88 protein-coding genes, 1 tRNA gene and 1 other RNA gene (1 of these 90 running past the window's edge) are annotated in these 115,343 nt (G+C 54.5%); 26 read left to right on the top strand and 64 right to left on the bottom strand.

Annotated elements, in window-relative coordinates; all coding sequences use genetic code 11:
- Positions 1 to 322, top strand: partial view of an outer membrane beta-barrel protein gene (locus tag AC1EK1_RS06995; protein WP_480306388.1) — the end only. The gene continues 977 nt to the left of window position 1, outside the view; 322 of the gene's 1,299 nt are visible here — the last part of the coding sequence; its start codon lies off the left edge, out of view; the stop codon is at positions 320 to 322.
- Positions 323 to 1,505: 1,183 nt separating this feature from the next.
- Here AC1EK1_RS06995 and dusB read toward each other — a convergent pair.
- From dusB to mutS, 6 genes are all read right to left on the bottom strand, one after another.
- Positions 1,506 to 2,492 carry a tRNA dihydrouridine synthase DusB gene (gene dusB, locus AC1EK1_RS06990; protein WP_480306387.1) on the bottom strand — a complete coding sequence of 329 codons (987 nt, stop codon included), beginning with the start codon at positions 2,490 to 2,492 and terminating at the stop codon, positions 1,506 to 1,508.
- Positions 2,493 to 2,500: 8 nt separating this feature from the next.
- Positions 2,501 to 2,953 carry a GatB/YqeY domain-containing protein gene (locus AC1EK1_RS06985; protein WP_480306385.1) on the bottom strand — a complete coding sequence of 151 codons (453 nt, stop codon included), beginning with the start codon at positions 2,951 to 2,953 and terminating at the stop codon, positions 2,501 to 2,503.
- 7 nt (positions 2,954 to 2,960) lie between these two features.
- Positions 2,961 to 4,298: a cell division protein FtsZ gene (gene ftsZ / locus AC1EK1_RS06980; RefSeq protein ID WP_480306383.1), complete on the bottom strand. Its 1,338-nt coding sequence runs from the start codon at positions 4,296 to 4,298 to the stop codon at positions 2,961 to 2,963.
- An 8-nt stretch (positions 4,299 to 4,306) separates the two neighbouring features.
- Positions 4,307 to 5,743, bottom strand: coding sequence for a cell division FtsA domain-containing protein (locus AC1EK1_RS06975; RefSeq protein WP_480306382.1), 1,437 nt, complete (start codon positions 5,741 to 5,743; stop codon positions 4,307 to 4,309).
- Positions 5,744 to 5,965: 222 nt separating this feature from the next.
- Positions 5,966 to 6,377, bottom strand: a transfer-messenger RNA (tmRNA) gene (gene ssrA, locus AC1EK1_RS06970).
- A gap of 100 nt (positions 6,378 to 6,477) precedes the next feature.
- The gene (mutS, locus tag AC1EK1_RS06965) at positions 6,478 to 9,111 is read right to left on the bottom strand and encodes a DNA mismatch repair protein MutS (protein ID WP_480306381.1); all 2,634 of its coding nucleotides are present in this window, start codon (positions 9,109 to 9,111) and stop codon (positions 6,478 to 6,480) included.
- A gap of 449 nt (positions 9,112 to 9,560) precedes the next feature.
- Here mutS and AC1EK1_RS06960 point away from each other — a divergent pair, with 449 nt between their 5' ends.
- Together AC1EK1_RS06960 and AC1EK1_RS06955 are read left to right on the top strand one after the other, a co-directional pair.
- Positions 9,561 to 10,991 (top strand): leucine-rich repeat protein, encoded by a 1,431-nt coding sequence (locus tag AC1EK1_RS06960; protein WP_480306380.1) that lies wholly within the window; start codon positions 9,561 to 9,563, stop codon positions 10,989 to 10,991.
- A gap of 21 nt (positions 10,992 to 11,012) precedes the next feature.
- The gene (locus tag AC1EK1_RS06955) at positions 11,013 to 12,392 is read left to right on the top strand and encodes a hypothetical protein (protein ID WP_480306379.1); all 1,380 of its coding nucleotides are present in this window, start codon (positions 11,013 to 11,015) and stop codon (positions 12,390 to 12,392) included.
- 97 nt (positions 12,393 to 12,489) lie between these two features.
- Here the strand turns inward: AC1EK1_RS06955 and rd are convergent, their stop codons facing one another.
- From rd to mnmG, 7 genes are all read right to left on the bottom strand, one after another.
- Entirely contained in the window at positions 12,490 to 12,654 is a 165-nt protein-coding gene (gene rd / locus AC1EK1_RS06950; protein ID WP_480306378.1) for a rubredoxin, read from the bottom strand.
- Positions 12,655 to 12,797: 143 nt separating this feature from the next.
- A complete protein-coding gene (locus tag AC1EK1_RS06945; RefSeq protein WP_480306377.1) occupies positions 12,798 to 14,054 on the bottom strand; it encodes a 3-phosphoshikimate 1-carboxyvinyltransferase in 1,257 nt (418 codons plus the stop codon).
- A 36-nt stretch (positions 14,055 to 14,090) separates the two neighbouring features.
- A complete protein-coding gene (gene deoC, locus AC1EK1_RS06940) occupies positions 14,091 to 14,984 on the bottom strand; it encodes a deoxyribose-phosphate aldolase (RefSeq protein ID WP_480306376.1) in 894 nt (297 codons plus the stop codon).
- Positions 14,985 to 14,992: 8 nt separating this feature from the next.
- Positions 14,993 to 15,325, bottom strand: coding sequence for a nucleotide pyrophosphohydrolase (locus tag AC1EK1_RS06935; RefSeq protein ID WP_480306374.1), 333 nt, complete (start codon positions 15,323 to 15,325; stop codon positions 14,993 to 14,995).
- The gene (dtd, locus tag AC1EK1_RS06930; RefSeq protein ID WP_480306373.1) at positions 15,322 to 15,774 is read right to left on the bottom strand and encodes a D-aminoacyl-tRNA deacylase; all 453 of its coding nucleotides are present in this window, start codon (positions 15,772 to 15,774) and stop codon (positions 15,322 to 15,324) included. Before dtd ends, AC1EK1_RS06935 begins: the two co-directional genes overlap by 4 nt.
- A complete protein-coding gene (uvrC, locus tag AC1EK1_RS06925) occupies positions 15,771 to 17,591 on the bottom strand; it encodes an excinuclease ABC subunit UvrC (protein WP_480306372.1) in 1,821 nt (606 codons plus the stop codon). The genes dtd and uvrC overlap by 4 nt, the downstream gene beginning before the upstream one ends.
- A 21-nt stretch (positions 17,592 to 17,612) precedes the next feature.
- Positions 17,613 to 19,478: a tRNA uridine-5-carboxymethylaminomethyl(34) synthesis enzyme MnmG gene (gene mnmG, locus AC1EK1_RS06920; RefSeq protein WP_480306370.1), complete on the bottom strand. Its 1,866-nt coding sequence runs from the start codon at positions 19,476 to 19,478 to the stop codon at positions 17,613 to 17,615.
- Positions 19,479 to 20,322: 844 nt separating this feature from the next.
- Here mnmG and AC1EK1_RS06915 point away from each other — a divergent pair.
- The 16 genes from AC1EK1_RS06915 to AC1EK1_RS06840 all read left to right on the top strand — a co-directional run bounded on the left by AC1EK1_RS06915 (position 20,323) and on the right by AC1EK1_RS06840 (position 42,499).
- Complete coding sequence (locus AC1EK1_RS06915) at positions 20,323 to 20,931, top strand: DUF3575 domain-containing protein (RefSeq protein WP_480306369.1); 609 nt, start codon at positions 20,323 to 20,325, stop codon at positions 20,929 to 20,931.
- A gap of 17 nt (positions 20,932 to 20,948) precedes the next feature.
- Positions 20,949 to 22,349 carry a hypothetical protein gene (locus AC1EK1_RS06910; protein ID WP_480306368.1) on the top strand — a complete coding sequence of 467 codons (1,401 nt, stop codon included), beginning with the start codon at positions 20,949 to 20,951 and terminating at the stop codon, positions 22,347 to 22,349.
- On the top strand, positions 22,346 to 23,311 hold the full coding sequence (locus tag AC1EK1_RS06905; RefSeq protein WP_480306367.1) for a FimB/Mfa2 family fimbrial subunit: 966 nt from the start codon (positions 22,346 to 22,348) through the stop codon (positions 23,309 to 23,311). The genes AC1EK1_RS06910 and AC1EK1_RS06905 overlap by 4 nt, the downstream gene beginning before the upstream one ends.
- A gap of 45 nt (positions 23,312 to 23,356) precedes the next feature.
- Positions 23,357 to 24,805 carry a fimbrial protein gene (locus AC1EK1_RS06900; RefSeq protein WP_480306365.1) on the top strand — a complete coding sequence of 483 codons (1,449 nt, stop codon included), beginning with the start codon at positions 23,357 to 23,359 and terminating at the stop codon, positions 24,803 to 24,805.
- Positions 24,806 to 24,812: 7 nt separating this feature from the next.
- The gene (locus AC1EK1_RS06895) at positions 24,813 to 27,134 is read left to right on the top strand and encodes a fimbrial protein (RefSeq protein ID WP_480306364.1); all 2,322 of its coding nucleotides are present in this window, start codon (positions 24,813 to 24,815) and stop codon (positions 27,132 to 27,134) included.
- Between the two features lie 275 nt (positions 27,135 to 27,409).
- A complete protein-coding gene (locus AC1EK1_RS06890; RefSeq protein WP_480306363.1) occupies positions 27,410 to 28,912 on the top strand; it encodes a potassium/proton antiporter in 1,503 nt (500 codons plus the stop codon).
- A 36-nt stretch (positions 28,913 to 28,948) separates the two neighbouring features.
- A complete protein-coding gene (gene dapF / locus AC1EK1_RS06885; RefSeq protein WP_480306362.1) occupies positions 28,949 to 29,779 on the top strand; it encodes a diaminopimelate epimerase in 831 nt (276 codons plus the stop codon).
- A gap of 62 nt (positions 29,780 to 29,841) precedes the next feature.
- Entirely contained in the window at positions 29,842 to 31,053 is a 1,212-nt protein-coding gene (locus AC1EK1_RS06880; protein WP_480306361.1) for an LL-diaminopimelate aminotransferase, read from the top strand.
- A 163-nt stretch (positions 31,054 to 31,216) separates the two neighbouring features.
- Entirely contained in the window at positions 31,217 to 31,927 is a 711-nt protein-coding gene (pepE, locus tag AC1EK1_RS06875; RefSeq protein ID WP_480306359.1) for a dipeptidase PepE, read from the top strand.
- An 11-nt stretch (positions 31,928 to 31,938) separates the two neighbouring features.
- Entirely contained in the window at positions 31,939 to 32,508 is a 570-nt protein-coding gene (locus tag AC1EK1_RS06870) for a DUF1599 domain-containing protein (protein WP_480306358.1), read from the top strand.
- An 11-nt stretch (positions 32,509 to 32,519) separates the two neighbouring features.
- Complete coding sequence (locus tag AC1EK1_RS06865; RefSeq protein ID WP_480306357.1) at positions 32,520 to 33,758, top strand: BT_3928 family protein; 1,239 nt, start codon at positions 32,520 to 32,522, stop codon at positions 33,756 to 33,758.
- A gap of 56 nt (positions 33,759 to 33,814) precedes the next feature.
- Entirely contained in the window at positions 33,815 to 34,573 is a 759-nt protein-coding gene (tpiA, locus tag AC1EK1_RS06860) for a triose-phosphate isomerase (RefSeq protein WP_480306355.1), read from the top strand.
- Positions 34,574 to 34,834: 261 nt separating this feature from the next.
- A complete protein-coding gene (locus AC1EK1_RS06855) occupies positions 34,835 to 36,211 on the top strand; it encodes a hypothetical protein (protein ID WP_480306354.1) in 1,377 nt (458 codons plus the stop codon).
- A gap of 39 nt (positions 36,212 to 36,250) precedes the next feature.
- The gene (locus tag AC1EK1_RS06850) at positions 36,251 to 39,610 is read left to right on the top strand and encodes a SusC/RagA family TonB-linked outer membrane protein (RefSeq protein WP_480306353.1); all 3,360 of its coding nucleotides are present in this window, start codon (positions 36,251 to 36,253) and stop codon (positions 39,608 to 39,610) included.
- A 28-nt stretch (positions 39,611 to 39,638) separates the two neighbouring features.
- Positions 39,639 to 41,156: a RagB/SusD family nutrient uptake outer membrane protein gene (locus AC1EK1_RS06845; RefSeq protein WP_480306351.1), complete on the top strand. Its 1,518-nt coding sequence runs from the start codon at positions 39,639 to 39,641 to the stop codon at positions 41,154 to 41,156.
- A gap of 20 nt (positions 41,157 to 41,176) precedes the next feature.
- Complete coding sequence (locus tag AC1EK1_RS06840; protein WP_480306350.1) at positions 41,177 to 42,499, top strand: hypothetical protein; 1,323 nt, start codon at positions 41,177 to 41,179, stop codon at positions 42,497 to 42,499.
- A gap of 18 nt (positions 42,500 to 42,517) precedes the next feature.
- Here AC1EK1_RS06840 and AC1EK1_RS06835 read toward each other — a convergent pair whose 3' ends face one another.
- The 6 genes from AC1EK1_RS06835 to tsaE form a co-directional block, all read right to left on the bottom strand.
- Positions 42,518 to 43,165, bottom strand: coding sequence for a hypothetical protein (locus tag AC1EK1_RS06835; RefSeq protein WP_480306348.1), 648 nt, complete (start codon positions 43,163 to 43,165; stop codon positions 42,518 to 42,520).
- 251 nt (positions 43,166 to 43,416) lie between these two features.
- Positions 43,417 to 45,030 (bottom strand): YifB family Mg chelatase-like AAA ATPase, encoded by a 1,614-nt coding sequence (locus tag AC1EK1_RS06830; protein ID WP_480306347.1) that lies wholly within the window; start codon positions 45,028 to 45,030, stop codon positions 43,417 to 43,419.
- A 17-nt stretch (positions 45,031 to 45,047) separates the two neighbouring features.
- Positions 45,048 to 46,031, bottom strand: coding sequence for a hypothetical protein (locus AC1EK1_RS06825; protein WP_480306346.1), 984 nt, complete (start codon positions 46,029 to 46,031; stop codon positions 45,048 to 45,050).
- A 2-nt stretch (positions 46,032 to 46,033) separates the two neighbouring features.
- Positions 46,034 to 48,217 (bottom strand): hypothetical protein, encoded by a 2,184-nt coding sequence (locus AC1EK1_RS06820; protein ID WP_480306345.1) that lies wholly within the window; start codon positions 48,215 to 48,217, stop codon positions 46,034 to 46,036.
- Between the two features lie 36 nt (positions 48,218 to 48,253).
- Positions 48,254 to 48,502 (bottom strand): hypothetical protein, encoded by a 249-nt coding sequence (locus AC1EK1_RS06815; protein ID WP_480306344.1) that lies wholly within the window; start codon positions 48,500 to 48,502, stop codon positions 48,254 to 48,256.
- A 6-nt stretch (positions 48,503 to 48,508) separates the two neighbouring features.
- Positions 48,509 to 48,991, bottom strand: coding sequence for a tRNA (adenosine(37)-N6)-threonylcarbamoyltransferase complex ATPase subunit type 1 TsaE (gene tsaE, locus AC1EK1_RS06810; RefSeq protein ID WP_480306343.1), 483 nt, complete (start codon positions 48,989 to 48,991; stop codon positions 48,509 to 48,511).
- A 930-nt stretch (positions 48,992 to 49,921) separates the two neighbouring features.
- On the opposite strand from tsaE, the gene AC1EK1_RS06805 reads away from it, so the two are divergent.
- Complete coding sequence (locus tag AC1EK1_RS06805; RefSeq protein WP_480306342.1) at positions 49,922 to 51,169, top strand: amidohydrolase family protein; 1,248 nt, start codon at positions 49,922 to 49,924, stop codon at positions 51,167 to 51,169.
- 76 nt (positions 51,170 to 51,245) lie between these two features.
- On the opposite strand, the gene AC1EK1_RS06800 is transcribed toward AC1EK1_RS06805, so the two are convergent.
- Entirely contained in the window at positions 51,246 to 52,418 is a 1,173-nt protein-coding gene (locus tag AC1EK1_RS06800; RefSeq protein ID WP_480306341.1) for an MFS transporter, read from the bottom strand.
- 234 nt (positions 52,419 to 52,652) lie between these two features.
- Between AC1EK1_RS06800 and AC1EK1_RS06795 the strand changes: the two genes are divergently transcribed.
- Both AC1EK1_RS06795 and AC1EK1_RS06790 read left to right on the top strand, forming a co-directional pair.
- Complete coding sequence (locus AC1EK1_RS06795; protein ID WP_480306340.1) at positions 52,653 to 54,656, top strand: LTA synthase family protein; 2,004 nt, start codon at positions 52,653 to 52,655, stop codon at positions 54,654 to 54,656.
- 67 nt (positions 54,657 to 54,723) lie between these two features.
- On the top strand, positions 54,724 to 55,845 hold the full coding sequence (locus AC1EK1_RS06790) for a glycosyltransferase (RefSeq protein ID WP_480306339.1): 1,122 nt from the start codon (positions 54,724 to 54,726) through the stop codon (positions 55,843 to 55,845).
- Here AC1EK1_RS06790 and AC1EK1_RS06785 read toward each other — a convergent pair.
- From AC1EK1_RS06785 to pnuC, 24 genes are all read right to left on the bottom strand, one after another.
- Positions 55,839 to 56,768: a capsular polysaccharide synthesis protein gene (locus AC1EK1_RS06785; RefSeq protein WP_480306338.1), complete on the bottom strand. Its 930-nt coding sequence runs from the start codon at positions 56,766 to 56,768 to the stop codon at positions 55,839 to 55,841. The genes AC1EK1_RS06790 and AC1EK1_RS06785 overlap by 7 nt on opposite strands.
- A 102-nt stretch (positions 56,769 to 56,870) precedes the next feature.
- Entirely contained in the window at positions 56,871 to 59,183 is a 2,313-nt protein-coding gene (gene tamL / locus AC1EK1_RS06780) for a translocation and assembly module lipoprotein TamL (RefSeq protein WP_480306337.1), read from the bottom strand.
- Positions 59,173 to 63,921, bottom strand: coding sequence for a translocation/assembly module TamB domain-containing protein (locus AC1EK1_RS06775; RefSeq protein WP_480306336.1), 4,749 nt, complete (start codon positions 63,919 to 63,921; stop codon positions 59,173 to 59,175). The genes tamL and AC1EK1_RS06775 overlap by 11 nt, the downstream gene beginning before the upstream one ends.
- A 371-nt stretch (positions 63,922 to 64,292) precedes the next feature.
- Positions 64,293 to 65,225, bottom strand: a complete 933-nt coding sequence (rsmH, locus tag AC1EK1_RS06770) for a 16S rRNA (cytosine(1402)-N(4))-methyltransferase RsmH (protein ID WP_480306335.1) — start codon at positions 65,223 to 65,225, stop codon at positions 64,293 to 64,295.
- A 15-nt stretch (positions 65,226 to 65,240) separates the two neighbouring features.
- A complete protein-coding gene (locus AC1EK1_RS06765; protein WP_480306334.1) occupies positions 65,241 to 65,921 on the bottom strand; it encodes a trimeric intracellular cation channel family protein in 681 nt (226 codons plus the stop codon).
- A 50-nt stretch (positions 65,922 to 65,971) separates the two neighbouring features.
- Positions 65,972 to 66,793, bottom strand: coding sequence for a 3-methyl-2-oxobutanoate hydroxymethyltransferase (panB, locus tag AC1EK1_RS06760; RefSeq protein ID WP_480306333.1), 822 nt, complete (start codon positions 66,791 to 66,793; stop codon positions 65,972 to 65,974).
- Positions 66,794 to 66,922: 129 nt separating this feature from the next.
- Entirely contained in the window at positions 66,923 to 69,058 is a 2,136-nt protein-coding gene (locus AC1EK1_RS06755; RefSeq protein ID WP_480306332.1) for a M3 family metallopeptidase, read from the bottom strand.
- A gap of 148 nt (positions 69,059 to 69,206) precedes the next feature.
- Positions 69,207 to 70,169 carry a hypothetical protein gene (locus tag AC1EK1_RS06750; RefSeq protein ID WP_480306330.1) on the bottom strand — a complete coding sequence of 321 codons (963 nt, stop codon included), beginning with the start codon at positions 70,167 to 70,169 and terminating at the stop codon, positions 69,207 to 69,209.
- A 74-nt stretch (positions 70,170 to 70,243) separates the two neighbouring features.
- Positions 70,244 to 70,882 (bottom strand): ribonuclease H1 domain-containing protein, encoded by a 639-nt coding sequence (locus AC1EK1_RS06745; RefSeq protein ID WP_480306329.1) that lies wholly within the window; start codon positions 70,880 to 70,882, stop codon positions 70,244 to 70,246.
- A complete protein-coding gene (locus AC1EK1_RS06740) occupies positions 70,875 to 71,561 on the bottom strand; it encodes a thiamine diphosphokinase (RefSeq protein WP_480306327.1) in 687 nt (228 codons plus the stop codon). The genes AC1EK1_RS06745 and AC1EK1_RS06740 overlap by 8 nt, the downstream gene beginning before the upstream one ends.
- Before the next feature lie 370 nt (positions 71,562 to 71,931).
- Positions 71,932 to 72,699: a JAB domain-containing protein gene (locus AC1EK1_RS06735; protein WP_480306325.1), complete on the bottom strand. Its 768-nt coding sequence runs from the start codon at positions 72,697 to 72,699 to the stop codon at positions 71,932 to 71,934.
- 19 nt (positions 72,700 to 72,718) lie between these two features.
- Entirely contained in the window at positions 72,719 to 73,825 is a 1,107-nt protein-coding gene (locus AC1EK1_RS06730) for a mannose-1-phosphate guanylyltransferase (RefSeq protein WP_480306324.1), read from the bottom strand.
- Between the two features lie 68 nt (positions 73,826 to 73,893).
- The gene (locus tag AC1EK1_RS06725) at positions 73,894 to 74,538 is read right to left on the bottom strand and encodes an MBL fold metallo-hydrolase (RefSeq protein ID WP_480306322.1); all 645 of its coding nucleotides are present in this window, start codon (positions 74,536 to 74,538) and stop codon (positions 73,894 to 73,896) included.
- On the bottom strand, positions 74,535 to 75,170 hold the full coding sequence (gene rsmG, locus AC1EK1_RS06720) for a 16S rRNA (guanine(527)-N(7))-methyltransferase RsmG (protein ID WP_480306321.1): 636 nt from the start codon (positions 75,168 to 75,170) through the stop codon (positions 74,535 to 74,537). Before rsmG ends, AC1EK1_RS06725 begins: the two co-directional genes overlap by 4 nt.
- Positions 75,133 to 75,987, bottom strand: coding sequence for a DUF3298 and DUF4163 domain-containing protein (locus AC1EK1_RS06715; RefSeq protein ID WP_480306320.1), 855 nt, complete (start codon positions 75,985 to 75,987; stop codon positions 75,133 to 75,135). Before AC1EK1_RS06715 ends, rsmG begins: the two co-directional genes overlap by 38 nt.
- 31 nt (positions 75,988 to 76,018) lie before the next feature.
- Positions 76,019 to 78,205 (bottom strand): DNA helicase RecQ, encoded by a 2,187-nt coding sequence (recQ, locus tag AC1EK1_RS06710; RefSeq protein WP_480306319.1) that lies wholly within the window; start codon positions 78,203 to 78,205, stop codon positions 76,019 to 76,021.
- 537 nt (positions 78,206 to 78,742) lie between these two features.
- Positions 78,743 to 79,753, bottom strand: a complete 1,011-nt coding sequence (gap, locus tag AC1EK1_RS06705) for a type I glyceraldehyde-3-phosphate dehydrogenase (protein ID WP_480306318.1) — start codon at positions 79,751 to 79,753, stop codon at positions 78,743 to 78,745.
- Between the two features lie 126 nt (positions 79,754 to 79,879).
- Positions 79,880 to 81,061: an acyltransferase family protein gene (locus tag AC1EK1_RS06700; RefSeq protein ID WP_480306316.1), complete on the bottom strand. Its 1,182-nt coding sequence runs from the start codon at positions 81,059 to 81,061 to the stop codon at positions 79,880 to 79,882.
- Positions 81,058 to 81,801, bottom strand: coding sequence for a shikimate dehydrogenase family protein (locus AC1EK1_RS06695; protein WP_480306315.1), 744 nt, complete (start codon positions 81,799 to 81,801; stop codon positions 81,058 to 81,060). Before AC1EK1_RS06695 ends, AC1EK1_RS06700 begins: the two co-directional genes overlap by 4 nt.
- Complete coding sequence (locus tag AC1EK1_RS06690) at positions 81,798 to 82,580, bottom strand: ubiquinone/menaquinone biosynthesis methyltransferase (protein WP_480306314.1); 783 nt, start codon at positions 82,578 to 82,580, stop codon at positions 81,798 to 81,800. The genes AC1EK1_RS06695 and AC1EK1_RS06690 overlap by 4 nt, the downstream gene beginning before the upstream one ends.
- A 46-nt stretch (positions 82,581 to 82,626) precedes the next feature.
- Complete coding sequence (locus AC1EK1_RS06685; RefSeq protein WP_480306313.1) at positions 82,627 to 83,574, bottom strand: phosphoribosylaminoimidazolesuccinocarboxamide synthase; 948 nt, start codon at positions 83,572 to 83,574, stop codon at positions 82,627 to 82,629.
- Between the two features lie 4 nt (positions 83,575 to 83,578).
- Positions 83,579 to 84,556 (bottom strand): PhoH family protein, encoded by a 978-nt coding sequence (locus AC1EK1_RS06680; RefSeq protein ID WP_480306311.1) that lies wholly within the window; start codon positions 84,554 to 84,556, stop codon positions 83,579 to 83,581.
- Complete coding sequence (locus AC1EK1_RS06675; protein WP_480306309.1) at positions 84,553 to 84,996, bottom strand: thioredoxin family protein; 444 nt, start codon at positions 84,994 to 84,996, stop codon at positions 84,553 to 84,555. The genes AC1EK1_RS06680 and AC1EK1_RS06675 overlap by 4 nt, the downstream gene beginning before the upstream one ends.
- A 112-nt stretch (positions 84,997 to 85,108) precedes the next feature.
- On the bottom strand, positions 85,109 to 85,846 hold the full coding sequence (gene pnuC, locus AC1EK1_RS06670; RefSeq protein WP_480306308.1) for a nicotinamide riboside transporter PnuC: 738 nt from the start codon (positions 85,844 to 85,846) through the stop codon (positions 85,109 to 85,111).
- A gap of 30 nt (positions 85,847 to 85,876) precedes the next feature.
- On the opposite strand from pnuC, the gene AC1EK1_RS06665 reads away from it, so the two are divergent.
- Positions 85,877 to 86,506 carry an HAD family hydrolase gene (locus tag AC1EK1_RS06665; protein WP_480306306.1) on the top strand — a complete coding sequence of 210 codons (630 nt, stop codon included), beginning with the start codon at positions 85,877 to 85,879 and terminating at the stop codon, positions 86,504 to 86,506.
- The gene (locus AC1EK1_RS06660; RefSeq protein ID WP_480306305.1) at positions 86,503 to 87,114 is read left to right on the top strand and encodes an IMPACT family protein; all 612 of its coding nucleotides are present in this window, start codon (positions 86,503 to 86,505) and stop codon (positions 87,112 to 87,114) included. The genes AC1EK1_RS06665 and AC1EK1_RS06660 overlap by 4 nt, the downstream gene beginning before the upstream one ends.
- Before the next feature lie 394 nt (positions 87,115 to 87,508).
- On the opposite strand, the gene AC1EK1_RS06655 is transcribed toward AC1EK1_RS06660, so the two are convergent.
- From AC1EK1_RS06655 to AC1EK1_RS06600, 12 genes are all read right to left on the bottom strand, one after another.
- Positions 87,509 to 89,743 carry a hypothetical protein gene (locus AC1EK1_RS06655; RefSeq protein WP_480306304.1) on the bottom strand — a complete coding sequence of 745 codons (2,235 nt, stop codon included), beginning with the start codon at positions 89,741 to 89,743 and terminating at the stop codon, positions 87,509 to 87,511.
- 48 nt (positions 89,744 to 89,791) lie between these two features.
- Positions 89,792 to 90,922 carry a BACON domain-containing protein gene (locus AC1EK1_RS06650; RefSeq protein ID WP_480306302.1) on the bottom strand — a complete coding sequence of 377 codons (1,131 nt, stop codon included), beginning with the start codon at positions 90,920 to 90,922 and terminating at the stop codon, positions 89,792 to 89,794.
- Positions 90,923 to 90,947: 25 nt separating this feature from the next.
- Positions 90,948 to 92,237 carry a DUF4302 domain-containing protein gene (locus AC1EK1_RS06645; protein ID WP_480306301.1) on the bottom strand — a complete coding sequence of 430 codons (1,290 nt, stop codon included), beginning with the start codon at positions 92,235 to 92,237 and terminating at the stop codon, positions 90,948 to 90,950.
- Positions 92,234 to 93,376: a zinc-binding metallopeptidase gene (locus AC1EK1_RS06640; RefSeq protein ID WP_480307272.1), complete on the bottom strand. Its 1,143-nt coding sequence runs from the start codon at positions 93,374 to 93,376 to the stop codon at positions 92,234 to 92,236. The genes AC1EK1_RS06645 and AC1EK1_RS06640 overlap by 4 nt, the downstream gene beginning before the upstream one ends.
- Positions 93,376 to 94,974 carry a RagB/SusD family nutrient uptake outer membrane protein gene (locus tag AC1EK1_RS06635; RefSeq protein WP_480306299.1) on the bottom strand — a complete coding sequence of 533 codons (1,599 nt, stop codon included), beginning with the start codon at positions 94,972 to 94,974 and terminating at the stop codon, positions 93,376 to 93,378. The genes AC1EK1_RS06640 and AC1EK1_RS06635 overlap by 1 nt, the downstream gene beginning before the upstream one ends.
- 21 nt (positions 94,975 to 94,995) lie before the next feature.
- Positions 94,996 to 98,328 (bottom strand): SusC/RagA family TonB-linked outer membrane protein, encoded by a 3,333-nt coding sequence (locus AC1EK1_RS06630; RefSeq protein WP_480306297.1) that lies wholly within the window; start codon positions 98,326 to 98,328, stop codon positions 94,996 to 94,998.
- A gap of 571 nt (positions 98,329 to 98,899) precedes the next feature.
- Positions 98,900 to 101,746 carry a M16 family metallopeptidase gene (locus tag AC1EK1_RS06625; protein WP_480306296.1) on the bottom strand — a complete coding sequence of 949 codons (2,847 nt, stop codon included), beginning with the start codon at positions 101,744 to 101,746 and terminating at the stop codon, positions 98,900 to 98,902.
- A 114-nt stretch (positions 101,747 to 101,860) separates the two neighbouring features.
- Positions 101,861 to 102,574, bottom strand: a complete 714-nt coding sequence (locus tag AC1EK1_RS06620; protein ID WP_480306295.1) for a metal ABC transporter ATP-binding protein — start codon at positions 102,572 to 102,574, stop codon at positions 101,861 to 101,863.
- Complete coding sequence (locus AC1EK1_RS06615; RefSeq protein WP_480306294.1) at positions 102,571 to 103,452, bottom strand: metal ABC transporter solute-binding protein, Zn/Mn family; 882 nt, start codon at positions 103,450 to 103,452, stop codon at positions 102,571 to 102,573. Before AC1EK1_RS06615 ends, AC1EK1_RS06620 begins: the two co-directional genes overlap by 4 nt.
- Positions 103,449 to 104,417: a calcium/sodium antiporter gene (locus AC1EK1_RS06610; RefSeq protein ID WP_480306293.1), complete on the bottom strand. Its 969-nt coding sequence runs from the start codon at positions 104,415 to 104,417 to the stop codon at positions 103,449 to 103,451. The genes AC1EK1_RS06615 and AC1EK1_RS06610 overlap by 4 nt, the downstream gene beginning before the upstream one ends.
- Positions 104,407 to 105,003: a histidine phosphatase family protein gene (locus AC1EK1_RS06605; RefSeq protein ID WP_480306292.1), complete on the bottom strand. Its 597-nt coding sequence runs from the start codon at positions 105,001 to 105,003 to the stop codon at positions 104,407 to 104,409. Before AC1EK1_RS06605 ends, AC1EK1_RS06610 begins: the two co-directional genes overlap by 11 nt.
- A 116-nt stretch (positions 105,004 to 105,119) precedes the next feature.
- A complete protein-coding gene (locus AC1EK1_RS06600) occupies positions 105,120 to 105,572 on the bottom strand; it encodes a copper resistance protein NlpE (RefSeq protein WP_480306291.1) in 453 nt (150 codons plus the stop codon).
- Between the two features lie 117 nt (positions 105,573 to 105,689).
- Here AC1EK1_RS06600 and smpB point away from each other — a divergent pair, with 117 nt between their 5' ends.
- Both smpB and AC1EK1_RS06590 read left to right on the top strand, forming a co-directional pair.
- On the top strand, positions 105,690 to 106,163 hold the full coding sequence (gene smpB, locus AC1EK1_RS06595; RefSeq protein ID WP_480306289.1) for an SsrA-binding protein SmpB: 474 nt from the start codon (positions 105,690 to 105,692) through the stop codon (positions 106,161 to 106,163).
- 98 nt (positions 106,164 to 106,261) lie between these two features.
- Positions 106,262 to 106,334: transfer RNA gene (locus AC1EK1_RS06590), tRNA-Phe, on the top strand.
- A gap of 580 nt (positions 106,335 to 106,914) precedes the next feature.
- On the opposite strand, the gene AC1EK1_RS06585 is transcribed toward AC1EK1_RS06590, so the two are convergent.
- The 8 genes from AC1EK1_RS06585 to ileS all read right to left on the bottom strand — a co-directional run bounded on the left by AC1EK1_RS06585 (position 106,915) and on the right by ileS (position 114,686).
- Positions 106,915 to 107,604, bottom strand: a complete 690-nt coding sequence (locus AC1EK1_RS06585; RefSeq protein WP_480306287.1) for a GNA1162 family protein — start codon at positions 107,602 to 107,604, stop codon at positions 106,915 to 106,917.
- A complete protein-coding gene (locus AC1EK1_RS06580) occupies positions 107,601 to 107,954 on the bottom strand; it encodes a DUF4810 domain-containing protein (protein ID WP_480306286.1) in 354 nt (117 codons plus the stop codon). The genes AC1EK1_RS06585 and AC1EK1_RS06580 overlap by 4 nt, the downstream gene beginning before the upstream one ends.
- Before the next feature lie 33 nt (positions 107,955 to 107,987).
- A complete protein-coding gene (locus AC1EK1_RS06575) occupies positions 107,988 to 108,332 on the bottom strand; it encodes a hypothetical protein (RefSeq protein ID WP_480306285.1) in 345 nt (114 codons plus the stop codon).
- A gap of 15 nt (positions 108,333 to 108,347) precedes the next feature.
- Positions 108,348 to 109,199 (bottom strand): CsgG/HfaB family protein, encoded by an 852-nt coding sequence (locus AC1EK1_RS06570; RefSeq protein WP_480306437.1) that lies wholly within the window; start codon positions 109,197 to 109,199, stop codon positions 108,348 to 108,350.
- A gap of 166 nt (positions 109,200 to 109,365) precedes the next feature.
- On the bottom strand, positions 109,366 to 110,193 hold the full coding sequence (locus AC1EK1_RS06565; protein ID WP_480306284.1) for a DUF4296 domain-containing protein: 828 nt from the start codon (positions 110,191 to 110,193) through the stop codon (positions 109,366 to 109,368).
- Positions 110,180 to 110,830: a lipoprotein signal peptidase gene (locus AC1EK1_RS06560; RefSeq protein WP_480306436.1), complete on the bottom strand. Its 651-nt coding sequence runs from the start codon at positions 110,828 to 110,830 to the stop codon at positions 110,180 to 110,182. The genes AC1EK1_RS06565 and AC1EK1_RS06560 overlap by 14 nt, the downstream gene beginning before the upstream one ends.
- A gap of 62 nt (positions 110,831 to 110,892) precedes the next feature.
- Positions 110,893 to 111,270, bottom strand: a complete 378-nt coding sequence (locus AC1EK1_RS06555; RefSeq protein WP_480306283.1) for a TraR/DksA family transcriptional regulator — start codon at positions 111,268 to 111,270, stop codon at positions 110,893 to 110,895.
- A 14-nt stretch (positions 111,271 to 111,284) separates the two neighbouring features.
- Positions 111,285 to 114,686, bottom strand: coding sequence for an isoleucine--tRNA ligase (gene ileS, locus AC1EK1_RS06550; protein ID WP_480306282.1), 3,402 nt, complete (start codon positions 114,684 to 114,686; stop codon positions 111,285 to 111,287).
- Between the last annotated feature and the right edge of the window lie 657 nt (positions 114,687 to 115,343).

The following is a 115,343-nucleotide window of genomic DNA, read 5'->3' as shown; positions in this document are numbered from 1 at the left end:
CAAGACCAATAGGTGGTCCCTACATCTGGCAGTCTCCGTACTGGGCGAAGCAATGCTCCACACCTCCCGACAAACCTACTACAGCATGCCGGACAACAAAATAGTGGCCCAGGGTACCCCGTCTCGTGATCCAAACGAAAAGACCTTGCGCTGGAGCGTACGAGGTGGAGTGGGGCTGAGGTACGCACTGACCAAAAAAGTAGGCCTTTTCGTACAGCCGGGTATCACCAAACAACTCACCACCCTCGGACGAACCTACGAGAAACTTGACCCACAAAACCTATCCATCGACGGTGTGGCCGGACTCTCACTTGACTTCTAGCCTCACCACACGACAAACTATATAGCCACGCAACCGAGGACGGTATTCGGTCACGTGGCCGAATACCGTCGTACAACAGTCACCTTAAAAAAAAGAGAACCCACAGCAAGCATGCTATGAGCTCTCAAAGTCTCTACTTATAAAAGCAATGAAAAAGTAGATGGCTATAACAAAATAAACATCATGTCACCTAGGTAAAACCTAGGATTCTATGCAGACCAATGATCTGCAATAGGTCGTCTATTGCACCACTGCACACCATCCCAAAAATCGGACACGCACGCAGATCGACAATAGTATGTTGTCTGTATAAAAAATCTGTATTTCCTAACAAGCGGTGCAAATGTAACAAATTATTTCGTACCCACCCAAGACACTCTTCCAATCAGGACTACATTTGGAAACAAATGTTGCCCCCCCTTTATGAGGGAGAAAAACGAACCAACCACTTTTTTCTATCCGTCCAAACGATTGCTTCTATCCGTGAAAAGTTTTGCTTCTATCCGTGAAAGCAATCGCTTCTATCCGTTAAACTCAAAGTCACTTGTAATCATCTGATTATCAATACCCAAAAAAAAGCTGTTTTTGGCCCCCCGGCTGGGACAACCATATAGACCTATGATTGGTTATTTGAGTAGAGGGTGGGGCGATGGTAATTGGGGCGCAGCTCTCGCAAGGGTAACAAAGCAGATCGTCAAAACCGGGGCATCCTTTTTTTTGCCTCCTCACCCGTTTTGCCCAACACCTTTCTTCTTATTTTTTTGTGTGCTAAGAACTGTTTGTGTGGACTTGTATGGTGGGGCTAAAAGATAGGATGGATATAATACGTGTGGAAACTGTGGATAAGTGCCGACTTCCCCGTCCGGTACGAATGAATCAATGTTGATGAATCTGTGGAAAGAGTGGTGGAGAAGTTGTGCATAACTTTTTTGCTGTTTTCTTGGAGCTGTTGATTCTTTTACGTCATAAGAAAATCTGAAAATAAACCAAGAAAAGTAGCCCAAATCTTTCCACACGTTTTCCACACTTTACTAACACTCTACCAACATGCCCGGGTGGTATGAAAAAGTGAGACCTTCGGAAAAAGGGTAGGGGGGAGTGATTTTTGAAAAAAGAAAACAGAGAGAGGAGTATTTTTGGGTACTTCCTCTCTCTGTTTTGTCTTCTAGGTAAGTGTTGTGGATCAGAACTTGCAGTCGGTGCTGGGTGGCACCTGGTCCAGCAATCCAAACAGCTCTTCTCTGGTCTCGGCACGAAGGATGGCAATCCTTTGTTGCCTGAAGTCGGGGATACCTTTCAGAACCGGTGAGGCTGCCAAGTGACGCCTGATGGGCCAGATACCACGATCGCCACCGCATCGGGCTATGCTGTCATCTACTAGTCGCTTGAGTACGTCAATGTACCATTTGTGATCATGCGTAGGGGGAGTGGAACCGCTCAGAGTGGCGGTCATCTCCTCAAATACCCATGGTCTGCCGATGGCTCCTCTGCCGACCATGATGGCGTCGGCATGGGTCTCTTGGTAGCAGCGCAGTGCACTCTCGCCATCGGTGACGTCGCCATTGGCTATGATGGGTATGTGGATGCGTGGATTGCTCTTGACACGTGCGATAGGTGCCCAGTCGGCCACCCCTTTGTACATTTGGCTACGGGTACGTCCATGTATGGTGAGTGCCTGCGCACCGGCATCTTGGAGTTGTTCGGCAAGGTCCTCTATGATGATGTTGTCGCTATCCCAACCTAGTCGCGTCTTGACCGTGACAGGTAGCTGCACTGCCTCCACCACTGCGCGGGTGATATCGAGCATGCGTGGAATATCGCGTAGGAGACCTGCCCCGGCTCCTTTTGTGGCCACTCGCTTGACAGGACAGCCAAAGTTGATGTCGATGAGATCCGGACCCGCTTCTTGGCTGATACGCGCTGCCTCGGCCATGACGTCCGGATCCTTGCCATAGATCTGTATGGCCACAGGACGCTCTTCGTCGGAGACCACCATTTTGGTGAGGGAGGAGCGGATACTGCGGACTATGGCATCGGCACTGACAAACTCGGTGTAGACCAGTGCCGAACCAAACTCTCGGCAAAGCAACCTGAAGGACTTATCCGTGACGTCCTCCATCGGTGCAAGTAGGACTGGATGAGGACCGAGATCGATAGAGCCTATTTTCAAGGTTTGTCTTAGCTTTGGAGGATGGATCGTACAGCTGCAGAGATGGCTTTTCCGTCTGCCTTGCCGGCCAGCTCTTTTGTGGCTACCCCCATCACCTGTCCCATTCCTTTGAGGTCGGTGACCCCGAGTTGGTGGATAATCTCTTGGATGCGATTGTGTAGCTCCTCTTCGCTCATCGGCTCGGGCAAAAACTCGAGATATACCGCTGCCTCAGCCTCATCTTCTTCGGCTAGGTCGGGACGGTTGTTTTCGCGATAGATAGCGGCACTGTCTTGGCGTTGCTTTAGGAGCTTGCTGATGATTTTCATCCCCTCTTCGTCGGTGAGATCACCTTGGTGTCCCGGTGCGGTTTTTGCTTCCAAAAACTCCTTTTTGATGCCACGTAATGCCTCCAGTCTGGCGTGATTTCGTGCCAGCATGGCGGTTTTTATCTCTTGATTTATTTGGTCAAATAGTGCCATGAGTTGGTTATTTTTTGTCGTTGTCAAAGTTGAGCCCAAATCGGATCAACGTCGAGTCCACTGTCTGAGGACCGTCGTCGCTTATTTTGTTTTCGGGGGCTGCCTGTTTTGGTTGGAAGTCGTTGTGCAACGCCTTGTGAGCCGATGGGTTGATGACTTTTCGGTACCGTGTCAGATCCTCATCTCGGCGAGTGAGCGTGGGCTTGTCGCTCACTAGGGCGATGAAGGTGTCGTCGTCCAACTCCTCTTCGGTAAAAATGATGGATCCGTACTTGGAGTAGGTGCTGTTGCTTTTCATGCTGTCCGGGTACCAGGTGCGGATCTTCTCCTCTCTCTCTGCGACAGTGTAGTCGTCGAGGTGTAGCTCCTCTTGTCCAAATCCACTGGCCAGTATAGTGATGCCCAGCTCGTCCTCCATGTACTCGTCTTCGCGCTCGCTGTAGCCCCATATGAAGTTGAAGTCGGCTTTGATCGAGTCTGTCGTACGGCGTAGATCGTTGACCACCTCAGCCTTGGGCTCAAATCCACTCTTGTAGGTGAGGAGGAAGAGGACACGAGTGGCCTTGTCGAAGTTTGTGGTATTGACGAGAGGTGAGTTGAGTGCGCGATCGATGGCAACTCGTATGCCCTCGGCTTTGGATGAAAAGCCTCGGGTAATGATGCTGACACCCCCATCCTTGAGGGTTGTGCGGACATCGGCAAAGTCTACATTCATCACAGCCGGTAGGGTGATGAGCTCGGAGATGGATCTTGCACTTGTGGTGAGGGTCTCATCGGCACGCTTGAAGGCCTCGGATACGGTGAGGTCGGGGTAGACTTTGTAGAGTAGTTCGTTTTGGACAACCAGTATGGCATCCACGTTTTTCTGCAACTCCTCCACACCGCGTATGGCTTGGTAGATCTTTCTTTCGCCCTCAAACAAAAACGGTATGGTGACTATTCCCACCGTGAGGATGCCCATATCCTTGGCTACACGAGCGATGACGGGTGCGGCTCCTGTGCCGGTGCCACCACCCATTCCGGCAGTGATGAAGACCATTCGGGTGCCATCGTTGAGTGCTTTTTGGATCTGCTCCTTGCTCTCTTCTGCGGCTGCTTTGGCTATTTCCGGGTCATTGCCGGCTCCGAGTCCGCCGGTGAGTTTTTCTCCGATGACGATGGTGTCGGGTATGCTACACTTTTGGAGGTGTTGTCGGTCGGTATTGCAGAGTAGGTAGGATACGTTTTTGACATCCTGCGAGTACATGTAGTTGACGGCATTGCCACCGCCACCACCTACGCCTATTACCTTGATGATCGTTGGGTCCGTGTAGGTGCGGGATTCTATATCTAGTAGTTCTTCCATGGCTACATTTACATATTATCTTCATCATCTTCGGGTGGCATGAGGGGGTTTAGGAACCCCTCGATCCATCCTTTGAATCCGAGTCCACTCTTTTTTTCGGTTTTCTTATTGCGTCTCTTTACAGTGTTTGGCTTGGTATCTTGTTGCTCTTTCTTGATACGTTCGCCAAGCAGGTCATCGGGTATGAGTGGTTTTTGCTCCGGTAATTCATCATCCTCCGGAAAGTCCGTCACAGGAGGGTTGAGTGGTGGGTTGTCTTGTCTTTTTTCTTCCGGTTGCGGTACCACTACCGGCTCTGTACACGGGGTGTCTGCCTCCAGACACATACTGTAGACGAGGTTCCACTCCGGGTTGGCGATGTAGTAGGTGTTGCCTAGGTCGTTGGTCTTGGTGGAGAGTTCCACTTTGGTCTGTAGGACATTGGTGATGAGCTGTGGTAATTCTTTCAGCTTGGATCCCCCACCGGTGAGGACGACCCCACCCGGCAGGCTGTTTTCTCCGAGTACTTCGTGTACAAATGCCGCAATATTGTCTACGATCTCTCTAGTACGTGCTTCGACGTATTGGTTGATCTCGTAGAGTGGAATCTGCCTGCTGGATCGCTCGTCGGCGTTTTTGACCAAGATCTGCTCATCTTTTGCCTTTGAGGCATCTGCGGATCCATCGTTTTTCTTGACGCGCTCTGCCTCCGACACTCCTATGTGCAGTGCAGTGAGGTCGAGTGTGATGTTTTGTGAGCCGAGCGGAAAGGTCCGCAGCCCGGCGAGTACGCCGTTATTGTAGAGTGCCACCGTGGTGCACCCACACCCAAAGTCTATGATGGCACTACCCAGCTTTTTTTGCTCCTTGGTCAGGAAAGTATTGCCCAGAATGATGGGTGACACATTGATATTGGCTATTTCCAGTCCCAGCTTATCCACGATTACGTCACGGATACTGTCGGGGATTTGTCGCTTGGTCAGGATTCTCTGACTTCGGACGCGTAGGCTCTTGGCCTTGATGCCGACAGGGTTGGCGGTGAGGTTGCCATTGACATGGTATAGTGGGTCTACGGAGTCGAGGGTGGTGTAGGGTGAGTCTTGGTCCTCCAGGAGTCTTTGGCTGAGGTCTGTGAGGTCCTCTGCGGTGATCTCGCGTTCGTCCGGAAAGGGCAGGTCGTGCTCTTCTATCTTGCTACGTAGCCCTTGTCCGCCGATCCCGGTATAGACTTTGGTGATACGTTCTGTGCCATGGGTGGTCTCCTCCAGTTCTTGGAGCAGGAGGCTGAGTTTTTCGGCTGTTATTCGCTGATTGAAGACGACACCACGTACGATACACCCTTCGGCAGGTATTTCGGTTCGTTCGAGGATGTCCAGTGTGCCGTCGGGGAGTTTTTCGGCAAGGGCCGCCTTGATCTTGTCCGTGCCAAGGTCCACTACGACTACGGAGTACTTATCAGTTTGCATTGGGCGGAAAGTTGTTTGGATACTGGTAGTGATCTGTTTTGTTTTACCTATCTCCAAAGGTACTCATTTTCTACAAATAAGCGGTAAATGTCTGTGGCAATGGCCATCCTCTCCTCTACAAAAATAGGTGTGCCGATACTGCCACTCGTGTATTATCTGCCGGAGTGTCCTAAAAAAGAGAGACCGCTCGGGGCCGATGTGAAGGCCCCGAGCGGTCTTTGTTGGTGGAGATGGAGGGATTCGAACCCTCGTCCAAACACGGAACTAGCCCGCTTTCTACACGTTTAGCTTTGCTTTCGGTTTTCGTCCCGCAGATTAGGCCAAAGCCACCACTCTGCAGGCTTAGTCTCTTGAGTGTCGTGCCGGACGAAAGACGCCTCCGGCACCCTTCCCGATATAGATAGCACCACCGGATCAGACCACCTCGGGCTCACGGTATCTGGGTGATGTCTCGCCGGGAGCAAAGGGCTCAACCGCAAGAACGTTTGTTCTAGTCGTGATCAGAGATCACGCTGCGAGAGCGTAGTTGTTTTCGCCATTTGAAAGTGTTTGTTATCTAGGATTATAGTGCCAGCTAACCATGCACTACGTGCTTACGAACTACCTCTACATGCTGTCAAAACCGGTCATCCCCATAGTCTGTGGACCTGCTTTGGTCCGTTGCGGAGGTGTACCGCCGATCTCTATCGTTGGTGCAAAGGTAGCCAAAATAGTTGTGACTTTTGTCTTGTCGGCTATTTTTGGGTGAGTAGCTTCTGGATTTGGTCGAGTTTGTTGAGGGCTTGGATGGGGGTTAGGCTGTTGATGTCTATCCCTACGATCTCGTCTCGCACGGCGGCGAGGGTGGGGTCGTCCAGCTGAAAGAAGCTGAGCTGTACCGGTGCGGCACCCATTCCGGTGGGCTTGAGGACTGTGGTGGTGTTTTCGGCTCCCAGTCCGGCTCTCATGGTGGCGGCACTTTCCTCGAGTTGCTCTAGTAGTTGGGTCGCACGTGCCACTATTGCTTGGGGCATGCCGGCCATCTTGGCGACATGGATCCCAAAGCTGTGTTCGCTGCCCCCCGGTACCAGTTTTCGGAGAAAGACGACCTTGCCATCGGCTTCGTTGACAGCTACATTGTAGTTCTTGACCCTTGGGTAGACTCCTTCCAGCTCGTTTAGCTCGTGGTAGTGTGTTGCAAAAAGGGTCTTGGCGTGACCATGTGGGTGGTCGTGTAGGTACTCCACTATGGCTCGTGCTATCGATATGCCGTCGTAGGTGCTTGTGCCACGCCCCAGTTCGTCTATGAGTACGAGGCTTCGCCCGGTGAGGTTGTTGAGTATGGCGGCGGACTCGGTCATCTCGACCATGAAGGTGCTTTCGCCTCTGGAGATATTGTCGGAGGCTCCCACTCGGGTAAATATTCGGTCGATGATGCCCACTCTGGCGGAGTCTGCCGGGACGAAGGATCCTACTTGGGCCATGAGGGCTATGAGTGCTGTCTGGCGTAGGAGTGCGGACTTTCCGGACATGTTGGGTCCGGTGATGATGATGATCTGGCGGGTGTCGGTGTCGAGGTATAGGTCGTTGGCGACGTAGACTTCGCCCGGTGGCATGGTTTGCTCGATCACGGGGTGTCGTCCTCCCACGATCTCGAGTACTCGGCTGTTGTCTATGGTTGGGGCGACGTAGTGGTTGTTTTGCGCCACTTCGGCAAAGGAGCGCAGGACATCTATCTCGGACAGGGTGGTGGCGTTTTTTTGGAGGACCCGTATGTAGGTCAGGACCTCCTCCATGAGCTGTGTGTAGAGTTCTTGCTCTAGGATACCGATCCGCTCCTCTGCTCCCAGGATCTTTTGCTCGTACTCTTTGAGTTCGGCCGTGATGTATCGTTCGGCGCTGACGAGGGTCTGCTTTCGGATCCAGTCTTCGGGGACTTTGTCCTTGTAGGTGTTTCGGACCTCAATGTAGTAGCCAAATACGTTGTTGAAAGCGACCTTGAGGCTTGGGATGCCGGTGCGCTCGCTTTCGCGTTGTCGCAGGTGTACCAGGTACTCTTTGCCTCCTCCGGCTATGGATCGCAGTTCATCGAGTCGCTCATCGACACCTTGTCGGATGATGCCGGATTTGCCGGATTGTATGGGTGCGTCGGGGTTGATGGTGTGCTCGATACGCTCAGCCAGCTCGTCTATGGGGTCGATGCCTAGAGCGAGCTCTCGTATCTCTTGCCCCTCTGCTTGGAGTAGGGCATCCATGATCGGGCGTGCCAAGCGGAGACTGTGGGCTACCTGTAGGAGCTCACGGGGGTTGATCCTATTGACCGCCACTTTGCTGCTGAGTCGCTCGAGGTCACCTATGCCATCGAGTAGGGTGCCTACCTTTTGGTGTAGGTTGCGATCGTTTAGGAACGAGGAGACGACACTCTGCCTCCTCCGGATCTCCTGCACCTCCAGCAGTGGAAAGACGAGCCAGCGCTTGAGCAGTCGTCCGCCCATGGGGGTGTGAGTGTGGTCGAGTACTTGGACCAGTGGGATACCCTCTTCGCTCATGGGGCGTAGGATCTCCAGATTGTGGAGGGTAAAGCGATCCAGCTGTACGAATCTACTCTCCTCTACCTTTCGGATCGTGGTGATGTGCGAGAGTCGTGCGTGCTTGGTCAGCTCGAGATAGTAGAGTATGGCGCCACAGGCGATGATCGAGAGCTTGTCTTCCTCGATGCCCATCCCTTTTAGGTGCTTGACGCCAAAGTGCTTGAGGAGTCGCTCTCGCCCATAGTCTTCGCTGAAGACCCAGTCGTCCAGTGGGTAGAGGTTTAGCTTGTTTCCCAGCCGGTCGGCGACGTAGGTCTCTGTGCCTCGCTTGACCAGTGTCTCGCTGGGGTCAAAGTTGGCCATCATTTTTTCCACCTCGGGGAGCCTACCCTGTGTTGCCAAAAACTCCCCCGTGGATAGGTCGAGAAAGGCTGCTCCGGCTATCCCTCCTTGGAGGACCACGGCGGAGAGGAAGTTGTTGGTATTGGCATCTAGGACAGTGTCGTGCATGGTGAGCCCCGGGGTCACGAGCTCGGTGACATCACGCTTGACGAGCTTGGTGGTGAGCTTGGGGTCCTCTATCTGGTCGCAGATGGCGACACGCTTGCCCTGAGAGACAAGCTTGGGGAGGTAGGTGTCCAGAGCATGGTACGGAAATCCGGCCAACGGGACTTCGTTGGCACTGCCATTGCCTCGCTTGGTGAGGGTGATGCCGGTGAGTGCGGAGACCTCCACGGCGTCTTCCGAAAAGGTCTCGTAAAAGTCCCCCACCCGAAAGAGGAGGATGGCGTCGGGGTACTTCTTTTTGAACCTATTGTACTGAGACATCATGGGTGTCTCTGCCACTTTTGCACTCATATATATCTAGGGAAGTAGCTAGCTGTTTTTGAGGTGTGTGTCCTAACAAAATTACGCATAAAAAAGAAAACCCCTCCTTCCAACCTTTTTTTGCTTCTATCCGTCTGAGTGATTGCTTCTATCCGTCTAAGCGATCGCTTCTATCCGTGAAACCGATTGCTTCTATCCGTGAAACTCAAGGATCCGTGTAAGTGGTTGATTGTCAATACTTCCAAAAGTGGCGTTTTTGATGGGGAAAAAGTCGTTTTGGCCGATTTGTTTTGCGACCTCTTGGTGCGGTCGCAAAACGCTCGTGCTCTTTTTCTCCTCGGTCTCCCATTTATACCCACTACTATTAGGTATAATTTGCCCCCAAAAAACCCTACTGTAAGGTATGTAGAAAAAATAGGCACCTATGTAAATTTGCGGGTATTTTACTCCAACTATAACTAATAAAACTAAGTAACACTATGATTGGAACAAAACAAATCATTCGAGGTGGAATGATGCTCCTAGCGTCAACGATCCTCATGGTCACCACGGGCTGTGACGACAATGGATCCACACCCACTCCTCCGGCACCGAAAGGGCCTTTCACCGTATCCATCCACTCGACCCCAACTCCCAAGACCAAGTGCACCTACTTCTCTTTTGAGACCAATAAGGTGGTAGAGCTGGCGGATGCCGATGCTCAGGAGAGCAATCAGTGGGACATTGCCATCGTCGGCCTATCGTGCCGGACCAACGGCGGTGCGAGTGGCAAGGGTATGGGTGCCGCATACCGGACCAATACAACCGACTTTGACAACCTCAAGAGTGCCGAGGAGTTTATCAAAAACACCAACCTCTGGTACACCGACAAGTTGGCAGAGATCTACTACACTTTTGGCATCATGCCACCTCCTACCACCACTATGGGTATCAACCCACTCATGACCCTGGGTTCCTGGGTCAAGATGGATGGGCGTGTGATGCCCCCCAGTCTAGTCGTGGATGATCATGTCTACATCGTCCGCACAGCTGCCGGCAAGTATGTCAAGCTCCAGATCCTCGATGCCAAGGAGGGAGATAAGTTTGGCCACTTTAGCCTGAAGTACGACTTCATCTCCGACAAGGGGTCCAACGACAAGCTAGCCCCAAGAGAGGGTGAGAAGGTAGTCACCGGCAAGGAGGCTCTCTCCGTACTGCTCCCCAAGGAGGAGGCCAAGAGTGTCCGCTACCTCACCATCAAGGATAAGGAGATCAGCCAGGCGGACCTGGACTACATCAAGTCCGATATGCCTGCACTGGAGGAGCTGGATCTCACCACTTCGACCCTGGCTATAGATCCATTCGACAACGCCTTCAAGGACAACAAAGTGATCAAGAAGCTCATCCTGCCGGCCAACCTAGCCACTATCGGCAAGGGGCAACTCTCCTACACCGGCCTGGAGGAGGTCGTATTTCCGGGCGAAAAGCTAGAGAATATCGGTGAGGGTGCGTTCACATTTTCCAGCAAGATCAAGAGCCTAAAGCTCCCCTCCTCAGTGATTGTGATCGAGAAGCAGGCTTTTTACAACATGGCTTCGCTCGAGGAGATCAACATCCCCAAGAATGTCGTGACCCTGCCGTACTGTACTTTCATGTACGACAAAAAGCTGAAGCGAGTCCTCTTTGAAGGGCCGGTGAAGAGCTTTGGTAGCTGGGTTTTTGACAGCTGCAAATCACTCACCGATATCACTTTCACGAGCCCGGTACCACCCGTGATGGAGAAGAGCTGGCCTTTTGTGGACTACAAGGATTGGAGCAACGAAGACGGCTCTCCACGCCTCATCTTCAGCGTGCCAAAGGGTAGCGTGGACGCTTACCTCAAGGCCTTTACGCTGAGCGAAGAGGACAGAAAGTTCTTCAAAGAGTTTTAGTCATTTACCTCACTGTTTCTGATGAACTTGCTAGCCAAGACTAGACTACTACTGACCGCACTCCTCATCCTGCCGGCAACCATGGGTTGTACCGGTGAGGGTGGAGGGCGCGATCCTCAGCTGATCCCTGAGGATCGATTTGCTACCGATGCGGTAGTGACCGACTACTTCACCAAGCAGCTGGACCACATGACGATCGAGACGCCACCTGAGCAGATGAGCCGTGAGGCCATCTCCGCACAGGCCTCAGAGATCGAGCGTACCAAGCAACAGATCTGGACCCTATGGAAGGATGCCAACCAAGCCCGTCTCGCCACCTGTGGTATATCTGAGGCCACACCCATCGACAAACCGGTGTGGACCCTCCCCAATGGTGACAAGATGAAGTTTGCCCCCTTTGCCAAAGGGACCAAGCCGGCCGGTGGATATCCTATGATCATACACCTGCACGGAGGAGGCAAGTACCCTGACACCCCGATCCCCTGGGGTAGTGAGGTGAATGAGGATGAGTGGTTTCAGTCGCTCAGGCTCTCCGCAGACTACAAGGATGCCCCCTGCCTCTGCTTTGTACCACGCATGCCGGACGACCGCAAGGGTAGGTGGTACCACATGCCCCTCACCTTTGTCTACAGAAGAGCTTACCAGCTGGGGGTCCTCTCGGGACTGGTAGACCCGGACCGCTTTTACATCACCGGTATATCCGAGGGTGGCTACGGCACGGTACGTGTGGGACCTTTCATGCCCGACTACTTCGCCGCCGTCGGTTGCTTGGCGGCTGCCACCAAGCCCACGGATGCCCTCCGAGGACTCCGCAATACCCCCTTCAGGATGGAGGTGGGTGAGGATGACACCATGTACGGACGCAATGTCTACGTCCGCCTGTGGCAGGACAGACTGAATGAGCTGGCGAGCCAAAACAGCGGTAACTACCCTCACGAGGTGATCATTCAGAAAGGGCGAGATCACTACATCAACTACTACGGAATGACCCCCTGGCTCCTCACCCACAAGCGAAACGCACGTCCGAACCATGTGACTTACGTCTACCACAGTATCGTACCCGATGAGCCGGATGCAATGGAGGCCTTTTCTGCTGGAGTCTACTGCCTGGACCTGAGAGCACTACGCCCCGACAGCAAGGATGCAAGACTGAGTATAGATCTGATCAAGAAGGACAACACCTATACCCTGACAACCGAGCCACTCTCCGGAAATGTAACGGGAAAAATAGGACTCTACATAGATGATGTAGACTACACCAAGCCTATTACGGTCCTCTACAACGGAAAGACGGTGTTCAGAGGCAAACTCTTCCCCAATAGGGGTGCCATGGTGGATGCTGTCGCACTCTTTGGTGACCCCAAGCGGATCTTTTCCTCCAAGCTGGCTATCGACCTCTGATCGACCGGCACCTCCGAGCCAGAGCTAAATAACCAAGAGAGGGTGTATCGAAGCAGTAGTTTCGATGCACCCTCTCACTATTTGCAAAGACCGGTAATCAGTCCTCTATAGGCTCAAAATCCTCCTTGGATGCTCCGCAGATAGGGCACACCCAATCATCAGGAATGTCCTCGAATGGTGTCCCTGGCTCGATACCGCCGTCCGGATCACCCACCTCGGGATCATAGATCCAGCCACAAGGCTGGCACTCATACTTCTTCATGATTTTTTGTTTGTTATGAGGTTAGTATTTCTGGTTATCAACACAAAGATACCCAATTTGGAACGGTTGCCAAAAGCCCCCCCTTCCAGCTTGATTTTTGATCTGTGGTTGAAGGTGACAATTTTGGTGAAGGTGTTGTTGCTTTAGGGGAGGAGCTTGTGTAGTTCTTCCCAAAATTGTGGATAGCTCTTTTGGACCACATTCGGAGCCTTTATGTCGTATTGGCCCCCGAGTGCACCGCTCTTGGCAAGTATGCCAAATGCCATCGCCACACGGTGATCGCTCATGGGGTCGATGACTGCTGAGGGGGTGGGGTGCAGTGTGCCATCCCAGGTGAGAGTGGAGGTGGTTGTGGCAAATCCCGATGCGCCTAGTCGCCCGGCGTTGGCAATGAAACTCTCGATCCGGTCGGACTCCTTGTGTCTCAAAAGATCTAGTCCACTTAGTGCAAAGGTACGTCTCTGTCCTAGACAAGTGCAGGCGATGGCCGAAAATAGGTCGGGAGATTGGCTCAGATCAATCTCTACATGGCTGTGAAGGGCCTCTGTGTGGCTGGAGTGTAGTCTGGTGGCAGAGGGGCCGGCCGTGGTCGTGATGGCAAAGTTTTTTTCATACAGATCAACCACACGCTCGTCCGGATGATTGGAGCCGAGACGAAGGCTTTTTGCCTCAATGCTTGGAATAGCGGGACAAAGAGCCAGTAGTTCGTACCAGTATCCGGCCGATGACCAATCTCGTGGAAGGTCGTCCATGTTGCCCATTACCGGACTTTTTACAGACGTGCGACCCACAATGTCGATACGATCCCCCGCTATCGCCACCTGGTAGCCAAATTGATCCAAACAGCTGATAGTCAGGAGTATATACGCATATGACGGTCCGCTGTCGGGGTATAAAATATGCGACCGAACACCTGAGAGAAGAAGTGCTGAGACGTACTGACTGCTACGCCAGTGGTGTGCGTCTATCGTCTCGGGGAAGTGTAGCGGCCGGTCACTTCGAAGTGTAAATGGGAGGTGCCCCTGAGCTCCGAGTGGTGTGATTTTGGCTCCGGCGACTGTGAGTAGATCCAGTAGCTCGGATATTGGACGTTGGCAGAGCCTCTCGCTCCCCGTGAAGGTGTGCTCTCCTCCGCGGATGGCGTGGTAGGCGGTAAGGAGCCTCAGGGCTGTGCCACTATCCCTACAATCAATGCCCCCACCCTCTAGCCCAAGCCTTAGTACTCTAAGGTCGTCGGGTAGGGTGGGGGCTTGATCTAGGAGCTCTGCCAGCGTTGCTTTTCCATCTACAGCCTCTAAAATGAGCCACCGTGCGAGGGTGCTTTTGCACACAGGTAGATTGACCGTCGTGGTGTCATCGGAGTGACGTCCGGAGTGCGATGGGTGGGCAAAGTGTTCCATGTGGAACAATTTTGGAGCTATCCTTGAAGTCTATGGTTACTGTAGGTACTTGAGGACGTCACTCTCCAGTGAGGTGGCCCCAAAGCGGAATAGGCGATTGTCGAGCCACTCGTCACCGAGTACTTCCTTGACAATGCAGAGGTACTTGATTGCATCCTCTGTGGTGCGTACTCCACCGGATATTTTTAGGCCGCGCTTCTGTCCTTCTTGGTCGTAGTATTGCTTGAGGACATTGGCCATCACGTACGCTGCCTCCAGATTTGCACCGGGGTATTCTTTGCCGGTGGAAGTCTTGATGAAGTCGGCATCGCTATATAGTGCGAGGATGGATGCTCGTTGGATGTTTTCGGTGGTCTTTAGGGCGCCAGTCTCTAGGATAACCTTGTAGATTGCTCCATGGCAGGCATCGTGTTGTTCTAGTAGTTGCTCAACAACCTCGTTGTAGTTGCCACTCAAGAATTCTCCAATGGGCAACACCACATCGATCTCATCGGCTCCATCGTGTACGGCTAGCTGGATCTCCGCCACCTTTATCTCCATGAAGGTCTGTGCGCTCGGGAATCCTCCCGCTACAGAGGTGATGTGTACCTCCTCCACGGTGAGGTGTTCTTTTACGGTGTGGACGTGGTTGGGGTAGACGCAGATACTGGCTACCGGAGGTATAGAGGGGTCATTTTCGTCGAGTTCGTTGACCGTATTGACGAGGCGGAAGATGTGGTCTTCGTGGTCGGTACTGCTGAGTGATGTGAGGTCTATGCAGCTGTGGATGAGCTTGACTGTGTCACGGTTGTTGAGTTCGTTGTAGTGTTTTTCAATGGCTTCTTTGACGCGCTGTTGCACGGTTGCTTGATCCGGAGCGGTAGCAAATTTCTCAAAAGCTTCTTCGAATCTACTCTTTACTGCTGTCTGGGGTTGTTTTTTTGTCTCCATATCTGTTATTACTTTAGCTTTGGATTATCAATATGTCTGTGGTGGTCACGTTTGGTTTTCTTGTCGATGTTTTTCTTGATCGCTTCTGTGAGGTCGCAGTCGGTTTGGTTTGCCAAGCAGGTGACGACCCATAGGATGTCTGCCAGCTCATCTGCGAGTGCCTCTTTGGATAGGTCATCGGTTGCCTTGGCGGATTGTTCGCCATAGGTGCGTGAGAGGATGCGAGCGACTTCTCCGACCTCTTCGGTCAGCTGAGCCAGGTTGGTGAGGGGCGAGAAATAACGCACACCATATTTGTGGATCCAGTCGTCCACAGTTTTTTGTAGCTCCACTAGTGTCATCGCTCTGCTCTACTGTCCAGGAGGATGGTTACCGGTCCGTTATTGGTGAGACAAACTTGCATGTCTGCCCCAAAGATACCCTTTTGTACGGGGTTGCCCAAGGCTTGGCTCAGCGTTTTTGCCACTGAGTCGTAGCGTGCGGAGGCCAGTGTTGGCTCTTCCGCTTCGATATAGCTAGGACGATTGCCTTTGCGTGTGTTGGCGAGTAGGGTGAATTGGCTGACGAGTAGGAGCTCACCGTTTACTTGGGTGATGTCTAGGTTCATGACACCATCCGGGTCGTCAAAGATTCGGAGCTTGAGTATCTTTTTTATCACGTAGGCTTCGTCTTCATCAGTATCTCCTCTCTGTACACCGAGGAGGATCATGAGTCCATTTTTTATGGCCGAGATGCGTTTGCCGTCCACGGTGACCGAGGCAGAGGTGACGCGCTGTATGACTGCTTTCATTTGTTTTGAGGGTTGTTGAAGTATTCGTATACCGTGGCTCCCTTTTTGTTGCCGATTGCTTGTTGCAGCTCCTGTAGGGTGGCCGATTTGATTTGGGTAACGCTTCTGAAGTGCTTCAGTAGCTTTTGTTTGTTTACGGATCCTATGCCGTTGATATTGTCGAGAGCGGACTGTGTACTTCGCTTGGATCGGAGTTTGCGGTGGTAGTTTATTGCGAAGCGGTGCACCTCTTTTTGGATTCGCTCGAGGAGGTAAAAGACCTCGCTGCGTTGCATGATTCCCACCACGGTTGGTGGATCACCATAGAGTACTTGGTTGGTATTGTGTGTCCGGTCCTTTGCAAGCCCCATCACCGGTATTTCCACGCCCACTTCTTGTAGGGCTTTTCGGACGGTGCTCATCTGTCCTTTTCCGCCATCAGTGATGATGAGATCCGGCAGATCTTGCTTCTCCTCCAGTAGTCTGGTGTAGCGTCTCACGACCACTTCGTACATTGAGGCATAGTCATCGGGGCCTTCCACTGTGCGGATGCGGTAGAGGCGGTAGTCCTTTTTGGAGGGTTTTGCTCCCTTGAATACGATGCACGATGCCACAGGGTCGGTGCCAGATATGTTGGAGTTGTCAAAGCTCTCCACGTGATAGGGTAGTTTGGGCAGTCCTGCCGCTTGCATGAGGTTGCGCAGGATTTGGGTGTTTCGTTGTTCGGGGTTGAGCTTTTCTTGCTGTTTTATCTTATCTTTTTTGTACTGCTCTACATTTTTGATGCTTAGGTCAAGCACCTTGCGTCGGTCACCCCTCTGTGGTGTCGTAATCTTTAGTCCGGGAAAGTCTCCAAAGTTGGGTAGAGTGTCGACGATGAGTTCGTTCACCGGTATCGGAGTGTCGGCTATGAGCTCCTGGAGGACGGTCGCAAAGAGTTCGTCCTCTGCTTCTTCGATTTGTCGTTTGTACTCGAGTGTTCGGCCGGCTATGATGTTCCCGTCACGCAGGAGCAGGTAGTTGACGAAAAAAGAGTCTGTGTCTGTCCCGTACGAAGCCACGAGTGCGTTTCCGATCACGTTGCTGATGATGGTGCTTTTGGCTTGGTAGTTTTCGAGTGCTTCGAGGGTTTGCTGTATTTCGATTGCTTTTTCAAAGTCCAGGTCTGCACTGGCCTCCAGCATTTGTTCCTTGAGGGTCCTTGCGACCTCCCCTATACGTCCTTCCAGGATCTGCCGTGCTCTCTCGATGTTTTGGTCGTATTCCTCTCTACTCTGTAGCCCCACACATGGTCCCAGGCAACGGTCGATGTGGTACTTTAGGCAGACTCGGTATTTGTTGGCTTGGATGCGCTCCGGGTTGAGGTTGAGGCTGCAGGTTCTGAATCTAAAGATCCGCCTAAAAAGTTTGCTGAGGGTCCACGCCATGGCTCTGTTGGGGTAGGGACCATAGTAGGTGCTCCCATCTCGCTCCGGCTTGTGTGTGACCAGTACCCGCGGATATGGTTCGTTTTTGATGCAGATAAAGGGGTACATATTCCCCTGCTTGAGGAGGATATTGTAGTGGGGTTGGTGTTGTTTGATTAGGTTGTTTTCCAGGAGCAGAGCGTCATGTTCGGAGGCGACAACCATGTACTCTATGGTACAAAAAGTACGGAGTAGTGCTTTTGTTTTTCGGCTGTCCGGGTCTCTGTTGAAGTAGGACGAGATCCGTCTTTTTAGGTTCTTGGCTTTGCCTACGTAGATGACCCTATCCTCTTGGTCACGGTAGAGGTAGCATCCGGGTTGATCCGGTATCAGGCTTAGGTTGTCTCGTATCTCTTGCTTGCGTAAAAGCATGGCATTGTTTCACGTGGAACATTATCGTCCCATCAAGACCAATAGTATATTGATGTCCGAGGGGGATATGCCCGGTATTCTGCTGGCTTGCCCGATCGTGGCCGGGTCTGTCCGAAGTAGTTTTTCCCGGGCTTCGGTGGATAGTGCGTGGAGCGACGAGTAGTCAAATCTACCACGTATCTGTATGTCTTCCAGTCGCATAGCCTTCTCTGCCAGCTTGCGTTCGCGCTCGATGTATCCGGCATATTTTACCTCCGTTTCTGCCGACTCTTGCACCTCCTCACTGTATGTTTCGACGAGGTTGGGTACAATTTCGCTGAGAGCCTGTATGGATATGGTGGGTCGGGTGAGTATTTGCTTGACCTTAGTCGCTTGCTTGAGGGGCGTGCTTCCGTGTCGCTCGAGCCAAGCGTTGGTTTCGGCTGTTGGTTGTAGCGATAGGTCCGATAGTTGGTGTAGGAGTTGATCTCGCATCTGTCTCTTGGCTACGAAGTGTGCTTCGCGTTCTTTGGAGACCAAGCCTAGTGCCATTCCCTTGGGGGTCAGTCGTTCGTCAGCGTTGTCTTGGCGGAGTAGGATGCGGTATTCGGCTCTGCTCGTAAACATGCGGTAGGGTTCGTCCACCCCCTTGGTGACGAGGTCATCGATCAGCACGCCTATGTACCCTTCGTTTCGTGCGATTGTGAAGTCACTTCCGGCACCTTGTGCGCTCAGGTGTGCGTTGATCCCTGCCATGATTCCTTGTCCGGCCGCCTCTTCGTAGCCGGTGGTGCCGTTGATCTGCCCGGCAAAGTAGAGACGCTTTATGGCTTTGGTCTCGAGCGTGTGGTACAGCTGTGTGGGGTCAAAAAACAGGTACTCTATGGCGTAGCCCGGGCGTAGGATGTGTGCGTCCTTTAGAGCCGGTATGAGCTTGATCGCCTCGGCCTGTATGGCGAGGGGCATAGAGCTGCTAAATCCATTGACATAGTACTCGGTTCCATCCACCCCCTCCGGCTCGAGGAATAGCTGGTGGCACTCCTTTCCGGCAAAGGTCGTGATCTTGGTCTCTATGCTTGGACAGTAGCGAGGTCCAATGCTCGTGATCTGTCCGTTGTACAGAGGCGAGTCGGCGAGGTTGTCTCTCAGTAGTTGGTGTACTGCGGCATTTGTATGGCTGATGAAGCACGACCTGGCCTCCAGATCGTGGTTGGAGACTGATGGGAGGTAACTAAACTTTTGCCACCCCTCCTCTCCCTTTTGCTCCTCACATAGGTCAAAATGGATGGTCCGGCCATCTAGACGCATAGGGGTGCCGGTTTTCATCCGGTCGGCTCTAAATCCGTAGGCGATCAATTGTTCCCCCAAGCCATGTGATGCGGGCTCGGCTATGCGTCCACCCTCAATCTGTGTCCGGCCGAAATGCATCAGGCCGTTGAGAAAGGTGCCATTGGTCAGGACCACCGCATGAGCCGAGAAGGTGACCCCCAGCCTAGTCTGTACACCCTGCACCTCACCGGCCTTGATCTCCAGGCTGACTACCTCGTCTTGCCACAAGTAGAGGTTGGGGGTCTGCATCAGCGTCCGCCGCCAGAGGTGCGAAAAGTGGTTCCGGTCGTTTTGCGCTCTTGGGCTCCACATGGCGGGGCCTTTGGAGCGGTTGAGCATCCTAAAGTGCATCGTGCTTCGGTCGGTGATGATTCCGATCTGTCCGCCCAAAGCATCCACTTCGCGGACGATCTGTCCTTTGGCGATTCCCCCTATGGCCGGGTTGCAGCTCATCTGTGCGATGGTGGCTAGGTCCATGGTGATCAGCAGTACCGAGGACCCCAGTCCGGCTGCCGCATGGGCCGCCTCACAGCCGGCATGGCCTGCGCCCACTACTATGATATCGTAGGTTGTCTTCATCTGTTTCTTCTGGTGAGACTTTGCCCGAAAGCACTTTACTTTTTTGCCCTCGGCGGTCGGATTTGGTTGCGTGTGTATGTTTCTTTGACCTCCCCACCGGTAGCGCTACGTCGTCCGGTCATCTCTGTATTATACAAAGGTACTTATTTTCTCCTTTTGTCACTTTGTGCAACGGGTGGGGCAAGTTGTTGGTTGACTCGCTTTGCGATTAAAAAGGTGCCTCCAAAAAGCAATTTTTGGGTCCGAAAAAGGACTTTTTGGTGGTGCTGATAATCAGGGGCTTACAAGGGGTCTTGAGTTTCACGGATAGAAGCGAAACTTTTCACGGATAGAAGCGAAAGTTTTCACGGATAGAAGCGATTGCTCCGCAATGATATCCGCCTGTCTGCCAAGACAGTAGACGAACATTCCGGGAGGTGAAAGATCAGCGTGCACCGCCGACCCGATTCCTTAGGCCACAGAGACGGACAGATTACAACAACAGACCTGCTCGTCGCCGAAAACCACCAAAAAAATAAAAAAACAAAAAACAAAAAATAAAAAAAACAAAAAAGACACGGAATCCTCATGCATTGTTGATAAAACTGATTATATTTATGCGCAGCAAGTAAGTAACAAGCTAAATATCAGAAACTTTAGACGCTTGCTACTCTGTTCAAGACATTGTTGACCGGTCTAAATTTATGAAAAAGATCATTTCTCAGCTCCCAATCGTCAAGTGCAGATTGTTGGGACCGGCCATCGGGGGAGACACCATTCTTTCACCATTCCGGAGGACGACCATCTTTTACCTCTGAACTTAACTCGATCAACCATATAATATAAATAATCATCCATAAAGAACATGATTAAAACTTCGAACCGTATTTTATTCGTACTACTTGCGGTATTTGCACTATCTGCAGGTGTCGCAGCACAAGAGGTGGGGCTCAAGACCAACACCCTCTACCTGGCTACCTCGACGCTCAATGCCGGTCTGGACTTCCGGATGGCAGACAAGTGGAGCGGGTCTGTACACTTGAGCTACAACCCCTGGCAGTTTGGCAACAAGGCAGTGACCTGGGCAAACGGCACGACCGTCGATGCCAACCCCAAGCTCATGCATTTCCTTGTCATGCCCGAGATAAAGTGGTGGCCCTGCCGGGTATTTGAGCGGCACGCCATCGGGCTGCATGGGATCTATGCGGCATACAACGTTGCGGCACTCCCGTTCCCCAAGCAGCTCAAGGATCACCGCTACCGAGGCGACCTCTACGGTGTCGGACTCTCCTGGGGCTACCAGTGGGCGATGGGGGATCGCTGGGGTCTCGAGTTTTCTCTCGGAGCCGGATACCTCTGGACGAACTATACCAAGTACGAGGCTGGTGCCTGTGGAGCTGAGCTGGGACGAGCCGGCAAGGGCTTCTTTGCCCCGACCAAGCTGGCACTCAACCTCATCTATTTTCTAAAATAACGCAGACGATCTGAATCATGAAGAAATTACTCAACATACTTTTACTCCTGGGATTTGCTTTTCCTGTTTTTGGACAGGAGGTGGGGACTTTCTGCAAGGGTGCTTCTGTGAAGGATGGAGCACTGGACTTTACCGTCACGATCCCCGAGGGAGTAATCAATAGCGATGAGATCCTGATCGTCACCCCTATGCTCGTGACCGAGCAAGGGATCGAGGTGGAGCAAAAGCCGCTCCTCTTCATCGGGAAGAGCCAACACCCGTACTACCGTCGCGCACGCGCCCTACAGGATCACGAGGTCTATATCGATCAGACACCCTACGCCTCTGCTGTCGTGGAGCGTCGGAAGGCAACCGGTCTGGACTACCATATACAGGTCTCAGATGTGCCGACCCTCCTGAGGCTCCGCTACGAGGTTCGCGACTGCTGCGATCTACGGTTGCTGGGTACAGAGGAGATCACTCCGGAAGTGCCGGGAACCGTGATGACAGAGCAACAACCCTTTACCTTCACACTGGAAGATAAGATGATCTCTCCCCTGCTGGCAGCGCAGAAGGTGAGCCGAAAGATCCAACACGAGAATGTCGAGGCGCGGTTTCACTACCTTTTTGACAAAGACCGGCTCCTCAAAGACTTTAGAAGCAACAGCAGCGAGATCGAAAAGGTCCAAAGAGCGATGGGACACCTATTCACCGACAAGGACATGTACACGATCCTTGAGGGGGAGATCGTCGGCTATGCCTCACCGGAGGGTGGCGCAGAGTACAACCTGGACCTATCCCGGAGACGTGCCGCCAGTGTGAAGAAGTACTTCACCGAGCTTTACCCGGAGATGGCGAACTTTTCATCTACCGGAAGAGGGGACAACTGGGAAGGCCTCAAGAAGGCGCTCCAAAGCTCATCCTACGGTGATAAAGAGGGACTGCTCCGACTGGTTGAGAACAAAGACAAAGAGGGGTTGAAGAGACATCCGGACTATGCCGACCTCATCCGGGACGTCTACCCGCCCCTCCGTCTCTCCACGCTCGCCATCACCTACTCCCCACGCCACGTCACTCCGGAGGAGGCTAAAAAGCTACTCTTCACCCACCCCAAGGACCTCTCGCTGTACGAGTGCTATGAGGCGGTAGAGGCTCTGGCGATGGAGGGCAGGGACAGACTGGAGCTGCACAAGCTCGTCCTAAAGGGACACCCCGAGGATCCGATTGCGCGGATCAACTTCAGCAGCGTGGCACTCGCCAAGGGAAAGACAGACGAGGCATACAGCGCACTCAAGGACCTCAAGAATGACCCCCGTGCAGCCAACAACCTCGGACTGGTTTACGCCCTCCGTGGAGACTACGAGAGCGCACGCACGTACTTCAAGAAGAGTAGCGAGCCGGTAGCGCGCGAAAACCTCACCAGGATACAGGATCGATGATGAAACGGCTGCTCTATCTACTTTTGTTGCCGGTGATACTTGCCGGCTGCATCAACGGACTGGACGACTCGCGTGACCTCTGCTGCTCCAATGCTATCGTACACTATAGGTATGTGCGTTATGCCAACGACGAGTATCGTGAGTTTGTCCACGGGATGCGACACTTCCTTTTTGGGCAGGATGGGATCTACATCGGAGAGGTGCCAAGTAATCTCGCCAACCCACAGGACTTGGAGCTCAAAGGACTGGCGCAGGGAAAGTACACCATCGTCACGGTGGGCAACGCCGGCACAGACAGCAAGGGTGAAAACACCATGCTCTCACCCCTCGAGTCGGGCAAGAGCAAGCTGGCTGACTTCCGGCTCGCTCTTTACGGCACCGATCAGCTGAGGCGTAATAGCGAAGAGCTCTTTTGGAACACGATCTCCGTTGATCTCACGGATCGTAAGAAGGAGCGGTACACCGCCGACCTCGCCAACATCCACTGTCACCTGCAGTACAGAGTGGTCTGGCAGGATGCTCCCGAGCTGGACGGCACCTACCGGATGGAGATGACCGGCGCAAGCGATGGCTACAGCCTGGATCCCACAAAGGCGTCTCCCGAGATTACCGTCAACGCCCGGCACGGGATCAAGCACCTCTTCCCCAAGCACTCCGACCGCCTCACCGGTTACGAGAGCAAGACCGACCTCTTTCAGCACCGGCTGGAGGGAGAGATCGTATCGCTACGATACAGAGATGACCGCATCCCTACCATCAGACTATTCCACGGAGACCAAGCGATCACCAAGCACATTGACCTCGGCAGAGTCTTTGCTGAGTGGGGTTGGAGACCCGACAAGCGGGCAGAGCAGATCTACCGCATAGAGATACGCATCAATAGGGACGGCTCCATCACGATCCGACCCTGGAATGAAGTCACCATTGCGGACTGGCAACCCGGTGGGACTGTAGTAAAATAAACCAGAGAGACAATATTCATTATTATTCAACAGAACTCAACGAACATGAGAAAGATTACCAACCTAAGCATGCTTGCCCTGGTATCCCTCACACTCGCTATTGCCGGATGTAGTAAAGAAAACGACTACACTCATCCCAGCCAAGAAGCGCTAGAGGGCACCAACAGCATCACCTTTGCGATTGCCACACCTGCCGGCGATCCTATTACCCTAAGGGCAGCCATCCACGACCAAGATGAGTGGGAGGTCAAGAGCCTGACGATGTACCAGTTCAACGCCGACGGCTCCAAGCTTACAGCGATTGAGGAGATCGACATGACCAAGCTCACTCAGACGGCAGATGCCGAGTACACCTACACCAAGGAGTTCACCAACAAAGACGCAGGCATCTATCGCTTCCTCTTTGTTGCCAACGACAAGGTGGCAGATGCGACTGTAGGCATGACCCAGGCAGACTTTGAGAAAAAGCTGATGACCCAAAAGCTCAAGGCCGACGGCACATCTACCTCCAAGGATCTGCTGATCGACTTTGGTGGAGTACTCCGTATCCCGATGAGCGGAGTAGCGACACACGGTGGATCGCAAAAGATTGCCACCTCCGGGACCACTGCGCCCGTGAAGGTAGAGCTGACCCGTGTAGTCGCTCGTGTAGATGTGATCAACCACATCCCCAACCTCGTCATTACGAAGATTGCACTGCGCAACACCAACGACCAGACCTCTGTCTTCCCGACCAAAGCAGCTGCGACCGGTGAGCTCACCTACGAGGCACCCGCAACAGTGACCAAGGTAGCTATGGCAGGCGGCTTTGCCGATATTCCAGCAGCAGGGCTGGCAGGTGTCGCTACTCCGGAAGGTGTCAAGCTCGCCAAGGCACTCTACCTCTATGAGGGTGTACAGCCTGCCAAAGAACAGGATGCGACCGCGATCGTCGTTACCGGTAAGCTCGGCAGTACCGATGTGGAGTACGTGATTCCCTTCAAGAAGTCTGAGGTAGGCTACGACCCCGTGACCGTCAAGCGCAACTACCTCTACACCCTGCGTCTGGGCGACAACACGCCTGCGACTCCGGATACCAATGTCAAGTTCACCATTGAGGACACGCCTTGGAACGCCGTCACCCTCAACCAAGAGCTGCAGGTCATCCGCATCGATTTCGACGGTCTTGACCAAGAGTACCACAAGTACTTCCCCGAGAAGCAGACCCTGAAGGTCAGTAACCCAAGTGGCGTGCACTACAAGTTCACCCTCTCCACGCTGTACAAGGAGCACACTGTATTCAAAGTGGAGGAGATTGCCAACCCTGTTCCTTCAAACCTGACGTACACCCTTGAGGACAACGTCCTGACGCTAAAAGTTAAGCAGATAGACCCGACAACGCAGAAAGCGTTTGAGGCGAAGTATAAAATCTGGAGCGATGCCAACCCCACTCATGTGGAGGTCCTGACATTTGCTTATGACCCTGATTTCGTAAACCCCGATCCTGCACACTAACTACACCATGAATAAATTCTTAAGACCATTATTTGCCACCCTCGTACTAGCTCTCACATTTGGAGCTTGTACCAAGGAGGATTTGAGTCTGCCCACCGTCCGCGGCGGAGAGGGCAACCACGTACAGTTCTCGCTCAACACCGGATCACTCCGGGCACAGGGCGATGAGACCATCACCCGCCCCACTCCGGCACTCGACCGCGAGAAGAAGATCAACGAGCTCTACGCCGTTGTGTTCAAGGCGGGCTCAGGGGTGTTCTACAAGACCATCAAGTGTGACCTCATCAGCGGCGAAGACTACAAGTTCGACTCCGAGCGTCCCGGTCAGTACTACTTCTTCCTCGTTGCCAACCCCGATGCAGGCCTCCTACAAAAGATGCAGGCAGGTCCGAACACCAAAGAGGAGCTGGGTAAGCTCATCGCAGAGCAGACCCCCGGCGACGACAACACTGCTGCCAGCTTCCTCATGACCTCCGAGCTGACGACGGTGACGACAAAGGCTGCAGAAACAGTGTCGGTGACCACGCCCATCAAGCTGGAGCGTGTCGCTGCCCGCTTCGACTTCTACAACCGCGTAGAGGACTTCGTGATCACCAAGATCACCTTCAAGAAGCGCTACACCACCACGCACCTCTTCCCTCAGGTCAAAAAGATGGATGAGCTCACCTCCACGGAGGACATGGTGTACGCTCCCACTGACGGTGCAGCCGGAGTGACGGCGACCATCTACGGCTACGAAAACGACACCCGAGGAGACACCTACTTCACCCTCGAGGGCACCTACAAAGGCAAGGAGATCAAGCCACAGGAGGTACGCCTGGAGAGCATGGTCGTCAAGCGCAACCACCTCTACAACATCTACCTCCACACTCCTGCCACCGGTGGCAACACCGACCCGAGTGATCCGTCTCAGGAGTTTGGCAAGCTGCCGTACCTCATCACGGTACTGGACTGGAACCAAGGTCAGGAGCTCACCATGTCCGATGACAACCTCCTAAAGCCCCTCTATGTAGACTTTACCGCGCACCTCGAGAACGCAGGCTACATGGATCCCTACCTCGTCAACTCCCCCAAGACCATCTACAGCACCACCAAGGAGGCTACGAAGATCATCCTCACTCTGGGCAACTACATGCAGGCAGGCACCATTGAGCTGGCTGACCCTGCTGCGGCTGCGGGCGTAACGCTGGAGGAGGTGCCAGGATCTGAGGAGAAAGACGCAGTGACCGGCAAGATCACCAAGAAGTACAAGCTCTCCCTGCCGGCACGCAACCGGTACGACAACTCCTCGATCGAAATAGCCTCAGGCTCCGCAACAGCCAAGCCTCACAGCTTTCAGGAGGTAAAGCTGGTGGCATACAATGCGCTCAAAAACGAGTCGGTGGAGTTTACCGTCAAGCACGGTCGCCCCAAGATGGCACCGGAGTACCTCACCGAGTACAACCTGGCACCTGTCTCCGGCTACGATCAGTCAAAAGCACTGACCGATGACCAGATCGCCAACCTCGCCTTTGCCACCTCACACAACAATGACAAGAGCGGGTACTTCAACCCCTTCCACAGTGTGCAGCAGCTCAAAGAGCTGACCATCGGTGGAAAGCAGTACCGCATGGCTAAGGACGGATGGGACTGGGCAAACTTCATCCCTTCCAGCCAGGTAAGGGGCAATAGCAAGTTTTTCTTTGTCGGCAAAACTGCCCAAGACGTCAAGGGGACACGTGAGGTGATCCGATACCTGCCGTGGAGTAAGGCCTTGAGTCCAAGATCCTTCTATCTGGATACCAAAGCGGACTACAAGACCTCCGCTGACAAGCTGACAACCTATGCTCTGCGCTTCAAGAATGATAAGAAATTTGGCAACCTTGAGCAGGTAGCCGTCAAGTACGAGTGGGTAGACTCCTCATCAGCGGACCAAAAGACTTTGCTTACCCCCACTGCGGATGCCAACACCACCGCACTCAAGGTCACCTTCAGGTACCTGGGCGAAAACTGGAACGGCGAAGTCGAGAGCATTGCCAACGATGACTTCTGGAGCAAGGACAACGCCTCCGATGTTTCCCGAATCTTCCCACTGGTGGGCTATCAGCAGCAGAGTAGCTTTAGGAATAGAGGTGTATTGGGCCGCTACATTTCGGTAGCGACACAGGACGAATATAAAGATGACGCTACTATGCCTTTCTATATCTCCTATGCTAAAATGGCAGACGTTAACTACGTGGATGGTACAACAACGGATTATTCTTCCGGGGGCTGGTGGGTCACCAAAGCGACCAATGCGGTGGACGGATTGACTCTGTTCTACCCGATCCGCCTCTTTGAGAACGAGTAATCACACTCAGTGACGAGCCGACCCCACCAGGGGTCGCCAAATGGTCCAAACCAATGGCGACCCCTAGTGGGGTCGTTTTATTTATTGAGGGCTATCGCTCTTCCCGGGGTCTTCGGCGCTTCGCGCCTCGACCGCCGGGGCTATTCTTTTTTTTGTTTGTACGAAGATCGGGAAAGTGTGGGCACATTTCATTATGTTTGCATGGAGTGGCCCTCATGGTGCGATGAGCGGTGCTCTGATCTTTTGTGCGTACCTAATAAAGAAAAAGAGATACTTTGAGTACCGAGCTATTACTTCTCTATGGATCCATCTTGGCAGTGGTGGGTATTGTCCTGAGCAAGGCGAGTTTTCGCTTTGGACTGCCTACGCTGTTGTTGTTTTTGGGGGTGGGGATGTTGGCCGGCAGTCTGGGTCACATTGAGTTTAATAGTCCGGAGACGGCTCAGACGGTAGGGATCATTGCGCTGACCGTGATTCTTTTTTCGGGTGGCTTGGACACGAGGTTGTCCGATGTGCGTCCGGTGATGGTTCCGGGTACGTTGTTGGCTACGGTGGGTGTGCTGTTGACGGCTTTGCTGACCGGTACGTTCATCTACTTTTTGTTTCAGGCCATTGGTCATGTGTCGCTTACTTTTCCGCAGTCGTTGCTCTGTGCGGCGGTGATGTCCTCTACGGACAGTGCCTCTGTCTTTAGTATCCTGCGCTCGAGAAATGTCCACTTGCGTCATAATCTAAAGCCGTTGCTGGAGTTTGAGTCCGGCTCCAATGACCCTATGGCGTACATGCTCACGGTGATTCTGGTGTCCATGATCCAGACGGGCAACCTCTCGATAGCGCATGGCGTCTTGATGCTCTTGATGCAGCTGGCTCTGGGTGTGATCCTGGGGCTGGCGTTTGGTCTGGCGACGGCGTGGTTTATCAACAAGGTGAACCTTCCGGCCGGAGCTCTCTACCCCATCCTGCTGTTGGCCTTGGCTTGTTTTGCTTTTTCGGTCACGTCTCGGCTGGGGGGCAACGGCTACTTGGCGGTCTATCTGACCGGTCTGGTGGTGGGGAATAGCAAGGTGGTGCACAAAAAGAGTATTGAGCGCTTCTTTGATGGGTTTCAGTGGTTGTGCCAGCTCATCATGTTCTTGGCACTTGGTCTCTTGGTGAATGTCAACGACCTAGGGTTGGTGGTTGTTCCGGCACTGCTGATAGCGTTTTTCCTACTTCTTTTTGGCCGTCCTCTGTCGGTGGTCTTGACGATGATCCCTTTTTGGCAAAAGTTTGGTACCAAGTCTGTCGCCTACGTGAGCTGGGTGGGGTTGCGAGGAGCTGTGCCTATCATCTTTGCCTGCTATCCTTGGGTGGCGGGTCTTGAGCATGCGCAGTTGTTTTTCAACCTGGTGTTTTTCATCACCCTCTTTTCGCTGATCATTCAGGGGTCCACGGTCAGTGTGATGGCCGAGAAGCTGGGGCTGATCGATGAGGATGTGCGCAAAAAGGTCTTTTCGGAGGTGGACCTCCCGGAGCAGATCAAGAGTACGATCTCGGAGATGATCGTGAGTGCCGGCATGATCGAGCGAAGTAATAAGCTGAAGGACCTGCCTATCCCGGATCATACGCTTGCGATCCTGGTGCAGCGTGATGGACACTTCTTCATCCCACGCGGTAGCACGGTGTTGGAGGTGGACGACCATGTGCTGGTAATCTCGGACGATGAGGATGCACTGGTGCAGGCGTATGAGGAGCTGGGGGTACATAGCTACTCACTGGGCGACAATGACCTTTTGTGAATGACTTTTTTTTATAAACGAGTGGTGCGACAGACAATGGCAGACACAGTACGTTTTGACAAGATGCATGGGCTGGGAAATGACTATATCTACATCAATGCCGATCGGTATCCTATCCGTGATCTCGAGGCGTTTGCACGTCGATACAGCGATCGGAGGTTTGGGATCGGTGGCGATGGTGTGGTGACCTACGGTCGAGAGGGTGGGGAGGTGTACAAGATGCGGATCTTCAATATCGATGGATCCGAGGGTCAGATGTGTGGCAATGCGATACGGTGTGTGGCCAAACTACTGTATGAGGAGGGGTTGGATCGCACCAATCCTCTGCGTATCGATACGGCATCGGGGCTGAAGGTCCTCCATCTGGTGACGGACGAAAAGGACCGTGTCAGCTCCGTCCGAGTGGATATGGGGCGACCGGTGCTCCTAGAGCGCGAGCTGAGTGTGGCTGTGGAGGGTGCCACCTATACCGGTATGCAGGTGAGTATGGGCAACCCTCACTTTGTCACCTTTTTGGACCAAGATCCGATGCAGTACCCCCTCGAACACTTTGGACCCCTAGTGGAGCGACACAGCCACTTCCCGGATCGAGTCAACTTCGAGATCGTCCGTGTGGAGGATCGTCACCACTTGTCCATGCGGGTGTATGAGCGAGGCTCGGGGCTCACGCTGGCCTGTGGGACCGGTGCCTGTGCCACTGCTGTGGCCGCTCTGGAGTCGGGGCTGGTGGAGAGTCCTGTGGAGATACGGATGCCGGGTGGTGCGCTGAGTATTGAGTGGAACGGTGACCCGATGGACTCGGTATTCATGACCGGGCCGGCCACTTGGGTCTATGCGGGGCAGGTGACGGGAGACTTTTTGGGGTGATAGGTGCGTGAACTTGCTTCCCCCGATTTGATACAATCAAGAGACGACACATAGTATAGGATATGAAAAAGATCAATACCAACTTTCAGCAACTCCGAGATAGCTACCTTTTTGCCGAAGTAAACCACCGAGTGCAGGATTACCTGCGTGAGTGCCCCGAGGCCCGACTGATCCGCATGGGGATCGGCGATGTGACTCTACCTCTGCCCAAAGCGGTGCTGGAGGCAATGCATGAGGCGGTAGATGATGAGGGCAGTGCCACCACGCTGCATGGCTATGGTCCGGAGCAGGGCTACGACTTTTTGCGTGAGGCGATCGTGGAGCACGACTACCAAGCCTTGGGCGTGGAGCTGAATAAGGACGAAGTATTCGTGAGCGACGGAGCCAAAAGTGATACGGCCAATATCGTGGACCTATTTGGCAACGATGTACGGCTGGCCATCACGGATCCGGTCTACCCGGTCTATATCGACTCCAACGTCATTGCCGGACGCACGGGCCGGCTGATGGAGGACGGACGCTGGAGCGGAATCACCTACTTGGACTGCAATCGTGAGAATGGATTTGTGCCCAAGCTGCCGGCCGCTCCGGTGGATGTCATCTACCTCTGCCTGCCCAACAACCCCACCGGTACCACGCTCACTCGCGACCAGTTGCAGGAGTGGGTCGACTATGCTCGGTCAGTGGACGCCATCATACTATACGATGGTGCGTACGAGGCTTTTGTGCGCGAGTCGGACGTGCCACGCAGCATCTATGAGCTACCCGGTGCCAAGTCGTGTGCCATAGAGTTTAGGAGCTACTCCAAGACAGCCGGCTTTACCGGCGTGCGCTGTGGCTATACCGTGGTGCCGATGGACCTGAAGGTCGGCAACGTGTCACTCAACGCCATGTGGCGAAGGAGACAGACCACCAAGTTCAATGGCGCATCCTACATCAGCCAGCGAGGAGCGGCCGCTATCTACACGTCGGAAGGACGACAAGAGGTACGCCAAAATATCGACTACTACCTCCAAAACGCCACTACGATACGCGAGGCTTTTCTGAAAGTGGGCTACGAGGTCTTTGGGGGTATCAACAGCCCGTACATCTGGGTCAAGACACCGGAGGCCTACCCTCAGAGTTGGGACTTTTTTGAGTACCTGATGCGCGAAAAGCAGGTGATTGGCACCCCTGGTGTGGGTTTTGGTAAGCAAGGTGAGGGGTACTTCCGCTTCTCCGCCTTTGGGACCACGGAGGCGACGAAAGCCGCGATGGCTCGTATCCTGGAGTAAGCGCATTGCCTCCGTCCGGCATCTCCTTCATTGTGCTGCCTGGCTCTCTGAGAGCGTCGTGTACGACAGCCTGGCTCGGTATGTTTGGCTATTTGAAAATATGGTTATCTTTGTTTGGATGACTTGGACAAGTCACTCCGACACACACTAGACCCCAATGGATATGAGACTACTACTGATCAGCAACTCCGCCTCACCGGGCGAGAAATATCTGGAAAAAGCCGGCGCAGACCTGGCCAACCTCCTCAAGGATGCCAAAGACAATGTCCTCCTGATCCCCTATGCCGCCGTCACCTACTCCTTTGACGAGTATGTGCGTCGAGTGAATGAAGCTCTGAGCCCCTATGATGTGGTAGTCCGAGGCGTGCATGAGGCGAGTGACCCCATCCAAGCGGTAGAGGAGGCCAGTGCCATACTGGTGGGAGGTGGCAATACTTGGCAACTCACACGTATGGTACAGGAGCAAGGGCTCATCGATGTGATACGCAAGCGGGTGCTTGACGGGGTCCCCTACTCAGGCTGGAGTGCGGGTAGCAACATTGCCTGCCCCACGCTGTCCACCACCAACGACATGCCCATCACAGAGCCGATGAGCTTTCACACCCTCAGGCTTGTGCCGTTTCAGATCAACCCCCACTACCTCGATGCGCACCCATCCAACCACGGAGGAGAGACTCGTGAGATGAGGATCCAGGAGTACATTATCGCCAACCCAACCACCTATGTCGTGGGGCTGCGCGAAGGTAGTCGTCTGCTCGTCGAGGGGGACAAGATGACCCTACTGGGAGCCAACCCCATGAGACTCTTTCACAATGGGGAGCAACCACGAGAGATTGAACCCGGGGCTGATGTCTCGTTTTTGCTCAATCCATAAGGTCCCAGGCTATGCACGAACAACCACTATCCCCCGACACCGCCACCCAGTACGACAAAGTGCTGGCCGAGTGCCAAGCCTTGTTTCGCAAAAAATTTGACGACTACGGAGCCTCCTGGCGTGTGATGCGCCCCACAGCTGTCACCGACCAGATATTCATCAAGGCGCAGAGGATCCGATCCATTCAAGAAAAGGGTCAGAGCCTTGTCCACGAGGGTATTCGGTGCGAATTTGTGGCGATTGTCAACTACGGCATCATGGGGCTTGTGCAGCTCGAGCACGGCTACTCCACAGACCCTGAGCAGGATCACCAGATCCTACTCAAGTGGTACAACGAGTATGCAGGCAAGGCCCGGAGGCTCATGCTCTCCAAAAATCACGACTACGGCGAGGCGTGGCGTACCATGCGTATCTCCTCCCTCACCGACATCATCCTCCAAAAGATCTACCGCACCAAGCAGATCGAGGACAATCGTGGGGCTGTCAGCGTCAGCGAAGGGATAGATGCCAACTACCTGGATATGATCAACTATGCGGCATTCGCCATAATCCGCTTGGACGAAGGTGCCGCCGAAGACTGATGACCTCGGGGATGAGACAAAATAGGACCCTTACCTACTGTGTACGACTAGCGCAGTACCTGGTTGGTACGGTGTTTGTACTCTCCGGACTCCTCAAGGGGATCGACCCTGTGGGGACCTCTTTCAAGATCGGTGAGTATGCCACAGCTTTTGGCATCCCACTCCCCGAGCAAGTGGCCCTGGTAGCGGCTGTCGCACTCAATCTCATCGAGACACTGCTGGGCGTGTGTATCCTGGGCGGTGTACGGAGACGACTTGCCTCACTGGCGATGCTCCTACTCATGCTCCCCCTGACCGCTCTGACCCTATACATAGTCATCGCCAATCCCGTGGCGGACTGTGGTTGCTTCGGTGATGCCATCAAGATCAGCAACCATGCCACGTTTTGGAAAAACGTGGTACTCCTCCTCGCCACACTCCTCCTATTCCTCTTCCCAACCCATCTCCACAGAGCGGTACCCGAGAACCGGAGCACAGCTGTCCTATGCGTGGCAGTACTGTTGATCAGCTACTTCAATATCTACCCCATCCTTCACCTCCCGGTCATCGACTTTAGGCCCTACAAGGTCGGTACAGACCTCGCTTCAGCAACCGGAACGGACGGTGTGTACGACTACCGATTTGTCTACACCAAGGATGGCGAGGAGCGGATTTTTGACTTGGACGAAGTGGCCGAGCTCGACAGCACCTGGCTATTTGTCCGCGACTCCATCACCACTGTGCGCCCACCGCAGGAGTCCCCCGTTGCCGACTTTTTGCTCCTGGATCGTGACGGCACCCCCGTGACCGACATGCTCACCACCCCACCGGCACGCGCGCTCCTCTATATCACTACCGATCTCCTCCGGCTGAGTGACCAAGACATCTCCTATGCACTTAGCTTGCAGACGCAGACCGGAGAACCGGTCACTATCGTCATGTCCAATTCATTTGGCGACCTCTCGACGCAGAGCAATAGGGTCGCACCCTTTGGACGAATCCTCTACCTTGACCGCACCGCTGCCACCACTGTCATCCGGGCCAATCCCGGGCTGCTCGTATTGGATCAAGGCAAGATCGTCCGAAAAACCGCCGCACGAGACCTCCCGCAGCTGCTCAAGCAAGCGACATTCAGGGCCAACCCCTATACCCCTGAGACCTCGGACGAACTGCTATACCGACGGGGGCTGACCTTTGGGCCCATACTTGCGGGACTGCTCCTGCTACTGATCATGGGCATATACTACCGTAAGGAATCACACGAATCATAACGTACTACGACTAATCATTTCAATAATAATAACCATACATTTAAGACCCTAAAGACATGAGAAAAAATGTAGTTGCAGGTAACTGGAAAATGAATACCACCCCCACTGAGGGTATCCGGCTGGCCGGCCAAGTCAAGCAAGAGCTTGCCACCATCACCCCCAAGTGTCGCGTCATCCTAGGCGTGCCCTTTACGCACCTAGTGGGTGTGGTGGAGGCCGTCAAGGGATCTGATATCCTTGTCGCCGCCGAAGACTGTGCGAGCGAAGCCAAGGGCGCCTACACCGGTGAAGTGTCCGCTGAAATGGTGGCTGACACGGGTGCCAAGCTCGTCATCCTCGGGCACAGCGAACGACGTGCCTACTTTGGCGAGGACTCCGATATCCTCAAGAAAAAAGTTCGCCTCGCACTCGACAATGGGCTGGAAGTGATCTTTTGCATCGGTGAAAAGCTGGAGGAGCGCGAAGCCGGACACCACTTTGCTGTTGTCGAAAAGCAAGTGAAAGAAGCACTCTTTGACCTCAGCGAGCAGGACTTTGGCAAAATAACCCTTGCCTACGAACCCGTATGGGCCATTGGTACCGGCAAGACGGCCACCAGTGACCAAGCTCAGGAGATCCATGCACACATCCGCAAAGTGGTAGCCGACAAGTATGGTGCCAAGGTTGCTGATGAGACGACCATCCTGTATGGTGGAAGCTGCAATGCGGGCAACGCTGCCGAGCTATTTGCAAAGCCTGACGTAGATGGTGGATTGATCGGTGGTGCCTCTCTATCGGCAGAGAAGTTCCTACCAATCATCAAGGCCTTCTGCTAAAAAAAACAGCCCCTATCGGAGCCCCCTTTCCCTAGGGCTCTACATCCGTGGATCATCCGCGGCTCTCAAAATGAGGAGGTGCCAAAACCCTTGGCACCTCCTCATTGCATGGGCGTATCCTAAAACTTCTTAAAAAAGTATATTCTTCTTGAGGGTGAGCAATTTATTTTCGGAAAAAACAGTATCTTTTCAGAGGATTTGGAGTCGATCCATGTCCGTATCCTAATTTTTTACTGTTGTACCAATAAGAGAAGGTCATGTATGATGAGTTGTAGAGGTTACTTTGTCAGGCAGGATCTAGAGGTGTTTGGCCATATTCGGCGGTCAGTTGCCTCCATTTTCCTAATTTTACTCACCGGTGTCCTCCCCTCCTGCAAGGATCGAGGAAGTGAGTTTGATGTCCCCGACCGGGGTATTACTGTAGGTGATGGCGTTTTGCGTGGGGTCACTCATCTGTACGGCATGGATATCAATCTATCCACCGCCATGCTCAAACGGCAAAACGACTACAAGATCGCTGAATCTGTGCCGTACCGATATACGTACGAGTACACAGCTCTGGACAAGAGCCAAAAGGAGATGGAGGTAAGTGGTCACATAGCCGGTGACAAGGAGGTGAATGCTGAGTACTATACGCTGACTCTTTTTGAAAAAACCATCGGTTACGACGAGGTGAAAAAAGATATGGTCGGGAAGGGGTTTGTCCTCACCTTTCATGTCGCTACAACGCCGGGTTCCGCTCTCACACCTATGACCTACAAGGGTAGTGCACAGGTGGAGCCAGGTACTTTTCATGCCTACTACAGCTCGCTGTACGATACCTCCAAGGGGCGAAACCGTGAGGTGCAATGCATGGAGGGAGAGCTGACAATCACCGCTGTCACCCCCACAGAGGTATCGCTCACCTACCGGATCCGGACGGGAAACAACAGTGAAATCACCGGAAAGTACTCCGGAGCCTATCGGACACTGGACAATAGATCCCCGTCCAGCCGAGAAGGCAAGGGGCTGAAGGTCTATGCCTACCGAGACAAGATCCATGTGAAGTCTGAGGCTTTTGATGGCAAAGGCAAGTATTTGGGCGGCGAAGACAAGCGGCACTATGCCTATACCCGTCTGAGCTCGGTGATCAACCTCGCCGCCGCAAAGGTCTTGACCCCAATGGATGCCAAGCGGGCGGGTGTCGAAGCTATCGACCTATTTCTGGTCGAAGATCCTGAGAATCAGGGAACCTACCTACTGACTCCTCCGATCAAACACCCCGTCCCGGCCATTGGCTACCCCAACAATAAAAAGGCCTTGGTCCCGATCGTCTTCCCGAACTATACCAAGTTCATGTCCGCTCCGGCCGGATTTAGTGACGAGGACTACCGCGATGCTGACAAGAAGGGCTTTTCGTTTGTGGTAGTGGATGAGGAGATTCGGATTACTTCGGGCGAAAAGAAGTTTATCCTCTTTCAGACCGCATCGGGCCAAAAGGGTGTGCTGCGGATCACCGGCTCGTTCCCGGCGGAGAATAAGCGTGAGCTTGTCTACAACTATGAAACGTTCAAGCAATACGACGAGGTGGATCGCCCCGGTGGTCTCATCGTGGACTACAAGTGTTTTGTGAGTCCGGTAGTCCCCAACATTGGCTAATCACAGAAGAAGCCACAATATCACTATTAGGCATAGAGTATGAGTAAATTGAGAAATCTGACATTTATCACCCTATTGATGATAGGGCTGCTGGGACTGTGTGGGTCGGTCCTTGCGCAAGAAGGCTCCGGCACCCTGACGGGGCGTGTGACCGACAATAGTGGCACCCCGATCTTCATGGCCACAGTCCGGGTAAAGGGTACCACGGTCGGTACATTTACGGACGAGCATGGAGACTATAGGATTGATCTCTCCGCCAAAAAATTCCCTGTGACACTTGTCTTTTCGTATGTCGGTAAACAGACTATCGAGAAAGAGGTCAAAGGACCGGGTAAGGTCAAGACCATCAAGCTCCAGGATGCAGACAATGTCTTGGAGGAGGTCGTGGCGACCGGTATGCGCGAGGTACAAAAGCACGAGATGGTGGGATCTGCCAAGGTGATCACCGCACGAGACCTCACACTCAAGGGATTTTCGACGGTCGACAAGCTACTGGACGGTATGGTGGCCGGGCTAAACAGTACTACCGTGACCGGAGCCCCTGGTAGTCGAGCCAAGATAACTATCCGTGGCGAAAACAGCCTGAGTGGCAACACTGAACCACTGTGGGTCATTGATGGGCTCCCCATGCTCACGGGGATTCCGCAGGTGAGTGGAGGCAACTATGCCGCCTCCATCATGCAGGACGGTATCGGCAACATTATGCCCGAGGATATTGAGAGCATCTCCATCCTCAAGGACGCTGCAGCGGCATCCATATATGGTGCCAGGGCGGCAAACGGTGTCATCGTCATCACGACCAAAAAGGGATTTAGGAGCAAGACTCAGATCAACTACAGTGGGACCGCCACTTTGAGTACCATGCCACACGTTGACCTGGGAATGATGTCCTCCGGCGAAAAACTCGACTACGAGAAAATGATCATCGACAACTTTGGTGTCGACCAGATGCAAAAAGCCGGACGGGGTGGACGATTGTATGGAAACTACCTGAAGGGATACCTGACCAAGGAGGAGTACATGCAACAGGAGGCTCTCCTCCGTGGACGAAACACCAACTGGCTGGATCAGATCTTTAGGACCGGCTTTTCGCACATCCACAATATCAACCTGCGTGGGGGTACGGAAGAGCTATCCTACTACACCTCCGCATCCTATACAGACCAGCAGGGAATCCTCCTTGCCAATAAGTATCGGAGCATGGGCTTTTTGGTAAACATGGACTACCGCCCAAGCGACAAATGGATCTTTTCGCTCAACCTCAACCTCAACAACAGGATCAATAAGAACCACGCATCGGCAGTGGACCCATTTAGGTACGCTATATTTGCCAACAAATACGAGGTTCCCGATGAGCCGGATCTCAGCTACCTACCTAATAACTTTACCAACGTCACCTCCGACATGCTGAAGTACAATACCTTCAACATGCTCAACGAGCTAAGACGCACTCGTCGGACTGAAAACGCACTGAACGCAGATGCAACCCTAAACATCCGATGGGAGCCGATAAAAGGACTCGCACTGCAAGCCCTTGCGCGGAAAGGAATCAGCCACTCAAAGGACATGACCGAGATACCGCCCAATACCTACACTTCCTATAGCGGTGAAGAACTGGCCAAGCTGATCTACCAGCAATTCCCGATATACCCCAAGCAGTACGACAATGGCGAGCTGAGAGAGGCCACAGCGCAGTCCGACAACTGGGCAGTACGCCTGCAGATAGACTACTCCAAGGCCATCAATGAGAACCATATCCTGACCCTCTTTGGTGCAGTTGAGGCTATGTCGAGAGAGTACAATGGATTTGGGTACAAATCTCCTGTGTACTACGATGACTACCGGATCACGGGACTGCCACAGTTCGATGGTACAAATCCCAGCTATGCGCAGTTGAAAAGTAGGCTCGAGGGACTGTACCACACCAATGATGGGCAAGAGCACTCCGTCTCTTTCATCGGATCGGCCATGTACAACCTGCTCCAGGATCGCTACATCTTCAGTATGAACCTCCGTGCAGATGGGGCAGACGTGATCGGAAACGTCAATAGGTATACTCCGCTCGGATCAATAGGAGTACGGTGGAATGTCCACAAAGAAAAGTGGTACAACATCCCCTTCTTGCGAGAGCTATCCATACGCACTTCAGGCGGACTCACCGGTAATATCGACCGAAGGGCCTATCCATTTTCCGTTATTCGCCTTGGTGGCAACACCTATATGGGCAACAGACTGGTAGAGGAACTGAGGTTTCCCAACCCCACTGTGAAGTGGGAACGCAAGAGGGACCTCGGTATGGCCGTGGAGAGCAATGTGCTCGATAAAGTATTTATCACAGCAGAGTACTACAACAACCGCACCACCGACATTTTGGACGAACTACCGGTAGCCCCATCCATCGGCCGACGGAGTGTCAAAGCCAATGGCGGAATTACCGAAAACAGTGGGTGGGAGCTTGACCTACGCGTAAAGTGGATCGATACCCCGGACCTGCTTTTCTCCACCAACTTCAATATCGCCCGCAATAAAAATAGGATCCTCAGATCGCAGCACAACTTTTCTTCATGGATCGATGCCACCAAGAACGGTCACTACCTAGGTGGTGTGGTGAACGTCGTAGGTCACGAAGTGGGAAGTATCTTTGGCTGGGACTATGCGGGTGTGAATCCCCTGACCGGCAACCCCACTTATTACATGAACGAAAGAGCGAAGCGAGAGTACGCTCACATGCTGGACGGCTGGGACACCTACTCCCCGGCAGATAAGGAAAAGTACCTCAACTACATTCGGGACTTCAATACGATCCCCGACGTAGTGGACTTTCTCAACCAACCGATGAATAGCTACAGTGATGAGCCATTTTTCACCTCATCCATGAAGTGGCTTGGGCGTGCCAACCCGATGTTCATCGGTGGATTTGGGACTTACCTAAAGTACAAGCAATTTGAGTTCACGACAAACTGGACCTACAAGATGGGGCACATTATCCCTCTCTTCAGCGACCTGCTCGATGCCCCCGGTGCTGGAGATCAGGGAACTGCCAACCTATCTGTCTCCAATACAAACCGTGAACGCAAGTATCTAGGTTTTTGGAAAAAAGCCGGTGATATCACCACTGTGCCACGATTCACGACCAATAGCACGGAGCAGTGGTCCTCCAACCATACCTCCGACAAGTATGCACCGGGTGACTTTTTACGGCTCAACGATCTCTCCCTTTCGTACCGCTTCACGCAGGCACAGCTGAGGTACACCAAGCTCTCTACCTTGAGGATGAGCCTCACCGCTCGCAATCTCTGCACTTTTACACGGTACAGAGGATTGGACGTGGCGACACAAGGGGCTTTCAACTACCCTGTCTCGCGAGAGTTTTCGTTCAAAATAACATTGGGAATCTGACCCTCTATAAGAAAGGTTGCAGAACACTATGAAAAGAACTATTCACACCGGCAAAGTATATACCAAGAGTCTTTTGCTCCTTGTCGCCCTTCTCCTATCCGGGGTGCTTTCAGGTTGTAAAGACTTCCTTACGATGACCCCACGAGGCGAAAAGGTACTTCGGACTGCCGAAGACTACCGAGATGTCCTGGGTAGCTTTTTGCGCATGATGAGCGTCCCCAATTGTCCGCAGTTTGCACCGTTGTTTGGAGTGGACAACTTTGCGATGCCCTACTTTAGATTGAGCACCCTGCTCAGTGTCTACTCGATGGAGATGCAACTCGACGACACCCAGGGATCGCGCTTTTACGATGCCAAGGCCAACGCCTACAACTCTCAGGGTCACGACTATCTAGCCTGGACTTCGTCCGATGACGAGGTCTGGATGTGGTACAACTCAATGCTTGGTCCGCTGAACCTCATCGTATCCGATATCGACAACATGATCATCACCGACCCCAATGTGCGCAATATGGTCATGGGCGAAGCATTGGTATGGCGTGCGTTCGGCTACTACAAGCTCCTACAGTACTACTCCCCCTATGAGGACAACCAGATGGGGGTACCTATGTTCTTGGACCCTACGGATGACGCCGGCAATGCCATGCCACCACGCCAAACTCAGAAAAAGGTCTTCCATCAGATCATCAAGGATCTAGAGACAGCCAACGAACTACTCGACAAGACAGCTCGACAGCCCTACAATTTTGCCTTACGCCGAGACTTTATCTATGCTTTCCTGGCAGATGTCTATTGGTACAAGGCCGACAGCGGGGCCAAAGAGTCCAGTGACTGGAGCAATGCCCTCTCGTATGCCCAAAAAGCGATGAAGGGAAGGACCCTTGTCAATACCTCGGAAAAGCTCTCCGATATCTTCGACATAGGCAGTGGCAAGACCGAGCGTATCTTTGAGAACGACGAGTTTTTTCTCCGCATTGCCGATGGAGCTAATGGACAGAAGATGAATTTCATAGAATCCTATGTCAAATCCACCACCAATGGCTATCTCGAGCCCGCCTTCAGAGATCTGTACACCGATGAGGATATCCGCAAAGCGGCCTACATCACCCCGGAGGGTCGACTGAAAAAATACAATCTGGCAAGTGTCTCCTCGTACTGGTCCGGATTCGGCGTCTATATGCCTTTCCGACTAGCCGATGCCTACCTGATCGCCGCAGAGGCTGCCGCACGACTTGGGCAGAAAGATCTATCTGCGGAGATATTGGGTCAGTTTGTCGCTGCTCGATACACCACCACGCATCCGGTGCCGACCAATATCGACGAACTCTTACGCGAGATCCGTACCGAACGCAAAAAGGAGTTTCTCGCAGAGATCGATGCAACTTGGATTGCCATGAAACGCTACCAAGAAGAGGTCACTCGTCTAGTGGGTGGAAAAGAATACCACCTAGATGGCAATGACTTTAGGTACAGCTTCCCGATCCCACGGTTTGAGCTGGATAAGAACAAGGCCATGACCCAAAACCCCGGCTGGAGGCGTAAATGATTCACGACACGATTACAAACATGAGACGAAATAAAGAACAAATGAGCGCAAATGCGCCAATCACCACACTGTTGCTTTCTGCATTGGGGCTGTTTGGCCTACTGTCTGGATGTACGCCCCGACAGGATGTGGTCTACGATACCTCTCGTACCAACCCCGATATCATAGACTCCATTGTCCTCAAGCCCTCCAACGACTATCTCATTGCCTCTCCCGACAACGAGGTGGATCTTACTCCCGTCTGCTACTATACACGGTTGGGCAAGAAGTACATTATCCCTCTCGATAATATCTCGGACGAGGACTTCGTTTGGCGTGACGAAGCCGGCAACACAGTTTCGCGCCACTACATAGCCAAGGATCCGGCTCTTGCCGGGCAGGACAGGACCTTCACGGTGACCATGAAAGGCGGGAAAAAGCTACAGTCTGCCCCGGCCACCATACACATTGTTGCACCGACCAAGAGTCCGGAGCGTGTGGTCATCCCGATCGTTTTTCACCTGATTCAGACCTACAAGGAGGTGACAGAGTCCGGCATACACTATGAGTATGGGGTCTTCACCAAGCAGCTCGACAAGCTCAATCGTGTTTTTGCCAATACAGTGGTCAAGACAGCGACCGGTGTCGATGCACGCATACAGTTTGTCCCGGCAGTGTACGATCCCAATGGCGAAAAGATGGTAGAGCCGGGGCTCAATAGAGTCCTCTCTCAGTACCACATAGCTACTGATCAGATCAGGGACAAGGATCTGCCCGGAATTTTTGAGAAAATCATCGCCGATGCACCCAATGTCGACTGGCCATCAGAGGATTATCTCAATGTATGGCTGGTGTCAGAGGCCTCGGACAATATCAAAGCTTTTGGCAAAGCGGTGCTGGAAAAAAGGATTGCCCCCAAGTACCTCATACAAGGGGCTACCACTGATGGTATGCCCGGAGGTATCGAGGCTGCTCCTCTGGCGGAGGGGCAAAGCCCGGAGCTGTACCAAAAGGGGATCCCCTTCCTAGCCCAGGACATCCTACCTTCCTACAAAAAGGGGGAGAGCAGTACCAATGAGTTCATCTACTACATCGGACGCTACCTAGGGCTAAAGCCCACCCCCGATGATGACCTAAAGCTCACCGTCAGCTACAGTCCGGGCGACAACTCGTTTTACCTCAGCAACAACACGGATGTCAAGGAGACGGAGACCAACTTCTTCCGCTCCACCAACATTATGGACGACCGTCATGGGTTGCATGTCAGCATCTCTCAGGATCAGGTGCCGATCATGCACTGGACGCTCCAAAACGTTGTCGGACGTCAAGCGTGGCGTTCAACCAAGGCTCTGACCGGACACTGAGCCGGTCGGCCACTGGAGTCAAAACTCCAGTTCCAAGCCGATCATCAGCTCCTCCGGGGCAAGGCGAAGTCCGATCCCGTTACTTCCGACACCGGGTTCCTCACCCATAAAGTAGTTGTGCCTATAGCCTACAAAGCCCATACGCAAGCAGAGGCAAAGCCCATCGGTGAGGTCAATGCAAGCCCCGGGGCGTAGCCCCACTTCGAAGCCATTGCGACGCTCGGTGCTATCGTTGCGTCGCTCGCTTGAGAAGTTGAATCCCACACCGCCGTCCACAAAGAGATTGAACGGCAACCGATGTAGATAGTAATAGCGGACAAAAGGCGAGAACTTGAATGCGTTCCCAACAGCCTTTTGTCCGCTTACTGTGTTTATCCCCTGTTCGTGCTCATAGCCTAGGAGGATCCCTACTCCCCAGTCCTCGCTAAATAGGTACCCTACTTCGGGGCATAGGGTTATGGCTAGAGACTTCTCTTCCGGCTCGGCCCAAAAAAACATTGCTCCTCCCACAATGCATCGCCCTCTGTGGTCATGCTCATAGTGGACGAGGTGGTGGACTATATGGTCGGCTGGACGCTGCTCCGCTCCGACTTTCTGAGCCCGGGCACCACTTATACTCACACATGCCACAATAGTGGCAAATAATACGGCTATACGCTTTTTCATCCGGATCTTCATTGCTATGGTGACTATACTGAGAGAGACGATGTGCGCCCTTAGGGTCCTTGAGACCGCACGCACAGGTCGCACTCCCTTTTACGTAGCCAAAGTTCGTCAGATCCACCTAGGCTGTCAATACCTAAAAGTGGGGGTTTTCTCCACCGTTTTTGATACAAAATGCCCAAAATGAGACCATTGGCCAAGGTTCCATTTTGGGCAAAGTGGGTGTACTACGACCGAGGATAGTCGGTGGAGTGCTAGTACTCGCTCTTTGGTGAGGCGGAGTAGTGACCCCAGGAGTCACGATCCATCTTGCGGTAGTTGATGGCTTCGGCGATGTGTCGGGCCAGCACCATCTCGCTGGCGTCCAGGTCTGCAATCGTCCGTGCGACCTTTAGGATGCGGTCATAGGCTCTGGCGGAGAGGGCAAAGCGCTCCATGGCGAGCTTGAGCTGTTGCATACCCAGAGGCTCTACATGTACAAATCGGTGCATCAGATTCGGAGTCATTTGGGCATTGGTATGGATGCCGGGACAGTCCCTGAACCTCACCTCCTGTATTTTGCGAGCCTGTATCACACGTTCCCGGATGGTGGCACTGCTCTCGGAGGGGGCTTTTTGGGCGAGAGCGTCAAATGGCACCGGCGTGATCTCGCACTGGATGTCGATCCTGTCCAGCAACGGACCGGAGATACGCCCCAGATAGGAGGTGATCATGCCCGGGCTACAGGTGCACTGCTTGTAGGGGTTATTGTAGTTGCCACAGGGGCAGGGGTTCATCGAGGCCACGAGCATGAAAGAGGCTGGGTAGTTGACCGTTTTGCGCGCTCTGGAGATAGTGATGTTGCGGTCCTCCAGTGGCTGCCGAAGCACCTCCAGTACATTGCGCTGAAACTCAGGCAACTCGTCCAAAAACAACACTCCGTTGTGGGCCAGAGAGATCTCTCCCGGCTTGGGGTAGGAGCCACCACCGACCAGTGCGACATTGGAGGTGCTGTGGTGGGGGGACCGGAAGGGGCGCACCTGCATGAGCCCCGAGTTGGGCGGGAGTACGCCGGCCACGGAGTGTATCATCGTCGTCTCCATCGACTCCTCTTTGGTAAAGGGGGGAAGGATTGTCGGCATACGCTTGGCCATCATTGACTTGCCACTGCCCGGTGGGCCGACCATGATGATGTTGTGCATACCGGCTGCAGCGATCTCCATGGCTCGCTTCACCACCTCCTGCCCTTTCACGTCGGCAAAGTCGGGCATGCCGATCGTGGGGAGTGGCTCCAAATCCGGATCGAGATACCGGACCTGCTCCAGTGCGTTGTCGTCGCCCTTGATGTAGTCGATGACATTGCGGAGTTTTCGGGCCGCATAGATGGTCAGCCCCTCCACCACAGATGCCTCGCGTGCATTTTCGTACGGGACGATCATTGCCTCATACATGCCCTCACGTGCCGCCTGTATCGCCATCGGCAGGATGCCGTGTATGGGCCGAATAGTGCCATCTAGCGACAGCTCGCCCATGATCATGGTACGACTCAGGCGCTCCGACTCGATCCGCTCGTTGAGGACCGTGAGTGCCACAGCCAGAGGCAGGTCATAGGCCGACCCCTCTTTCCGGATATCAGCCGGTGCCAGGTTGATGATGTACCTCATGTTTTGGTACGTGTATCCACTCTCCTCCATGGCGGCTTGGACCCGCATTTGGCTCTCCTTCACGGCAGTATCCGGCAGGCCGACGAGCGAAAAGCGTGCACCGCGTGAGGCTTGTGCCTCTATCGTCACGGTGGTGGCGTGTATCCCCGATACGGCCGAGGCATATACTTTTACGAGGAGGGCTCCGGAGTCACCGGAGGGGGCATTGTCGATGATATCCATCATAGTAGGCGGTCGGTCACTTAGGGGGTTCGTGAGGCTTTTAGGAAAAAGAGCAAGCTGTCGGCATCATGTCCACGGTGCTTGATTTGCCCAAGTGAGTCGACAACCATATAGGTTGGCAACCACTCTGCACGGAGACGCTGTGCCTCCTCGGTGGCCGCACCCAGGCTGTCGACCACTGTATAGGTGCGTCCACGACCGGGGAGTGCTTTTTGCCAATATGGAGGGATGCTGTCCGCCAGTGGCAGTACAAAGTAGTTGACCTTGGAGAGGCTGTCCAGTGCGTGCAAAAAGGTGGTGTCGCCCTCCGATAGGCGAGCCCCATCGAGCAGACAAGCGACCAGTAGGGAGTCTTTGCGGATCACCTCTCCCAGCGTCCGAGCCTTGCCCTTGCGGTCCTTCACCGCCAGGTAGTGGGGAAACGAGTAGCTGTAGGAGATTTCTCCGTACCCCTCTCGTCCGAGGAGCTCCAGGTAGGTGCGTTGGTTGAGGGCACTCCGGTTGTATTGGTTCATCAGCTCCGGTGTCTTGCCAAATCTGTCTATAGCACCCAGTGTCTCCAGTAGGCCGATAGGCCGGTCTCCCTCCTCCTCCAGAAGATCCAGTAGCTCCATGGAGAGGGTGTCTCGCTCTTGGGTGAGGTGGTACCACTCCTCCAGGCGAGGTGTGTGTGTGGTGCCTTTCAGCTTGAACTTGGGGGCCAGCGTGACGGAGAGGTCCACCGAGTCGGGGATCAGCGGCAGTATGATGCGGTCCAGCGAATCCGTGAGGAGAAAAAGGTCCACCGAGTCTCGCACGTACTCCAGCCGTGTGGTCTCACCGGCTAGGATCGTATCTTTGGCCACACTGTTGGTGCCGTAGGTATAGAGATAGAGCACTTCGGCGGGGTGGTTACCCGGCCGGATGACCAGCGAGAGGGTCTCTCCACCGGATTTGTGGCCACAACCACACAGGGTGAGTACCAGTGCGCAGAGGGCTAGGAGTAGTCTTTTGGGTTGTGTCATGGTTAGGGTTGATCGGCTGTGTGCGTGGTGATGAGGTCGTAGATCAGTCCGCACTCTCGTGTGGAGAGATCGTACCTCTCGAGGTACTTGAGTAGCGCCATCAGCTTCGATCGGTCGTTGTCCGTACTGTCGTACCACTCTTGGAGAGTACGTAGCCCTTGGGCTCGCTCCCCCACAGCCAGGAGGATGGTTCCGGCCAGCCCCTGGGCCTCTCCAAGCGACGAGATCATCTTGACGGCCTCAGTGGCACGACCCGCCGCCAGCAGTGTCTTGCACAGTAGGTATCGGGCCTCGGCCTGCCGGCCCAGCTCGTCGGAGAGGTAGTCGACCTTGTAAGCTGTCGCTATGGCCTCCTCGTACAGTCCCTCACTCCCCATCAGCCGGAGGAGCTCTAGGCTCAGCTCGTAGTCCTCGGCCGGAGTCAGGGTCATCGTATCGGCATACTCTCGGAGGAGTGTCATAGCCGAGCGATCGCCACCACACTCCCGTAGCAGTTTGGCCTTGCTCTTGATTGTTGTCATCGTGGGACCCTCCAGGTCAATCGCCTTGTCGAGTGCGGAGAGTGCTTCGCGCTGCTGCCCGGCACGGATATTGGCGACAGCGATCAGTCGCCAGCCTGTGGCACTCTCTGCCCCATACTCTCGGATCATTCGGGCATAGGTGTAGGCGGCTGCCGTGTAGTCGCGTTGCTTCGTCAGTCGTTTTGCCAGTCGCTCATACACCTCCTCGCTGAATAGGTGCGTCACCTGCGTCAAGGCACCATCCGGCACATAGGGCTTGGGAGCAAAGATATTCCGAAACGACTTTTTGCGCTCAAATAGGGTGTAAAAGCGGTAGGCACCAAATACAAAGTCCCGCATCCCTCTCCGCAGATCCTTGACTTGAAAGGCCGGTGCGCCCCCCTCTATCGGCATACCTATGCGGCGCATCTGATCCTCGACCTGTCGCCAGTTGACCTCCATGGCATAGAGGTAGCGATCCGAGGAGATGATCTCGCGGTTCTGAAACGCCAAGTCACTCATGGCATCCATCGCGGCCACACTCTCAGGGTCTAGGCTCGGATGCTCGGTGTCATAGGGCAAGAACCAATTCACCGGTTTCTGAAAAAAACGACCCCGACCCATCATCGACGTCATGTGGTACTCCAGGTCATGCTCCAGATAGTCGGCCTGAGTGAGCTTGTCCATGAATTCGGCCAGCATTCCCCCCTCCGCACTATTCTCTGGATCCTCCATCATCTTGCGCTGCAGAGCCTCCATCTGCTCGGCCAGGTCGGCACCTGAGGACTCTCCGAGTGCCCCTACCATGTCGTTCAGCTTGGGCAACAATTGCGACCGAAACACCTTGTGGTCCTCCTCCGTTCGGTAGCAGTTGTGCAGCTCCAGTGTGGCGAGCAGGATGGCTTCGTGGAGCGACGGGTCGCTCATCACGGCTTGGTGGGCCTGCTCCACAAAGTCCGGCATGGTCGTCTCGATCAGATCCTGATACAGACGAGCGAGGAGCAACAAAGCCGGCACCGAGGCCCCCTGTACCATAGGCGAGTCACTCTGCCGACTGCCGACAAAGAGCAACCTCACTTTGCGGGGGTCAAAAGCCAGGGCGCACCCCACCAGCAGTGCCGAGGCCACCACTCGACCCACCTGTGGAGAGGTGGGGTCCTCTAGTAGCTCACTCAGCACTCGCTCCTCCTCCTCGGTCAGGTCGTCACACGTCCAGATTAGGTCAAATAGGTCCTCCAGTAGGTTGTAGTACACCTCGTCGTGCGCCGTCTGTCGGACCAACTCCCGCACCACCTCTATCGAGGCACCCTCTCCCCCCAAACCACGGATCCGCAGGGTCTCCCGAACCGTGTTTCGTAGATTGGATGGATCACGCCACGCCACTCGTTCACTCTGGCACAGATTGGCGAGGACGACCAAGCGCGACCCTATATTGGCCAGTATCGTAGGCCGTTCCGGATCCTCGGCTCCTCGGGCATAGTAGCTCATCAGTAGCCGGTAGGTCTCATTCAGCTCCGCCAGTCGCTCATCGTCCGTCGGCAGACTCTCCGCCAGTGTTGCCATCGCCGACCGGTATCTGCCCCGACCGATTCCGGCAAGTATTTTGTCGTACGCCTCCCACAAGGGACCATTCTCAGCCGGCAATTCCGGACTGCTATAGCACACTTTTCCGGGTACGGGTATCATAGGGTGTTGCTCACTTTTTTGTAAAAAATACTTGGGTCACCGCACTTTGGTACTCATCACCTCCAGTGGATCCACCAGGATCAGGACACCGCAGGCGATCAGGAGCAGCCCCAGTACGACATAAAACAGTCGGGCGTACTGCAACCCCAGATACTTGCGCACCAGGGAGACTCCGCCGGACTCAAAAAACCAGCGACTGCCACGCAAGCCAACCACTACGGCCATCAATCCGGGCAAAAAAAACATCAGCACACCGGCTGCCTTCACCACCAGATCCGCTCGCATAGCCCACTACTCTTGCTTGTATAGGTAGGTGCGGTCGGTGACCGGTGGTAGATAGCGGAGCAGACGACGCTCCCCATCGGCACTCGGCTCGATACGCAGGCACACCACATCATCCGGCAGCAGCTCATCCACCACCTCAGGCCACTCCACAAAGCAGTACCGACCACTGTCGAGATACTCATTCAGCCCGATACGGTACGCATCCGCCAAGCCATCCAGTCGGTAGCAGTCAATATGGTAGACACTCTCACCGACCCTTTCGCCCAAGGTGCGGTACTCATTCACGATCGCAAAGGTGGGGCTGCTCGTCACCTCCTCGATCCCCAGTGACTCGCACAGTGCATTGATCAGGGTCGTCTTGCCGGCACCCATCGGTGCATCCAGTGCCCATACCGGACGATCACCCAGCAGGGTCAGCAGCCGGCGAGCCACATCCGGCGTCTCCGCCAAGGTGTACTCGATACAAAAGGGAGCTATCTCTTCTTTCATTCCTATATACAAACTTCTGTCCAAATAACGAATCCTCCCCGACACCGAGCGGAGAGTGACTCCGCCTTGTCTGCCCAAGCAAATATACACGAAATCATTGAGACCCATTTCCTGACCGTCCGGAGACCCTTGGGGGGTGCTACTACCCGTTGTCTCTCACTCAATCACTGATTGAGTGGGGCTGATGCCCCCACCTGGGGGCGCAAAACAGGTCGGCAAAAACGGCTTTTTCCCATCAAAAACACCCTGGAAAAAAGGACGATTTTCGGGTCCAAAAACGGCCCTTTTGGGAGCGTTGGTAATCAGATGGTTACAAGGGACCTTGGTTTTCACGGATAGAAGCAAAACTTTTCATGGATAGAAGCAAAACTTTTCACGGATAGAAGCGATCGCTTAGACGGATAGAAGAAAAAACCTGCCTCGACAGCCTCCCCAAAAAGAGACTGTTGCACGAAGGCGATCTGCGGCGTTGCTTTCGGAATTCGGCCTAGGTCACGTACGTGAGTACGCTCCCTTAGGCCGGGTAGGCCTTGGTGCCCTACGTGCACCTTGCCCTCATCCTCAGGCCTTGCATCTCATCCTTCGTGCAAAGTCTCAGCACATTTGCTTCAAATGTGCGAGAATGGCACTTCGTGCAACATTCCCCAAAAAGAAAGCTCCCGGAATATCCCCTCAATTCCGCAGCCTCGCGGGTATTGACTTCATGAAGGACACCAAGAGTCAGTATCCAAAGGAATGTTGAGTAGAGATTCTCCCGATTCTTTACTGCGGATAGCCTAGGCTCAGATTTGATGAACGCGGTAACACTTAGTGTAGTACCACTTTTATGCGACTACATCTAATCATAAACTATGCTAAAAAGCACACACTTACAAATGCAATGACTATATTTGGAAATAGATAATTAGTAACCAAATAAGACATATGCGTATGAAAAAGAAATTCTTTAACGCGAAAATCTATCGGAATAGCTCTGCAACTGAGATCATCGTGGAGAATGGTAAGATCACTCAGATCGGTACCAACCTTCCTAAGTGCGATGAGGAGATAGACCTCAATGGCAAGTTTGTACTGCCACCCTATGTAGATCCACACCTTCACCTAGACTACGTCTACACTGTCTCTGAGATGGAGGGGCTTGGAGCAGCTTCGGGTACACTCTTTGAGGCAATTGAAAACTGGCCAAAGTACAAGGCCACAATGACCATTGATGGCGTGAAACGACTGGCTCGTAAGGGTATTGAAGACGAGGTATCACAAGGGGTGCAATTTATTAGAGCACAGACCGATGTCACAGACCCTAAGTTTACTGGTTTCAAGGCCATCATGGAGCTCAAGGAGGAACTGAAAGATATTGTTGATATCCAGGTAGTAGCCTTCCCACAGAATGGAATGTACACTTACAAAGGTGGTAAGGAGCTAGTAGAAGAGGCTCTAAAGATGGGCGCCGATGTAATCGGTGGCATTCCACACTACGAGCCAGCACGTGAGTTTGGTGAGAAGTCTATCCATGACATTGTAGAGCTAGCCATGAAGTACAATGTACTCATCGATGTACACTGCGATGAGACGGACGACGTCATGGCACGTTTCGTAGAGATCCTCAATGCCCTTGTTTATTTTGAAGACTATGGTGAGAAGACCACCGCTAGTCACACCTGTTCCTTTGGTTCGGCAGATAACTCCTACGCCTATAGGATGTTTGATATGTTTAAGCGCAGCAAGATGAACTTCATCTCCTGTCCTACTGAGAATGCCTATCTACAGGGAAGACAAGACACTTATCCAAAGCGTCGTGGCCTTACTCGTGTCAAGGAGTTTATGGAAATGGGTATCAACGTAGCATTGGCACAAGACTCTATCAATGACCCTTGGTACCCACTTGGCAGTGGCAATATGATGAATATTCTTGATAATGCCATCCACCTCACACAATATGCTAGTCCAAAGGAGATAGAGAATGCCTTTGATATGATCACCTATAATGGTGCTAGGTGTCTGAATATTCACGACCAATACGGTATAGAGGTAGGCCGAGATGCCAACTTCATCGTACTGGATGGTGATAGTGCCTGGGATTGCATCCGCCGTCGTGTAGGTGTACTCGCTTCTGTACGAAAGGGCGAATTCCTATTCAAGAAAAAGCCAACTGAGTACGAGGTACCCTTCAAAATGTAAGATCGTCTACTACTGATATGAAAAAAGCTACCCTCAGGTATCGAGGGTAGCTTTTTTATTAGTCAAAGTCTCAGGTTTATCCGATACGTCGCAGTGTATGTTTGGCGAAGAAAGAGATGAGTATTCCAGGCACAGCCATAATCACAGCGTACCAAAGTAAGCTCAAAGCGCCGTAGCGGATCAATAGCAAGCCGGCAATCCAGGTAGTAATCATGATCGAGAGATTAAACATACAAGACTGTACCGACATCGCCACATCCTTGCCATGCTCCACCTGATTGCCCACAGCCGCTTGGAAAAGCGTCACGAGTGGACCAAAGGAGAGCCCCCACAAGAAGAAGGCAAAGTGCGAAATACCGACTGCCCCCTTAAAGAAGTAAAAGAGTAGCATAGCAACAGCAAGGAACGCAAACATCAGCACCGTCAGTTCCCTCAGGTAATGATCAATATACTTCGTAGCAATCACAATAGAGATAAGCGACCCGATACCAAAGGCCAGTAAGGCTATCTCTACTCCTCCACTAATACCAATCTTTCCCACCAATTGCGTAATATAGGTATAGACCCCATAATGCCCACAGACGCCAAGTAGTGTGAGAAGGATGATAAGCAAGATAGATTTATTCTTGAGCATCGCAAAAGGAGAAGTACTTGAAGTGAGCTTTTCACCAGGTGTTGAAGGTAGCATCACAAGCGATAGTAGAGCAATCAATGCCACCAATACCCCCAAGACAATAAACTCAATACGCCAGCCAAAGCGATCGCCAATAGAAGTCATCAGTGGCATCCCTAAGCTAATCCCGAGTGTATTACCAGCCATAATGATCGCCACAGCCCTACCTTGATGCCCCGGATCCACCAATCGCATACCGAAAGCCGCAATCATCGGCCACATTACGCCTGCACAGATGCCGCCGAGAAAACGTAGACACAAAATAACATAGTAGTTCTGAATAATCCCAGAGAATATATTACATACTGCAAAGCCCACCAGCAAAAGTAATAGTAAATTCTTGCGATTAAAGCCCACGGTAGCAGAGATAAGCGGAATACCGAAGATCGCCGATGCTAAAGCATACCAGCCCACCATACGGCCACCCTCCACCTCATTAATTCCTAAATCGCCCATGATCTGCTGCAACACTCCAGAAGGGAGTAACTCCGACAGAATTCCCACAAAGGTAACCGACGACATCAAGATCATCAAGACCCAAGGGAAAGTACCTATAGATTTCTTTTCTTGTACCATAGAATAAATGTTTAAAGGTTTCACCACCTCTTAAAGGTACCCATTTAGATTAATATAGGAAAAGAAAAATAGTAAGAAAATTCTTTTTACTGAAAGGCGTTGCTCGTTGGTGCGGAATCTAGGGATATCCCCCCTTTGTGTAGCTCTCCTCATTATTTGTGTACCTTTGCACAGATGTGCGTCATATACCGCACCGCAAGACACATAATCTCGTACACCCATGTCTTCAAAGCAATGATCAAGACAAATAACCGCTGGGGAGTGCTTCTCTGGCATACATTTTTGGCAGTGGTAATGATGCAGGCTTGTCGCTTGCTCTACTTTTTTTACAACCGAACCTTTTTCCCCGCAGTGGATGCGGAGCGATTGGTTGGGCTGATGAAGAGTGGCTGGACGGTAGATATGGCTGTCCTTGCCTATGGTTTTCTCCCCTACTATCTACTGATGCTGATCGGAGCCTACCTGCCGTCTCGCATCGAGATGGGCCGGTGGTACCGTATTGTCCGCCATGCGGCCTATTTTATCCCCTACACTGTGTGCGTGTTTCTCAACGTCTCGGACACCGGCTACTTTCCATACGTGCTTAGGCGGGTCAATAGTGAGGTGTTCAGTGAGTTTCAGGGCAAAAGTGCGGTAGGCTTTTTTGGCAATTTTGCGGTGGAGTTTTGGCCACTGACCTTGGCGTTTTTGATCTTTATGGCACTAGGGGTGTTGGGCTACACTCTGGTACGCTTTCAGCGGGAGGATGGTCAGGTTTCGTCCCGACGGACAAAAGTTGTCGGGACCGTGGTTGTGGCTGTCTGTCTCTTTTTTAGCATGCGCGGGCGGTTGGATTTTCAGGGGCAACCGATCTGCATTCCGGAAATAGCCGGTAATCTGGAGGACCCACGCGAAATAGCGATTTTGGTCAACAGTCCTTTTTCGTTGGCCAAGAAGCTGACCACTCGCCAGGAGTTTCACTTCTACGACGACCGGACCCTCTCCTCCATCTTCACCCCCTACTACAAGGCGGCCCCGCTGGCTGAGAACGACTCCCTCTTTGCCTCGATGAAGGGACGCAATGTGATGGTGATCATCATGGAGAGCATGGCCAAGGAGTTTGGGGGTTTCCTGAATCGTGATATAGAGGGCTATGAGAGCTACACCCCGTTCCTCGACTCTCTCTTCTCAGAGTCGCTGTATGCCAAGTATGGCTTTGCGACCGGCAAGCGGTCGGTGGAGTCGTTCCCGTCGGTATTTGTCTCGTTGCCTGCATTTGGGGGGACGTTCAACGACGACAACTTCAGGATGGACAACTACAAGCACTTCTTGAGCTTTGACACCGGCTTGCCTCTCTCCCTCAAGGGGAGGGGCTACCACCTCAAGTTTTACCACGGTGATGAGGCGGGAGCTATGGGCTTTTTCCCATTCCTCCAAAAGCTGGGTGTGGAGGAGGAATACACCAAAGATGACTATCAGAAGACCCATGAGCTGAAAAAGGAGGATTGCACCGCCGGTGGGTGGTATGGCATACATGATCTGCCCTTTGTCAAAGCAATGGGTGAGGATATGAATTCCCTCCGGGAGCCCTTCGGTGCCTTTTTCTTCTCCCTCTCCAATCACATGCCGTTCCAGCTACCTGAGTCGTATCAGGGCAAGTTCAAGAAAGGCACCCTCCCTATTCACGAGACAGCACAGTATGCCGACCTGGCGTTGCGAGAGTTTTTTGACCAAGTCAAGCATGAGCCGTGGTACGACAATACCCTTTTCGTCCTCACAGCAGACCACACCAATCTCAGTGACCACCCGGCCTATGACAACCTCGCCGGACACGCGGCCGCACCTATTGCGTTTTTTGACCCCAGAGGTAAGCTAAAAGGTGAGATCGATGGGTATGTGGTACAGCATGCCGACATACTGCCGACACTCCTCTATCTACTCGGTATCGAGGAGCCGGTCCTGAGCTATGGGGCCAATATGCTGGACCCGAATGCTGAGCATGTGGCGCTCAACTATTTTTACAACCAGTATCTGCTCTTCTCCAAGGAGGTGACGGTGACCCTATCACCCTATGGGGCAATACATGTGGAGGCACCAAGTGCCTATCTGCAGACCACTCCGGAGCAGGCAAAAATGCCATCGGAGGAAGTGCAGGAGCACTATGTGCGGTACATGAAAGCCATTGTCCAAGACTACAACCACAGGATATTCAGTACCTCCTTCTCCATCAAGGATGTCGTGCCAAAAGCTACAGAATAGAGTCCCTGAGTGAAGGGGTGAGCCTACCTATCTTTTTGGCCAATGTCCTTATTGAAGAAGAGAAGATATGAATATTGCATTTGTCAACTGGTACTCCTTCAACAACGTCATTGGTGGGGTGGAGTCGGTCGGCTGGCGTCTCGCCAATGAACTCAAGGATAGAGGACACTCGGTCTCTCTCGTCGCTGTCCGCAAAGTCTATGACACCCCACCGGGACTGGAGACAATGCTTTTCCCCTCTCACCGGCAGGTGGATAGCGAGCAAAACTACCATGCACTTTGCGCCTTTTTGCTACAAAATCGGGTGCAAATAATGGTCTGCCACAATGCCTACCGCAAAAAACTTGGGCAACTCCTCGAACGGATCGCCAAGGAGCATGGGATCAAGCTCGTTTTTGTACTTCACACGACGCCAGACTACTTTCTCCACAAGCAGGTCAGTCCATCGTGGCTCGGCTGTCCGGTGCGCCGGATTCGCCTCCTAAAGCGAAGACGAATGTGGCGACAGATGTACAATGCCTGTGATGCTTTTGTACTGCTGGCCGAGCCCTACAAGCCTATATTTGAGCGGGTTGTACAGCTCCCGAGTGCGGACAAACTAAGGGCGATACCCAATGCCAATACCTATATCAATGCCGAATACCTGGAGGCGGAGAAAGAAAATATGGTGCTCTTTGTCGGTCGCCTCTCAAAGGAAAAGGGTATCCCCAAGATTATCCAAATCTGGAGAGAAGTCTCTCGGTTGTGCCCGACCTGGGAGCTGGTGGTAGTGGGGGATGGTCCGCTGCGCTCGGAGCTGGAGCGCGCCAACCTGGAGCGGTGTAGGCTCGTGGGTGTCCAAAATCCACAAGACTACTATCGTAGGGCAAAACTCCTCCTGCTCACGAGTGACTACGAGGGATGGGGTATGGTCCTGACAGAGGGGATGCAGTATGGTGTGGTACCGGTGGTTTTTGATACTTATATGGCCGCCCCGGTCATACTCGATTACGGTAGTTGTGGAAGCCTAGTCCGTCCGGGCGATATTCAGGGCTTTGGCCGAGAGCTGTGTGCGCTGATGAATGAGGTGCAACGTCGTATAGCTATGGCAGAGCAGGCAACAGACTACGTCCGCAATTTTGACAGAAGTAGCGTGTGTGACCGATGGGAAAAACTCCTGGAGGAGTTGGTCGGAGGTGCCGATCAGTAGCCTTCGTTTCGTAGCATTCGGACTATATCCGGTAAGGACTCATGGTGCTTGAAGCTCAACTTGTGAAAGGGGTAGCGAGCCAATAGCTCCGAGGCTGTCTCAAAGTCTTTGGGCCAGCGTCCTCTGCCGATGAGGTAGAGCGACTCGAAGTCACTGTAGGACTCCAAGGGGCAATTGATGTCGCTCAAAGGACCGACCTGCACCAGCTCGTGAAAGAGAATATGGAAGAAGTGGTAGTAGGGTACCGGGTCATTACTCTTGACACTCCAATAGTAGAGCATAAGATCGAGCAACGTGGAGGCAATCTCGGATCCGGGGTGCCCAAACATTAAAGCACTGTGAAAGCGAACCTTGAAGCGCGGATCCCAACAAAAGGTTGCATATAATGTCGTACCCCAAAAGTCCTTATTGGGGTGCTCATCAGGTAGCTGGAGCGCAAAAAAATCGTAGTCGAAGTAGTGCTCCGGAATAGGCTGAGAGAGAAGTATTGTCGCATCAACCCATACACCACCATATGCTTCAATGAGTGCCAAGCGCAAGAGATCCGAGAAAAAGCAACGGGTCATGTGCGGATTGTGCGCAAGTAGGTCGATAATAAACGGGGGAAAGTCGATGTACTCCGATATATTGTCATCCGTGAGTCGGATGAGGAGGTTGTCTCCTTTGTTTTTCTCCACTGAGTTGAGCGCAATCCGGACAATCTCGGGAAGTGCCTCCGGCTCATAACCCTGACCCCAGTACTGCCAAATGATACGCCTGGTGCCAAGCTCTTTTTGGGGTACAAAGTGGTATTTTTTGATCTTTCCGTCGTAGTAGTCCTTGATTGCTTGATCCCAAAATTGAGCTACACCTTGTTGCTTGGCCATAAGTCGCTTTTGGAGTCGCTTGTGATTGAGTTGTCGGATGTAACTGTAGATACCCATAGGTTTTAGTCGTTTGGAATGCTGGTATTCAGTCTGTAGGGGATGTTGTCCAACAAATGTGGACAATAGTAGTGAGCCCCCATAGTACGAGGTGCGGTGAAATCAGAAGGGGTAGCCGATCGCCAAGTGAAGGGCAAAGGGCATTTGATCCCGTCCAAAGGTATTGAAGTAGGCTTGCCCTTGTCGGTCGGGGCGGTGAAGGGCCAACCCGAGATCCAGACGGACCACGAGGAAGCTGAGGTCGTAGCGAAATCCGAGGCCAGTATTGAGTGCTAGGTCTCGTAGGAAGTGCTTGCGACTGATCTCGCCGTCCGGTCGGAGATCGGAGTGCCTGAGGAGCCAGATGTTGCCGGTGTCGAGGAAGGTGGCCAGCTCCAGCTGTCCGATGACTTTGTAGCGTAGCTCCGCGTTGAGCTCGAGTCGTAGGTCGCCGGTCCGGTAGAGGAAGGAGAGGGGATCCTCGGTATGGGGTAGGTAGGCTCCGGGGCCTATGCTTCGGACGTTGAAGCCTCGGAGGCTATTGGCTCCACCGGTGTAGAATTGCTCGGTGTAGGGTGCAACGGGGGTATTGCCGTAGCTGCAGATCACACCGGCATAGCCGCGTGTGGCTATCTGAAGTGAGGGGAGGAGCTGGTAGCTATAGCGCAACTCGAGGGTACTCTTGAGGTACTGGGCAAAAAGGGCACTGAGGAAGCGGTTGTTTTGGTAGGTGCGGCTTGGGTCTTTTTTGTAAAAGAGCGAGAGTAGGTTGCCCGCCTCTGCAATGTAGGCATCCAACGAAAAGGCGTGCGCTCCGGTGGGTTGGCGCAGCTCGTAGCTGAAGAGGTAGGAGGCCTGGGGGATGAACTGGTTTTGGAATGATAGTGCCAGTCCCGGGTTTTTGCCAATCGCCTCTCGGAAGCGTCCGGACTCGCGTAGAAGGTGGTTGTAGGTGACGCTGAGTGGCTTGACCGTGTGGCGTATATGTCGGGCGGGCTCCAGACGGTAGGTGATGTCGGTGGCGAACTGTGCCTGGCGGTAAAAGTCGCTGCGGTTGAGGAATGTGCCACTGAGGGCGAGACGTGTGGAGTGGGGGTAGTAGAGGTAGCGGTCGTAGAGTACAGGGAGGAGCAACCGAGGGAAGGTGAGCATCGAGGAGAGCGAAAGCTCGTACGAATTGATGTCCCAGCTGTTTTTGCCGGTCGTACCGACTTGTCGGTGTGTCTCCCACTCGTAGCTGCCACGGAGTACGGTGGAGAAGAGTTCGCCTCCGCCTAGGATGTTTTTGCGATTGAGTGTGAAGGATGCTCCGGGTCCGGTCTGGTTGTTGCTCTTGAACTTGTAGGTTGTCTCCAGCTCAGTGAAGTAGGGCTTGTCGATGGTGGAGCTGATGGAGACGTCGAGGAGATTGGTGGTGTCGGCGCCAAAGATGCCCGGAGTGTAGGTGACGTTGGTGTAGGCAAAGGTGTTTAGCTCGGCCAGGGCACTGAGGGTATTTTGTTGAAAAGCTTGGTTGTAGAGGGCGTCTCGTATCATGCGCACTCTCGGTCGTAGGATACTGAGGCGTACGGGGGGCGTGCCTTGGTAACGGAAGAGGACCCCCTGGTAGTAGATGGAGTCGGTGAGCTGTCTGTCGCCGGTGGAGGGATACAGATCGTAGGTGATGCGACCAATCCTCCAAGGCTGGTAGGCCTCGGGCAACATCTCCTCGGAGAGCTGTACCCGTAGCTGTACCTTGCCCGGTACACGTATCGTATCGGCGGTGAAGCGGATGTGCTCGGGCTTGAAAAAGTAGTAGCCCCGCTCTCGGAGTAGGCTACTGATGCGGTTGCGCTCGTTTTCGAGAGGTAGGACACCGAAGGGGTCTCCCTTGTGGAGGAGGCGTCGGTCGGGTGCGTCGAGACGGATGGAGTCGGGAGTGATAATGGGGAGGTGGTAGTCGATGGAGTCCAGCAGGTGTGGCTCGCCCATGCGGACAGCGTAGCTGACCTTGGCGGTGATGGAGTCTTGCCCCTGTGGTAGTACCGTGGCGGATACAGAGCTCCGAAAGTAGCCGTACTCCTCGAGTATCTGCCGGCCTACTGTGGCACGTAGGTCGGGGTTGACGGTGGAGATGAAGATGGGGTCTCCGCCAAAACTTTTGTAGAGCCAGCGTCCGATGAAGGTCTTGGCCTCGGAGAAGTTTTTGCTGATCCAGAATGGAAAGGTGAGCGGTATGCGTACTTTGGAGCTATTGAATAGCGAGCCATTGGGCTGGTAGGAGAGTACACTCTCAAGGTCGGAGATGGCAGCTGCGGCATGGCTACCGGCATGGCGATCCTCGTAGTTGATCGCCTTGATGCCGGTGTAGAACTGCTCGCCCTCCGGTACGTACTTGGCGACAGAGCAGGCTGTGAGTAGGAGTAGAAGTGCCGGTAAGAGGTGTCTATTTTTCATGCTCTATCGTGTTGTCGTCGTTGGTTGGTGTGGTCTCGGGCTCTTCGTCCTCCACGATAAGGGTCTGCGGACGGAGACGGCGGAGACGGAAAAGATCCGATAGCCGGCTCAGGCGTCGTCTCATGACGTAGCCACCGCCGGTCTCGATCACTTCGCCATCCAGTAGGTTTTCGTAGTTTTTGTTGTGAAAGAGGCGGAGGTAGTGGGTGCCGGCTTGGTCGAGCTGATACTCGATGGACATGTTGTCGATGAAGGTTTGATCCATCCCGTAGGCGGCGGCACCGGTCATGACTTTTCCCCCCACTACGACGTTGATCCGATCGTTCATGAAGCTCTTGGCTATTGAGTAGGAGTAGTTGGTACCTTGCCCTTGGGCTGTCGTCCCATCGCTTATCCCAAAGTTGATTTCCGCATCCAATGCCTCACCCGCCAGTGAGGTGAGCTGGGAGGCGAGTAGGGAGGCCATGGCGTTATTCATCAGGTCTCCGGTGGTCTGTCCCCCTCCTGTCCCGACAATTCCATTGCCGGCATACTGCTTGGTGGCGAGTAGCATGATGGATTGGCGGGTCTGCTCTTGCTCGTTCATCCCGGCCAGTTGGTTGCGTATCTCGAGGTCCTCCGGGGCGTTTGTCTCAAACCGTAGGCGCAGGTCATCCAGCCTGTTTTCGGCAATGATACTTACGTTAAAAAGGACCTGCCGTGGCACTTTGCCGCTCCCCACCACACGACTGGTGACATGGGTGGTGGCACGGAAGTCGATGTCTGGCTCCAGGAGGTCGCCGGTCCAGGTGAGTTGGCTCCCCTGGTCGATATCAAACTTGTAGTTGAGACCGACACCCCCACCCATGCCGATGCTGGCATTGACATAGCCATCCTCTATGGAGTATAGACCGGCCAGCTGCATTTCGCCATAGGGTGGCATGGTGAAGCTAAAGTCGCCTCCTCCCTTGATGGAGACGGCGTTTTTGCCATCCGATCCCATGAGGTAGGTGACCTGTGCTGCGGGATCTATGTGGATGGCTAGGTTGACATTGGCTCCCCCCAATGAGAGGGAGTCAATGTCTCTTTTTTTTGCCACAAAGAGTGTGTCGCTAAAGTCCGTAAACTCCACCAAGTCGCTGTAGCCGTTTCGGCTCTGTAGCTCGGAGCTTTGGTTGACATAGGTGAGGTCCGTTGCCCCCAGTATGCTGAGGTGTCCGGTCAGATCCACTGCTCTCGATGGACCATTGATGCTGAGGTCGGCACTTGCAGTGAGGTTGCCGTAGACCATGGTGTTGGTGGTCGGCTTGGAGTTGAGCAGGGTGAGGTTGTTGCCTCGGATGCGGAGAGCGAGCGGCAGGGTTTTGGAGAGCCCCACTGTCCCGGTGGTGGCGAGGTGGTTTTCGTTGGTGGAGATCTCAAACCCCTTGAGTCTCACTTCGTCGTCCACTATCTCTATCGGCTTGGAGTCTAGTGCGTAGGTCTCGTTTAGCTTGGGGATAAAGAGGGTGGCTTGCCCCAGCTGTATCTGTCCGTTCATCCGTAGGGTCGGCATCTTCCGAATGTCTCCCGAGGTGTCGTAGTTGGCGACTGTTGCAGAGAGGTAGCCCTTGGCTTGTGCCAGATCTTCGGGCAAGAAGGGGTTGGCGATCTCCAGTGGCAATCTCTCCACTTGTGCATACAGGCGCAGTGTGCCCTCCTTGTCTCTTGGGCTATAGAGCATGCCGTGCAGGACTTGGCTCCCGTTGAGCGACAGTTGGGCTTTGCCTCTGATCCCGTCGTGATCTTGATCCCCTCTCCCGATCAGGTGTAGATCGCCAAACTGCTTTTCCTCATACTTCAGCCCGGCTACATCCACATCGGCCGTGTACTCTGCGGTGGCAGAGGCTTGCAGATAGCTGAGGTCGGCATTGAGTCGACCGGCCAGTGCCGGCAAAAAGTCCAATCCACTCAAGACATTTAGCTCAAAATCCTTCACGCTTGCTTCTAGCTTGTGTCCTACCTCCGACGGGACATCTCGCAGGTGTATCGATGCGCCATCGGCTGAGGTGAGTAGGAGGTTGGCCTTGAGGTGGCGTTGGTTATTGGCCGGCATGATGACATAGTTCTTTCCCCGTACCTCAAAGGGGTTGTAGACCAGTACGATCGGCTCCGGTGTGAAGCCCAGCTCCAGGTCGCCCGATGGCCGGCTCCACAGCTCCAACCCCATGCGCATAAAGTCCTTTTGGCGGTAGTCGATCCACCTAAAGGTCGCCTCCGATCGGTGTACATTGGAGGTGACGGAGGCTAGGATGTCAAAGGGCATTTGGTTCCGGAAGCGCTCTTTGTGTGCCGTGGCCACTGCGTAAAAAAAGGCGGAGTCCTGCCTGAGTATCAAGTCCATATCATCGATACGCAGTGTATCCTGCTGAAAGTACTTCACGTACCCATCTCCTGTCAATCCCGCTCCTGTGTGTGTTTGGAGTGCAAAATGAACCTTCTGGGCGCCTATCCTGTGTTGATCAAGGTAGGCCCTCAGGAGGTTTTCTCGTCCCATATCCAGGGAGAGGCTCAGGTCTGGGTAGTGAGCCATCCAGGGTGCCATATTGATTCCACCGCTGATGGTGTCTTTCATCGTCTGGGAGATCAGGTCGGATACTTTGGAGAGGCGAGCCCCAAAGTCCTTCAGCCCATTCTGTACCGCTAGGCTTACCTTTAGGTCGCCACTGTTTAGGTCGGCATTTACCTTTGTATCATCGATATCTGCGGTAATGTAGGTGTTGGTGGGGTGGATGGTGTTTTTGTCGGTTTGGATGAAAAAGTTCTCCACCTCGCCACTAAAGGCGTAGCGTTGCTTGAGGTCGGTGTTGAGGTTGCCACGCAGCTCGAGTCGAGCTCCCTGGACGATGGGCAGGTGCAGTCCGATCATTGATGGGATGATGGTATCAACGTACATATTGAGGTTCACATCCACTCGGTCGGGGATCAGCATGGCGTTGACCAGTGTATTCACCTTGAGGGCTTCGTGGTTGGCATCCAGTGCCGCATAGAGGTGTCTGTCCTTTAGTTCACTGAGTAGCGTGATGCCCCTAAAGGACTGCTCCTTGATGTGCAGCGAGTCGATGCTCACGTAGGCATTGGCCCATGTGTGTGGACTGTATAGGTCAGTTCCCTGCCCTTCGGCTTGCACGACACCGGACAGGGTACCGATCGTATCCTTGGGCAAAAACGCCATCAAGTCCAGTTCTCGCACCGAGAGGTCCCCCTTGTAGTGCTTGGCACTCTCTCGGTAGCTGAGGTCTCCGGACACGGATCCTCCTCCGGTGCGTAGGTCCAGGTGCGCCTCTATGCCGGCCGGTGTGTAGTGTGTCTCTCCGCGGAGGGTCAGATCGGCCGGGATCCTCCATGTGGTGGAGGTGACTCCCATCAGCTTGTGGAGTAGTCGGGTGGTATTGGGCCCGGCGGAGACGCTGTACTTTGCTCTGATGCCACGTCGTTGGGCGTCAAAAAGTGCCGATGCCGTTCCTCCCACTTCGGCCACCACTGCATCCGTACTTTTCAGCCGAGCCTTCAGCTCCACGTCCTTCTCCACTTCTCCTCGCCCCGTGAGGTCAAAGTCTATCGGGTCACCGGGGAGATTCCGCATGTCGCCCAAAAAGCGCACCAGCTCGCTCGCCACGAGCTGCCCTTTGAGGTCAAAGTCAGCGTGGCCGACCGTGTCGGGGATCCAGCCCCTAAAGGGTAGCAGAGCCTTCCCCTTGACGCGTGTCTTGTCCAATCGGATATCCAGGCCTTGCACGGATAGCGCAGTGGAGTCCTTGCTGATCTCCGCACGACCGTCCGACACTTGCCACCCGTCGCTCACGCGGTATGTCACCTTGTTGATCACCCCCTGCACATCACCGGCACCTCCGTAGCGGAGGTTGTCGCCATCCACACGCACACTCCACGGCAGTGGCAGTGCCTCTATCTTTGCGCCGACAGCATACAGCTCGCCATCGAGGTCGATATGCTTGGCCTGGTAGACGGAGACGGGCAGATCCACCACCCCCTCCCGCAGAGTGGCATCCTGCACATAGGCGGCGACGAGGGTTGAGTCCACAGAGTCCGAAAAAGCCCCTCGCAGGTCCTGTATGCGTATGTCGTTGAGCTTGATGACCATTTGGCTTGGGTCCTTGGGCACCGTGTCTTGGTCGATGAGTGCGATGACCGCCACATTGCCACCCCTCAGTCGGAGCCGGTCTATCGTCAGAGCCTGCGACTTTAGTCCGTAGCTTAGAGTGTTGGTAGTCAGTTCTGCCACTCGTCCTCGGATATGGAGTGAGTCGGATGGGGCATGGTAGTCGACATAGGTCCCCTCGAGTGCCAAGCCGCTGACCGGTATATCGCCTCCCATCAAGATCGGCAGTAGACTGACCTGGGCCGTCAGGCGATCCACCTTGGCCACGGTGTCGCCCTCCGCTCCCACGGCGAGTAGCTCTTCCATCTGTACCCGCATCGGAAAGGCCACACGCATACGACCGACGGTCACTCGCATGCCAAGTGTGCTTTCGAGTTGACTGAGTGTTGTATTGGTCACCCACCTCTGTACCGGGGGAATGTAGAGGAGCAGAGTCAGCAAGACCAGTAGACCTACCAGCCCCAATAGTACACACCCCACGACTTTTGCCCCTTTTTGCCACCACTTGGTGGGTGTGGCTGTCACCTTAGGTGTGAGGGTGGGTTCTTCGTTTTCGAGCTCACTATGGCTGTCGTTTTGTCTTTCTGTCTGCTCTAGCATCTCTGGATCTCTCGGCCACTGCGGGGTGAGCCTTTCTTGCCACACTCGAGGGTCTTGTCTGGTGAGACTTACAAATAGCGTTTCAGGATTGGATATTTACACAAATGTACCAATTTTTTGGCCGTCTTTCCATTATATTTTTTTATCCTCTTTCTCGAGAAAAAGGCTTTTTTAGGCCCTGTTTTTAGCCCGTTGCAATGCTTTGAGATTCAAATGGTTGCAACGGGCTGTTTTTTCACGGATAGAAGCGAATGGTTTCACGGATAGAAGCAAAACTTTTCACGGATAGAAGCGAATAGTTTCACGGATAGAAAAAGCAAGAGTGCGGTCGGGGAAGAGCTGGGTCCCCGAGGGTGGGGGTGGCGTCGGTGTCACTCGCTGTCGACTTGCTCCTCTGTGCGTACGCCGGTGCGTAGTTTGGCGCTTCGAGATCTTGGGTTGGAGGCGATCTCCGACTCGGTCGGGAGAGTGGGTTTGGAGTAGAGTGGCGCAAAAGTGCTACTGGGGACACCGAAGTGGTCGGTGTGGCGGATGCCGTCGATATTGCCGGTCCGAAAGAAGTTTTTGACCGGCCGATCCTCCAGTGAGTGGTAGGTGATGATGGCAAAGTGCCCTCCGGGCTTGAGGAGTTTTTGGCCCTCGCTCAGGAGATCGCGTAGTGCACCGAGTTCGTCATTGACCGCTATCCGCAGTGCTTGGAAGATCCGTGCAAGACCCTTTTTGTCGTGCGGAGGGTTGGCCGGGGCTATGGCGTCGAGCAAGTCTTGGATGGTGTGGAGGGAGTCGGAGTCGGAGGCTTGCTTGATGAGGGTCGCCACACGCCATGCCCCTCGGACCTCTCCGTACTCCTTTAGGATCCGTGCGAGGTCTTCGACCGAACTCGTCTGGATGAGCTCCGCCGCGGTGGCACCTCCGGCTTGGTTCATACGCATATCGATGGGTGCGTCGAAACGAAACGAAAACCCACGCTCCGGGTCGTCCAGGTGGTGGCTCGATACACCTAGGTCTGCCAAGATGCCATCGACCCGGTCGATGCCAAAGTAGGCCATGAAGTGTCCGATGTAGCGAAAGTCGGAGCGGACGAATGTGAAGCGACTGTCGGTGATGGTGCAGTTTTTCCGGGCATCAAGGTCGCGATCCACGCCGAAGAGGTGAGCCCCACTGCCTAGTTGCCGGAGGAGCGCAGCAGAGTGTCCACCTCCGCCAAATGTCGCATCTATGTAGAGTCCATCGGGGTCGGTGATCAGCTGGCGGATACTCTCATCTCGCAAGACGGGGATATGGTAGGTGGGGGCTTCTTGCATGGTGGGGAGGGGGGCTTAGGTTCGAGGACGTCGCCGGATAGCCCGGTCTTCGTCGCTGTGGAGGATGGGTAGCGAGATGTGGTAGTACATGCAGAGCACCCGGACGAGTATCACGGTGAGTGCCGTGAAGGTCTGGACGATGACGTTGCTTGCGCCCATGTGTGCGAGGAGGAAGTAGACCGGTCCACCGACCAGGCTTGCGACGGCATAGATGTCTTTTTGGAAAATGAGTGGGACCTCATTGATGCAAATGTCGCGCAGGAGTCCACCAAAGGAGCCGGTGATGACCCCCATCATGATGGCAACCCACGCCGGGTGGCCCATCATGAGTGCCCGCTCGATACCGACCACTGTGAACAACCCCAGCCCGACTGCATCGAAAAGGAAGACCCCGCGGGTGACCTTTTGGATCAGGTTGTTGAAGAGCAGTACGAGGAAAAAAGCCAGGAGTGAGATGAGCATGTAGTTGGGGGTGAGCAGCCAAAACGGGGTCAGCCCCAGCATCACGTCGCGGAGCGTACCACCGCCTACCGCTGTCAGTAATCCCACCACAAATGCCCCAAAGAGGTCAATGTCCTTGCCCGAAGCGAGCCGGACACCGGAGATCGCAAAGGCAAAGGTCCCGAGGTAGTCGAGGATGAGGGTCACGTTGAGACTCTTTTCGAAAAAGAGCAGACTTGCTGTCAGTGTATCCATGGGTGTTTTTTGGGGGGAGTGTGCGTTTGAAATGCCGGATCGGCTGCGACCTAATAAGACTCTTCGGTAGAGGGAAAGGTACCGGCCTTGACTGCTGTGGAGTAGCGATCAAATGCGGCGACCATCTCCTCACCAATGTTGCCAAACTGGCGCAAAAACTTGGGCTTGAAGCCTCGGGTCATCCCCAGCATATCCTGCATCACCAGGATCTGCCCATCGGTGTCGGGCCCGGCACCGATCCCGATGGTCGGAATCCCGATGGACTCAGTGACCTTTTTTGCCAAGTCGGAGGGGATCTTTTCGAGCACCAGACCACAGCAACCGAGATCCGCAAGCATGGTGGCATCCTTGAGCAAACGCTCGGCCTCTGCCTCCTCTTTGGCTCGCAGACCATATCCTCCAAACTTGTGTACCGACTGTGGGGTGAGCCCCAAGTGCCCCACCACAGGGATACCGGCCTCGAGGATCAGCTTGAGGGATTTGCGGATTGGGCTGCCTCCCTCTACTTTGATGGCATCGGCTCCACTCTCTTTCATCATGCGCAGAGCGCACTTGAGGGCATGGCGCTTGTCTCCATGGACGGTCCCAAAAGGCATGTCCGCCACCACAAAGGCATGGCGGACTGCATTCGTCACACAGCGTGTGTGGTAGATCATCTGATCCAGAGTGATGGGCAGTGTGGTTGGGTTGCCGATCATGGTGTTGCTTGCCGAGTCACCGACCAAGATGCCATCCACCCCACTCTCGTCGACCAGCAGAGCACTGGTGTAGTCATAGCAGGTGACCATTGCTATCTTTTCGCCTGTGGCTTTCATGCCGGTGAAGCGGGTTGCAGTGAGTTTCTTTTTATCTGTGCTGAGGTATTGTCCCATGTTGTGTCTTTTAGGGAAGGTGTTGTCGTTGTCTATAGTTGCGACAAAGATACCAAAAAGAAAGACCGAGAGTCTCCCATCGGGTTGGGAGCTCTCGGCCTTGCCTTTTTCGTTGGTCAGTGGATGGGCTTACTTGATCCCGCGTGCGGGCAGTAGTGCGGCCACATCAGGTGCGGCCAGGCCGGTGAAGTCCGTAAAGGCTTGCGACAGATCCACGGTGTTGCCTTTGCTGAGGATCTTGTCTCGGAATGCCTGCCCTACCTCCGGACTGAGTGACCCATGGGTGGTGAAGTAGTCCATCACGTTGGCTGTGAGGACCTCACTCCAGACATAGCTGTAGTAGCCGGCCGCATAGCCACCGCCCCAGACGTGGTTGAAGTACGAGGTACGGTAGCGTGGGGCGATCTGCGGAAGATTGAGCCCAGACTCCTCGAGCGCACGTGCCTCAAATGCGGGCGCATCCGCCTCTGCCACCACTTGGTCGGAGCCGGTCAGGTGCCAGGCCATGTCCATGTAGGATGCGGCAAGGTTTTCGGCCAGTGAGTAGGTGGGCAGGTAGAGGACGGAGTTGAGCATATTTGCCTTGAGCTGTGCGGGCATGGGCTCGCCTGTCTCGTAATGCTTGGCAAAGTGGTCAAAGACCTCCGGGACAGTGGCAAAGTATTCGTTGAACTGTGACGGCATCTCGACGAAGTCGCGAGATACGGCGGTGCCACTGAGGGTCTTGTACTTGCAGTCGCTGAGTAGGCCGTGTAGGGCATGCCCAAACTCGTGGAAGAGGGTCGTCACGTTGTCCCAGGTGCAGAAGGTTGGTTGGCCCTCCGGTGCCTTGACTATGTTGAGGACGTTGTAGATGATCGGCTTGGTTTCGTTGAAGTAGCTCTGCTTTTGGAATGCGCTCATCCAGGCACCGCCACGCTTGGTTGGGCGAGCGTAGGGGTCAAAGTAAAAGAGCCCGATCTCGCTTCCGTCCTTGTCCTTGACGGTGAAGACGCGCATGTCTTGGTGGTAAGTGGGGAGGTCGAATCTCTCCTCAAAGGTGAGCCCATACACCCGATTGGCAGCGTAGAAGACCCCGTTTTTCAGCACGGAGTCCACTTGGAAGTAGGGCTTCACATCGTCCTCGGAGATGCTGAAGTGCTCCTGCTTCATTTTGGCGGCGTAGTAGGGGATGTCGTAGGGTTGTAGGCTAAAGTCACTGCCCATGGTCCTCTGGGCATACTTCTCGATCTCCTTCATCTCGGCTTCCAGCTTGGGTCGGAAGTCGCTGATGAGGGTGTTGAGGAAGTCCATCACGGTTGCCGAGTTTTTCGCCATGGCGTTGGAGAGGCTGTAGTCTGCATAGTTTGCGAAGCCCAGTATCTCTGCTTTCTTGGCTCTCAGCTTGGCTAGCTCGACGACGATGGGGTAGGTGTTGTACTTGGAGTTTTCGTCCGTCCTGTGTATAGAGGCGTTGAAGATACGCTCACGCAGGGCGCGGTTTTCGAGTGATGCGAGGATGGGCTGTTGGGTGGTGTTGGTGAGGATGACCGCATAGGGGGCCTTGGCACCATTCTCTTCGGCGTTGTGCTTGAGCTGCTCCAGTGCATCCTGTGATACGCCGGCGAGTTCCTCTTCGTTGTCGATCCAGACGAGTGAGTTGTTGACCGCTTCGGGGAGTCGTTTTCCAAAGATCTGCTCGAGTACGGCGATCCGGGCATTGATTTTCTCCAGCTCTTCCTTTTGTCCCTCTTCGAGGTTGGCGCCACTGCGTACAAATCCATCGTAGATCTCTTTCAGCAACTTTTGGTCCTCTCCTTGGAGGGTGTTGTACTCGTTGTCGTAGACGGTCTTTATTTTCTCAAACAGCTTTTCGTTGAAGGTGATCTCGTCGCTCCAGGAGGTGAGCATCGGGATGACCTCTGCCTCGATCTTGGTGATCGCATCGGTGCCGTCCGCTCCCGAAACGGCAAAAAACGTATTGGTCACACGGTCCAGCAGCTTGCCACTGCTCTCGTAGGCGAGGATGACGTTTTCAAAAGTGGGGGCCTCTGGGTTGTCGATGATGGCCTGGATCTCTTCTTCTTGTTGGGCTATGCCATATTTGATGGCGGGTAGATAGTCTTCGTCCGTGATTTTGGCGAAGTCGGGTGCACCAAATGCGAGTGTGCTGACCTCCCCGAAGGGGTTGCCTTCGATTGAGATGGCCGCTTTTTTGTTGCACCCTGCTGTGGCGAGTAGTGCCATACCGGTCAGTGTTAGGATGGTTGTTTGGATATAATTCATGGGTGTATGGTTATTTTGGTTTTTGATGGTATCCCTTTCGGACAAATATACTCAATTTTTGCTAACCCGCTGATTTAGGGGAGGCTACTTACGATTGAGGGGGCGAAAGGTTGGGCTGTCGTAGGGGTGTTTGCCTCGCGGTGAGTGCTTACACCTCGAGGTACTCGTCCTCCTCTTCTTCGATTTGCTTGGCCACCTCCTCTTGTACTTCGCGGCGCTCTTTGTTGACGATGGCCAGCTCGATGGAGTTGAGGACGTTTTGCCAAATGACATAAAAGGCCGGGACGATGAAGACGACGGGGTTCATGAAGGTCTGAGCTATCCAGATGGCTAGGATGGTGTTTTTTTGGCCGAGTGATTGTCGTCCGTTGACTCTCTGTCCTCCGTAGTAGGCTCCCAGCTTTTGGCCGATGTAGTAGAGGATGACCGCCAGGCCTGCCGCTGACACGGTGTAGACAAAGGCGTCGCGTATGGTGAGGATGTCGCTGGTCATGAAGGTGTGGATGGTGTTGGCGGATATGATGGCGACATTGACCATCCAGACGTAGAAGGTGAGCCCCACGTACTTGGAGAGCCCATCATGCACTCGCGGTGCGAGGTAGCGCAGGCCCCAGATCAGTGCCAGGGGTAGGATGAGGAGTGCGGAGACTTGCCCCAGTATGGCGAGGACATTGTCCATGTAGGTGCCTCCCATATCCGGATAGACTGCGCTGATGAGGAGTGGGGCCGTGAGGGCTATGAGGATGTTGCAGGGGATGAGGAAGGAGGTCACAAAAGCAATGCTACCGCCCAGCATCATGGTGATGACTGCCGCTGAGGTGGCAGTGGGGGTGAGGGCGATGAGTGCCAGCCCTTGGGCGAGAATCGGGTTGAGCGGTGCGAGCACAAAGTAGATCAGCAGCCCCACGATCCACTGGGCCGCAAAGAGGGCGTAGTGGAGGGGTTCGATCCGTAGGTCCGAGGGTTTGAACCGTGTGTAGCTCAGTGCAAGCATCACAAAGAGGGAGTAGGGGAGGATGAATGTAAAGCGGTATAGGTAGGGCGTCAGGAGTGCTCCCACCAGCATGGCCCACATGAGGCCAAAGTCTTTGAAAAGCCGTTTTGCTGTCACGTTTTTAGTGGAAATAAAATAATGTTTTGGAAATAGGGGGTTAGGGGCGTCGGAGAGGGTATCCGATGGTCTGTTTATTTTCGTCCGTAGTCGGCGGGGTTTTCGCCAAATCGGGGGGTGTCCCAGAGTCGTAGGGTGTAGGGGGATAGGTCGTGGGTGCGGATCCAGTCTACCGCACGGTCCAGTGTCCGAAAGAGCTCTTCGGTCTCAGCTGTCCTGGGGAGGGTTGTCTTGTAGGCTTTTTTTTGGATCCAGCCGATGGCGATCTTGCTGTCGGAGTAGAGGGGTGGGTAGTAGCCTACCTTTTGCATGTGGGCCATAGCGTGCACGATGGCCAAAAACTCCCCCAGGTTGTTGGTTCCGAGCGGATAGACTTTGCTCGCAAAGATCACGTCGCCTGTCTCCACGACGACGCACTTGTACTCTGTCGGCCCGGGGTTGCCGGAGGTGGCGGCGTCCACGGCCCAGGCGTCCGGGTCTACGATCCCGTGCCAGTCTCCCTTGGTTTTGGTCTTGGTCTTAGTCTTGTGCCTTGGTGCGGTGGGTGGTGGACCGGCCTCGAGGAGCCGACGGGCCTCCTTGGGGTCTAGGTCTTCGTAGGACTTGAAGCGGGCTTTCACGCCATGGGTCTGTGCCTTGCACTCCTCCCATGTCTCGTAGATCCCGGGCTCTCGGCCCTCCCATACCACGTAGGTTTTTGGCCGTTTACTCATACTCCTTGCGTTTGCTCTTGCTCAGGTAGAGGAGGGCTCGCCCGTCGGAGGAGACGGTCATGGTGTGCTCGGTGATGTGGTTGAGGGTGGCCTGCCAGAGTGCCGGGAAGCTCCTTTGGACAAAAGGATAGGCCACTCCGCTCGCACTCATTGGCATTCGGTCGATGTCGAAAAAGCTCACCTCGTGACCCCTCATCCCCTCTACCACCATGGTGCCTCTAAAGGGTACAAACACCCCATACTCCGTGTGCATGGCGACTCTTGCTCCCTCCTCCAGGTAGTCGGGGAGCAAAAAGATATTGCCCAGTGTGTGGTCCTCTCTCCGACCGGTGCCACCGATGATGTGAAGGTCGCGCCAGCCTCGGTGCAGGGCTTCGTGTACGGCTTTGGTGAGGTCGTTGATCTCTTCGTCCGATACGTGTGTGAATGCGACTCCCAGCTCCTGCAGGAGGTCCGGGTCTACTGAGTCGCCGTCGCCGATCACGAGGTCGGGTGTCCGAGAGCCTGCAACGGTGACATACTGCCCCAGGGCGCCGTCACATATGAGGATGTGCTTGGCTTGACGTATGTAGTCCGGGGCGTCCGACTGAAGGGTGCCATTGGCGACCACCAGGGTGTCCGGCAAGGGCATATTGCTGATTGAGGTGAGTAGTCGTGTCGACCAGTCTTGGTTGCTCATGAGCTAGTTTGAATAATAATGGGGCAAAGTTAACTAAAAGCTTGGAGTGTGGCTATTCTCATCGCTCGCCGTCCAAAAGTCCGACCGATGTGCATACAAACTATTTTTCCCTTGGGGAAAAGTCGAAATCACTGTGTGATTTCTTCAAACCACTGTGTGATTTCTTCAAATCACTTAGTGATTTATTCAGATCACACAGTGATTTTATCTTTTTCTCCGACCTGCGTATCTTTTTCTCCGACCTGCGTGCTTTTTTCTCCAATCTTGGTGCCTTTTTCTCCGAAGAAAAAAACACCTCCCGGCCCGATAGGGCTGAGAGGTGTTTTTCTTGTTTTTTCCGAATCTTGGGCGGGGTGGTCGCTACTTGGGGCTAGAGGATGTTGCCGTGGTCGTGGTAGCTGTAGTAGCCGTGGTCAGTGATGATGAGGTGGTCTAGGAGTGAGAGGTTGAGGAGCCGTGCGGCCTCGAGGAGTTTTTGGGTGAAGCTGTCGTCTTGTCTGCTCGGGGCGAGTGTCCCTCCCGGGTGGTTGTGCACCACCATGAAGGCCGGTCCTCCTAGTCGAATAACGTGTCTCAGGATGGTGCGTATGTCGGCCGTGACCTCGGAGATGCCTCCTCGTGTGACGTTTTGGGCGGCTGTGAGGGTGTATCCGCCACTGATGACTAGGACCCACATTTGCTCCTCGGTGAGTCCGATGAAGTGGTGTCGTATGGCGTGGTATACGGCTTGGGAGGAGTCGATGGGGGTGGGGCGTCCTTCTTGGTTGTCGATCTGTGTCTGGATGCGCAGTCCGAGCTCCATGCCGGCGAGGATGGTTATTTTTTTGACATCTCCCAGTCCGGCTATGTGCTGGCAGGATCCGCTGAGGAGGTCTTTGTAGAGTGCGAGGAGGTTGTTTTGGTAGGTGGCGAGTAGGGTTTTGCTGAGCTCTAGTACGTTTTGGCGGGGTGTTCCTGTCCGTGTGAGTATGGCGATGAGTTCGGCATCGGATAGGGTTTTGATGGCGAGTGGGTCTTGCAGTATTTTTTCGCGAGGTCGCTCGTCCTCTTTCAGCTGATCCAGTCGTACTCCTTGGCCGGTGGTGTCGGTGGGTGTGGCAAAGGCGTTGTCCGACTTTTGGAAGGCGTGCTGTGCCATGGGCTGGTGGGGCTGCTTTTTAGTCGATGAATTTTTCGTCGATGTTGAGTGCTTCGGGTATGACTTGCTTGAGTTTTTGCTCCTCTCCTTTTCGGCAAATGACGAGTACGCCGTCTTTTTGGACGACGATGAGGTCGCTGATGCCTTGGAGGACGACGAGGGTGTCGGGGTTGTCGAGTACGACGAGGTTGCTGTTGCTGTCGTTGTATATGGTGGGGGTGTCGCCGACGGTTGCGTTTTGGTGTGCGTCGTGTGGGGTGAGGGTGTAGATGGTGTTCCAGGATCCGACGTCGGCCCAGCCTATGTCGCAGAGGAGCATGACGGCGTTTTGGCTCTTTTCCATCACGGCGTAGTCGAATGATATGCTGGGACAGTAGGGGTATTGCTCGGCGATGTAGGTGGCTTCGCGGGGGGTGTTCCATACGGTGTCGTCCTTGAACAACCGCTCCGAAAGCTCGGGGATATTGGTCTCGATCTCGTGCAGTAGGTGGTGGCACTGCCCGATGAAGATACCGGAGTTCCAGAAAAATTCGCCACTGTCGACCAGGACTTTGGCCATGTGCTTGTTGGGCTTTTCGGTGAAGGTCTTGACGGGGTAGAAGTGTCCCTCTCTGGGGTCGGCTTCGCTGTCGTGTGGGTCGGTGGCTTGGATGTATCCGTATCCGGTGTCGGGGTAGGTGGGCTTGATGCCTAGGGTGACGATGGTCTCTTTGGTCGTGGCCAGTGTGAGGGCTTGCCGGATGCGCTGGGCAAAGACTTGCTCTTTGGTGACTAGGTGGTCGGATGGTGCGATGGCGAGTACTGCGTCGGGGTCGATGGCGGAGATGTGCTTGGCGGCGTAGGCTATGGCCGCTGTGGTGTTGCGTTGCATTGGCTCGAGCAGGAGTGCCTGTGGGGGTAGGTCGGGGAGTTGGTCTCGGACAATGTCGGCGTACTGGATGTTGGTGACGACATAGAGGTGTCCGTCGGGAAAGACGGGTGCATATCTACGATAGGTCTGCTGCAGTAGGCTCTCTCCGGTGCCAAAGAAGTCGAGAAATTGCTTGGGTTTCCTTTTGCGGCTGTAGGGCCAAAAGCGGCTGCCGATCCCTCCGGCTAGTATGATGCAGTAGTGGTGGTTGTCCATGGGGCGCTTTTTTTGCTTTTTGTGTGATGGTGTCTGTTTTGTGCCAAAGGAGGCTCTCGGGTGGTGTCCTAGCTGTACATGAAGTGTGTGCGCTCGTACTCGATGGTGGTGGGTGCTCCGTGGCCGGTGAGGACGTGTGTGTCGCCGGGTAGGGTGAAGAGCTGTGTGTGGATGGAGGTGATCAGCTGGCGGTAATCGCCTCCCCAGAGGTCGGTGCGTCCCATCTCTCCGCCGGCAAAGAGTACGTCGCCTGTGGCGATGAGGTGGTCGGCCGGTGAGTAAAAGGCGACATGGCCTCGTGTGTGGCCCGGGACATGCAGGATCTTGAGGGTGGTGTCGCCGATCTGCAGGGTGTCGCTTGTCGGTAGTGGGCAGAAGGGTATGCTGAGGATTTGCTCGGACAGGGGGGAGCCTTTTTGGATCAGACCTTGCATGAGGTGCGGGAGGTCTTGGATGTCGGTGCTTGGGGCTTCGGGGGTGATGCCGTATCGGGCTATGATGTGGGGTGCGCCCCAGAGGTGGTCAAAGTGTAGGTGGGTGTGTATGCAGCGTGTGAGGGTCAGCCCATGGTCGGCGATGAAGCGGTCGAGCTCCTGCTGCTCCCCGGGTGTGCTGAATCCAGGGTCCACTATGCAGGCTTGCTTTGTCTCGTCCCAGAGGAGGTGGCTGTTTTCTTGGATGGGATTGACCGTGAAGGTGTGGTGCTGTATCATAGGGGGATATGGATCACTTTTTTGCTGTCGAAGTAGGGGTTGTCCGGGAAGTAGTGTATGATCTCCTCGGTGGAGCAGATCTGCCGAAAGGGGCTCAGTTCCTGTGTGAGGTCTCCGCCCTTGAGCATGATTACGCCATTGGGGAGGGCGTTGAGCTGCTCGTCGGAGGCTACGATGCGTCGGGCTATCTTCACGAGTGCGTCGGCGGGCATGGCGGCTCGGCTGACGACGTAGTGGCAGGTCGACTGGAGCTTTTCGCCTCGCTCCTGCAGGGTGGTGACGTTGTGGAGCTGTATGGCGTCGGCGATGGCTTGGGCGACGCGTACCTTTTTGCCAATGCTGTCCACGAGGGTAAAGTGTACCTCGGGAAAACGAATGGCCAGCGGAATACCCGGGAACCCTCCTCCTGTGCCGATGTCGTAGATGCGTGTGCCGGGGACGAAGCTCACAAAGCGTGCTATGGCCAGCGAGTGGAGTAGGTGGTGCTCCTCGATCTCGTCTATGTCTTTTCGGGAGATGACGTTGATTTTGGAGTTCCAGTCGCGGTAGAGTGCCGGTAGTTGTGCGAGTTGGTCTTGCTGTGTCGTGCTGAGGTCAGGGAAGTACCGGCTGATCAGGGGCAAGTCGGTCATAGGGCGGTAGGAGATAGGGTTTTAGTTGGTCGTAGGGCAGGGTGATGATGAGCTCGCCCATGGCGTAGGGTCCTACCTCATAGGGGTTGTAGACTAGGGTCACACCTTGGTCGGTGAGGTAGAGGTTTTCGGGGACGAAGAGTCGGTCGGTGTCGACCAGCTCGGCATAGCTTGCCCAGTGCTCGACCTCGGAGTCGGTGCTGTCTAGCTCAGGTATTTTGGCTCGGACAAGGTCTAGGATTTTGTCCTGGTGGCTGAGGTCGAGTAGGCTGGCGGGGGTGATGGTCTGCTGTAGGTCGAGGTCGTAGCTCTTGGTGTAGTATCCGTATATGGCGTGGGCTCCTCCGCTGTAGTTTTCGTAGTAGAGTAGTAGGGAGAGTAGTCCGTCCTTGTTGTAGACTACGCTGTCGGTGACGGATAGTTGGCTGGCAAGTGAGTAGAGTAGCGCTTTGTTTTGGGCTCCGGCTATGCTCTCGAGGTACTCTTGCTTCCTGTGCTGTGCCAATTGGCGAGCGAGGGTGTCGAGTGGTGCGTTGTGGCTTGGGAAGAGCCAGTGGTAGCGTGTGGTCATGACGGAGTCCATCCATGTCTGTAGCTCGGGCTGGCGGTTGCTCCGGATTGTTGGTCGGAGTAGTCGTAGCTTGGTCTCGTACATCTTGCCACAGTCATCGGCGACCACTCCCTCCGGGTCGTAGGAGTCGTCTATGGTGACGGTGTGCCACTCGATGAGGGCATTGAGTTCGTCGCCTTTCTTTTTGCTCTTGCAACCGATGAGTGCCGCTGCGAGCAGGAGTATGAGGGCCAGCTTTCTGTTCATGGCATTGGGAGGGACAGGGGGGGGGGGCCGATCAGTTGGCCATCTCGGAGATGAATTTGAGTCGGACCAGGCGTATCTCCTCTTCTTCGCAGTCGCCCAGTTCGCTCATGGCTGTGTCCAGGTCATCGGTCACAGATTCCTTGAAGTACTCGTAGATGTCCTCTATTTTGTCTTCGTCCATCACATCGTGTATGAAGTAGTCGAGGTTGATCTTGGTGCCGCTATAGACTATGGACTCTATCTCATCGAGTAGCTCGGGGAAGTCGAGGTTGTGCATATTGGCGATGTCCTCCAGGGATACTTTTCGGTCGATCAGCTGTACGATGGAGACTTTGAGCTTGGACTTATTGGGGACGGTGCGTATGCGTATGTCCTCCGGTCTCTGGATGTCGTTTTCCTCGACGTACTCCATGATTACCTTCAGGAAGGGTGCTCCGTACTTCTTGGCTTTGGACAGGCCTACTCCGCTGATGTTTTGGAGCTCCTCCATGGTGATGGGGTAGTAGCTTGCCATGTCTTGCAGGCTGGCATCCTGAAAGATGACGTAGGGTGGCAGGTCTTTTTCGCGTGCGATCTTTCGCCTCATGTCTTTGAGGATGGAGTACATTACCGGGTCTGCGGCTCCGCTGTCGCTGAGTGTCGCACGGGGCTCTTGGTCCTCCTCATCTTCGTCCGGAGTGGCTACCTTGAAGGATTTGGGCTTTTTGATAAAAGTTTTCCCGCTCTTGGTGAGCTCGAGTGCTCCGTATTTCTCTGGGTTTTTGCAGATGTATCCCTCTATCTCTGCTTGTTGTAGGACGGTCTCGAGTAGCTCTTCGTCCACTCCGTCGCATATCCCAAACCCCTCCAGTTGGTCGTGTTTGTAGTTTTCGATGTCTGCTGTCTCCACTCCTCTGACGAAGTCGATGACGTAGTCGGCCTTGAATTCTCCCTTGAGTTCGCTCAGGGCTTTGAGTACTTTTTGTAGCGTCTCTTTTGCTTCCACGTGTTTATGCTTTGCGTTACAGTTATCGCAGTTATGGCAGTTGTCCTGCCCATAGGTCTCACCAAAGTAGTGCATGAGGATCTTTCGACGACAGATAGGACTCTCGGCGTAGTCTCGGATCTCTCGGAGGAGTCGGCGTCCCACCTCTGTCTCGCTGTTGCTCTTCTTTTTGCTCTGGAGGAGCTTGTCCATATGCTTGACGTCCCCCATGCTAAAGTAGGCGATGCACTTCCCTTCGCCTCCATCTCGTCCGGCTCGCCCGGTCTCTTGGTAGTAGCTCTCCAAGCTCTTGGGGATGTCGTAGTGGATCACGTAGCGGACATCCGGCTTGTCGATACCCATCCCAAAGGCTATGGTCGCAACGATGACGTCGATCTCTTCGTTGAGAAAGGCGTCCTGCGTCTGCACACGTACCTTGGCATCGATACCGGCGTGGTAGGGTAGGGCTTTGATGTGATTGGCACGCAGCACTTCGGCAAAGGTCTCCACTGTCTGTCGACTCATGCAGTAGACGATTCCGGTCTTATTTGGATTTGACTTGACAAACTTAATAATATCTGCGTCAATCCCCTTATCTTTTTCCCGAATTTCGTAGTAAAGATTGGGGCGGTTGAATGAACTCTTGAATACCCGTGCGTGCTCCATGCCGAGGCTTCTCTGGATATCCTCCTGTACCAGAGGGGTTGCGGTGGCGGTCAGGGCGATGATGGGGCGGGGCATGATGCTGTCCACGACATCGCGTATGCGTCGGTACTCCGGCCGAAAGTCGTGCCCCCACTCGCTGATGCAGTGTGCCTCGTCCACGGCATAAAAGGAGACTTGGATCTCTTTGAGAAGGTCGATGTTTTCGGACTTGGTCAGGCTCTCCGGTGCGACGAAGAGCATCTTGGTGGCTCCACAGCGGAGGTCGTCGTGCACTTGGTCGAGCTGAGCGCGACTGAGGGAGGAGTTCATGAAGTGCGCCACTCGGTCGTCTGCCGAGCAGGCGCGGATAGCGTCCACTTGGTTTTTCATGAGCGCAATCAAGGGTGAGATGATCACCGCTGTGCCTTCGGAGATGAGTGCGGGGAGCTGATAGCAGAGGCTCTTGCCCCCACCCGTGGGCATCAGCACAAACGTGTCGTGCCCATCCAGGACACTGCTGATGATCTCCAGCTGGTGGTCCTTGAAGGTGTCGAACCCAAAGAAGTGCTTGAGGGTCTTGTGCAACAGTGCGTTTCGGTCGTTGTCCATGGGTCAAGATTTTGTTTCGGTGATGCGTGGCTTCCGGTGCGTCTCTCCTCTCGCTCGGTGTGGGTCGCACGAGGCAAAAATCGCCCTGGTGCAACGCTCACTCTCTATTCAGGCGCTATCTTTTCAATAAAGATAGCAAAAAAAATGATAGGATATACGCCCCACTTTCTTGGGTGAGGTCTCATGGGCACACCAGGTGGGGCGGCGGTGTGGTTTTGTTGGGAGGCTAGCAAGTTTTTTCCCCTTTTCTATCTGTCTAAGCGATTTCTTCTATCCGTGAAAACTTTCGCTTCTATCCGTGAAAAAGATTGCTTCTATCCGTGAAACTCAAGGCTATCTACAAGTAGCTGACTATCAGTGCTCCCAGGAGGGTCTTTTTGACCCCCAAAAATCGCCTTTCCGGCCCCCTTTTCCGGCCCTTTTTTGAGGGGCATCTGACCGAAAAAAAGAGCGGGTGTACCGAGATGTCTCGGTACACCCGCTCTGTGGTAAATGTGTCTGTGGCTTTTGGTCGATTGACCGTGGCCGTGGTTTGTCTTAGGCGTTGACTTTGGCGATGTGTGCGGCCATGTCGAGCATCTTGTTGGAGAAGCCGATCTCGTTGTCGTACCAAGATACCACCTTCACGAATGTGTCGGTCAGGGCGATACCTGCCTTGGCGTCAAAGATTGAGGTGTGCTTGTCACCCAAGAAGTCGCTAGATACGACTGCGTCCTCGGTGTAGGCGAGTACACCCTTCATCTCACCTTCGGCGGCTTTTTTCATAGCCTTGCAGATCTCCTCGTAGCTTGCGGGCTTTTCGAGGTTGACGGTGAGGTCTACGACAGATACGTCAAGGGTAGGTACGCGCATGGACATACCGGTCAGCTTGCCATTGAGCTCGGGGAGTACTTTGCCCACGGCCTTGGCGGCACCGGTAGAGGAGGGGATGATGTTGCCACTTGCGGCACGACCACCACGCCAGTCTTTCTTGGACGGACCGTCTACGGTCTTTTGGGTGGCTGTGGTAGAGTGTACGGTGGTCATCAGACCGTCCTTGATACCAAAGTTGTCATTGAGGACCTTGGCGATAGGTGCAAGGCAGTTGGTGGTGCAGCTTGCGTTGGAGATGATCTGTGTGCCCTTTTGGTACTTGTCGTGGTTTACGCCGTAAACAAACATTGGGGTGTCATCCTTGGATGGACCGGACATGATCACAAACTTGGCACCTGCCTTGAGGTGTGCTTGGGCTTTTTCCTTGGTCAGGAAGAGGCCGGTGCACTCAAAAGCGATGGTGGCACCAATTTCGTCCCACTTGAGGTTGGCGGGGTCCATCTCTTGGGTGCAGCGTACTTCCTTGCCGTTTACGATCAGTACGTTTCTGTTGCTGTCAAAGTCTACTGTGCCATTGAAGCGACCGTGCATGGTGTCATACTTGAGCATGTAGGCCAGGTAGTCTACATCGAGCAGGTCGTTGATACCTACTACCTCAATGTCGTTGCGCTCCATTGCGGCGCGGAAGACAAAGCGTCCGATACGGCCAAAGCCGTTGATACCTATCTTTACCATAGTTTTTTGTGTTGATTATTTGTTGAATGATTGCGTTATCTGTATTTTATTGTCTCAAAAGTGCCACAAATATACCAAAATCTGCTCACCCTTCCATAATATTGCGGAATTTTATCCCCAAAAGCTCTAGAGCTTTGTTTTGGTGTTGTCACTTTGCGCTTTTTGTACTTTGCGAGTGAGCCGGCGACGAATGGGGATGTCGTACAGCTTGAGTGCTAGGTAGCCGACGAGGAGAGCGAGTGCATAGACGCTGAGTGCCACGGGCCATGTTTGGCTAAAGGTGTAGCCGTCTCTCCATAGCCAGGAGTAGAAGTAGTACATGATCGGGTAGTGGGTGATGTAGAGCGGGTAGGAGAGGTCGCCGAGAAGGCGGCAAGCTCGCTCACTGCGAGAGGTTGTCGGCTGTGCCGAAGCTCCGATGTAGACTAGTAGCGGAAAGACCAGGATGATGCAGAGGGCATCGTAAAGGCCATTGAGCCAGGGCATTTGCCCGCCACCGATATGGGGGATGGAGAGTAGCGCAATGATGGCAAGTGATGCGTACCAAAAGGCGCCCTTGATGGGACGTTTGGAGCGCGGTAAGCGTGCTAGGAGGAGACCGGCCGTATAGGCAAATAGCAGTCGAAGCATGCCGCCAATAAAGCCGGTGCCTGCCAAAGACCAGCCACTGCCGAGGTTGCCGGCACCGGAGTAGTCGCCGAGAGCAAACCAGAGCAACCCAGCTCCTGAGGCTCCGGCTAGTGCGCCCAGCCACTTGGTGGGCAGACGGTGGAGGAATAGCCCGTAGAGGATGTTTCCGATGTACTCAAAAAAGAGCGACCACGAGGGACCATTGAGCGGAAACATCTCGCCGAAGCCTCGTATCTCGACGCCGGCACCCGGTGCGGCGGGGATCATGAGGAGGTGCATGAGGAGAGAGAGTAGTACCATGGAGATGGCTACCTTGGTGCCATCCCACTGCACACCACCCTGTACCAAGAAGGAAACAACACCTAGGAGTGCTCCGAGGATGACCAGAGGGTGAAGGCGGATCAGGCGTCTTTTGAAAAAGTTGCCCAGAGAGAGTGTCCTTTTTCTCAGTCGCTCGTCATAGGCATAGCCCATCACGAAGCCGGAGAGGATGAAGAAAAAGTCTACGGCAAGGTAGCCGTGGTTGAAGCGTTGGGTCACCGGTGAGGTGGCGTAGCCCTCAAAGATGTGGTACCAGACCACCATCAGGGCGGCGACTCCACGAAGCCCGTTGAGTAGCTCGTAGTGGGGTTTGGTGTCTGCGAATGCGGCCGCAGATGGGCGCGGAGATGGGTTCATGGGTGTTGGAATAGTTGTTCTTCGTTGGTACGAAAAAAGTCCCAGGCCACTCGTGCTTGATGGATGAGCATCTGCATGCCGTTTTGAGCCGAGGTGCCACGCTCCAATCCCTCTAGGAGGAAGGGGGTGGTACCGGGGTTGTAGTTGAGGTCGTAGAGGTGGGTGTCGACCTGCAGTGTCTCGTAGGGCAGTGGGGGCTTCTCTTGCGCATGGCGGGCGGTGCCGAGCGGGGTGGCGTTGACGATCAGGTCGTATGCGCCGAGCCCTGTCTTTCGGAGGTCGGTATAGGTGAGGTCGCCTCTCGTGCCTCGGGAGACTACTTGGGTGAGGATCCCGTGGTGGCGTAGGGCGTAGGCGACGGACTTGGCCGCTCCGCCTGTCCCCAATACGAGTGCGTGGGCGATGGTGTGCGATGGGAGCGACTGCCAAAATCCCAGCCAGTCGGTGTTGGTCCCTAGGAGGTGTCCATCGCTCTGGCGTCGGATGCAATTCACAGCACCCAGTCGCTCGGCATCGGGTGTGAGGTAGTCCAGCAGCGGGAGTACCTGCTCTTTGTAGGGGGTCGTGACCATGAGCCCGCCCCGGCGGTTGTCCGAGCGAAGGGCTCGGGCAGCCTCCAGGAGGTCGTCCGTCTGCATGTACTCAAAGGTATGCTCCGAGGAGGAGCCCCATATCCGATCCTCAAAGATCTCCTTGGATCGAGAGTGCTGTAGGTACTTGCCTACCAGTCCGTAGATCATTTGGTGTGATCAAGGGCCCGAATCTTGCCAAATCGACGCCTATTTTCGGCCAAAGTGTCTCGGAATTGGGGCTTGTAGCCTATGTAGAGGATGCAGACACCGGGGAAAAACTCGTGGTAGGAGGTGTCGCCAAATCCGGCCTCTTTCATCAGATACTCCATTACGTCTCTGCTGGGTGCGTGCTCGATGCTGTCGCAGAGGTAATCGTAGGCGGTGTCGTCGGATCCGAAAAGCCGAGCTGCTGTGGGGATTAACCTTTTTGCGTGGATTTGATAGAGGTCGTAGAGTAACTTTGTATCGGGCGTGCAGAGCTCCAGGATGGCACAGATGCCACCCGGACGCAGCACTCGGTACATCTCGCTCAGGGATAGGGGAATGTCCTCAAAGTTTCGGACCCCAAAGGCGCAAGTGACAGCATCAAAGTGGTCCTCCTCATAGGGTAGATCGGAGGCATCGACCTCGGCTATCTTGACCTGCCCCGTGAGGTCGGCATTCATCGCTTTGTAGAGTGCGTGAAAGAGCATCCGCTGCGAGAGGTCGGCCGCCACCACTGTCGCATGGGGCAGTTTTTTGGCAAGGGCTATGGATACGTCTCCGGTGCCGGCGGCGAGGTCCAGTACGAGCTTTGGTCGCTCAGCCGCCACACGTCGGACTAGCTCTTTGCGCCACAGCCGATCGAGTCCGAAGGAGTTGACTTTGTTCAAAACATCGTACTTCGGGGCTATGTGGTCGAACATCTCTTTGATCCGGCTTGTGAAGTCGGGGCGGCTTCTTGTCATGGGAGCGGTCATGATGTTGGGTGCTATTGGGTTGGTTATCGGAGGTTTACCGTTCGTTGATCCAAGCGGTGAGGTTGCGCTCTATGCGTCCTTCTAGGTCATCGGTTGGGTGCTTCACAAATTTTTCGCCTGTGATGTGCTCGTACAGCTCAATATAGCGCTCTGTGACACTGGTGCAGTACTCCGGTGTCATCTCCGGGACTTGCTGGCCTTTCTCTCCTTGAAAGCCGTGGTCGATCAGCCACTTGCGTACAAATTCTTTGCTGAGCTGGCGCTGTGGCATCCCTTTCTTGAAGAGCTCCTCGTAGCTGTCGGCGTAGAAGTATCTCGAGGAGTCCGGAGTGTGGATCTCATCGATCAGCATGATTTTGCCGTCCTTTAGACCAAACTCGTACTTGGTGTCCACCAGGATCAGCCCACGCTTCTCGGCCAACTCCGTACCCCGCTCAAAGAGTCGGTACGTGATGGCTTCGATCTGGTTGTAGTGCTCTTCGCTCACCAGTCCTTGGCGTATGATCTCCTCGCGCGATATGTTTTCGTCGTGTCCGCTATCTGCTTTGGTGGTAGGGGTGATGATGGGGTGGGCGAACCTTTGGTTCTCGACCAGGCCTTCTGGCAGCTCCACTCCGCAGAGATTGCGCTCGCCTGCTTGGTAGGCGCGCCATGCACTACCGGTGATGTATCCACGGATGATCATCTCCAGCTTGAGGGGTTCGCACTTGTGTCCCACGGTGACCATCGGGTCGGGTGTGGCAATCTTCCAGTTGGGGACGATGTCTTGGGTGGCGTCTAGGTTTGTGGCTGCGATCTTGTTGAGTATTTCGCCTTTGTAGGGGATGCCCTCGGGTAGGATGACGTCAAAGGCGGATATGCGGTCGGTGGCGACCATCACCAGTAGGTCGCCCTCCAGTGAGTATACATCCCTTACTTTGCCGTGGTAGACGCTCTGCTGACCTGGGAGCGTGAGGTTGGTTTTGATCAGTGCTTGTGCCATAGGTTTATTGGTTGATTGTTTTTTGTAGAGTAGTCTTCTTTTTGTGTCGTTGCTCATCTTCGTCGTAAGCATCGACTATTTTTTTCACGAGGCCGTGCCGCATGATGTCCGTGCGGTCAAAGTCTATCCATCCTATTCCCTCTGTTTTGGCGAGGATCTGCTTGGCTTGTCGGAGTCCGGAGAGTTGTCCACCGGGGAGGTCGATCTGGCTGGTGTCGCCCGTGATGATCATCTTGGCGTTTAGGCCGAGCCGGGTCAAAAACATTTTCATCTGGTGCGTGCTGGTGTTTTGCGCTTCGTCGAGGATCACGACGGCTTCGCTGAGGGTGCGTCCGCGCATAAAGGCCAGCGGGGCTATCTGGATCACACCGCTCTCCATGTACTCACGCAGCTTGGTTGTGGGTACCAGCTCTATCAGTGCGTCGTAGAGGGGTTGCAGGTAGGGGTCTAGCTTTTCTTTCATCTCGCCGGGGAGGAAGCCCAGTTTTTCGCCGGCTTCGACAGCCGGTCGGCTGAGGATGATTCGTCGCACTTGCTTGTTGCGGAGTAGCTTGACGGCCATGGCGATTGCCAGGAAGGTCTTGCCGGTTCCGGCCGGTCCGGTCGCAAAGACCAGGTCGTACTGCTGTACCAGCTCCACCATGCGGGTTTGGTTGTCCGTCCTAGCCACGATGGGTCGTCCGGATGCTCCATAGAGGATCACGTCATCGGCCTTGCGGTGCTCGACGATATTGCCGTGTGCCATTTCGACCACGGTGGTCTCGGGTAGGTCGTTGTACTCCACGGCGTACTTTTCGAGCTGGTGTAGGAGTTTCAAAAAGAGGTCTGTCTCCTTGGGCTCTCCGATCACTTTCATGACATTGCCTCTCGCCATGAGGCGGAGCTTGGGGTGCAGCTCTCGCAGGGCTACGAGGTTGCGGTTGTTGATGCCATAAAAGACGGCAGGGTCGGCTTCTTCGAGCAGGTAGATCCTTTCGTTCATCTGTTTTCCTTTTTCAGCAGTAGGCTTTCGACCCCCTTGATCAGATCCTCCTCGGAGAGTGCGCCCACGCTCAGGGTGGGGATTTCGCTCATGGGGATAAAGAGTAGCGACGGATAGGCCTGTATCCCCAGCTGTCGCATGAGGTTGGGGGCTTTTTCGCCATTGATGCTGTAGACGATGATTCGGCCGGCGTAGGCTTTGGCGAGGCGTTGCAGTCGTGGTTTGAGGGTTTTGCAGTGGACGCACCAGGGGGTGAAGCAGTCGATGATGGCCGGCTTGTCGCCCAGGTACTTCCACGGCCCCCCGGTACGAAAGTCATAGACCTTTTGGGCAAAGTCGTTCGGGGTCAGCTCGATCACCTCTTGGGCATTGCTCCGCAGTGCGAGGAGCGGGAGCAAAATGGGGAGGAGTATGAGGAGTGTGTGCTTTTGTTTTCCCATGTCACAAAGTTAATCATTTTGCCCCTAAAAAAGAGAATCTTGTGCGAAGTGCCGTGTCGCTTTTTTTTGACAAAATGTAGCCCTCCTCTCGCATTGGTATGCGGGCCGAGGACTAGGTGCGAGCCACCTTGCTCAGCCGGTGCCACCGCCACAGTCCAAGTACCGCCACGATGCTGTAGATGACGAAAAAGTAGCCGGTGACCGTGTAGCCCTGTAGGAAGTAGAGTATGCAGTAGAGTACGTTGCTGAGGATCCAGCAGTACCAGGTCTCGATGTACTTCTTGGCCAGGAGCCACATGCCCACCAGGCTCACCGAGGTGGCCAGTGCATCGGGCAGTGGGTAGGGGCTCTCCATGTAGAGTCGGAGTAGGGGCTCGATGGCGACCATGCCCAGTAGCGACACGAGGAGTGTGCAGAGTGCTGTCCGGGTGCGCATGTAGCGGATCCCCACCGTGTCGTCACTGCTCTCGCCACGACTTCGGTGCCAGGCGATCCAGCCTAGGATGCAGGCCACGATGTAGTAGACATTGACGACGATATTGCCATACACTTGGCTCTCCCACGAGATGTAGATGTAAAAGAGGGGCAATACGATCCCCACGGGCCAGAGCCATCTGCTGGCACGCATCTCCAGCCACACGTAGATGATCCCCACGGTGGCCGCCACTAGCTCTATGATTTGCATCTGATCCATAGTTCCCGACAAAGGTAACGAAATGACCCTTTTGGACAAAAGCGTTGCGAGGCCCCCTCCGGACATCGGATCCAAAAGGTAGCGCACCACCACGGAGCGTGATCCCAAAAATGGGTATATTGTCACTCGGTCTGTGCTCCACAGATCGGTCTCCACATTTTTTGTCCCAACCATCAAATTAGCACCATGATCAAAAACATACTACTGGACTTGGGGGGTGTCCTGATCACTCTGGATCACGAGGAGGCGGTTCGTCGCTTCGAGGCGATAGGCGTCCATGATGTCCGAGCTATGCTGGACCCTTATTGCCAGGGTGGCATCTTCTTGGATCTGGAGTCGGGGCGACTCTCCGAGGAGGACTTTGTCGCCACACTTCGCGCGCGGTACGGTGAGCAAGTGACGGCCGAGGCCGTGGAGCATGCTCTACTGGGTTTTTTCAAGCGGGTGGATGAGGAAAAGTTCGACTACATCTACCGAGTCCTTCGGCCCAAGTACCGTCTCTTTTGCCTCTCCAATACCAACCCGATCGTCTCCAAGCTGACCTTGTCTCCGGCCTTCCTCAAGAGTGGTCGCTTGCTTGAGGACCACTTTGAGAGACTCTATCTGTCCTACCGCTTGGGGGTTTGCAAGCCGGATCCCAAGATCTTTGAGCTAATCCTCAAGGATAGTGGGATCCTACCCGGTGAGACGCTCTTCTTGGACGACGGAGCGGCCAATACCGCTATGGGTAGGCAGATGGGCTTTTTGACCTATCGTCCCGAGAATGGTGGCGACTGGCGCGATGCCATAGACCGCCTGGTGGGGGAGCAGGCATGAATAGCTACCGGACGATCGTCGAACCCACGACAGCGCAGTACACCGATAAGCGGAGCCGATTCATCGCTCACGCACTGCCGGTGACCTCTGTCTCGGAGGCGATGGAGCGGATAGAGGCTTTTCGGAGAGAGTACTACGATGCTCGGCACGTATGCTGGGCCTACCGAATCGGCAGGTCGGAGGAGCCGGAGGAGCGAAGCAATGATGATGGCGAACCATCCGGCACCGCCGGAAAACCGATCCTAGGGCAGCTCATCAGCCACGACTTGAGGGATCTGCTGGTCGTCGTCGTGCGCTACTTTGGGGGCGTCAAGCTCGGGACGGGGGGCCTGATCGTGGCTTATCGGGCTGCCACGGTGGCGGCACTGGACGTAGCGGACATCGTGGAGCACACACTCTACACACGGTACCGACTATGCTTCCCATACGACCTGATCAATCCCGTGATGATGATCCTGAGGGAGTATGCCGCCGAGACGATCGACAACGATGCGGACCTCGACGGATACATCTGGAGGGTCCGGATCCCCAATGCTCGGTGTGAGGAGTTTGAGGAGGCATCCGGGCAACTCTATCAGCTAGATTGGTCGCTCATTGAGGAGCTTTGACCTACTGTCTGCGAAAAGAGAATCCTTCTGTCCGTCTAAACGATTGCTGCTATCCGTGAAAAGGTTCGCTTCTATCCGTGAAACTCATGCTCCCCCGTAAGTGGTTGATTATCAACGCCCCCCAAAAGGGGCTTTTTTGATCCCAAAATCGCCTCTTTTTCACCCTGCTTTGAGGGGCCGTTTGGGTGCGAAAAAGTTGGATCTGTCCATCTGTCTGGTGACCTCTCTCCGGTTTGTGGGTGGGGTATGCGGCCGGAGGTCCCCGGGCGACAGGATCGTTGTTGGGGGTGGAATAACAAATAGGAGGATGCACCAATCGCTTGGCACATCCTCCTCTGCGGTCGGGCGTAGCCCTCTCTCCTGCTTGTGCGGAGGGCTACGCTATGGCCTTGCCTTACTCCTTGATCAGTCGGATCGGGGTCGACTTTTGCACTCCGGCGGTCACCATGCGGTTGCCGATGGAGAGGGAGGCTAGGTCGAGTGTGTAGACCGCCTTGAAGCTGGTGCTGTAGGCGGCATCGTACCTGGAGATATAGCGTCCTACCATGCCATTGTTGCGCAGACCCTGTGTCCCATCCTGTGAAGCGTTGTAGCCAATCAGTGGCAGGGTGATGGTGTGGTAGGTAGCGCTGTTGTCGTTCCAAAACTCGGGCTTCTCGAGGTCTGCCATGGTTGTCTCCTTGAGCCCCTCGCCGAGGTAGCGACAGGTGACGATGAGGGCATAGGGACCGGTGAAGCGACCGGGGGTCTCATCGGGATTGTTGTCCAAGACGTAGCGGTAGGCGGTGAAGTTGGAGTAGTCCGTTGCCGCCGGTGCTACCGCACCTCCGGGTAGCCGTGGATCGTCCTTGCCGAGGGCGCCGGTGTGGGGCTTCATCCGGAGGCCGAGGACCAGACGGTAGGTACCGGCACTAAAGTCCCCGGGCTTCTTTTGGACGTTACCCATACCCTTGTACTCGGCAGAGTACCGCTTGGGGCTCTTGCCATCGGTGTCAACCAGCTCAGAGACGTTTTCGCTCAGCTTTTCTTTACCGAAGCCAAACCTGATGGCTCCCTGTTTGGCACTGTTCTCCATGGCTGCTGCCTTGAGCTCGGAGGAGGAGGGGATGATGATCGCCAGCTCCCATGGTGTGGGCAGTCGGTACCCGTCGGGCAGGGTGATGGTGCTGCCGTCTGCCAGCGCTGCCCGGCCGGTGACTTGGTCGTAGGAGAAGTAGCCACTCTGGTCCTGTGCATGACTGGTGGCAAAGGCCTTGCCGGTGTGGTCGAGGTTGTAGTCGGCAAAGCGAGCGAGTGCCAGCCCCGGTAGCGGCAGGCTTGCGGGCTGTGTGATCGTGACCTCGCGGACCAGTGTGGGGTCGTAGGCGTTGGAGATGCGTAGCGTGTAGGTGGCCTCAGAGTCTTCGGAGCTGTTTTTGGGTATAAGCACCTTGAAGGTCTGGGTGACGGTCTCACCTCTGAGGTTGCTTCCGATCTCCTCTATTTTCACCTCCGGCTGGTCGGGTGCTGTGATGTTGACCCGATCCTTGTCCACAGTGGTGGTAAAGAGTAGCTCCGCCGGGTTGCCGGTCGTGAGTGTGAGTGTGGTGGGGTTTTGCCCGGGTGTCTCAGTGAGCAGGTTGCTCGTGACGGTAAAGTCGGGGGTGCTGAACTGTAGCTTCTCGTCGTCCGGCAGGGAGAGAGTGCCACCGCTGCTCCAGCTGTGAGCGACCAGTCCGACCTTGATCAGGCTGAGGATGGGGTTGGTCTCGTCTACCGGCTCACCGATCACCCGCTCGGTGTTGAGGATGAGGCTGTAGATGGTGTTGCGCTTGACTTCCCTATCTTTTAGGACCACGGTGATGGGGTCGATGGGCTTGCCCTTGAGCGTGGCTTCGATCGTGAGGCTCACGGCCTCGATCTTGGGATCCTCGTAGCCATAAAACACAGCCACCGGCTTGGCCGATGGTCCTCCGGCAGTGGGGGTCACTTTGGCAGTGGCTCGTGGCAGGTCGTTGGCGACCTTAGTGGGAGCCAACAGCCCGGTGGCAGGTGCCACACCGGTGATGCTGACGCTCGTGATGTCGAGGTCGTGGACGCGGTTGTAGAGGTCAAAGCGGGAGGCGAGGCGTGCCAGGGCGACATTGCCTAGGTCGTAGGTGGATCCTTGCTCAATATATGCCTCGAGGGGGATGCTGTTGACCATCACGAGAGGGGTCTCCGGTGACAGTGCTGTCTCGACCAACAGAGTGCGGGCCGCTTTTAGCCCTAGGTCGGGGTCGCTCAGCTTGGTACGGAGTGCCTCATCAGCATTGGCAACGATCAGCAGATCCAGGATGCCGCCTTTCGTCAGCTCAGCGGTATAGCTCCCGTCGGTACCCTTTTTGGCAGAGGTGGCGGAGACTTGCTTACCGTCTTCAAAGGCAACGACAAGGAGTTGGTCGATCTTGTTTTCCGCATCAGTGCCGGTGACACTGACCTCCTCTGTGGCACGTAGGGTGTTGGCAGTGGTGAAGCGTAGTGCGTAGGTGGTCTTGGCTTCTTCTTGCGGGATCAGGCAGGGTGGGGTCTCCTTGCCCTTGCAACTACCGAGGGCTAGCAAGAGGAGGGAGAGGAGCCCCCAGGTGAGTGAGTGTTTTCGTGTTTTCATATGTTTATTCCGAGTTCGAGTCCTCTTTTTAGGGAAAAATGCTCTTGTTTATTCTTGCACAAGGTAAAAGTCAAAGAATATGCCGAGTTTGTCGCCATCGGGGCCACCGTAGTATTTGCTGTTGTTTAGATCAAGCAGCATGACCCCGCGCGGCTCCTTGAAGACTCCGGTGCCGTTTTGATTGGCATCCTTGACCTCGCAGTCGCCCTTGTTGGGGCTTTTGAAGACAAAGCGGTGGTACTGTCCATTGGGGGTTGCTTCGGCCAGTGCAATGAACTTGGCTTTTCCTGTCCCAATGAGGTCAAATATGGAGCACTCCTCCTCTCCGGTACCGGAAGAGGCTATGAAGAAGACGTCACGGGGAAGGTGTTGGTTGGAGGCCAATACCAGCTTGTTTTCGTCGATCTGTAGGAGCAGGTCTATGGCCAGCCCTTTGAGGAATACACTTCTACCCACTTCGTGCGCCTCGAGGGTGACGGGCACTGTGATCTCCTCGTCTCCGATGGTTGCATAGAAGGTGTAGGGACCAAGTATGGATTGGTAGTCTATAGTGTTGATGGGGGCAAAGTTGAGGACGACCTTTTGGTTGACGGTCAGCTCCTTTTTGTAGAGCCCTGCCTTGATGGTGACGGTGGCTTGGCGAGGCTTGGAGGTGACGTTGGGTTTTGCCCGGAAGTAGAGGCGATCCTCGATCTGCTCGATGGTGAGCCACTCGGCGGATCCTTCACTCTGGGTGATCTCCAGTGCACTTTCAGCGTGGATAGGAAAGTACTGCTCCCCTCCCTTTTCGGAGAAGGAGAGGTTCTCAAGGCTGGCGTAGTCGACACGCCCCAGCTGAGTGACCGGGATGTGTGCTTTTTTGCCCTCCTTGTCCACGACGATGAGGGCGTTGCGGGTGTCCGCACCGGGGTTGGGCATCGCCACTACTTTTAGGCCCCGTTTGCCGGTCTTGGTGATGGTAATCCACTGCTCTGCTCCGGTAGAGAGGGAGCAGGCAAATCCTTCGTCCGACAGCTCGATGTGACCGGTGCCTCCCTCGTAGTCAAAGGTGACTGTGGAGGAGACGACGCCAAATGGGGTGTCTTGGCCCCCGCAAAGTGTACTGTTGGCTCTTTTGCACCCCGTCGTGAGCGTCATCAGGAGAAGGGTACAGGAGAGGAGTATGTTGATAGGTTTCATAATGCTTGGTCAATAAGCGATGTGATTAGTCTGGAAGTTTGCTCAAGGTCTTCAAGGAGAAGAGCGCCGGTGTTATAGGGGCTATGCTTACTGAAGAGAGGTCGATGGCGGCAAAGGCCCAGATCTCTTTGCCCCACTTGCCGTTGTCCTCAAACTTGTAGACCCCTTCGCTGTTGGGGACAGGTGCTGTGACGAGCCCAATGTCGGAGGCTTGCCCGATGTGACCTTCGGAGTCCAAGGCTACGAGTACGTATTGTTTGCCACCGGCGACTATCGCCTGTGGTGCGAGAAGGATCGCATCGCTCTCCGGTAGGTAGGTGAGGGTTATGTCGTAGGGAAGTCCTTTGACTAGGTATTGGTTCCTTGGTGCCATCTCAAGCTCAACAGGTGCTTGCACCACCTTTCTTGCCCGGAAGTCAATGTACTGTAGCATATACTTGCCCAAGTACTTGGCGTAGGACTTATAGACGGGGTCTTCGCGTAGCGTAAGTGCATCACCGGAGGGGAGCTTCCAGCTCTTGTCCGTGGCGTTCCAGGTGAGCTCAGTCACCTTGAGCAGGGGAGTCAGGAAGCGAAGACCGGTGTCGGTGATGACGTAGGGGGCTTGGACGCGATCGTACTCGCCCTCTATCTCGACGTCAAAGACGTTGAACCCATCGAGGTTGTAGTAGAGGACCACTTTCTTGCCACCGATGGTGCCGGTCCAGGCATCTTGATGGGTGGTCAGGAAGTAGTAGTCGAGGTCAAAGGCCTCTGCCTTGAGGGCACGAGCTTTGGCATAGTAGGCGTCGACACCCTCCTTGGGGCGGTGGAGCGTGATGATGTTGTCGCTCATCTTGCCCCGCAGGGTGATCCGGTCGGCAGATTGGCTCAGGACCACCATGGACCAGTCGCCCAAGAATCCTTTGCCTCTCCCATGCCCGTCATTGATATCCGGGTCGGCGAAGTAGTGAAATGTGGGGTTGTAGGTGTCAAAGGAGAGCACGGTACCCTTGTCCGACTGTATGCTGTATAGGCCGGAAGTGGCGGGTGCGTCTTGCTTTTGGAGTTCACTGTTGACGATCACTTCGCCACTTTTCTGGAAGCGGACGTGCATGAGGAATCCCCCAAAGGACTGATTTTCGTCGGGTGTGTATTCCATGATCCACCCCTCGGGTGCATCTGTGAGAAACCGGCGTAGCTCCGCCACCGCAGAGGCGGTGCGCTCGGAGGGAGATTCGGGGAAAAGGGCTTTGTTCTTTACTCCTGTACATCCTGCCAGGACCAGTAGTGTGATCGCAAGGGTATATAGTTGCTTCATGGTATTGTCGGTCATTGGATAGAGGGTTTGAGGTCAGGAAGATTGACTCGGGCGGGGTCTTGCATGAACTGTGTGATCATCTGGCACCTATTGGTGTGGTCATTTTCTGCAGGTACATTGCGGAAGTCAGGGTTGCTCATCAGTGCTTCCCATACGGCACTGCGCAGAGCCGCTTGTTGTGCGGCGGTGGTGGGTGTCACCGGTGTCTGGAGCAGAGGCTTCCACGCATCGTCGATAAGCTGGATGTGTGCGACCTCGGCTGTGCGTCTCTGTACGACTGCGCGCAGCTGGTCCATGTCGATATTCCACTTGTCCTTCATGTAGCCTTTCATCAGCTCGATCTTGCGCAGGATTTTGTCTCGCCCTTCGGTATTTTCTTTGCCATTTTCATCCTTGGTCACCGCTAGGTTGTTGAGCAGGTTGTCCCACTCTTCGTCGGTGTAGGTGAGGTAGTAGGCGGTCACCTCGGTGATATCCTCTACCGGTTGGCTACCGGCATAGGGAGAGACAAAGCCGAGGAGTGCGGCCTCTTTTTCCCGACGATCCTGCCATGAGGTGGCGGCGTAGTCCCCTTGGCTGATGGCACTGTACTCTTTGCGGGGCCAGTCGTGCTTCTGCTGTAGGATGTGGGTAAACTCATGGTGCATGGTGTGAAAGTAGTAGGTATTCATCATCGCCGGATTGGTCTCGTCCAGCCAGTTGGTCTGGTAGAGGGTCACTTTCAGACCGCCTTCGGCAGTACCGAGGAGGATGGTACCGTTGGCGTTGTATCCGGGTGAGCCGATCAGCATGAGTATTCGTGGCAGGCGATCGCGCATAAAGTCCACTCCGGCTACCTCGTTGTAGGCATCGATCCAAGCATGCTGGACGACCTTCGCCATCTTCATACTTTTTTCCAGGCTGGCCGGAGCCAAGTGCCGGGCAAAGTCGATCTCTTTGTCGTCCATGCGGTACATGAAGCGTACGTTGTATGGGTCGACGAAGTTTTGCTTGATCCAGGTGTCAAAGGCGTTCTCGGGGGATTTTTCGAAGCGGACGACACTTCGCCCGTTGTCGGGGAGGTCTCTCTCTTTGCACCCGGTGGATAGAGCCACGGTAGCCAGCAGGAGTGTGGCACTTAGTATTTTGGTAGTTGTCTTCATTATTATGTTCATTATTTGTTAGACCTAGGCACAAAGGGCTGTATCTGTTGGATGATGGCTGTGCTGACTGCGCTCATGGGTTTGCGGTCGGGTCTGTTGGCAGGGAGACCGGCGGTGATGACGTCACTCGGTATCTCGATGGCACGTCTGGGGTCGTCCGTGGTCAGGGTGATGTCGCTACCTCGTGCGACGTTGTGTGTGATCTCTATTCCGTAGCGCTTGATGTCCTCCCACCGCTGTCCGGTGTGGATGCTCTCGATACGGCGAGCGTGTAGGACGGCTTGGATCAGATTGGTCTGCAGTCCGGGCTCCAGCTCAAACTTGGGGTGCAGTGGTTTTGCCACCGGGTGTTTCTTGGCAGCTGCCCCCTCGTAGTACTCAGCGATCTCGGCCGCACTGAGGTTGACCTTGGCGCCTTTGGCATTGTACCACATGTTGAGGTCCTTTGCGGCTAGGTCGTACTGCTTGGTGAGGACGTAGGCTTCGGCTCTAAAGAGAAGGGTCATGTCGCTGCTAAAGGGGACATCCACCACGTGTACATACCCGACACCTGCCACGATATCGGTGTACTCAAATATCTCGTAGTACCGTGCCAAGAAGTTGTTTTCGGCAGCGGAGCTAGAGAAGTTGTAGATACCTTTGGAAAGGAGGGGCAGCCCTGAGCCCCATGGTCCTGAGCTTAGCAGAATCTGCGAGCTCATGATGGAGCTGTGTACGCCATACCTAGCGGCTATGATGTCTCTAAACCAGGTCGAGTTCATCGGCACGATAAGGTAGTTGCAGGGCACGTTTTCGTTAATGTATAATTGGCCCCACTCTGCGGGGGTGTTGGCCTTATTGAGCTCATTGTAGCTCCGCAACGTAGGTGCCGGGTTGGGGCCGAGTGCCTGTGTAGCATACTGTATGGCCTTGTCCCACTGCTCGGCGTAGAGGGCTACTTTGGCGGCAAAGGCGTATGCGGCTTGAGTGTTGAAGTGGTAGGCGGGCACCTTCAGCTTGGCATCGTCGATCAAGGGTAGTCCCTTGGAGATGTCCATCATGATGCTGTCGTAGTTGGCTTGCAGGGTCTCGCGCTTGTAGGTGGTTCCGATCTTGCTCTCCACCTTGGTTGCATAGGGGATACCCAGTGCGCTCTTGGCGGTTGTCGGGCTGTAGGCCGGAGCAAAAGTATTGACCATCAAAAAGTGGCTGTACGCTCGGCAGATCAGCGCTTCACCTTTGGCGGCTTGTAGCTCCGGTCCGTCGCCTAGTTTTTTGATCCCGTCGAGAAGGATGTTGACGTTGGCTATGGAGCTGTAGCATTCGTTCCAGAGGCCGAGGGTGTTGTCCTCACTGGCAGGGCCGGTGTTGGCTTTCCAGTGGTAGTTTTCACGCACATGGATGCGGGACGACTCCTCGAAGCGTGGACCATTGTCCATCACGTTGTCGGTGCGGTGCTCAAATATCGGTGCGGTGAACTTGGTCGGGTAGCACGACACCAGCATCTCGTACACCTTGTCGGTGCTATTGAGGTTGGAGCGGCTGTCGGGCGTTACGTCCAAAAAGGAGTCGCACCCTGTCGTCAGAGCGGTGAGCAGTCCGGCCAGTATAGATATCTTTATTGTTTTCATATTCGTCAGGTCATCATTAGGTTAGAATCCAATACGCACAGTGGCCGTGATCTGCTTGGGCACAGGGGCCGATACACCTCCCGAGCGGAAGAACTCCGGATCTTGTCCGTTGAGTGCCGGGTCGGCGTAGAGTAGCAGTAGGTTAGTTGCCTGCAGCTTGAGCGAAGCGTTTTGCAGGACGGTACCCTCCAGCCATCTCTTGGGCATGGTGTAGGTCAGTGAGACCTCCTTGAGGCGGACGAAGTCTCCCTTCGCCACACGGGCAGAGGAGTAGTTGTAGGTGTTGAATCCGGTTGCGATCCGCGAGATAGTCTTGTAGTCTCTGTAGCTGGGCACAGCGGGGATGATCGTCCGGGCTTCGTTGCCACCGACCACCCAGCGGTTGTTGAATTCGCGAGGGGTAGCCGTCAGGTCATCGTACCGGGCTCTAAAGACCGGATCCAGGCGGATCACATTGCCTGCCGAGTAGGTCACGAAGAGGTTGAGGCGCCACTCCTTGTAGCTGAGGATGTTGCCAAAGGAGCCATTGATCGTCGGATCGGTGGGGCCCTCGTACTTCAGGTAGTCCACATTGTCCCGCTCCTGGAGGTTGATCGAGCCGTAGCTACGACTGTCGATCACTTGGTCTTGGATCTTGAACTTGGGGTAGCCACGGTCATCCAGCCCCTCAAATGGTATGGAGAAAAGACCGCGTACCGGGTAGCCTTTGCGTGCAAATCCGGACCCGGAGATGAAGTTGAAGACAGTCGAGCGGGTATTGAGCTCGGTGATCTCATTGGTGTTGTATCCAAAGATAAAGTCAGTCGTCCACGAGAAGTCTCGTGTCTCTATGTTGCGAGTGGAGAGCGAAAACTCTACCCCCTTGCTCTTCATGGCGGCGACGTTGCCCAGTCGGTTGGTCTCTCCTCCGACGCCTTGTGTGATGGCGTAGCCGATCAGGTCAAAGTTGTTGCGTCGGTACCAGTCAAAGACGACATTGATGCGGTTGTTGAGGAAGCCCATGTCCACACCGACGTTGATCTCGTGCTTCTTTTCGTAGGTGAGGTCTTCATTGGCGAGCGAGAGGCGGGTCAGCCCGGACTCAGCTGATTCAGCGGACGGACGCCATGGGGTGTAGCTCTTCAGGACGATATCCGGGCTGGTGATACCGATGGGGCCCGGGTCAGCGGTCAGTGAGTAGGATCCACGGAGGGTGAAGTGGGTGAGCCACTTGAGGTAGTCGCTCCTAAACCACTCCTCCTCATGGGCGTTCCATGCGGCGGCGACGTTCCAGGTCGGCAGCCAGCGTGCTTGGCGACTCTTGCCTAGGCGGTTGGATCCCTCGTAGCGTGCTGTGCCGGTGAGGGTGTATCGGCCCATGTAGGAGTAGGTGGCAGTGCCAAAGATTGCGTGGGTGCGGTTGCGGGTGTTGACCAAGCTGTAGTAGGGGATGTTCATCTCCTTCATGCGCTTGAAGGCCAAGTAGTCCCAAAAAGCCAGCTCTCCGCTCTGGTACTGCATCCCCCAGCCGTCAAAGTGATTGAGGGTACGGTCTTGGGCGTTAAACTCCACACCGGCATAGCTATTGATGATGTGTGCGTCGGCGATCACCGTATTGTACTGAGCACTGGTGCGAAAGTCGTAGCTGAGCATCCGGTAGTTCTTGGTGTTGTAAAATCCTCCCTTGGGCAGGACTGACTTGGGTAGCTCGTTGATCTTGTCCGGGTCTTTGTAGAGCCAGTTGTTGCGCTGTTGGACAGTGGCGTCTTGCATAGCTCGGTAGGCGAGTGCTTGGTTGGAGTCGTCCTTGATCTTGTGCTCCTGCATGGTGCCCGAGTAGCGCACAGCGGCGAGTGCCTGGAGCTTGAGCTCGCGGATGGGCTTCCACTCCAGCTGTGTCTGGAATCTCACGTCGATCACATCGAGGTTGAGGAAGTTGTTGTCCAGCTCCTTTTTGATGTTGAATGGCGCAAAGTTACGGGTGTACTCTTCGCTCGGGTCGAGTGTCCGGCTGGAGTTGATGGCATAGGAGTAGGGGTTGATGTCAAAGGCTCTCGATACGGTACCGCTCACTGGGTCGGCATCCTGCGACAGGGTCCCCGGTGCTGTCTGCTGGCGGTAGGAGGCATTGGCGATCATGTTGAGCGACACTTGGTCGGTGAAGTGGTAGGTGTTGTTGAGGTTGGCGGTGTAGCGTCGTACCGCACTGCTCCTCATCCAGCCCGGGTCGGTCATCAGTGAGAGGGAGGCGTAGGTCTGGCTCTTGTCGGTACCGGAGGACATGCTCACCGAGTGGTTCATCATCACAGCAGGGCTGAATAGCTCGGCAAACCAGTCTGTGTTGATCATCTCGTACTTTTTGAGAAAGCCTGCCTTGGCCTCCGGTGTGTTGGGTAGCCCAAAGATCCCCTTCTTGGGGTCGTAGTTGTGGATGAGGTGGTACATGTTGCCAAAGACACCACTGTCCGCAGCCCGATAGGTCTCTGCCAGGTTGAGCCAGCCTTTTCGCTCCAGCTCCATGTAGAAGTCCATCTGGTCTTGGGAGTTCATGATATTGAAGTCGTTGTACGACGGTATCAGTCGGGTCGTGAACTCACCGGTGTAGCTAAAGTTTGCAGTGCCTTTGCGTCCTTTTTTGGTCGTGATGACGATGACCCCCGCCATTGCCTTGGCACCGTATATAGAGGTTGCCGATCCATCCTTGAGGATCTGGAAGGACTCAATGTCATCGGGGTTGAGCCCTGCGATCGCAGAGGAGATCAGTGTGGTGGCGTCTCCACTGGATAGCTCGTCGGGGCCTACCTCTACGACACTCTCCTGGATCACACCGTCCACCACCCAGAGTGGGCTGGAGTTGCCATAGATGGAGGTGGCACCGCGGACACGGATCTTGGGTGCCGTGCCGAACGTACCACTGACGTTTTGGACCGTCACACCGGCCGCACGTCCCTCCAGTCCGCGCGAGACATCCGCCATACCGTTGAGCTTCACTTTGTCGCCCTCCAGTTGGTCGGTCGCTCCGGTGAATAGTCGCTTGTCTTGTGCCACCATACCGGTCACCACCACCTCACCGAGCAGTTCGGCATCAGGGACCAGCTTGATGCGCATTCCCTTCTTGGCTTTTGCTTCTACACTCTTGTAGCCGACGAAGGAGATCACGATGGTGCTTCCCTCTTTTACATTGATCTTGAACTGCCCATCCATATTGGTCGTTGTACCCTTGGATGGATCCGCCTTGGAACGGACGGTTGCCCCAAATACGGCTTCGTTGGTTTCGTCTACGACAGTCCCCGTGATCTCGGTGGTCTGTGCAAACAGTGACGATGCCGTAAATAGGATGGTGGCTAGGAGCCACAGCAATCTACTCTGTTTCATAAAATTTGTTTGTTCATTTGATTCCGCTGATGACAGTGAGTCAAAAAGCATGAAGGGAGTTTGGGTGAAAATAACTCTTTTTTGCGCTTTGTTTGCCTGATTGTTTCTTGTCAGTCACTTCTTTTTCGTATGAATGATTTCAAATTTGAACAATTTTTGGCAAACGGCCAAGGATTGGCGTCTGTAATTCGCTTTTTTTTGTTTTTGCAGTCAATTGGTCGCCTACAGGGTATTCCTTAAAATAAATTATAATGAGTCTTTCGTGGGAAGCTGAGCTTCATCTTTTGCTTCGGCTGTTTTTGCCTTCTATCCGTCGGGGCGATTGCTTCTATCCGCGAAAAGTTTCGCTTCTATCCGTGAAAAGTTTCGCTTCTATCCGTGAAACTCGAGGTTCCTTGTAAGTGGTTGATTATCAATGTCCCAAAAATGGGCCTTTTTGCGCCCCAAATCGGCTCTTTTTCGTCCTCTTTTTCGTCCTCTTTTTCGGGATGAGCTGTGGGCACAAAACAAAAGCGGGTGTGCCAAAACTGTCTTTGGCACACCCGCTTTTCGTAGTTTGTCTCGGGGTGGGTCAGGCCGCATCGGGCTTTCCGGAGGCGATCATCTCGAAGTATTGGTCCTTGGACAGGATCTGTGCGAGGTAGTCGCGTATCTCCTCTGCCGTGATGCTGTGGAGTGTCCGGAGGTAGGTGTCGTGTGTCTCTTCGCCCCAGATGACCTTGTCGTAGAGCAGTCCGGCCCAGTAGCCGTTGGTCTCGAGTGCTTCGGTGTGGCTCTTTTCGCGGTTGAGGACTGCTTTTTTGAAGTAGTCTTCATCGATGCCGTTTTGGGCCATTTCCCGGAGCTGTTTTTTGATGATGTCATTGAGACGTTCTGCCTCTTTTGGGCTCGTTTTGTACATGATCATGAGGGAGCGTTGGCCTAGCGGTAGTCGATCCACATCTCCCATGACGCCTACACCGTAGGTGCCACCCTCGTCTTCGCGGATGGAGACGTGGAAGGCTTGGTTGAGGACATCGGTCAGCAGTCCCATGATTAGTCTCTCTCGGAGGTTGTAGGCTCCTTGTCCGGCGTAGAGGTCTATGACGGAGGCGGTGGGGGTGTCCATCTTGAAGTCAAAGTGGCTGACTCTGCCCTTGGGCGCATGGCTGAGGACCTTGGTGAGGTCGGGGGTCTCTACGCGCTTGGTGGAGGGTAGTGTACCGAGGTACTGTGCCACTAGTGGCTTGACGGTCTCGGGGTCAAAGTCTCCACTGATGAAGAAGGTGAAGTCATCCGCATTGGCAAAACGCTCGCGGTAGATCTCGAGGATCCGGCTGTAGTTGATGGCTTTTGTCTCCTCTTCGGTGAGGTATTTTGCCATCACTTGGTTGTCACCGTAGATGAGTGAGGATATGCTGTCCTGCATGACGGTGGCCATGGGGTTGGCCTTGCCGGCTCGGATCTTGGCGATCATGCGGTCCTGGACATTGCGGAAGAGGGTGGTGTCGGCTCGGACATCGGTCATGGCAAGGTAGGCGAGCTGGAGCATAGTCTCGATGTCGGCGGTGCTGGAGGATCCGCTGACACGCTCGGTGGTGGTGGTCACGGTCGTGCTGATAGATGCGGCTTTGCCGGCAAGTATGCGGCTGAGCTGGATGGGGTCGTGTGCGCCGAGACCGCCGACCGTGGCATAGCTGGGTAGGGCTCGGAGGTCGATGCTCTCCTTGGTCTCATCGTAGAGTGAGGTACCGCCGGGGCTGACTCCGACTAGGGAGACTTGGTTTTTTTCGTGGGTCTGTGGTTGGAGGTAGACTTTCACGCCATTGCTGAGGTGGAGTAGGGTGGAGCCGTAGGGTTGGTTTTCCTCTACCTGTGTGATGGTGCCACCTGTGGGGTGCTCTGCCAGGAGGTCTTGGGCGATGGCCTGCTCCTTGTAGGGCTCTACCTTTTGTTGCATGGCGGTGTCGTACTCTTGGAGGAGCTGACGATCGGTGGGGTAGGTGAGGTCGTCGGCTTTGGGTGCCATGAGGTAGAGCGTGAGGTTATTGCCACAGTTGAGGACTAGGCTCTTGAGTGCTTGGTTGATGCTCTCTACCGAGATTTGCTGGGCCATCTTGTTGGCCCACTCGTACTCGACCTCGATGCCGGGGATGTATCCCCCTTGTGTGAAAAATGTCGCATACTCATCGGCATAGTCACCGTTTTCGCGGCTCTCCTTGCTTTTGAGGCTGTTTTCGAGCATGGATAGATAGTTGGTGCAGACCAGTCGGTATTCGCTGTCGGAGAATCCATAGAGTGCCGCTTGCTTGAGAGTTAGCAGTGCCGCATCCATTGCGGGCTTGTACTTGCCTTTGTCGGCATTCACTTGCAGGGCTAGCGCATCTCTGGTGAGGGCTACAAAGTAGGGCTCGTAGCTGAGCGTGGTACTGAGGTAGGGACAGCCCGGCTTCATGGCCTCCTCTGCAAAGCGTTGGTTCATCATGGCGGAGAGCATGGTCATGACGTAGTTGTTGACCATGTACATTGGAGTGTTTCGCTCCATGATGGGCCAGGCTTTGCTGCTGTATAGTGCGGTGACGGAGGTGCCTACGATCTCCGGGTCGGTGGCTACTATGCTGATGGGTTCGGCTTGGTCGGGGACTTCGGGATATACTCTCTCGGGGCGGTTGGGGTCGAGCCGGATGGGGCCAAAGAGCTCTTTGATCTTGGCCTCGACTGCGTCGACATCGATATCTCCGACGACGATGATCCCTTGGAGGTCGGGGCGATACCAGCGGTGGTAGTAGTCTCGGAGGGTCTGGTGGTCAAAGTTGAGGACCACGTCCATGCTGCCTATGGGCATGCGTTTGCCGTAGCGTTGATCGCCGGGAAATCCGCGTCGCATGACTTCTGTCATTGCACGCAAGCCTCCGTTGTCTCTCGACCGCCACTCCTCGTGGATCACTCCCCTCTCCTTGTCGATCTCGTCTCCGTCGAGCGAGATGGCTGTGCTCCAGTCGTGGAGGATGAGGAGGCAGGAGTCTACCATCGACTTGCGGGCCGATGGAGCATTCATGATCATGTACACGGTCTCGTCAAAGGCGGTGAAGGCGTTGAGGTTTTCTCCAAACTTGATCCCATTTCCTTCCAAGTAATTGATGAGGGATTTGCCGGGGAAGTTTTTGGTACCGTTGAACGCCATGTGCTCCAGGAAGTGTGCCAGTCCGGACTGGGTGTCCTCCTCTTGCATGGAGCCGACGCGCTGTGCGATGAGGAAGTGTGCGCGCTGTGCGGGCTTTTCGTTGTGGCGGATGATGTAGGTGAGTCCGTTGTCCAGCCGTCCCATGCGTACTGCCGGATCGATGGGAAGGGGTTGGAGTAAGGGGTCTTGTGCGCCGGCACTGAGTGCAAAAAGGGCACAGCCTATCGCTACTAGGGTCTGAAGTCGCTTGTGCATAGTGGTTGGTTTGTTATTGAAGTGGTGCTTTTGTTGTCCGAGTGGACAAGTTACGTTTTTTCTTTGAAAAAGAAAGCCCGCTTGTCTCGTAGGGAGTGATGCGTGTGGTGCGCCCTACTCGTGATCGGCTAGGCGGAGGTAGGGTAGTGCGTTGGCGTCGGAGCAGGCGGCGCATACAGCGTCGATCCCCTCGTGAATGTGTAGAGCGCGATTGACGCAGAAGAGCCGACGGACCATCCTGCTGAGGGTGCCTATGTCGTGCGATACGATGATGATGGCGGTCTCGTGATTGACTTGTGGGAGGATTTGGTAGAGGCGGTTTTCGAAGCCTTTGTCGACATAGGTGTTGGGCTCATCGAGGATTAGCACATCCGGCTTGCTCACGAGTGCACGCCCGAGTAGGACACGCTGGAGCTGTCCGCCGGAGAGTGCACCGATCTCGGTGCCGGCGTAGTCGGACATACCCACTTGGTCGAGGATCTCCATGGCTTGCGTATGATCCGCCTTGGTGAAGCGTAGTTTCCCTGCTCGCATCAGCCCACTCTCCACTGTTTTTAGGACGGTGATCGGGAACTTGCTGTCTACTTTGCTCTGCTGTGGCACATAGCCCATCCCAATCGGTCCGGAGGGGTAGTGGATCTGTCCACGTAGGGGCTTGAGCAGTCCCAGAAGTGAGCGCATCAGGGTTGTTTTGCCCCCTCCATTGGGGCCGATTACTCCCACGAAGTCGAGCGGATAGATGCTGAAGCTCAAGTCCGATAAGATAGGTGGCTGCGAGCGATCGTAGCCAAGCGTAAGGTCTGTGGCGGTGATCAGTGGTGCGCTCATGGTTGCTTGGTGGCTGCTTCTGTGGGCGTGCTGAGGGCGTCGAGTAGGTGAGCCATCTCTGCCATCCAGTCGGGGTTGTTGGGGTTGATTTGGACTGAGGGGATTCCGAGCTCCTGTGCCACCGTCAGGGCACTGCGTCGGTCGTACTCCTGCTGTACCAGGACGGCACGTGCATGATGGTCACGAGCGGTGTCGATGAGCGTCGCCAGCTGGCGCGGAGTGGGGCTCTTGCCATCCTGCTCAATCACCAACTGGGTCAGCCCCATCTCCTCACTGTACTGCGTGAGTGAGGGGTGATAGACGACAAAAGCCACGCTCACCCCTTGGGCTTCAAAGTATTGGCGAGCAGTCTCCCGAGCGGTCTCGATCTTGTGGATCAGTCGGGTGTAGTTTTGCTCAAAGGTGCTTCGGCGGTCGGGAAAGGCGGTGCACAGTGCTTGATAGGTCACTTCTGCGATGGCCATACCGCCCCTATAGGAGGACCAGTAGTGTGGGTCACCGTGTGGGTGTGCGTGCTGCTCCTCGGCGTCTGTGTGGGTATGGATGAGGTCGTTTGGCACGGAGTCGGCGAGGTTTACCGGCGTTGGACCATTTGCGGTGAGTACATCGATCCACTTGCTCTCGTAGGGCAATGTTCCGAGGTAGATATACACTCTTGCACTCTCCAGTCGGGCGATGTCCTGTGGCGTGGGGTCGTATAGCTCGGGGTTGCTGCCGGGTGGTACCATTATCTGCGTCTGTACTGTACCACCGGATATCTGGTCTACGAACCACGCTTGGGGTGCCACGCTGACAGCGACGGTCTCGGGTGTAGTCCGGTCCGTTGTGCCACAAGCCGTGAAAAGAAGCAGGGAGAGTAGGGTCAGTGTCTTTTTCATGCGCTGATGATCAAATAGGTATTGTAGGCGACAAATAGGAGGAGCATCCCCAGCCCTTCTCCCCGTGTGATGCGGTTGCCACTACCCACCCACCGTGCGACGATCAGGGTCAGAAGCACAGCGGCGAGTTGCATGAAAAGGTCTAGGTAGGTAAAGTCCAGATCCGGCATTGGACGTGCCACACCGGCGACTCCGAGTACAAAAAAGATGTTGAAGACATTGCTACCCACCACATTTCCGATTGCGATGCCCACGTTTTTCTTGAAAGCCGCCACCACCGATGTGGCCAGCTCCGGTAGGGAGGTGCCCCAGGCGACCAGTGTGAGGCCGATGAGTGTTTCGCTCACGCCGAGGGACTTGGCTATGTTGGATGAGTAGGTCACGAATAGCTGTCCTCCGTACACTAGGGCGATCAATCCGCCAATGATGAAAGCGACATCCAGCCAAAGTGCTCGCTTGGGGTCCACCATCCCCTCCTCTACCAAAGCCTGGCGACCACGGTGTGCCATCACAATCGTGTAGAGGAGGAAAAGCAGGCCCAGTAGGAGTAGCAGGAGAGCCTCCACGCGGGTAATGTTTGCCGGTGTGCCATCCAGCGCTTGATCCGAGAGGATGAGGGTGAGCACGACTGCTGCAAATACGGCTATGGGGAGGTCGTAGTTGCGTGAGTTGCGATCCACGGGCAGGGGGGCTATGAGTGCGGAGGCACCTAGCACAGCGAGGATGTTGAAGATATTGCTGCCGATGACATTGCCGACCGCTATCCCTGAGGCGGACTGGGTGCTGGCTATCAGGCTGACCGTCAGCTCAGGTGCGCTTGTCCCAAAGGCGACGATTGTCAGCCCCACGATGAGCTCCGGTATCCGAAACCGTGTGGCGATCGACGCCGCCCCTTCGGTCAGGTAGTTGGCACCTGCCACCACCAGGGTCACCCCCACAACCACCAATAGTAAATCAATCAACATGGAGCTCGTCGAGTGTGGGGAGTTGTAGCCCGATGGGGTATTCGAGAGTGGTCACGGAGCCGTAGTCCGGCAGGTGTACAAAGAGATGCTCCAGGTCCACCAGTCCGTGCATGAAGCGGGCAGAGTTGATCACCCCTCCGTGACAAAAGACGGCTATCCGCTCAGCCTTGGTCGCTTGGAGTGCTTGGATGAAGTCGTGCACACGGCCGACAAAGGTGCGCAGGGTCTCTCCCTTGGGTGGGTGGGCCATGCCGAGGTGTGTGGCATAGCCGATCATGTCCAGCCCCTCAGGCAACGACAGGGTCGGGATGATCTTATCCCATGTGGCCATCTCCCACTCTCCAAAGTTGCGCTCCTGTATTCGGGCGTCTGTGATGGGCGAAAAGCCACAATACTTTGCCAGATTGTGTGCCCTACTCAGTGGACTCGAGTAGACAGCGTCGTACCGGCGTCCCCTGATGCGTTCGCCGACCTGTGCCGCCTCTACCTCAAAGGATTCGGCCACACTCACATCGGTCTGTCCGTAACAGATGTCGGTACCTGTCACTTCGAGCGAAGTGTGCCGTATCCAGTCTATGATTTGCATACGTGTATATCCTTAGTGTGTTTTGGTTATCCCCACAAAGATACTCAAAAAAAGGTGTCAGAGCCGACAGGCTCTGGCACCTTTTCATTGATCTGTATGGGCCCGATGGCTTCGGATCAGTTTGCCTTCTTCATTAGGCGGTACATCTCCTCATTCTCAGGCTTGTTGCCCTCAGCGTCGAGCATCAGGACAGAAGTACCCTCGTACAAAAACTTGGTGACGTTGCCATTGGTGGCTGTCAGAGTGATGACCTTGCTTTCAGGCTCGACGGTGAATGCCCCTTCGCTGGTCTCAAGGGCGCCCTCGCCTTGGTTGGCGGCCTGAGTGAATACAAAGGTGCTGTCGCCCTTTAGCTCAAGGGTGCTGCTGAATCCTGCCCCATCGGCCTGTGCGAGAGTACCCTCATAGGTGCCTACCCACTCGGCTACATTTGCCACGTCGGAGCGAAGCTCGGACATCTCTTGTGCGGCTTCGGCTTCAGTCTGGTCGGAGTCACTCTTTTTGCTGTCGCATGCTGCGAATGCTATGCCCGCAACAAGTGCCACGGATAGTAAAATTGTCTTTTTCATCTCTTGAATCCTTTCTAAATAAAATGAGAATATCAATCTTTTCGGGTGCAAAGGTACCTAAAAAATAAATACACAGTATTTTTTGGCACTTTTTTGTTTACCTTTGTAGGCAAAGATATGGCCAAGAAAAAGGATGACAATAGGCGCGTCCTGATCAAAAACAAGCGCGCCACCTACGACTACGAGATACTCGAGACCTTTACTGCCGGACTGGTGCTCTACGGCACCGAGATCAAGTCCATCCGGCAGGGCAAGGCGTCTCTGGTGGATACCTTTTGTCTCGTGAGCAAAGGCGAAGTGTGGGTGAAAAACATGCACATAGCCGAGTACTTCTTCGGGAGCTACAACAACCATGTCCCCCGTCGCGACCGCAAGCTCCTACTCACCAAGCGTGAGATCCGCAAGCTCCTCGAGGCCTCCAAGGATGTGGGCCTCACCATCGTGCCACTCAAGCTCTTTGTGAACAACAAGGGGCTCGCCAAGCTCGACATTGCCATCGCAAAAGGTAAGAAAGAGTACGACAAGCGAAACGCCATCCGTGACCGTGAGCTGAAGCGTGAGGTGAGCGATGCGAAAAAAATACGCTGGTGACTTGTTGGTTGTTTGAAATATTTGTGTTACCTTTGCAGAGCAAAACTCAACAACCGCCCCTCCCATGAGAGTTCTCGGAGCGTTGAGTGACAAATAAAGGCGCCATAGCTCAGTTGGTAGAGCAGCGGACTGAAAATCCGTGTGTCCCCGGTTCAAATCCTGGTGGTGCCACTTTCCCTCCCCCCTGAAGCCCCATGTGCCACCTAATTTTGGTGCCGTGGGGCTTCTCTCTTTTCCCCCTCCTGCTGTACTTGGTCTCTCCCCCGATGGTGCTCTTTCGCTCCCGTGTGGTTTCTCTCCGAGGTGCCGTGGTGCTCCACACTCTGTGCGGTCGATCTGTTTTTTTTGTGATCGAAAGCCCTTCCAAAAAAGCGGTGAAAAAGCGGTGAGGTTTGGGGCCAAAAAAGCACTTTCCGGAAGCAATGATAATCAAATGCTTACAAGGAGCTTTGAGTTTCACGGATAGAAGCAAACCTTTTCGCGGATAGAAGCGAACGTTTTCACGGATAGTAGCGATCGGCTTCACGGATAGAAGAAAAAGGATGGTCCGAAATCCCCTCCTCTTTTTGCCCCTTTTTTGGAAGGGCTTTCGATCACAAAAAAAACAGATCGACCGCACAGAGTGTGGAGCACCACGGCACCTCGGAGAGAAACCATACGGTGGCGAAAAAAAGAGAGTCGCCCCCTATCCATCGGAGAGGGGGCGACTCTGATGAGTGTCGTCGTGGAGAGCTGTTAGCTCCTGTGGCGATCAGCGTACTTTGCCTTTCAGGTCTTGTGGTCCGGCCTCTGTTTTCTGATCCTTATCATAGAGAGGACTATACTTGCCGTTGGGCAGGTCGGATAGGACGAAGGCATTGGCGCGACGTGCTCCGACGACGTGGTCGGTCATGGCGGTTACGACGGAGTTGACCACGAGGTTGAGCAATGCGTTGTCGCTCGATACGGCAGAGCAGTCTACAGTGAGGTCAGCTGACCTGCGGAAGAGTGTCTTGTTGTCTTTGGTGGACTTGAGGATGTACTCGATCTCTACATCAATGGTCGAGAGGAGAGACATCTTTTGCCACTTCTTGATGACGGTGAAGAGTACGGCATCGGCTGTGAATACCTGCCTGAATGGCTGGAGGTTGCCCTCTATGAACAACTCGGCATCATCTGCACTCTCGCTTTGCAGCAGCTCTTGTGCGAGGATGGGTGAGAAGACGTAGTAGCCTTGCTCGAGGAGTGGGTGGTAGAGTGAGGCGTAGACGGCTTCTTTGGCCTCGACTTTGTTGGTCTTGTTGATGGGTGGCATCACGAGTATGCTCACCGGTTTTTGGGCATAGAGTTCGGGATAGGCTTGCTCCTTTAGGAGACTTTTATTGAGACCGCACGAGGTGAGCAAAAGGGCTACACCTAGGATCGAGAGTGTGCTTAGTAGGAGGGATTTGGTCGTTTTCATTTCTCAAACTGCTTGATGATTCGTGTGATAAATACCTCGCTCTCGGGATAGAGCTCTACCTCTTTTTTGAGCAGTGCCAGTCCTTCTTCTCTCTTGTCCATCTTGAGCAGAAGGTAGCCATACTCGGCACAGATACCGGGCTGGATTGCTTTTCGGGTGCCTCCGGGGTGGTTGATCAGTTTTTCGTACATTGCGATGAGGGCTTTTTCGCTCTTTGGGGTACGGTCTTTGGTGTAGGCGTGGACGGCGTCATCGTAGTTGTACCACGAGTAGAGCGTCCGAGTGGTTCCGCAACCACAGAGTAGGAGTGTGATGGCTGTGGAGAGTAGGATTTTGGTTGTTGTTTTCATGATGCGTTGTTGCTATCGGTTGGGTAGATATGCTCAGTGAAGCTCGATGACCTTGGTCTTCCTAGTGGATAGGAATATTTTGGTATTGTAGAGCACATTGCCGGCTTTGTCGGTGATTCGGATGGTGTAGGTGCCGGGCTTGAGGATGAGGTGTGGCTTGGCAGCGGCCACTTTTTTAGTGCTGAGGACGATCACCTCCTGTGGGTTTTGTCCGTCGATGGTGACTTGGACGGAGGTCTTGATGATTGCGGGGTTGTCGCTGGCTACCTTCACAAACGCTTCGTCGGTAAACCCTCCTGTGGCGCTATTGACCGTACCACAGGCGGTGAGCAGTGCCGCAAGGCCGAGAAAGAATAGGAGTAGGGTTGTTTTTTTCATGACGATACTTGGGCGTTACTTGATTTCTTGTATGTAGTACTTGGATAGGTCGGCGGGGTCGATGGATCCTTCAACGACAGTGACGATCGAAAACTCCGTGAGTGGGGTGTCTCCGAGTGTCGCATCGATCACGATGGCTCCCACGCGCTTGCCGGGTAGCTCTATCTCAACTCCGGTCTGTGGGTTTTTGACAGTCTTGCCTTTGACGTAGATGTCGAATCTGTCTCCGGCCATGAGTCCTTGTGAGGCACCGCCTGCTATGACTGTGGCATCGCTGTCCATGGAGATGATGTAGGTGCGCCACGGCTTGTCGGTGCATTTGTTGATGATGTTTTCTACCATTTGGTCTATCGCAGCCGAGATGGCTTTGTCACCCAGTGAAGCATCGTAGCCACTCTTGCCTCCCAGTCCGAGTGTGCTCTTGGTGACGGAGTTGGCGTAGCCTTTTGCCTCCTCGGAGTAGGTGGCTATGCCGGTGGAGACGTCTACCAGTCTGAGGCTGACTGCAGCCTCGACTTGCTGGGTCTTTTCGCTGGTGAAGACTCCGTCCTGACCGGTGGTTTTGCGACCAAACTCTGTGACGGAGCCCAGGATGACGTAGTCGGCTTTTACTTGGCTTTTGCCTTTGCCGTCCTCAACCTCCTTGGCGAGTGCATCGGCATCTGAGCGCTCGAGGAGGATAAACTTATTGGAAGCCACCAGTTTGGCGGCGAGGATGTCCATGGCTTGCTTGGCTATGGGGTCGTTTTCACGGTCGTAAAAGATCCCTTTGCCGTACTGTGTTTCGTTGGAGAAGCGTGCGATGGCTACTTTCCACTTGAGGGAGCGCTCCGGCTTTGCCTGGCCAAAGACCGGCTGAGCGAGCATGAGCAGTGTGGCGCTGAGCACCAGGGAGAGATTGAGTCGTGATAATTTCATCATTATGTGAGGTTTAGTGATTGTTTTGATTTGAGACAAAGATAGTGAAAAAAAGAATACAGTGTATGATCTGTCTCCTTTTTTGCTTATCGGTCATTTAGTGGGGGGGGAAAAGTTACTCGTCGGGGGAGTCTGTCTCGTCGGTGGGGTCGACGATGTGGGTGGTGTCTCCGGGAAGCACTGTCGGCTCTCGGAGGGTCAGGGTGAGGCTGTCGATGAGGGTGTGGGGATGCGGGGGATCTCTCCGACTGAGATATAGGAGCTGTAGTAGCAGGGTGGCCTGTGGTGGCAGGCTGTCGGGTAGGACAAATGCCTGGCTGTAGTGGGTGCTACCTATGGGTACGCTCCGGCGGGTGCGGTGGATGAGATGGTCGGTGCTGTCTTTTACGAAAAGTGCAAAGTGTAGCTCTTGCAGACTGTCCAAGGGTGTGAGCCTGAGCCGTAGGTCGAGTGTGTCTCCGGTCGTGGGGACGCTGAGCGACTGGGTGAGGATGCAGAGCTTTTTGTCACTCGGGAGGAGCAGGCGTGAGGGGTTGGTCCAGAGGCTGACCGGTGCTTGGTAGCGGATCCTAAAGAGTCGCGTGGAGTCTACGATGGCACTGTCGAGCGCTGTGGCTTGGCTCTGAAACTCGGTGATGAGCTCGGAGTAGATGCTGTTGAGTATCGGGGAGTTTTTGGAGTACCATACGAGAGAAGAGTCGTAGTCGGCGCGTGTGATGTGGTGCTTTTGGTAGACGGACTCGTAGTAGAGTGCTCGGATGGAGTCGGGGAGGTAGTTGTTGTCCAAATAGGTCTCGGTGAGTATGAGGTCTCGAGTGAGGTCCCTCATGCGGTCTCTGGAGAGGACATTGGAGGGGCGTACCTGGCACTGGATGAGGAGTAGGACCAATAGCAGGAGCGTCAAGAGCTGTTGCGCTGGTGCGAGGAGGCTAGATCGCTTCATCTGTGGGGGGCTCCCGGTGTGCCGAGGGCTCTTGGTGCCGGTGTGGCGTATTGAGAAGGGCGGAGAAGGAGTGGCTGTAAAATAGGAGCAGGCAGATCACCCCTACCGATATGCAGGCATCCGCAAAGTTGAAGATCGGCTGAAAGAATACCCACTCATCGCCACCCACCCAGGGTACCCACGTGGGCCATGTGGTGTTGATGATGGGAAAGTAAAGCATATCGACCACTTTGCCATGAAGCCAGCCGGCGTATCCTCCATCCGATGGAAAGAGGGTCGCCACTTGTCCGGTGCTGTGGCTGAATATCTGACCGTAAAAGATGGAGTCAATGATATTGCCCACCGCACCGGCCAGGATCGCTGCAATGCAACCCAAAAAACCGACTCCGTAGCTGCGTGATGCGACTTTCCAGAGCAGGTAGGCTAGGTAGAGGCTCGCAACGATGCGGAAGACGGTGAGGAAGCCTTTGCTGAAGACTTCCCACCCAAATGCCATGCCAGGGTTTTCGGTGAAGTAGATGTAGAACCAGTCGGTCACCTGTATGCTCTCCCCAAGCATCATATTGAGCTTGACGGCAAACTTGATGGCCTGGTCTGCCACCAAGAGCAACAGCACGAATGTGGACGCCATGAGCATGCGCTCTGTGGTGTCTTTTTTGCTGAGTCGGTGGATGTCGGGGTGCGTTGGTTGCTGTTGGCTCACTTGTATCCTGCCTTTTTGGCTTCTATACTGAGGGTGGCGTGGGGGACAGCGCGCAGTCGCTCCTTGGGGATCAGCTTGCCTGTCGCACGACAGATGCCGTAGGACTTGTTTTCGATGCGAACGAGTGCGGCCTCGAGGTTTTGGATGAACTTTCGCTGGCGTGCCGCACTGGCGGCTGTCTCTTGCTTGGCAAGCAGGGTTGCGGACTCTCCGAGGTTTTTGTAGGTCGGCATGGTGTCCGTGATGTCGTTGCCATCGTGGGAGTCCATGCTGGCAAGCAGGATATTGTAGTTTTTGCGTGCTTTCTCGAGTTTCTTGTTGATGATCTGGCGAAACTCTTCTAGCTCTTCGTCACTATATCTGTTCTTTTCCATGTCTCAATAGGTGGTTAGTTGATCTTGCTAATCTCTACAGGAATGTTTAGGTCTTGGTCTAGGTCTAGGCATTTGTCGGACTTGAGTCCGTCGACCTCGATGAGCTCGGGTGCCTGTACTTGTGTCTGTATGTAGTGGGCATGTTGGCTCAGTACTTGGTGGATGATGGGGTGGGCTTGGAGCCGGACTTTTACCTTGTCGACGACGTCAAGTCCTTCGGACTTCCGGAGGTTTTGGATGCGGTTGACGAGTTCGCGGGCATAGCCCTCCAGCTTTAGCTCCTCTGTGATGGTTTCATCCAGTGCGACGGTGATATTGCCGTCGTTTTGGACCAGCCATCCGGGGACATCCTCCGAGATGATCTCCACGCAGTCGAGGGTGATGGCATGGCTGTCGTAGGGGATGCTTCCTTGGGTCTCCAGGGTGTTGATGGTCGCTTGATCCAGGTCGGCGAGATAGGTGGCCACAGCCTTCATCTCCTTGCCAAATATGGGGCCTAGCTTTTTGAAGTTGGGCTTCACTCGCTTGACTACCAGTCCGGCATCACTTGTCGCAAAGATCAGCTCCTTCACGTTAACTTCGTTTAGGATAAGGTCTTGTACGTGTGCGATGGCCTTTTTGGCACTTTCGTCGGAGGTGAGTACGAGGATCTTCTGGAGGGGTTGGCGCACTTTGGTGTCCATTTTGCGTCGGAGGGCGAGCACCATACTGGAGAGCTCCTGTGCGTAGCGCATAGCCTCCTCCAGCGGAAGGTTGCTCCACTGAGGGTCGGCCACAGGGTAGTCGGCCAGGTGCACACTTCGGTCTGTGCCGGTGAGGTCGCGGTAGAGGCGATCGGCATAAAAGGGCGCAAAGGGTGCAATCAGTCGGGAGATGACCTCCAAGCAGGTGTACAGGGTCTCGTAGGCCGAGCGTTTGTCGTCGGACATGCCGCTGCCCCAAAAGCGTTTGCGTCCCAGTCGGACGTACCAGTTGCTGAGCTGGTCGTTGACAAAGTCATTGATCGCACGTGCCGCTTTGGTTGGCTCGTAGTCGTTGAGATCGGCTGTCACCTCATCGACCAAGCTCCCTAGTGCTGAGAGGATCCAGCGGTCCAGCTCTGGCCGTGCACTGTGTGGCATTTGCTCCGCCGCCGGGGTGTAGCCATCGAGGTTGGCGTATAGGGCAAAGAAGGAGTAGGTATTGTAGAGTGTCCCAAAAAACTTGCGGGATACCTCCTCCACGCCTACGGGGTCAAACTTGATGTTGTCCCACGGTGAGGCATTGGTGATCATGTACCAGCGCAGCGGATCGGAGCCGTTGTCTTGGATCGTCTTGAAGGGGTCTACGGTGTTGCCCAGTCGCTTGGACATTTTGTTGCCATCCTTGTCGAGGACGAGCCCATTGGAGATGACGTTCTTGAAGGCGACGCTGTCAAAGAGCATTGTGCCCAGTGCATGTAGGGTAAAGAACCACCCTCTGGTCTGGTCTACCCCCTCAGCGATGAAGTCTGCCGGGTAGTAGAGGCGCTTGTCGATCAGGTCGCGGTGCTCAAAGGGGTAGTGCAGCTGGGCATAGGGCATGGCACCGGAGTCGAACCATACGTCGATCAGGTCGGACTCTCGATACATCGGGCGACCATCGGTGGCCGTGAGGATGATGTCGTCCACATAGGGGCGGTGGAGGTCGATGCGATCGTAGTTGGCTTTGGAGTAATCTCCGGGGACAAAGTCGCTCCAGGGGTTGGACTGCATGTTTCCGGCCTCTACCGAGCGGTGGATCTCGGTCATCAGCTCCTCCAGGGAGCCGATGCACTTCTCCTCCTTGCCATCCTCGGTGCGCCATATAGGCAGCGGGGTACCCCAGTAGCGGGAGCGACTGAGGTTCCAGTCCTGTAGGTTTTCGAGCCACTTGCCAAAGCGTCCGGTACCGGTGCTTGTGGGTTTCCAGCGGATAGTGTTGTTGAGCTCGATCATGCGGTCGCGCATGGCTGTGCTACGGATGAACCAACTGTCGAGCGGATAGTACAGGATAGGCTTGTCGGTACGCCAGCAGTGTGGGTAGCTGTGGGTCATCTTTTCGATCCTAAAGACCCGTCCCTGCTCTTTGAGCTGCATGCAGAGGCTGATATCCAGTGTCTCGGCATCGTCCGCCAGGGTGTCGTCGTATTGGTTTTTTACGTAGCGTCCGGCATAGCATCCGTAGGCTTGGGCGTCTATGTGTGTGGCGACAAAGTCTTGGTCCAAGTCCTCCAAGCGGTAAAACTTACCCTCCATATCCACCATGGGGCGTAGGTTGCCATCCTTGTCGAGCAACTGTAGTGGTGGAATGCCTGAGGATTGGGCCACACGGTAGTCGTCGGCACCAAAGGTGGGGGCAGTATGCACGATGCCGGTACCGTCCTCTGTGGTCACAAAGTCACCGGTGATGACCCGAAAGGCTCCCTCTCCGGGGTTGACCCACGGGAAGAGTTGCTCGTAGGTCATGCCCTCCAGTTCGTTGCCGGTCTTTCGACCCACGATACGGTAGGGCATCTGCTTGGATCCTTTTTCCGGTTGATCCATCGGAAGTTGTTCGCCGGATGGGTCGAAGTAGGTGTGCAACAGTGGCTCTGCCAGCACGACGGTGACCGGGTCGAGCGTATAGGGATTGTAGGTGCGGACAACCGCATAGGTTATCTTGGGGCCTACAGTGAGTGCAGTATTGGAGGGTAGGGTCCAGGGTGTGGTGGTCCAAGCCAGGAAGTAGGCTTGCCCCCACCCCTGCATCTCAGGGGTCGGCTCCTTCACTGCAAACATGGCGGTGCAGGTCGTGTCTTTCACATCGCGGTAGGTGCCGGGGATGTTTAGCTCGTGCGAGCTGAGTCCGGTACCCGCTGCCGGAGAGTAGGGCTGTATGGTGTAGCCTTTGTAGAGGAGGCCTTTTTGGTAGAGCTCTTTGAGGAGATGCCAGAGGGTCTCTATGTACTTGTTGTCGTAGGTGATGTAGGGGTTGTCCGTATCCACCCAGTAGCCCATCTGCTCGGTGAGTTGGGTCCACTCGTTGGTGTACTTCATCACCTCATGCTTGCAGGCGGTGTTGTACTCCTCTACCGAGATCTTGGTGCCGATGTCTGCTTTGGTGATGCCGAGTTTTTTCTCCACACCCAGCTCCACGGGCAGGCCGTGTGTGTCCCAGCCGGCTTTTCGGTCGACCAAGTACCCTTGCATGGTCTTGTATCGGCAGAAAATATCCTTGATGGTACGTGCTATGACATGGTGAATACCGGGAAGTCCGTTTGCAGAGGGGGGACCCTCATAAAACACAAAGCGTGGCGCACCCTCGCGTAGCGCAAGGGATTTTTTGAAAAGCTCCTCGCTCTTCCATGCACTCAGCATCGATTCGTTGACCTCGGGGAGGTCTAGTCCATCGTATGTTTTGAACCGTTTTTCTGTCATAGGTCTCTTGGGAGTTGTCTGAAAATATATGCGCAAAGGTACCACTTTATTACCTAACTTGGTAGGTTGTCGGCCTTTGCAGTAGAGTAGACGGTGCGAAAAACAATGGTCTCCACCCATCGCCATCCGTGGAGGCGTGCGTGCCTTTGTCGTCCGGGAGGTGTGCCAACTACCCTGATGGGGCACTTGCGAAAAAATACGCTTCGTATTTCCCTCTCGTGCGCTTGTTTTTTTCCCTTCTATCCGTCTAAGCGATCGCTTCTATCCGTGAAAACTTTTGCTTCTATCCGTGAAAAGTTTCGCTTCTATCCGTGAAACTCGAGGTCTTTTGTAAGTGTTTGATTATCAGTGTTCCTAAAAAAAGATGTTTTTTTACCCTATTTGCCGATCTGTTTTGCGACCCCTTGCTGGGTCGTGAGGGGTGGGGGTGATCGTCTTTTCCCGGGGGTCATCGTCGGGGCCTTTGCCCCTCCTCGACCACCCGGCTATGAAGGAGCGACCCCTGTCGGGGTCGGCAGGCCCATCTTTCTCGACCCTCTGTCCGATCTGTTTTGCGACCCCTTGCGGGGTCGTGAGGTGTTGGGGGTGATCGTCTTTTCCCGGGGGTCATCGTCGGGGCCTTTGCCCCTCCTCGACCACCCGGCTATGAAGGAGCGA

Source organism: Porphyromonas sp. C0026D3, assembly GCF_056590775.1.
This window is presented reverse-complemented; position numbering and strand designations above follow the sequence as displayed.

Excerpts from the sequence above, each read along its gene's own strand:
- uvrC (WP_480306372.1), bottom strand. The coding sequence starts at position 17,591 with ATGCTTTTACGCAAGCAAGAGATACGAGACAACCTAAGCCTGATACCG.
- AC1EK1_RS06570 (WP_480306437.1), bottom strand. The coding sequence starts at position 109,199 with ATGCTCGCTCAGCCGGTCTTTGGCCAGGCAAAGCCGGAGCGCTCCCTC.
- AC1EK1_RS06855 (WP_480306354.1), top strand. The coding sequence starts at position 34,835 with ATGATGAGTTGTAGAGGTTACTTTGTCAGGCAGGATCTAGAGGTGTTT.
- AC1EK1_RS06865 (WP_480306357.1), top strand. The coding sequence starts at position 32,520 with ATGAGACAAAATAGGACCCTTACCTACTGTGTACGACTAGCGCAGTAC.
- smpB (WP_480306289.1), top strand. The coding sequence starts at position 105,690 with ATGGCCAAGAAAAAGGATGACAATAGGCGCGTCCTGATCAAAAACAAG.
- AC1EK1_RS06985 (WP_480306385.1), bottom strand. The coding sequence starts at position 2,953 with ATGGCACTATTTGACCAAATAAATCAAGAGATAAAAACCGCCATGCTG.
- AC1EK1_RS06745 (WP_480306329.1), bottom strand. The coding sequence starts at position 70,882 with ATGAGTAAACGGCCAAAAACCTACGTGGTATGGGAGGGCCGAGAGCCC.
- AC1EK1_RS06610 (WP_480306293.1), bottom strand. The coding sequence starts at position 104,417 with ATGTTGATTGATTTACTATTGGTGGTTGTGGGGGTGACCCTGGTGGTG.
- AC1EK1_RS06585 (WP_480306287.1), bottom strand. The coding sequence starts at position 107,604 with ATGAAAACGACCAAATCCCTCCTACTAAGCACACTCTCGATCCTAGGT.
- rd (WP_480306378.1), bottom strand. The coding sequence starts at position 12,654 with ATGAAGAAGTATGAGTGCCAGCCTTGTGGCTGGATCTATGATCCCGAG.
- AC1EK1_RS06560 (WP_480306436.1), bottom strand. The coding sequence starts at position 110,830 with ATGCTCATGGCGTCCACATTCGTGCTGTTGCTCTTGGTGGCAGACCAG.
- AC1EK1_RS06740 (WP_480306327.1), bottom strand. The coding sequence starts at position 71,561 with ATGAGCAACCAAGACTGGTCGACACGACTACTCACCTCAATCAGCAAT.
- AC1EK1_RS06935 (WP_480306374.1), bottom strand. The coding sequence starts at position 15,325 with ATGACACTAGTGGAGCTACAAAAAACTGTGGACGACTGGATCCACAAA.
- AC1EK1_RS06830 (WP_480306347.1), bottom strand. The coding sequence starts at position 45,030 with ATGATGGATATCATCGACAATGCCCCCTCCGGTGACTCCGGAGCCCTC.
- AC1EK1_RS06620 (WP_480306295.1), bottom strand. The coding sequence starts at position 102,574 with ATGAGCGCACCACTGATCACCGCCACAGACCTTACGCTTGGCTACGAT.
- dapF (WP_480306362.1), top strand. The coding sequence starts at position 28,949 with ATGGCAGACACAGTACGTTTTGACAAGATGCATGGGCTGGGAAATGAC.
- AC1EK1_RS06840 (WP_480306350.1), top strand. The coding sequence starts at position 41,177 with ATGAGACGAAATAAAGAACAAATGAGCGCAAATGCGCCAATCACCACA.
- mutS (WP_480306381.1), bottom strand. The coding sequence starts at position 9,111 with ATGAGTGCAAAAGTGGCAGAGACACCCATGATGTCTCAGTACAATAGG.
- AC1EK1_RS06615 (WP_480306294.1), bottom strand. The coding sequence starts at position 103,452 with ATGAAAAAGACACTGACCCTACTCTCCCTGCTTCTTTTCACGGCTTGT.
- pepE (WP_480306359.1), top strand. The coding sequence starts at position 31,217 with ATGAGACTACTACTGATCAGCAACTCCGCCTCACCGGGCGAGAAATAT.
- AC1EK1_RS06960 (WP_480306380.1), top strand. The coding sequence starts at position 9,561 with ATGATTGGAACAAAACAAATCATTCGAGGTGGAATGATGCTCCTAGCG.
- AC1EK1_RS06900 (WP_480306365.1), top strand. The coding sequence starts at position 23,357 with ATGAGAAAGATTACCAACCTAAGCATGCTTGCCCTGGTATCCCTCACA.
- AC1EK1_RS06955 (WP_480306379.1), top strand. The coding sequence starts at position 11,013 with ATGAACTTGCTAGCCAAGACTAGACTACTACTGACCGCACTCCTCATC.
- AC1EK1_RS06680 (WP_480306311.1), bottom strand. The coding sequence starts at position 84,556 with ATGAACGAAAGGATCTACCTGCTCGAAGAAGCCGACCCTGCCGTCTTT.
- AC1EK1_RS06795 (WP_480306340.1), top strand. The coding sequence starts at position 52,653 with ATGATCAAGACAAATAACCGCTGGGGAGTGCTTCTCTGGCATACATTT.
- AC1EK1_RS06895 (WP_480306364.1), top strand. The coding sequence starts at position 24,813 with ATGAATAAATTCTTAAGACCATTATTTGCCACCCTCGTACTAGCTCTC.
- AC1EK1_RS06755 (WP_480306332.1), bottom strand. The coding sequence starts at position 69,058 with ATGAATTATATCCAAACAACCATCCTAACACTGACCGGTATGGCACTA.
- deoC (WP_480306376.1), bottom strand. The coding sequence starts at position 14,984 with ATGGAGACAAAAAAACAACCCCAGACAGCAGTAAAGAGTAGATTCGAA.
- AC1EK1_RS06605 (WP_480306292.1), bottom strand. The coding sequence starts at position 105,003 with ATGCAAATCATAGACTGGATACGGCACACTTCGCTCGAAGTGACAGGT.
- tamL (WP_480306337.1), bottom strand. The coding sequence starts at position 59,183 with ATGAAAAATAGACACCTCTTACCGGCACTTCTACTCCTACTCACAGCC.
- AC1EK1_RS06675 (WP_480306309.1), bottom strand. The coding sequence starts at position 84,996 with ATGGGAAAACAAAAGCACACACTCCTCATACTCCTCCCCATTTTGCTC.
- AC1EK1_RS06825 (WP_480306346.1), bottom strand. The coding sequence starts at position 46,031 with ATGACACAACCCAAAAGACTACTCCTAGCCCTCTGCGCACTGGTACTC.
- AC1EK1_RS06685 (WP_480306313.1), bottom strand. The coding sequence starts at position 83,574 with ATGGCACAAGCACTGATCAAAACCAACCTCACGCTCCCAGGTCAGCAG.
- AC1EK1_RS06600 (WP_480306291.1), bottom strand. The coding sequence starts at position 105,572 with ATGAAAAAGACAATTTTACTATCCGTGGCACTTGTTGCGGGCATAGCA.
- AC1EK1_RS06635 (WP_480306299.1), bottom strand. The coding sequence starts at position 94,974 with ATGAAAACAATAAAGATATCTATACTGGCCGGACTGCTCACCGCTCTG.
- AC1EK1_RS06915 (WP_480306369.1), top strand. The coding sequence starts at position 20,323 with ATGATTAAAACTTCGAACCGTATTTTATTCGTACTACTTGCGGTATTT.
- AC1EK1_RS06905 (WP_480306367.1), top strand. The coding sequence starts at position 22,346 with ATGATGAAACGGCTGCTCTATCTACTTTTGTTGCCGGTGATACTTGCC.
- AC1EK1_RS06650 (WP_480306302.1), bottom strand. The coding sequence starts at position 90,922 with ATGAAACCTATCAACATACTCCTCTCCTGTACCCTTCTCCTGATGACG.
- AC1EK1_RS06665 (WP_480306306.1), top strand. The coding sequence starts at position 85,877 with ATGATCAAAAACATACTACTGGACTTGGGGGGTGTCCTGATCACTCTG.
- AC1EK1_RS06730 (WP_480306324.1), bottom strand. The coding sequence starts at position 73,825 with ATGGACAACCACCACTACTGCATCATACTAGCCGGAGGGATCGGCAGC.
- gap (WP_480306318.1), bottom strand. The coding sequence starts at position 79,753 with ATGGTAAAGATAGGTATCAACGGCTTTGGCCGTATCGGACGCTTTGTC.
- AC1EK1_RS06845 (WP_480306351.1), top strand. The coding sequence starts at position 39,639 with ATGAAAAGAACTATTCACACCGGCAAAGTATATACCAAGAGTCTTTTG.
- tpiA (WP_480306355.1), top strand. The coding sequence starts at position 33,815 with ATGAGAAAAAATGTAGTTGCAGGTAACTGGAAAATGAATACCACCCCC.
- AC1EK1_RS06975 (WP_480306382.1), bottom strand. The coding sequence starts at position 5,743 with ATGCAAACTGATAAGTACTCCGTAGTCGTAGTGGACCTTGGCACGGAC.
- AC1EK1_RS06655 (WP_480306304.1), bottom strand. The coding sequence starts at position 89,743 with ATGAAAACACGAAAACACTCACTCACCTGGGGGCTCCTCTCCCTCCTC.
- AC1EK1_RS06580 (WP_480306286.1), bottom strand. The coding sequence starts at position 107,954 with ATGAAAACAACAACCAAAATCCTACTCTCCACAGCCATCACACTCCTA.
- AC1EK1_RS06765 (WP_480306334.1), bottom strand. The coding sequence starts at position 65,921 with ATGGATACACTGACAGCAAGTCTGCTCTTTTTCGAAAAGAGTCTCAAC.
- AC1EK1_RS06660 (WP_480306305.1), top strand. The coding sequence starts at position 86,503 with ATGAATAGCTACCGGACGATCGTCGAACCCACGACAGCGCAGTACACC.
- recQ (WP_480306319.1), bottom strand. The coding sequence starts at position 78,205 with ATGGACAACGACCGAAACGCACTGTTGCACAAGACCCTCAAGCACTTC.
- AC1EK1_RS06625 (WP_480306296.1), bottom strand. The coding sequence starts at position 101,746 with ATGCACAAGCGACTTCAGACCCTAGTAGCGATAGGCTGTGCCCTTTTT.
- AC1EK1_RS06815 (WP_480306344.1), bottom strand. The coding sequence starts at position 48,502 with ATGCGAGCGGATCTGGTGGTGAAGGCAGCCGGTGTGCTGATGTTTTTT.
- AC1EK1_RS06575 (WP_480306285.1), bottom strand. The coding sequence starts at position 108,332 with ATGAAAAAAACAACCCTACTCCTATTCTTTCTCGGCCTTGCGGCACTG.
- AC1EK1_RS06850 (WP_480306353.1), top strand. The coding sequence starts at position 36,251 with ATGAGTAAATTGAGAAATCTGACATTTATCACCCTATTGATGATAGGG.
- AC1EK1_RS06775 (WP_480306336.1), bottom strand. The coding sequence starts at position 63,921 with ATGCTAGAGCAGACAGAAAGACAAAACGACAGCCATAGTGAGCTCGAA.
- AC1EK1_RS06725 (WP_480306322.1), bottom strand. The coding sequence starts at position 74,538 with ATGATACAGCACCACACCTTCACGGTCAATCCCATCCAAGAAAACAGC.
- tsaE (WP_480306343.1), bottom strand. The coding sequence starts at position 48,991 with ATGAAAGAAGAGATAGCTCCCTTTTGTATCGAGTACACCTTGGCGGAG.
- AC1EK1_RS06910 (WP_480306368.1), top strand. The coding sequence starts at position 20,949 with ATGAAGAAATTACTCAACATACTTTTACTCCTGGGATTTGCTTTTCCT.
- ileS (WP_480306282.1), bottom strand. The coding sequence starts at position 114,686 with ATGACAGAAAAACGGTTCAAAACATACGATGGACTAGACCTCCCCGAG.
- AC1EK1_RS06645 (WP_480306301.1), bottom strand. The coding sequence starts at position 92,237 with ATGACCGACAATACCATGAAGCAACTATATACCCTTGCGATCACACTA.
- AC1EK1_RS06555 (WP_480306283.1), bottom strand. The coding sequence starts at position 111,270 with ATGGAAAAGAACAGATATAGTGACGAAGAGCTAGAAGAGTTTCGCCAG.
- AC1EK1_RS06630 (WP_480306297.1), bottom strand. The coding sequence starts at position 98,328 with ATGAAACAGAGTAGATTGCTGTGGCTCCTAGCCACCATCCTATTTACG.
- ftsZ (WP_480306383.1), bottom strand. The coding sequence starts at position 4,298 with ATGGAAGAACTACTAGATATAGAATCCCGCACCTACACGGACCCAACG.
- mnmG (WP_480306370.1), bottom strand. The coding sequence starts at position 19,478 with ATGAAGACAACCTACGATATCATAGTAGTGGGCGCAGGCCATGCCGGC.
- rsmG (WP_480306321.1), bottom strand. The coding sequence starts at position 75,170 with ATGACCGACTTGCCCCTGATCAGCCGGTACTTCCCTGACCTCAGCACG.
- AC1EK1_RS06820 (WP_480306345.1), bottom strand. The coding sequence starts at position 48,217 with ATGATACCCGTACCCGGAAAAGTGTGCTATAGCAGTCCGGAATTGCCG.
- AC1EK1_RS06800 (WP_480306341.1), bottom strand. The coding sequence starts at position 52,418 with ATGGTACAAGAAAAGAAATCTATAGGTACTTTCCCTTGGGTCTTGATG.
- AC1EK1_RS06835 (WP_480306348.1), bottom strand. The coding sequence starts at position 43,165 with ATGAAAAAGCGTATAGCCGTATTATTTGCCACTATTGTGGCATGTGTG.
- rsmH (WP_480306335.1), bottom strand. The coding sequence starts at position 65,225 with ATGCAAGAAGCCCCCACCTACCATATCCCCGTCTTGCGAGATGAGAGT.
- AC1EK1_RS06565 (WP_480306284.1), bottom strand. The coding sequence starts at position 110,193 with ATGAAGCGATCTAGCCTCCTCGCACCAGCGCAACAGCTCTTGACGCTC.
- AC1EK1_RS06700 (WP_480306316.1), bottom strand. The coding sequence starts at position 81,061 with ATGAACCCATCTCCGCGCCCATCTGCGGCCGCATTCGCAGACACCAAA.
- AC1EK1_RS06690 (WP_480306314.1), bottom strand. The coding sequence starts at position 82,580 with ATGACAAGAAGCCGCCCCGACTTCACAAGCCGGATCAAAGAGATGTTC.
- AC1EK1_RS06735 (WP_480306325.1), bottom strand. The coding sequence starts at position 72,699 with ATGGCACAGCACGCCTTCCAAAAGTCGGACAACGCCTTTGCCACACCC.
- AC1EK1_RS06785 (WP_480306338.1), bottom strand. The coding sequence starts at position 56,768 with ATGGGTATCTACAGTTACATCCGACAACTCAATCACAAGCGACTCCAA.
- panB (WP_480306333.1), bottom strand. The coding sequence starts at position 66,793 with ATGGGACAATACCTCAGCACAGATAAAAAGAAACTCACTGCAACCCGC.
- AC1EK1_RS06870 (WP_480306358.1), top strand. The coding sequence starts at position 31,939 with ATGCACGAACAACCACTATCCCCCGACACCGCCACCCAGTACGACAAA.
- AC1EK1_RS06790 (WP_480306339.1), top strand. The coding sequence starts at position 54,724 with ATGAATATTGCATTTGTCAACTGGTACTCCTTCAACAACGTCATTGGT.
- dtd (WP_480306373.1), bottom strand. The coding sequence starts at position 15,774 with ATGAAAGCAGTCATACAGCGCGTCACCTCTGCCTCGGTCACCGTGGAC.
- AC1EK1_RS06715 (WP_480306320.1), bottom strand. The coding sequence starts at position 75,987 with ATGAACAGAAAGCTGGCCCTCATACTCCTGCTCGCAGCGGCACTCATC.
- AC1EK1_RS06695 (WP_480306315.1), bottom strand. The coding sequence starts at position 81,801 with ATGATCTACGGACTGGTAGGCAAGTACCTACAGCACTCTCGATCCAAG.
- AC1EK1_RS06880 (WP_480306361.1), top strand. The coding sequence starts at position 29,842 with ATGAAAAAGATCAATACCAACTTTCAGCAACTCCGAGATAGCTACCTT.
- AC1EK1_RS06805 (WP_480306342.1), top strand. The coding sequence starts at position 49,922 with ATGAAAAAGAAATTCTTTAACGCGAAAATCTATCGGAATAGCTCTGCA.
- AC1EK1_RS06640 (WP_480307272.1), bottom strand. The coding sequence starts at position 93,376 with ATGAACATAATAATGAAGACAACTACCAAAATACTAAGTGCCACACTC.
- AC1EK1_RS06945 (WP_480306377.1), bottom strand. The coding sequence starts at position 14,054 with ATGGAACACTTTGCCCACCCATCGCACTCCGGACGTCACTCCGATGAC.